Raw genomic sequence first — 114453 nt, 5'->3', positions numbered from 1 at the left:
GCCACGGCGAATTCAGCATGAAGGCGCGACTCGGGGCGGCTGGACTTAAGGGTCGCCGCAATGCCGCCCGGCAGGCCGACGCCCGCGCCGCTGCCCGCCAGCGACAGGATCAGGCCGTCCTCCGCCCTGGACAGGCTGCCGCTCGCATCGGCGACATCCATGATGGGTTCGGCAACCGCATTGCGAACGCGGAACTCGAAATTCTCAAATCCCAGATGCTCGATCGAGAACTGGTCCTCGGCATCTTCCAGCGCCTGCAGCACCGGGGGCAGGACTTCATTGGCACGCTGCAGCCATTCCTGCGGCGTCTGCGGCATCACGCCTTCCGGAATCTCCGGCAAGGGTTCGCCGCCAACCACCCATTTGGTGGGGCTGATCTGGTCGACATTGACCCAGCCGTCCGACAGGTCCAGCCGCAGGACTTCGATCTGACCGAGGACAAGAGAAGATCCCGACAGGACGATATTGGCATGGTCGGCCAGCGCGCTCACATTGCCGCCCGCGTCGAGCAGTTCGAGCCGGGAGCCGGATATATGCAGGCGCCGGTCTTCGGCGGACCACTCGAGTTGGACGCCGCCAAGGCGCACCGGCCGGCCGTCGCGGGCCTCGGTCATCGCGTTTTCGAGATCGTCGCGGAAGATCGAGAGGTCCATCGGCCCGGACGACAACCGGAATGCCAGCAACGCAGCCGCGACCAGCACCAACAGAATCAGGCCGCCCAGGATTTCCAGAAAAATCAGCGAGGCGGTCTGGCGGACCAAGGGCACGCTCCGTAAAAGTCGGATCCTGTCGCGCACGCCGCACTGCGCGCGCTGTTAATGATATAAGCACTGCAGCCGGACCGCACCATAGGAGGATTACATGGCCAAAGAGATCAAGGAAGGCGCCAAGGCCCCGGATTTCAAAATGGAGTCCACCGATGGGCCGATCCGCCTCTCAAGCTTCAAGGACAAGTTCCTGGTCCTCTACTTCTACCCCAAAGACGACACGCCGGGCTGCACGACTGAAGCGATCGACTTCACGGCGCTCGGCAAGGAATTCGCCAAGGCCGGTGCCGTGGTCGTCGGCGTGTCGAAGGATACACTTGCGAAACACGAGAAGTTCGCTGCGAAGCACGAGCTCGGCGTGATCCTCGCCAGCGATGAAGACGGCGCCGCCTGTGACGCTTATGGCGTCTGGGTCGAGAAGCAGAATTATGGCCGGACTTATATGGGAATCCAGCGCGCGACCTTCCTGATCGGACCTGACAAAAAGGTAATCCGAATCTGGCCGAAAGTCCGCGTCAAAGGACACGCTGAAGACGTGCTCGAGGCGGTCCGGTCAGCTGGCTGAGGCGCGATGCCTCACCAGTGGAATTCGCTGTCTTAACAGGGCCTTTACCCTGATGAGCGAAAATTTATACGAATTCTGCGCCCGAGGGGTTCCGCCGCGTTTCGAAATCGGTATGTATTGCTTCACGGGTTTGGGAACCTACTGTAACGCTTGTTGCAGTGGGCGGTGTGATTTCCGACGACGGGTGGCGTTGCATGGCGAAATGGACCGCGAATCTGAAGGCGACGTTCAATCGTGCCTTTCCAGAGCGTCAGATCTATCATCGCAGCGGCGGCACGGTTCGCTATATTTCCGTTTCTCCCTGGCAGCAGGCCATGTTCGCCGCCGGCATCACCGCGCTGGCCGGCTGGACCGTCTTCGCGACCGGCAGCTATGTACTTGGCGGTGGCGGCGGCATGTCCGGCAATCCGGACGACCGCGAACTGGCGAAATATGAGCGCTGGGTTCAGGAGCTGCGCGCCAAGGATGCGCTGTCGCGCTCCCTGCTCGAAGAGCGCACAGACGCTTTCCAGAAGGAAACGGCAGATTGGGAAGAGCGCCAGAAGGCCCTCGAAGAACTCTACAAGCAGCTCAAGGGCGATGACGACCTCGAAGTCTCTTCGCTCAAGGGCGACGGCGCTGGCCTGCTGGTCCGCTCCTCGATCGACGAGGCCGACAGCCGCCAGTCGCGCGACGCCTACATCATGACGGCCCAGTTCGACACGGCCGGCATGCGCGGATCGGTCAAGGCGCTGAAGCTGGGCCAGGAGCGCATTCTCGACGAAGCCGAGCAGCTGGCGACCGAGCGCGCCGAACTCGCCCGCGGCGTCCTTGCGCTGACCTCCGTCGGCAGCGACCGCATCACCGCCGGCGCAGAAATGGGCGGTCCATTCATCTCCATGGCGACGGCAACCGCCGGCCAGGACGGGCTCAAGGGCCTGTCGGCTGAAGATGCCAGCTTCTATTCCCGCCTGTTCCAGACACAGGCCCGCGTCGCCGAAATGGCCTATTATGAGGACATCGTCTCCTCGCTGCCGCTGGGCCGTCCGGTAGGCGTGCCCTATCGCCTCACCAGCAATTACGGCGTGCGCGTCGACCCCTTCAACAAGCGCCCTGGCTGGCACAATGGCATCGATATGGCTGCGTATCACCGCGCGCCGATCGTTGCGGCCGGACCCGGCGTCGTCACCTATGCCGGCGCCCGGGCCGGCTATGGCCGCCTCGTTGAGATTGACCATGGACACGGATTTAAGTCCCGCTATGGCCACCTGAACGCAGTTACGGTAAACAAGGGGGATACCGTCGAGGTCGGAGATCTTGTGGGCAAGATGGGTACAACCGGTCGAAGCACGGGAGACCACCTTCATTTCGAGGTGTGGTTCAACGGCAAACCATATGATCCAGTAAAGTTCCTGAAAGCAGGTCGCCATGTTCACGAAGAGTAATAAGCACAACGACAACCCCGCTCCGCCGGAGCCCTCGAAGGCACAGCCTTCCGTGGACGCCATCCGCGCAGCTTCGTCGAAACCGGCGGCCCGCGCGGCCTCGATCATCTGCGCAGACATGAAGATCAACGGCTCGGTGACGTCCGAAGGCGCGCTTCAGATCGACGGAATCGTCGATGGCGACGTGACGGCCACCGACATCACCATCGGCGCATCCGGCCACATCACCGGCGAAGTCAAAGCCGAAGTGGTCAAGGTGAAGGGCCGCATCAAGGGCTCGATCCGTGCCCGCAAGGTCGAACTCGAGACCGGCGCGCATGTGAAGGGTGACATCGTGCACTCTTCGCTGCAGATTCAGTCGAACGCCGTGTTCGAAGGCCAGGTCAAGCACGCGGAAGACCCGCTGAAGGACACCGCTCCGCGCGCTGCAGCCGACGCGAAGCCGCAGGCCAGCGCCGCCCCGAGCGCGCCGACCTCCTCGTTCGGCATTTCGCCGACCGCGTCCTGACCTGATTTTCCCGTTCGGGACATCAACGCCGGCATCTTCGGATGCCGGCGTTTTTCATTGCGGCGGCACCGGCAAACCTGCTGTGCCTGCACTTGCGGGCAAGGCCTCAGCTGATACGGTCCACGCATATGAGAGCGAGGGCTGATCTGATGCGAAACTGGCTGGTAATCCTGTGTGTCTTCCTGTTTGCCGCCCCGGCCTTTGCCGAGGATGCCGCAAAGCCTGACAAGGCAGCCGCCGAAATCCCGGACCCCAGTGTCTTCGCCTCCAACCACTCCCTCAAGCTGCGCGGCGAAACCATCAAATACCAGGCCGTCGCCAGCGAAACGTACCTGCGGGACGAGAAGGACAAGCCAACGGCGTCCGTCTTCTCCGTGTCCTATGTCCGCGATGGCCTCGCCGACCCGGCATCCCGGCCGGTCACGTTCGTCTTCAATGGTGGCCCCGGCTCCGCCTCGCTCTGGCTCCACATGGGCGCCTTCGGCCCGAAACAGGTGATCACCCCGTCGGACGCCACCGGCGTCGGCGCCCCGCCCTACACCATCCGCGACAACCAGAACTCGCTTCTGGACGTGACTGACCTCGTCTTCATCGACCCGGTCGGCACCGGCTATTCCCGCCCCCTTGGCGAGACGGAAGGCAAGGAATTCTATGGCGTGAACGAGGACGCCGAGAGCATCGCCGAGTTCATCCGCATCTGGCTGACCGAGAATGGGCGCTGGAACAGCCCGAAATACCTCGCCGGCGAAAGCTATGGCACCACCCGCGCGGCGGCGTTGACTGAAAAGCTGCAGGGCGGCTGGAACGGCATTGGCCTCAACGGCGTGATCCTGATTTCCGCAATCCTGGATTTCCAGACCGGACGGTTCGCGCCCGGCAATGACACCGCCCACATCGCCTTCTTCCCCTCGGAAGCCGCCATCGCCTGGTACCATGGCAAGGCGAACGCGGCGAAATGGAACAATGATTTCGACGCCTTCGTCGCCGATGCCCGCGCCTTCGCGACCGACACGCTGGCCCCTGCCCTGATCCGCGGATCGACGCTCAGCGCCGCCGATGAAGCCCGCATCGCGCAGGAGATGAGCGATTATCTCGGTCTGTCGGCGGAGTGGATCCAGCAGGCAAACCTGCGCGTGGACGCCTCCCGCTTCCGCAAGGAGTTGTTGCGCCGCGAAGGCTACACGGTCGGGCGGTTCGACGGGCGCTACAAGGGCGTCGACAGCGAGGGCACGGCCGACGTGCCGGAGAACGATCCGTCCGGGTACGGAATGGATGTCGCCTATGTCGCCGCCATCAACGATTACCTGACGCGGGATCTAGATGTCGACTTCACCCGGCCGTACAAGGTGCTGACGGGAGAGCCAGGTTCGCAGTGGAACTGGAGCATGAACGAGCGCGGCTGGCCCGCTTACGTCAACGTCACGCCCTGGCTCGGCAAGGGGATGCGGGAAAATCCGGAGCTGCGCGTCCTGCTCGCCTCAGGCTGGTACGATCTTGCGACGCCGTTCTACGGCGCGGAAATGGCGCTCTTCAAGAACGGCGTCGTGCTCGACCGGGTCCAGTTCGACTATTACGACGCCGGGCACATGATGTACCTCGCCGAGGAAGACGGCACAAAGCTGTCGGACGATGTGCGCGCCTTCATCGCGGCGGGGCGCTAGGCCTCCTCAGGCTGAGCGGCGGACAAGCGCGGTGTTCATCCGTGCGCCTTCGACGACCACAGCGTCGCCGTTGCGGATGACGTCCGATCCTTCGACGGTCTCGGCGCCCCAGACCGTATCGCCGATCTTCACCCGGCCATGACCGGCCGCTGAGAAGTCAGCTGCTGCAACTCCGCGCTGGCCGACAAGGCTTGCCATGCGCTTGTTGAGCGTGGGGTGTTCTTCCGCCTTTCCGCGAAGCCCGGCAAGGAACGTCCGTCCGAACAGGACCATGACGGTCGCCGCGACGCCGAAGAAGACCAGCTGGCCTTGCCATCCCGTCACGCTGTCCGGCGCCAGCCATTCAAAGGCGGCAGCGGCCCAGGCGGCGATCGCCATCATCAGGAAATCGAAGGTTCCGGTCAGCATCTCGACGCCCAGCAGCACGAGGCCGAAGGCAATCCAGTGCCAGACGGTGAGTTGGGTGAAGATCTGTTCCATGTCGGGAAATCCTCTTTAGGAAGATAGACGGTCCGCAGCCCCGCTCACCGGGGCTGCGGAATTTGGCTGACCTAGCCGCGCGTCGGCGGAACTGCGCCGCCGCGGGCTTGAGCATCCTGTGCGGCGCCCGTCAGGCCCCTGATGCCCTCGATGGTGCCGATGATGCTGGAGAATTCGGCCGGGATGATCACCGTCTTCTGCTGGTTCGAAGACGCCAGCTTTTCAAAGGCTTTCACATAGGCCTGGCCGAGGAAGTAGTTGATCGCGTTGACGTCGCCGCGGGCAATCGCCTCAGACACCATCGCGGTCGCCTTGGCTTCGGCTTCGGCCTGGCGTTCGCGGGCCTCGGCATCTCGGAAGGCGGCTTCGCGGCGGCCTTCGGCTTCCAGGATCTGCGACTGCTTCATGCCCTCCGCTTTCAGGATGGCGGATTGCTTCTCGCCTTCCGCTGTCAGGATTTCCGCGCGCTTCAGGCGTTCCGCCTTCATCTGACGTGCCATCGCCTCGGTGATGTCCGCCGGTGGCGACAGGTCCGCAATCTCGATCCGGGTGACTTTCACGCCCCATGGGTTGGTTGCGGCGTCGACCACCGCCAGGAGGCGGGCGTTGATTTCGTCGCGGTTGGACAGGACTTCGTCGAGATCCATGGAGCCGACCACGGTACGCATATTGGTCAGAGCCAGATTTTGGATCGCGTTATGGAGGTTGTTGACCTCATAGGCAGCCGCCACAGCGTCGACCACCTGTATGAATACGATCGCGTCGCAGGACACCGTCGCGTTGTCCTTGGTGATGACTTCCTGCTGGGGCACATCCAGCACGGTTTCCATCATGTTCATCTTGCGGCCGATCTTCTGATAGATCGGCATGATGAAGTGCAGGCCGGGAGTCAGCGTGCGCGTGTACCGTCCAAAATTCTCGACGGTCCAATTATAACCCTGCGGCACCTGTTTGACCGTGGAAATGATCAGAACGAGGCCGACAATCGCCACCAGCACGGGCACTGTCAGTAATACGTCCATTGGGTCCCTCTCCTTTGTTACCCATCGATTAGGTGGGGAGAGTTTGCCGATATTCAATAAAAAATCGACCAAAAAACGGCGTGCCCATCCCCAGGCACGCCGATCATGGACTGATTTCCTTAAGAGGCGTTACGCCAAATAAATCAAAGTTGTCCGAGCATGTAATCGGCCGCGGAGACCTTGAACTCACCGCCCTGCTCGACATTCAGCTCGGCAACCTTGCCGTTTTTCACGATCATCGAGTAGCGCTGCGAGCGCTGGCCCATGCCGAAACCGGAGGCGTCGAGCTCCAGCCCCAGTGCCTTGGCGAAGGCGCCGTTGCCATCTGCCAGCATCCGCACCTTGCCGTCCGCGCCGGCGCTCTTGCCCCAGGCGCCCATCACGAACACGTCGTTGACCGAGGTGCAGACCACTTCGTCGACGCCCTTGGCCTTCAGCTCGTCCAGATGATCGACATAGCCCGGCAGGTGACGGGCTGAACAGGTCGGCGTGTACGCGCCCGGAACGGCGAACAGGGCGACGGTCTTGCCCGCGAAAACGTCTGCCGTTGTGCGCGGCTCAGGCCCGTTTGCGGTCATTTCCATGAAAGTTGCGTCCGGAAGTGCGTCGCCTACCTTGATACTCATCTGCTTGTCTCCCTGCAGGTTCGACAAGGGACATAGGCGCCCCGCCCCCCGGTGGCAAGAATTACCACTCTTGCCAAACCGGCCCCGATGCCCCAGCCTCGCCTGTGAAGGGAGTCTGCGCCGAATGGACACGGACCTCACCGGAAAGCTGCTTATCGCCCTGCCGGGAATTGGTGATCCTCGCTTCGCCCGGTCGGTCATACTCATCTGTGCCCACTCTCCGGAATTCGCGATGGGCATCGTGCTCAACAAGCCGATGCCCGGCCTGTCGCTGCCTGAACTCCTGACCCAGCTGGATGTGCCTGTCACCGGCGACGTACCGGACACGTTCGTGCTCGATGGCGGGCCGGTCGCGCAGGACCGGGGCTTCGTGCTGCACACCGATGACGTCTTCAACGAAGGCGCCACGCTCGAAATCGACGACGATCTCTGCATGACTGCGACCCGCGACATCCTTCATGCCATGGCATCGCAGGATGCGCCGCGGCGCTCGGTCATGGCACTCGGCTATTCGGGCTGGGGCGCCGGCCAGCTCGAAGAGGAACTGGCGGAGAATGCCTGGATCGTCAGTGATGCAGACCCGGACCTCGTCTTCGGACCGGGGCATGAACGCAAATGGCGCCATGCGCTGGCCCGCATGGGAATCGACAGCGGCCGGCTACAGGTCGACCCCGGCAACTGCTGATCAGTATTTCAGGAAGCGGATCGCGGACTCGGCGTCCATCGGGCGGGCGAAGGCAAAGCCCTGCACATGATCGAAGCCGAGCACGCGCAGCCGGCCCGCATCGTCCTTGTTCTCGACGCCTTCAGCTGTGCTGGTCATGCCCAGCCTGCTGGCGAGGAGGGTGATCGTCGATAGAATCGCGTCGGCCCGGTGCTCGCCAAGGCGGCGGGTCAGGCCATGATCGATCTTGAGACTGTCGGCGGGCAGGTCCGCGAGCCAGGCGAAGGACGAATGGCCGGTGCCGAAATCATCCAGCACGAGCCCGGCGCCAACAGCCTTCAGCGCCATCGCCGCCGACAAGGCATCCCCCGCATCGCGCAGGGCCGCCTGCTCCGTCAGTTCGATCTTCAGTGCCCGATCCGGCAGGCCATAGCCATTGATAAGCGCTTCGACGAGTGCCGGGATCGTGCCGCGGGCGAGATCCCGTGCGGTCAGGTTGACGTGCATGAACAGGTCGTCCCGGCCGGTCGCCTCGCGCAGGCGCGCCAGCGTTTCCGCCGACCGGATCAGCATGTTCGAGGCCAGCGCCTCATCTTCATATCGGCTTGGCGGCAATGTCTCGTCGCTGTCGTCCCAGCGGGCCAGCGCCTCGAACCCGGCAACCTGTCCGTTGCGCAGCGACACGATCGGCTGGAACACGGGGGAGAGGTCCGGCCCAGGATTGAGGTCGGACGGGTCGATCTCCGGAAAGTGCTCTCCGGTCAGCAGCATGCCCCGCGCTTCGGCGTCGCCGATGAAGGCGCCGACAAGATGGACATCGCGGCCGCTTGAGAGGCGCAGGCTGCAACGGACCGGGCCTTCCCCGGAATCGAACGCCCGCCCGAGGCGGCCGCGGCTGAGGCCTTCCAGCATCTGTTCCAGCGCATCGACAGACCAGTCGCCCGAGAGTTCCGACAGGATGGTTCCCTTGGGGGCCGCGATCTCAAGACGCCGGGAGGGTGCGTGCCAATACCAGTTTCCCTGCGGGAGAGTTTGTTCCGAGCGCGGCGCCATGGAGCGGAGTCTAGCCTCGCTCACCTGATCTGACGAGGGCGAAAAGAACATGGTCCTGCCGTTCACCTGCTATTTCAAGGTAGTCGCGGGCATAGCCTTCCTGTTCGAACCCCGCCGCAGACAGCACACGCTGGGACCGCTCATTGGAGGGCAGCGTGCCGGCTTCAATCCGCCAGAGGTCAAGCACCTCGAAGGCCCAGCGGCAGACGCTTGAAACCGCCTCCTGCATATAACCATGCCCCTCATGGTCTGCGCCCAGCCAATAGCCTAGATTGGCGGCGCTGGCGGGCCAGCCGCGAACATTCGTCAGCGAGGCCCCGCCGACCAGCGCGGAATTGTCGATCCGCCGGATCAGGAACACGAAGGCCCGGCCCTTGCGCCAGCCATCGTTCCAGGACTTGATCCGGCGCGACCAGTCTTTCCGTGTATGGACATCGTCCGGCCAGGCCGGCTCCCATGGTTCCAGGTGCGCGCGGCTGCGGCCGCGCAGGTCTGCCCATTCCGCGAAGTCCGAACGACAGGGCGGCGCCAGTACCAGCCGATGCGTGGTGATCAGCGTATCCCTGGCGGACAGGCGCACGCTACCGCTCCCTGGCGGCGTGCCGTTCGATCCGCTGGCGGACGGCCGCCAGAGAGGACTCCATCCGTTCGAAGACTTCGCCTCGGGCGTAAAGCGCTTCCGCGCGATGCGGCATGACGGGCGACTGGCCCGTTGCCTCGACGACGGTCTCGGGGAACTTGGCCGCCGCCGCGGTCGCGAGGACAATCGTCTTTCCATCCGTCGGCGGAAGATGGCGGGCATGGAAGGTGCCAACCGCCGTATGCGGACAGATCAGCCAGCCCGTCTCTTCCAGGAAACGGCGCATTTCCCCCAGCGTCTCGTCATTCGAAACCGATGCAGCGGAAAGGCCGGTGCAGGAGAGGCGCGATACGGCAACTTCCGGCAGGGGCGCTTCACCTGCCTGCTTGTAGAGGTCATAGGTCCGGCGCACCGCCTCGGCATCCCGGCCTGTGACTTCGAAGAGGAGGCGCTCGAAATTCGAGGGCACGGAAATATCCATCGCCGGGCTGGGCGTCGCCACGGCAAAAGCGCGCGACATCACTCCGGTATTGAACAGGCGGGCCAGCGCATCATTGGCATTGACGGCGCAGACCGTTTCGAAGCCGCCTTCCAGCAGGCCGCAGCGCGCGGCGACATATCCCGCCAGCGCATCGCCCATATTGCCGCTCGGCACCACGAAACGCAGCTTCCCGCCCAACGCCATCTGCGCGGTTGCGTAGTAGACCGACTGCGCCGCCACACGGGCCCAGTTGATCGAATTCACGCCCGACAGGTTGACCTTCGACACGAACTCACGGTCCGCGAACATGTCCTTCACAATGGCCTGGCAGTCATCGAAGTCGCCATCGAGCGCGAGATTGATGATATTGTCGGCGCCGGTCGTGGTCATGAACATCCGCTGCACCGGCGAGATCCGCCCATGCGGGTGCAACACGACGAGGTCGGCGTGTTTCGCACCGGCAAAGGCCGCCGCCGCAGCGCCGCCGGTGTCCCCGGACGTCGCGCACACGATCATCATGCGCTCGCCGGAACGCTCCAGCAGGTAGTCGTAGATCTGCGCGATGATCTGCATCGCGATATCCTTGAAGGCCAGCGTCGGCCCGTGATGCAGCTCCATCAGCCAGGAATTGGGGCCCGACTGGGTCAGCGGCGCCACGCTCTGGTGCGAAAACGATCCATATGCACGTGCACAGAGGGTTTTCAGATCTCCCAGCGGGATCGTGTCGCCCGCAAAGGCTGACAGGATGCGGGCCGCCACCTCGTGATAGGGTTCGCCGGGCGCCGGCGGCGCTATCTGCGGGAAACTCTCGGGCACATAGAGGCCGCCATCCGGCGCAAGGCCCGCCAGGCATGCCCCCGCAAAATCGGTCGCCGGCGCCTGCCCGCGTGTCGAAATGTATTTCACGATCCCCGCTCCTTCCGGAACCTCAGACGTCCCTTCTGATGATGGAAGGCGAGATACACACCGATCAGGGCAAAGGCCAGTCCCCACCAGGTGATCGCATAGCCAAAATGCCGCTGCGGCGGCAATTCGTCGTCGAGGCGCAGGCGCGCATAGGGATTCTCGCCGACGCTGACCGTGCCGGTTTCACTCACGATGGTGAGGGTTTCGGGCTCGAAGACGTCAGGTGCGATACGGGCCGCCACGTCTGCCGGCAGGGCCTTGGCAAACTCCGCCGGATCGAGGGCGTAGAACAGGCGCGAGGGCACATCGTCCGCTGCCGTAAAGGCATTTCGCCTGAAGGGGGGCTTGAAAATGCCACGGGCGGAAAAGCGCCCCGCCGCACATCCCTTGCCATCGCAGGCCAGGACCGGATCGACCTGCGTCACCAGCTCCACCGGAGCGAACACGACCTGCTCGCCCGTATCGATGCCCACCACACGCATCCAGCCCGACTGCCCGTTCGCATAGAAATAGACCCGCATTTCCGTGTCGGGAACAATCGTCCCGTCCAGCACGACCCATTCGGGCTCCTGCTTGTCCAGCGCCATCTTCTGGAGGAAGCGGCCATACTGCCAGTTGCCGAGCCAGATGAGGATGCCGAGGCTGATCAGGGTCAGCACGGTCATCACGGGGTACGGTCTGAAGCTCATCGCTCGTTTCCTTGTGTCGGGCCCGCCGGCCCCTCAATGCAAAGGCCCGCCGGGCTGGAAGCGCCGGCGGGCCCTGAAAGTCTGCGGCGCGTATTGCCGTCAGTGTCCGCCGTTACCGAGCACGAGGTACGGGGTTACGTAGACGAAGGCGAACAGGAACAGCCAGACCACGTCCACGAAGTGCCAGTACCAGGCCGCGAATTCGAAGCCGAGATGCTTCTTGGCGGTCATGCCGCCCATCATCAGGCGGACGAGGCACACGATCAGGAAGATCGTGCCGATGACCACGTGCGCACCGTGGAAGCCGGTCGCCATGAAGAAGGCCGAGCCATACAGCGTGCCGTCATAGGAGAACTGGGCGTGGTTGTATTCGAACACCTGAAGCGCGGTGAACATCATGCCGAGGATGATGGTGAACAGGAGGCCGATCTTGGCGCCCGAACGGTCATCATGCTGCAGCGCGTGGTGCGCCCAGGTCACCGTGGTGCCCGACAGCAGCAGGATCAGCGTGTTGATCAGCGGCAGGTGGAACGGGTCGAAGGTTTCGACGCCGACCGGCGGCCAGTTGCCGAACTTGGACAGCGCGTCGGCGAACAGCGGGTTTGCGGCATCCCAGTTCTCGCCCACGCGGGCAGAGTGGTAGATCGCGAACTCGAAGAAGCTCCAGAACCAGCCGACGAAGAACATCACCTCGGAGGCGATGAACAGGATCATGCCGTAGCGCAGGCCGATCGACACGACCGGCGTATGGTCGCCCGCACGGCCTTCCTTGATAACTTCCCGCCACCAGCCGAACATGACCCAGATGATCATGGCCATGCCGAGTGCCAGCAGCCACCAGGTCCCCTTCTCCATGCCGAAGAGGCCCTTCATGAAATTGACGGCACCGATGGCCGTGGTCATCACCGCGACCGAGCCGAGCAGCGGCCAGGGCGACGGATTGACGAGATGATAGTCGTGTTTGACTTCGCCGTGAGCCATAGTTGGCAGACCCCTCAACTTATCCCTAGATTCCCTAGGTGTTTAGACTGTTCCGGACTGAATACGCAACTGTTTCAGCCCCCGTTTACTGATTTCGCTGCCCCGGTAGCAGCCTGTTTCCCGGGCCCGGAATACTTTGAACTGTCAAAGAAAGTGTAGCTCAAAGTGATTGTTTCCAGGTTGCTGGCAACATGGTCGTCCATGATCTCCGGAGAGATGAAATAGACGACCGGCAATTTACGCGTTTCACCCGCCCGGATGATGCGTTCGCTGAAGCAGAAACACTCCAGCTTGTTGAAATAGAGACCGGCGAAATGCGGCGTCACATTATAGGCCGCAATGACGTGGATATCCTCGTCGGTCGGGTTCGACACCTCGAAGAAGGCGAGGCTGTTCTGGCCGATGCGGATGTCCTGTTCGGCCTGAAGCGGACGGAAAATCAGCGGCGTGTCGGCGACATTCGCATCGAACCGGACGGTCAGGGTCTGGTCCAGCACCTGCTTCGGCGCTGCGGTCGCGATCCGCGTGGTGCCGCCATAGCCGGTGACGCGGCAGAACGTGCTGTAAAGCGGCTTTGCCGCAAAACCGAGGCCGAGCATGCCGAGGAAAACCCCGACTGCCGCACTTGCCACCATACGGTTGGACCAAACCATCACATGCGCCCCGCAATGCCGGTGCCGGTGCTGAGGCGGATGAACGTGGTCAGCGCGACCAGCACGACGAAGGCCAGCAGCGCGAGACCGAGCCACAAATTCCGCCGCTTCTGCGCCGCGCGCGCTTCCGGGCTCAGCTGTGCCGGCTGCGGAAACTCGTCTTTTTTCGGTTCGTTCTGGTCTGTCATCGCACGCCTCCCGTCAGCGGGAAGTAAAGTCCCGCGCCATGCTCGGCGATGACCGCCGCGAAGATCAGGAACAGGTAAAGGATCGAGAAAAGGAACATGCTGCGTGCGAGTTTCATGTCCGCTGGCGCCGCATCCGAATCGCCCGCTTTCGAGCGCCAGACCCGGACCGCGAAGGACAGGAAGCCGATCCCGAGCACCGCCGCCACAACAGCATAAACCCAGCCGCCAAGCCCCGTCATGACGGGCGTCAGCGAGACCGCCAGCAGGATCACCGTGTAGGCCAGCATCTGGAAACGGGTTGCCTTCGCGCCATGCGTCACAGGCAGCATCGGCACACCGGCCTTCTGGTACTCGCCGTGCGCCAGCAGGCTGAGCGCCCAGAAATGGGGCGGCGTCCAGAAGAAGATGATGGCGAACAGGATCCACGCATCGAGCGGCGTGTTGCCCGTCACCGCAGCCCAGCCGATCACCGGCGGAAACGCGCCTGCCCCACCGCCGATCACGATATTCTGCGGCGTCGAGCGCTTCAGCCACATCGTGTAGATGACGCCGTAGTAGAAGATCGAGAAGGCCAGCAGCAGCGCGGCCAGCCAGTTCGACGCCAGCCACATCAGCATCACCGAGACGCCGCTCATGATGAGGCCCATCGCGATCGCCTCGTCGCGCGGCACCGCGCCGGACGGGATCGGCCGCGTCGACGTCCGCTTCATCACGAGGTCGATGTCGGAATCGTACCACATGTTGATCGCGCCTGCGGCGCCAGAGCCGAGCGCCACCGCCAGGACCGCAATCGCCGCCATCAGCGGGTGCATGGAAATGCCCGTCACGCCGGACGCCGCGACCAGACCCGCAACAGCGGTGAACACGACCAGCATCATGATGCGCGGCTTCATCAGCTGCACATAATCGCCGGCGGTGCCGTGGCGCTTTTCCTCTGTGGCGGTCATCTCGGTCATCTGTTCTGGGACATCCGCGGCGGCGCGGATCGTCCGTCTACTCCCTATCAAACCTGCGGCCCAGCCGCCATTCCAGTGCGAGGTACACGCCCTCTGCGATCATGAAGGCGAACGGCACGAGCATCAGGCTGATGAGGTCCGTGGCCGATCCGGCGAGACGCTCCATCATGTCGAACGCCCCGGCAAAGACGACACCGATCAGGCCGTAATTCAGCACGACCAGCATCCGCGTCGGACGCTTGCGCAGGATGCCGTTCGGCTGGCGCCACATCATCCAGAGGCCCACCGCAGCAGCCAGGAAGGCGGCAACGGAAATGCTGATTGCGATGTCCGGGTCCACGGTGCGGACCTTGTCGAACATCCTGTCCACTGCCGGATTGCGCGGCAGGAATACCACGATGAAGGCATACATGCCAATCACGATGGGAAGGCGGAGGTTCAAGCAAGGGCCTTTCTGTCTTCGTAATGCGAACGGCCTCCCGAAGGAACGGGAGGCCGCTGCAGTCAACTAAGCCTGTGCGGCGGGCGGGTCAGTGGCCGCCCTTGCCGGTGAAGTGCGGCAGTTCGTTGTACTGGTGGAACGGCGGCGGCGAGGGCAGCGTCCACTCGAGCGTGGTGGCGCCTTCGCCCCACGGATTGGCAACGCCCTTGCGGCGGCGAACGACGGCTTCGATCAGGCCGACGAAGAACACCAGCGTGGCAACCAGCGTGATCGCATAGCCGACCGACGACCAGTAGTGCCAGGTGGCGAAGCCGTCCGCATAGTCGATGTAACGGCGCGGCATGCCCTGCAGGCCCAGGAAGTGCTGCGGGAAGAACAGGACGTTGGAACCGACGAACATCAGCCAGAAGTGCAGGCCACCGATGAAGCCGTTGTACTTGATGCCAAACATCTTCTCGAACCAGTAGTACCAGCCTGCAAACAGGCCGAACACGGCTCGAGCGACGGCACACGGGCGTGGAAGTGCCGCCTTACATGTGCGGTGTCGTGCAGGCTATGGTCGTGCCGGCATTGGCCAGCACGACTTCGCCCGTCACCACCGATGGTGAACAGGAAGATGAAGAGCGATGGCCCAGAGCATCGGAACCTTGAACTCGATGGAGCCGCCCACATCGTGGCGATCCAGGAGAAGATCTTGATGCCGGTCCGGAACTGCGATGACCATGGTCGCCGCGATGAAGTAGGCCTTCAGGTCAACGTCCATGCCGACCGTGTACATGTGGTGTGCCCACACGACGAAGCCGATAACGCCGATCGACACCATGGCGTAGGCCATGCCGAGATAGCCGAAGGTCGGCTTCTTCGAGAAGGTCGAGACGATGTGGCTGATGATGCCGAAGGCCGGCAGGATCATGATGTACACTTCCGGGTGGCCGAAGAACCAGAACAGGTGCTGGAACATGATCCGGGTCACCGCCGCCGGCCCGGATTGAAGAACTGAGCCGAAGTTACGGTCGGTCAGCAGCATGGTCAGCGCAGCGGCGAGCACCAGCAACGACAGAAGCAGCAGCACAGCCGTCACCAGGACGCCCCAGGCGAACAGCGGCATCTTGTGCATGGTCATGCCAGGCGCGCGCATGTTCAGGATGGTGACGATGAAGTTGATGGCGCCGAGGATCGAGGCGATACCGGCCGTGTGCAGCGACAGGATCAGCAGGTCCATCGCCGGGCCGGGGTGACCGGTCGTCGATGACAGCGGCGGATACAGCACCCAGCCGCCGCCAAAGCCGTTGCCTGCCGAACCGCCCGGCACGCTCATCGAGATGCAGGCGAGAACGAAGGCTGCAACCGTCAGCCAGAACGAGATGTTGTTCATCCGCGGGAAGGCCATGTCCGGCGCGCCGATCATCAGCGGCACGAACCAGTTGCCGAAGCCGCCGATCAGCGCCGGCATCACCATGAAGAAGATCATGATGAGGCCGTGATAGGTGATGACCGTGTTGTAGAAGTGCTTGGCGTGCTGGATGGCCGCGTCGCCTTCAAGGCCGAAGAAGGTGGTCTGGATCCAGAGCATCGGGCCGATGCCCGGCTGTGCGAGTTCCCAGCGGATCAGGCCCGACAGCGTGTAACCCACAACGCCCGCGATCAGCGCGAACACGAGGTAAAGCGTGCCGATGTCCTTGTGGTTGGTAGAGAACAACCAGCGGGTAAAGAAACCCGGCTTGTGGTCGTGATCGTGATGGGCGTCGAGGGCGACTTCATCCATAGGCATGACGATCTGCTCTTCTTCTCGAGATTAATGGTTTGCAGCGGCGAACTTGACCTCGGACTGGTCAAGCGCGGCGATGGTTTTCACGGAGGCAGCCGCGGCATCGTAATCGCCGGTCAGCATAAGCTGCGCCCAGCGGTCGAATTGCGCCTGCGGCACGACGCGGACTTCGATCGGCATGTAGGCGTGGTTCACGCCGCACAGTTCGGAGCACTGGCCGTAATAGACGCCCGGCTGATCGACGAGGAACCAGCCTTCGTTCAGGCGGCCCGGAACGGCGTCGGTCTTGATGCCGAAGGCCGGAACGGCGAACGAGTGGATCACGTCAGCAGCGGCCGTGTAGTAACGGATGTAGCGGCCAGCCGGCACAACCATCGGATAGTCGACCGCGAGATTGCGCGGGCCTTCCGCCGAATCGGACGGCATGCCGGTCTGCAGCGGGTTCGACACGAACTCGAGCGGGTAACCGGAATCGTCCTGGATGTCGGGGTAGGAATAGGTCCAGTTCCACTGGTTGCCCTGCACCTTGACGTTCACATAGCCCTTGGCGGCGGCGTCAGGATTGTATTCCTTCACGAAGGCCTCGTACTGGGCCGACTTGCCGTCTGCCAGCAGCTTCTTCGCCGTGTCCTGCACGTTCTGCAGGTTCGGCGGCACGTCCTGGTAGTACAGATTCGGGAAGGACTGGCTGGCGACCGCGACGAGGATCAGCGCCGGGATCACGGTCCACAGCACCTCGATCAGCGTGTTGTGGCTGAACTTGCGCGGCACCGGGTTGGCGCGGCGGTTGTGGCGCACGATCACCCACACAAGCAGGGCCAGCACGAAGAGCGAAATCGGAATGATGATCCACAACAGGAAGGTGTGGAAATGATGAATGCGCTCCGCAATACGCGTAGCGGCCGGCTGCATGCCCAGTGCCCCGTCGACGGGTTCAAAGGCGAGCGCAGGGGCGGCGAACAAGGCTGCGCCCAGGGCGGCAATGAAGTGTCGCACGAATATGTCCTTGTGTCGTTGGATTCTCGAATCCAGTCCTTACAATACGTATAAGCCCCAATCCATATATTTCCCCCACCTAATATGTCCTAATTTGTCGCAGGCTGTCGCGCTTGCCCGGCTTTGTTGCTAGGGTTCCGCGACGCGAACCGGCCAGAGAGCCCCCACCCTGAAAGAGGTCCGCCATGTTTCGTCACATCCTGCTGGCAGCCGCCGGCGCCCTGCTCGTCCCCGCCGCCATGGCCCAGGTCTCCGTTTTCGGCGGCGGTCTTGCCCGCGATTGCTACGAGGCCGCCTTCTACCAGACCGTCTCGGCCCAGGAGGGCGAGAAGATCTGCAGCCAGGCCCTCAGCGCTGAAACGATGAAATTCGAGAACCGGGCCGCGACATTTACCAATCGCGGCGTACTGCGCATGCGCCTCGGCAAGTATGAAGCCTCCCTCGGCGACTATGACACCGCCAAGCGGATGAAACCCGACCTTGGCGCCATCTGGCTGAACGAAGGCGCCGCCTACATCTTCCGCAAGGACTATGGCTCGGCCCTGGCGTCCCTCGACAAAGCCGTCGAGCTGAACTCCCAGGATCTCTATGCCGCCTACTACAACCGGGCGATCGCCAAGGAAAACCTGGGCGACGTGGCCGGCGCCTATTACGATTTCCAGAAAGCGCTGGAGCTGAAGCCCGATTTCGAACGGGCCGAGTGGCAGCTGGCCCGCTTCAACGTGTCGACCAACTGACCAATCCGGCGGGGGCCGGCGGAAACTGCACGTCTGCCCCTTGCCGCCCCTGCCGCACGCGCGCATCTAGGCTGAATGACCGATACAGCCCTCCCCTTCGATCTTCGCCAGGCCACCGACATTCTTGCAGACGCCGTTCGCGGCGGTGACGATGGCGACCTCTACATCGAACGCTCGCGCTCGGAGAGTTTCGTCTTCGATGACGGCCGCCTCAAGTCTGCCGCGTTCGACACCGACCAGGGCTTCGGCCTGCGCGTCGTGGCGGGTGAGGCGCAGGGCTCGGGCTACGCCTCGGAACTGTCGCTCGATGCGATCCGCCGCGCCGGCGATACCGCGGCGCAGGCCAAGCGCGGCCATTCCGGCAAGCTCGCTGTGGGGCCTGTCCCGACCAACCGGCGCCTCTACCAGCCGATCGACCCGACCGCGGCGCCCGACTTCACGGTGAAGACCGGCCTCCTCGCAGAAATCGACGCCTGGACCAGGGCGCAGGATCCGCGCGTCGTCCAGGTCTCGGTCTCCCTCTCGGGCAGCCATACCGAAGTCGATATTCTCCGGCCCGACGGCGCGATGTTCTCGGACGTGCGCCCGCTGGTCCGCCTCAACGTTTCCGTGACGCTGGAAGAAAACGGGCGCCGCGAATCCGCAGGCGCCGGCGCGGGCGGCCGCGCGGCCTATGACGAATGGATCCGGCCCGAACGCTGGCAGGCCATGGCACGCAAGGCGATCCGCAAGGCGGACGTCAACCTGAAATCCATCCCGGCGCCCGCCGGCGAAATGGAAGTCGTGCTCGGCCCCGGCTGGCCGGCCGTGCTGCTGCACGAAGCCGTCGGTCACGGCCTCGAAGGCGACTTCAACCGCAAGGGCACCAGCGTCTATGCCGGCCGCATCGGCGAGCAGGTCGCCGCAAAAGGCGTCACCGTCATCGACGACGGCTCCATCGAAGCGCGCCGCGGTTCCCTCTCCTTCGACGATGAAGGCACCCCGACCCAGCGCACTGTCCTGATCGAGGACGGCATCCTGAAAGGCTACATGCAGGACCGGCTCAATGCCCGTCTCATGGGTGCGCAGCCGACCGGCAACGGAAGGCGTGAAAGCTATGAAGCCCAGACCATGCCGCGCATGACCAACACGATCATGCTGGGCGGCGACAAGGATCCGGACGAAATCGTCGCCTCCATCAAGCGCGGTCTCTGGGCCGTCGATTTCGGCGGCGGACAGGTGGACATCACCTCCGGCAACTTCGTCTTCCAGTGCACCGAGGCCTATCTCGTTGAGGACGGCAAGGTCGTCGCCCCGGTCAAGAACGCCACCCTGATCGGCCACGGACCGACCGTGTTGCAGGACGTCACCATGATCGGCAACGACTTTGCCATGGATGACGGCGTCGGCATGTGCGGCAAGGCCGGCCAGTCCGTCCCCGTAGGCGTCGGCCAGCCGACGCTGAAAGTGGGCGCCCTGACCGTTGGCGGCGCCGGATAAGCGCAGGATAAAATTGCTGTCATGTCCGGGCATTGCCTCTTGCCCGGAAATTTCTCTTTTGCCATTTTCTGGTCATATTCGGCCGGTCGCCCGAGTTCCGGCGGCTTGGCTTGTTATGTGTAGAGAGTGGATGATGAAGCGCCTGACAACCCTTGCCCTGGCCAGCACGGCCTTCCTAGCCCTGCCCGCATTGGCAGACCCGCAGCAGATTGCGGCCGATGCGGCCTGGAACATGGTGCAACGTGGCGACCTCGTGCTGATCGATGTGCGCACACCGTCCGAATGGGCCATGACGGGCCTTCCGCGCGACGCGCATCCCGCGACGCTTCAGGATGTCGATTTCCTCGCACAGGCCCGCGGCGCCGTGCTGGGCGATCTGGCGCAGCCCGTCGCCGTCATCTGCCGGAGCGGCAACCGCTCCAGCGCCGCCGCCGCGCTCCTTGAAAAGGCCGGCTTTTCGCACGTCTTCGAAGTCAATGAAGGCATGAGCGGCAACGACGTCGCCGGCGCTGGCTGGATCAAGCGCGGCCTGCCGGTCGACCCATTCATCCCGCCGGACAACTGATCCTCCGCGAACGGACTCTTCCGAACCAAATGAAATGCAAAAAGGGCGGCCTTCCGGGCCGCCCTTTTCAGTTCAGGGGTCTGACGAGACTAGCCGAGCGTCTTGGCGGAATCGCCGGGATCGACGTTCGATCCGAACGTGTCGACCGTGCCGACATCCTCAGCCGCATCGTCTGCCAGCGTTTCGAGGTGCATCATCTTCGTCAGGAAGGGCGAAGCGACCGCGAACAGGACGCCGACGCCGATCGCGAACCAGCCGACCTTCGAATAGACGGACAGCACCTGGCCGACGCCTTCGCCGCCGGAAGCGGTCGCCTGCGCGATCAGGGCGGCCACGGCATTACCGGCGCCGGAGGCAAGGAACCATGCGCCCATCATCAGCCCCACCATGGACGTGACCGACAGGCGCGTCATGGCCGACAACCCGACCGGGCTCATGCAGAGCTCGCCCGTCGTGTGCAGCAGGTAGATCAGGAAAATGAAGATCACCGGCGTCATCGCTTCCGAGCTGGAACCGAAGACCAGAACCAGGAAGCCGAGCCCGAGCTGTACCAGTGCCAGGGCAAACTTCATCGGCGCGCTGGGCTCCCAGCCCTTCTTCCCGAGCCAGACCCACACGCCCGCAAACACCGGTCCAAGCGTCATGATGTAGAACGCATTGATCGACTGGAACATCGATGCCGGAACTTCCCAGCCCAGCAGGTTTCGGTCGACATGCTCATCCGTGAAGATGTTGAGAGACGAGCCGGCCTGCTCGAACAAGCCCCAGAACAGTACGTTCGTGGATATCAGCACAAGCGCCACGATGATCCGGCTGCGCTGGTGCGGGTCCAGTTTCGCCACCGCACGCCAGACGATGTAGACATAGGTCACGATCATCGCGACCAATAGCAGCGTGTTCACGGTGCTCTGGCTGCGCACAAGGAACCAGACAATGAACGTCGTCACGATAGCGCCAAGCCAGATCGAATGCTCGCGGCTGAGCGGCCCGAGGAACTTCTCCGTCAGCAACTTCGGATTTGCCGGCTCGCCGGCGCCACGCAATGCAGGCTTGCCCCAGATGAAGACGATCAGTCCCAGCAGCATCCCGATACCTGCCGCGCCGAAGCCATAGGCCCAGCCATAGGTTTCGCCGAGATAGCCTGCGATCAGTGCGCCAAGGAACGCACCGGTATTGATGCCGACATAGAAGATCGTGAACGCGGAATCCCGCCGCATATCGGTCTTCTTGTAGAGCGAACCGACGATGGTCGAGATGTTCGCCTTCAGGAACCCGACGCCCGTGATGATCAGGGCAAGGCTGAAGTAGAATATGTTGAGGACGCCGCTGTCGGGCGCCTGCCCGGTCTGTACCGGATCGCCTTCGATCGCCATGCCGAGATGGCCCAGCACCAGGAAGACCGCGCCGATCGTGACGGCCTTGCGCGCGCCCAGATACCTGTCGGCGAGGAAACCGCCGATCACCGGCGTGATGTAAACCAGCGTGGTGTAGGCGCCATACAGGCCATAGGCCGCGTCGCGCTCGAACAGGAAATGCTTGGTCAGGTAAAGGACCAGCAAGGCCCGCATGCCGTAGTAGGAAAACCGCTCCCACATTTCAGTAAAGAACAGGACGAACAGTCCTGTCGGATGGCCCAGAAATGTCTTTTCAGGCCCGTGATGCGCGTCAACCGCGTGATCCGTCACCAGCTTCTCCCATAAACTGCCCAGAATTTTGCATATTGAGCCTGCTATTTCGCAAGGCTCAAGGCAGTTTCTGCTTTTTGGCGGTCACAGACGGGGAAGAATATACCTTTGCCTCAATACGCCTGCTCGCTGAACACGCGGCGCACGTCGCGGTTCCAGTCGCCGTAATAGCGGTCGAGCAGGCGTTCCGCGGGCGTCTTGCCGGAGCGGGCAATGGCCTCCAGTTCGTGCAGGTAGCCGGTTTCGTCGTCGCCCGAGGGGCCGAGATTCGCCCGGTTTTTCAGGCCGGTACGCGCGATCGCCAGCACATCCAGGGCAAGATCCTGCATCGAGCGGCCGCCCGGCACCGGTGTCCTGAGGCCCAGCGTCCGGACGCTCTGGCGCATCGCCTCGCGCTCCGCCGCCGTCCAGTCCTTCACGAGATCCCACGCCGCATCGAGGCAGGTCGGGCAATAGAGGATACCTGTCCAGAAGGCGGAAAACGCGCAAAGATGTGACCACGGCCCGGCATCGGACCCCCGCATCTCGAGGAATCGCTTGAGGCGCACTTCCGGGAAAATCGTCGACAGATGGTCGGCAAAGTCGTCCATGGCGGGCCGCTCGCCGGGCAGGATCGGCAGCTTGCCGTCCATAAAATCCCTGAAACTGAGGCCGCTGGCGTCGAGATACTTCCCGCCTCGCCGCACAAAATACATCGGCACATCGAGAGCATAGTCGACATATTGTTCGAACCCGAACCCGTCCTCGAACACGAAGGGCAGCATACCCGTCCGGTCCGGGTCCGTGTCGGTCCAGATCTGCGAGCGGTACGACAGGAAGCCATTGGGCCGGCCTTCCAGGAACGGCGAATTGGCAAACAGCGCCGTACCCAGCGGCTGCAGCGCCAGCGACACGCGAAACTTCTTCACCATGTCGGCTTCCGAGCCGAAGTCGAGATTGGTCTGGACCGTACAGGTGCGGAACATCATCTGGCGGCCAAGACGCCCGACCTTGTCCATGTATTCCATCATGATCTTGTAGCGGCCCTTCGGCATGATGGGCGTCTCGGCAAGACTCCAGATCGGGCTGGCCCCAAGGCCGATGAAGGCGACGCCCAGCGGGTCCGCAATCTGGCGCACTTCTTCCAGGTGCCGGCCGACTTCGGTGCAGGTCTGATGGATTGTCTGCAAAGGCGCGCCGGAAAGCTCGAACTGGCCGCCCGGCTCCAGCGACACGCTCGCGCCGTCGCGCTGCAGGCCGATCAGGTGGCCGCCTTCATTGATCGGCTCCCAGCCGAACCGGTCGCGCAGGCCTTCCAGCATCGCCAGGACCGAGGCCTTGCCCTCATAGGGAAGCGGTCGCAGTCCATCACGGATGAAGCCGAACTTCTCGTGCTCCGTGCCGATGCGCCAGGTTCCGGGGTCCGGCTTGTTACCCCCTTCAAGATATTCGACGAGTTCGTGTTTCCCGGCGATGCGCGGAGACGCCTCGTCAATATCCGCCGTTGGCGTGGTCATCCGCACCCTCCCTGGGCTCAAGCCTGAAGCTTGCAGATAAGGATGTTTCGCTCGCCCGCCAACCGGGTTATTCTCACTCTTCTGTTAAGCATGTGAGTACGCCGCCATGACGAAAATGACCGCCGACGAGCGCGACGATCTGAAGATGTGGGCCCGCATCCACATCCGCGGCGGCTATGAGCCCCTGGAGGAGATCGAAGAGATCCTGCTCGATTATGCGCAGGATTTCCGCTCGCCCCTGTCTGACCGCGACCGGCAGATCGAAGTCCGCAACGCGCTGGTCCAGGCCGTCTCGGCCCTGGTGCAGGAACAGCAGGCATGGCCGGTGCTGACCGATTATGACAAGCTGGAACTGGCCTTCGACATGCTTGAGGATGAAGGCGTCGTGGCGCGCCAGCATTTCACTTGCTGCGGCACCTGCGGCGCCTCCGAAATCGGCGCGGAAATCGAGGACTACGAGGCCCTCGGCCGGCCGGCCAAGGGCTACGTCTTCTTCCACCAGCAGGATACCGAAAGCGCCGTCGAAAGCGGCAGCCTCTACATCTCCTACGGCGCGGCGAACGCCGAAGCGACCAATGACGAGTGTCTCGAAATCGGGCAGCGCCTGTTCGACACGCTCACCAAGGTCGGCCTGAAGCCGATCTGGGACGGCAAGATCAACCACCGCGTCGGCCTTGCCATCGACTGGAAGCGTCGCTGGGAAGGCACCATGCCGAAGCCGATCAAGCGCTGGTTCTACTAGCGCCAGTCGCCTTTCAGGGCCTGCCACACTGACAATGCAGAGACGACCGCGGTCTCCGCGCGCAGGATGCGTGGGCCAAGGCTCACGGCGATCGTATCGTCCCGCCCGCGCAGCCAGTTGCGTTCCTCAGCCGTGAACCCGCCCTCCGGGCCGATCAGGATGGCAACAGGCGTCACCGCCAGCCCCGCCAGCACCTCAGCGATGGGCCCGGCCCGGCCCGCCTCACCGCCCCACGGGCGGTCCGTTTCATCCCCGGCTTCATCGCAGAAGATCACACGGGTTCCGGGCGTCAGCCCATCCAGTGCCGTCGCCAGCGCCATGAGCTCGGAAATCTCCGGCAGGTCCAGCCGCTCGGTCTGTTCGGCCGCCTCCAGGGCAATCTTGTGGAACCGGTCCAGCCGCACGGTGCGCGTCTGGGTCCGGTCCGTCAGCACCGGACAGATCCGCGCCGCCCCCAGCTCCGTCGCCTTCTCCACGATGAAATCCGTCTCGGCCTTTTTCACCGGTGCAAAAAGCAGTGTCGGCGCACTCACCGGCTGGCCCGGCTGCAACCGCATACGCTGCACCGGAACGAGGCTCGCCCGCTTGCCCTGCACCGCGCCGATCTCGGCCTGCCATTCACCGTCCCTGCCGTTGAAAACCCGCACTCCGGCCCCAGATGCCAGTCTCAGAACCCGCAAAAGGTAATTCGACTGCTCGTCGTCGAGCGTGACCGCCTCTCCTTCGGAAAGGCCGGCGGAAACGAAAAGTCGGGGCGTGCTGCTCATGCGCGCGGTATAGGCTCGAAGAAACGGGACGCAAAGAGAGGAGCACGGCATGGCCGGCAAGACAGCGCAGTCCATCAATCCGGCAACCGGCGAGATGGTCGAGACCTTCTCCCCGCACACCCCGTCCGATGTGGATGCCGCCCTCGGGCTGGCCACAGGGCGGTTTGCCTCCTGGCGCACCACGCTGCTCGACGAACGCGCCCGCCTCATGCACCGCGCCGGAGAGGTGCTCGACGCCCAGGTCTCCCGCTTTGCCCAGACCATCACGCGCGAAATGGGCAAGCCCATCACCCAGGCCGAGGCCGAGGTGAAGAAATGCGCCGCCGCCTGCCGCCACTATGCCGAACATGCCGGTTCCTATCTGCAGGACGAAATCATCCCGACCGAAGCCAGCCATTCGTTCGTGCGCCACCTGCCGATGGGTCCTGTGCTCGCCGTCATGCCGTGGAACTTCCCCTTCTGGCAGGTGTTCCGCTTCGCCGCTCCGGCGCTCATGGCCGGCAATGTGGGCCTCCTGAAACACGCCTCGAATGTCTGGCGCTGTGCCCTCGACATCGAAGACGTCTTCCGCGAGGCGGGCTTTCCCGAGGGCTGTTTCCAGACGCTTCTGGTCAGCTCCGAAGACGTAGAAGGCGTCATCCGCGACAGCCGGGTCAAAGCCGTCACGCTGACCGGTTCCGGCCCGGCCGGGCGCAGCGTTGCCGCGGCTGCGGGCGACAGCCTGAAACCCAGCCTGCTCGAACTTGGCGGGTCCGACGCGTTCATCGTCATGCCCTCCGCCGACCTCGACAAGGCGGTCGCCACCGCCGTGAAGGCCCGCACCCAGAACTCCGGCCAGTCCTGCATCGCGGCCAAACGCTTCTTCGTGCATGCCGACGTGTACGACGCCTTCACCAGCCGTTTCGTCGCGGCCTTCGACGCCTTGAAAGTCGGCGACCCGACCCAACGCGACACCGATATCGGCCCGCTTGCCACGCAAAAAATCCGCGACGAACTCGCCTCACAGGTGAGTGAATCGGAAAGCGCCGGCGCAGTCCGCCTGACTGCTGGTCGCAATTTGCCCGAGAGCGGCGCCTGGTTCGCCCCGGCCATCCTCGCCGAAGCCCCCGCAGGCAGCCCGGCAGCACACGAAGAACTCTTCGGCCCCGTCGCCAGCCTGTGGAAGGTCGACAGCCTCGCCGACGCCATTGCCCACGCCAATGACAGTGCCTTCGGCCTCGGCTCCGTCCTCTTTTCCAATGACGATGCAGACATTGACCAGGCCGTGCAGCAGCTCGATGCGGGCGCCACCTTCGTCAATTCCATGGTGGCGTCAGACCCGCGCCTGCCCTTTGGCGGCGTCAAGGCGTCCGGCTACGGCCGCGAGCTCGCCGCCGACGGAATGCGCGCATTCATGAATCGGAAAACCGTCTCCATCGCGTAAAAGGCGCATACGGCTGTTGGGACCGGGAATCCGCGTTATAAGCAGCGCCATGGCCGAGACGAACGCCCTTCCAGCCGACACTGCCCTGCCGGGCTGGCTCGCCAGCCTGCCGCCGGCGCTGCAGCCCTATGCCATGCTGGCCCGGTGGGACCGTCCGGTCGGCATCTGGCTGCTCTGGCTGCCCTGCGTCATCGGCCTCGGCTTTGCCCGCCTCAGGTCCGGCACCGGCCTGCATCTCCTCGATTTCGTCTGGGCCCTCCTGTTCCTCGCGGGCGCCATCGCCATGCGCGGCGCGGGCTGCACATGGAACGACATTACGGACCGGGACATCGATGCCGGTGTCGAGCGGACGGCAAGGCGCCCCCTGCCCGCTGGCATCGTCACGCTGCGCGAAGCCTATATCTTCCTCGGTGCGCAGCTCGCGGCAGGCTTCCTCGTCTGGCTGCTGTTGCCGGGCGACGCAAAGATCGTCGCGCTGCTGGCGCTGCCACTCGTCGGGCTTTACCCCTTCATGAAGCGGTTTACCTGGTGGCCGCAGGCCTGGCTCGGCGCGACCTTCAACTGGGGTGTCCTTGTCGGCGTCGCGACCGCGGGCGTGATCGGCGTGCCGTCCGTCCTGCTCTATCTCGGCCTCGCCCTGTGGACGATCGGCTATGACACGATCTACGCGCTGCAGGACCGGGAAGACGACGCCCTTGTCGGCGTGAAGTCCACAGCCCGCCTCTTCGGCAAGCATGCGGTCATCTACAGCTTCTTTTTCTATCTCGGCGCGGCTGCCCTGATCGCCGCGGCGGCCGCGCTGCAAGGGGCCGGGCGCGTCGGCGCGGTCACCGCGCTTGCCTTCCTCTTCCATGCCGCCCTGCAGGTCGGCCGGCTTCGCGGCGCAGCGGCCGAGCGCAACGCGCTTGCCGTGTTCAAGTCGAATGTCTGGGCCGGCGCCCTTGTCGCGGCCGGCTTTGCCGTCGCCGCCATGCTGCCCGAGCCCAGGCCCAAATCCATCTTTGCCGAACAGGAGATCGTCGGCGGCAGGCCGGACAAGGTACACCTGCCGTTCGGCCTCGAAATCCGAAAGGATGGGAGCGTCCCGCCTGGCGAGACATGGATGCTGAGCGATGTGCGCCGCGCCCTCGCCCGCTCCGGGCATCAGGTCCCCTTGCCTGCCCCTGCGCCACCCGACGCAACGGAAACCTCGCCCGAAGAGTGACGCGCGCGCCAGTTTGGCTTAGACTTCGGCCATGCCAGCTGCTGCCCGCATCCGCCCGCTCGACCTGTTTTCCCGTGAAGAATGGGAACGCGTCTCCGCTCGAAATGACTGGATGGGGCCGCTGCTTGTCCTGCACGCCTGGGCGGTCATCGCTGCGGCCATGGCGCTGTCCATCTGGTCGCCCTGGTTTATTCCGGTTTCGGTCATGCTGATCGGTGCCCGCCAGCTGGGCCTGACGATCCTGATGCACGACGCAGCGCACGGCGCGCTGCACTCGAACGCACAGATCAACGACTTCCTCGGCCAGTGGCTGTGCGGCGCCCCCATGGGCAGTCATGTGGTCCAGTACCGGAACTATCACCTGAAACACCATAAATACGCCCAGCAACAGGAAGACCCGGACCTTGGCCTCTCTGCCCCCTTCCCGATCACGAAATCCTCGCTGCGCCGCAAGATCCTCCGTGACCTGACAGGCCAGACCTTCCTGAAGCAGCGGAAAAACCAGTTCGCCAATGCCCTCGGCATCGGCATCAAAGCCACCAAAGGCAACATCAACCGTTCGCAGTCCGCCCGCGAAGCAGTGATCCCCATGCTGATTACCAATGCGATCATTTTCGCCGTGCTGGCCGCTCTTGGCCACTGGTGGGCATGGTTCGTCCTGTGGCTGTTGCCGATGGCGACCTGGATGATGATGATCACGCGCCTGCGCAACATCGCCGAACATGCCGTCGTGCCGGACAACATGGATCCGATGCGCCACGCCCGCACGACGCTCGCCAATCCGCTCGAAGGCCTGCTGCTGGCGCCCTATTGGGTCAACTATCACTGCGAGCATCATATGTTCATGCACATGCCCTGCTATCGCCTCGGTTTTGCCCACCGCGCCCTCGCCCGGAAGGGTGTCACGGACCGGATGGAAGTGCGGCAAGGCTATCTCAGTGTGCTGAAGATGGCCGCCAGCCTGCCCGAGCCCACGGCGGTGCCGGCATGACTGTCGTGATCGAAATGGTCTCCGATCTCGTCTGCCCCTGGTGCTGGCTGGGCAAGCGTCGGATAGAGGCGGCAATTGCGCTTGTGCCGGATGTGGACGTCGAGCTGATCTTCCGCCCCTACGAGCTCGACCCGACCATTCCTGCCGGCGGCGTCGACTACAAGGACTACATGCGCAAGGCATTCAGCTCACCGGAGGCAAAAGAACGCTCCGGCCTGATGCGCCAGGCCCTGGTCGATTATGGCGAGGCCGAGGGCATCCCCTACCGCTTCGATGAGATCACCCGCCGCCCGAACAGCCTCGATGCACACCGCGTCGTCCACTGGGCGCAGGGCCAGCACAAGGGACCGGCCGCCAAGGAGGCGCTGTTCCGGGCCTTTTTCCATGACGGCCGCGACATTGGCGACCATGGCGTCCTCGTCGACATCGCCCGCCAGATCGACCTCGACCCGACCATCGTCGCGGACCTCCTGTCAACCGATGCCGATGTGGTGACGGTCCGCGCCGAGGAAAAATTCTTCCGCGAGGTTGGCGTCACCGGCGTGCCGACCTACATCGCCAATCGCCAGTTCGCGGCCCAGGGCGCTGAAACGGCAGAGAAACTCGCCAAATTCATCCGCCATGCCGCGGACCATCCCCCGCAGGCCGCATGAGCACGCTCGTCAGCACACAGATCGATGGCCGGATCGCCACCGTGCGCTTCGACACCGGCGCGCGGGCAAATGCCCTCAGCCAGCAACTGATGCAGGAGCTGACCGAGGCCGCCCTCCAGTTCCATGACGCCCCCGAAATCTCGGCCGTCATCCTCACCGGCCGGGACGACCAGTTTTCCATGGGCGCCGACCTGAAAGACCCAGCCGGCACCGCCGCGGCGAAATCCTCACTCAAGGAGCGGCGGATCCTGCTGCGCCGCGGCCCGCGCCTGTGCGAGGCGTGGGAGAATATCGACGCGCTCACCATCTGCGCCGTCGAAGGCTGGTGCGTCGGCGGCGGTGTGGCGCTCGCCACCTCGTGCGACCTGCGTGTCGCGGCGGAAAACGCCACCTTCTACGTGCCGGAGGTCGAGCGTGGCATGAACATGAGCTGGGGCTCCATCCCCCGCTTCGTAGCGCTTGTCGGCCCCGCCCGGACCAAGCGCATCGCCGGCCTCTGTGAGAAGGTGGATGCGGCAACGGCGCTGAACTGGGGCCTTGCCGATCATGTCGTGCCGGCCGGCACCGCCATGCACAAAGCCCGCGAGATTGCCGAGGCCGCCGTGCGCCTGCCGCCCACGGCGCTCAAGATGGTCAAGCACGACGTCAACATCGCCGCCCTCGCGCTCGCAAAGGCGACGGCGCATCGCGACCTCGACGCCTTCGCCCTGCTGCAGCGCTCAGATGATTTCCGTGAAGGCATCAAGGCCTTCTTCGAGGGGCGCGACCCGGAATTCACCGGCGACTAGGGGCGCTGGCTGGCAAGCGCGCGCTCAGCCGAGGCACTTCGTGATCGTCGCATGCCAACGATTGGCATCTTCCCTGTCTTCGCCCATGACAAATCCCGTTACCACCGAGGCATCGGGCACCGACGGCATTTCACGCCCGTCGATCGCTCGGTAGATGACGAGGCGACCGGAATCGATATGACGGCGCAGCGCGCGTTCGGCATCGCTGATATTCAGGCCGGAATTCACATTGAGCGAACGGCTCGCGCGGAACCTGCCCCGCTTTGCTGCGGCAGGGTGGAACAGCGTTTGCTGGGTCGAGCCCTGCGGACGGAAGTTCGGATCGAAGACAACAATCCGCCCGTCCTCAGAGACGCCGATATCCATACCAGCCGGACCTCTGAACCCCATCGTCTTCGCGTTCTCACCGATCTCGATCGCTGCCTTCACGCCTTCCATCGGGAACGGATCGTCGTCATCGATGATGTTCCCGATCTGGCGCGCGGGCGACGAGAACAATTGTTCTGCAGCCCCCAGATACCGCACGCCAGTTTCTTCGATGGACAGGCTGACACACCAGCAGCCCCTTACAGACACCGCTTCCTCCACGATGATCTCATCCACGCCATCAAGGGATTTGAAGAAGTCCCAGGCCGCTCTGACCTCGTCCCGGCTTTCGCAATAACGCACCGCATAGCCCATGCCGGTTGGCATATCGCCACCTGACTTGATGTAGCAGGGCACGGGAATATCCGGGATCGATTCTGTATCCATACTGATGATTGACCGGTCTGCCAGGTATTCGCTTGGCACAATGAGTGGCAGGTTCCGTTTGGAATTCAGTTTCCGCCAGAGGCGCGGGGACACATAATTTGCTGCCTCCGGATACCTTCCTTTTCGGGGCGGATATGGCCATGCCAGCTTGTGGCCTTCGCGGACCAGGCTGCGGGCATGCCGATAGGCTTCTTCCGGCGTCGAGAATGTCCGCATGTCCTCAGCCACCTCGATGCCCGATCGCGCGATCATACCGAGGGTCTCCGACGTGGCACAGCCCTTGTGTCGAACCGTCACCCGGCCATTCATACCGCCCATCATCGTCGTCGAAACCGTATCCGCAGCACTTGCCGGCACGCCCAGAAACCTCAGCTGCGCGACATCCACACGGGGCGCAAACGCGACACCGGCGGGCAGGAGCGAGCGTTTCCCGAGCGTGGAAACGAGGGAGGCTTCTATCGCTTTCATATGTAGGCCTCGATCCCCTCCGCCAGCGACCGGATACGCGGCGAGTTCGTCGCATTCGAATGGCCAAACGAAGGTGTCTTGTTTGCATCGAGCAGAAAGGCCTTCCCGTCATGCTCGACATAGTCGAATTTGCCGTAGTCGAACCCCATTTGCTCACGAATGGCGCGCAGGTTTTCTGGGATGTCAGAGAAGAATTCGTGGCGCTCGGTTGTCGCCACCTTCACCAGCGGATCCGGAGACAGGTTGCGATAGGCATACTCCTTGTCGCCAAAGAAAATCCAGCCGCGCACGCCATATAATCCGTCCCCGGTGCGTTCCGGCAGGAATTTTTCCACGATCAGGCTATCGTCGTTCCAGACCCAGCCCGGAACATCATCCTTGTGCCGCAACACCGGGTAAAAACCGGGCGGCAACTGGCGGGCCAACCGCCACGATCGGTTGGAGAGCCGGCTGCGCACCTTGCTGCACAGCGACGACATGAGGCCGATCCGTTCAGACTTCCCACCTTCCGGAACGCCGAAATGGTTGAGGTCGGTTTTCACGATGACCGGTCCATTCCAGTCGTCGCGCTCGCTTGTTCGAAGGACGGAAATATGGGTCTTGGATATATCGAGAACATTGCCGTTCAGCACGGCGGTCCCGGCCGGCGCCTGGGCAAGCTCGCTCTGGTTCAGGCGCGTCTTGTCATGATGCAGGATGCAGACATCCGCACGTTCGGCATAGGTGTCGTTACACTCGACCTGCAGGCCCTTTTCGCGCCACAGGCGCATCAATGCCGACAACATGTAGTGGTCCGGCATGTGCGGCGTCAGGTTCGAGATACTGATAAGGATTTGGCGGTTCATTCTGTGACCGTTGCTCACCTTGTAATGGAAGCAGGGGTCAACGTGATGCACGATCCGTACCGTATCGCCCTCAGTCAGGCGAAAAACACAAAATATTCCGCAAAATCTGAAGGTTAGCTGGATGGGTCGGCACCACCTTTTGCCGCGACAGCCCTAAACAAATGGGCCGCTGATCAAATCAGCGGCCCATATCTTTCCTGCGGAGCAGACGAAGACTGTCTGTTCCAGGCCTAGTTGACCATCGCCGCCTTCAGGCTTTCGAGATAGTCGTAGTGTTCCTTCGCCGTGGCACGGGCGGAATCTTCCTTGTCCAGGGACTGGATCTTCAGAAGCGTCGCGTCCAGTTCGGCCTGCACGTCTTCGACCTTCAGGCCGTCCAGCAAGCGGGCCTCTTCCGCGAGGATGGTCAGGCCCGCGGACGTGATATCCGCAAAGCCGCCACGCACGAAAATGCGCATCTTGACCGTATCGCCTTCCAGCACACGCACGACACCGTTCTTCAGCGTCGTCATGAACGGGGCGTGGTTCACCAGCACGCCGAACTCACCGTCCGTGCCCGGAGCGATCACATGATCGACCTCTCCGGAGAACAGCTCCTTCGCAGGCGAAACGAGCGAGAAGTGAAGTTTATCGGCCATTCGTTCTGTCCGCTTATGCGTCTGCCATCATCTTGGCAGCTTTGGCTTTCGCCTCGTCGATGTTGCCGACCATGTAGAAGGCCTGCTCCGGCAGGTGGTCATACTCGCCGGCGATCAGGCCCTTGAAGCCCTTGATCGTGTCTTCGAGCTTCACCTGCACGCCCGGCGAACCGGTAAAGACTTCGGCCACGTCGAACGGCTGCGACAGGAAGCGTTCCACTTTCCGCGCGCGGGCCACGACGAGTTTGTCTTCTTCCGACAGTTCGTCCATGCCGAGGATGGCGATGATGTCCTGCAGTTCCTTGTACTTCTGCAGGATCTCCTGAACGCCACGGGCAACCTGGTAGTGCTCTTCGCCGATGACCAGCGGGTCGAGAATACGGCTGGTGGAGTCCAGCGGGTCCACGGCCGGGTAGATACCCTTTTCCGAGATCGCACGCGACAGAACCGTCGTGGCGTCAAGGTGGGCGAACGAGGTCGCAGGCGCCGGGTCGGTCAGGTCGTCAGCCGGAACGTAGACTGCCTGGATCGAGGTGATCGAGCCCTTGGTCGTCGAGGTGATGCGCTCCTGCAGCTGGCCCATGTCGGTGGCCAGCGTCGGCTGGTAGCCCACAGCGGACGGGATACGGCCAGTGCGGACACTTCTGCACCGGCCTGGTGAAGCGGAAGATGTTGTCCACGAAGAACAGCACGTCCTTGCCTTCTTCGTCGCGGAAGTATTCGGCCTGGGTGAGGCCAGTCCAGCGCGACGCGGGCACGGGCGCCCGGAGGGCTCGTTCATCTGGCCGTACACGAGGGCCGCGCGGCTTTCGCCTTCCAGGTTGAGCGTAAACCTTGATCTGATCATCTCGTGGTAGAGGTCGTTACCTTCGCGGGTCCGCTCGCCGACACCGGCGAACACCGAGTAGCCGCCGAACAGTTTGGCGATGTTGTTGATCAGTTCCATGATCAGAACCGTCTTGCCAACGCCGGCGCCGCCGAACAGGCCGATCTTGCCGCCTTTGGCGTAGGGGCAGAGCAGGTCGACGACCTTGATGCCGGTGACGAGCACTTCGGATTCGGTCGACTGGTCGACGAAGGCCGGTGCCGGGGCGTGGATGGCGCGGGTCATGTCCGAACCGATGGGGCCGAGTTCGTCGATCGGTTCACCGATGACGTTCATGATGCGGCCGAGCGTCTTCGGGCCCACCGGCACGTTGATCGGCTTGCCGCTATCGGCAACCGGCTGGCCGCGGACGAGACCTTCGGTCGAGTCCATGGCGATCGTGCGCACCGTGTTCTGGCCGAGGTGCTGGGCCACTTCCAGCACGAGGCGCGAACCGTTGTTCTCGGTTTCGAGGGCGTTGAGGATGGCCGGCAGTTCGCCGTCGAACTCGACGTCGACAACGGCGCCGATGACCTGGGAAACACGGCCTTTGGCGTTTGCGGGAATGCTCATGCGGGTCGTCTCCTTTGGAGCGGGTATCTTCTTGAGGGCTAGAGCGCTTCAGCGCCCGAAATGATTTCGATGAGTTCTTTGGTGATCTGGGCCTGGCGTGCACGGTTGTACTGCAGCGAGAGGCTGTTGATCATGTCGCCGGCGTTGCGGGTCGCATTGTCCATGGCGGTCATGCGGCTCGCCTGCTCGCCGGCCGCGCTTTCCAGCATTGCCGACAGAAGCTGCGTGTTGATGTAACGCGGCAGCAGGGTTTCCAGAATGTCGGATTCCGAAGGCTCGTAGCGATAGATCGCGCCGCCGAGGTCAACGGTTTCCGCTTCCGCCGGGGCGGCAGCCGGGATCAGCTGCTGGGCCGTCGGCACCTGGCTCAGGACGTTCTTGAACTGCGAATAGATCAGCGTCGCAACGTCGAACTCGCCATCGTCGAACCGCTTGGTCAGGCTGTGGCCGAGGGCGATGGCGGATTCGGTAAAGTCGCCGCCCTTCACGCCCGACAGGTCGACATGGCCGACGAACAGGCTTTCGCAGTCGCGCTTCAGCTGCTCGCGGCCTTTCTTGCCGACGGTCAGGACTTTCACGGTCTTGCCTTCGGCCTGCAGCTCCTTGATCGTCTGGCGGGCCAGCTTCGCGGTGTAAGCGTTGAAGCCGCCGGCCAGGCCGCGCTCGGCCGTCATGACGACGACGAGGTGGGTCTGGTCGCTGCCGGTGCCGGTCAGCAGTTTCGGGCCGCCGGCGCCTGCCGATGCGGACAGGTTCGCCAGCACCGATGCCATGCGCATGGCATAGGGCCGCGCAGCCGTCGCGGCGTCCTGCGCGCGCTTCAGCTTCGCCGCGGCCACCATCTGCATGGCCTTGGTGATCTTCTGCGTGGATTTCACGCTTCCGATCCGGTTTTTAAGGTCCTTCAGGCTGGGCATTTCAGGCCTTCCAGTTCGTGCTCAGTCTTTCGGGGCTCAGGCAAACTTCGCGGTGAAGTCGTCCAGGGCTTTCTTGATCCCGGCTTCGATGTCGTCCGTGAGGGCTTTCTCTTCACGGATCTTCTTCAGCAGGTCAGCCTTGGTGCCACGCAGGTGAGCCAGCAGCTCTTTCTCGTAGCGGGTGACGTCCTTCAGCTCGATGCGGTCGAGATAGCCGCGCGTACCGGCGTAGATCACGCAGACCTGCTCTTCCATCAGCAGCGGCGAGTACTGCGGCTGCTTCAGGAGTTCGGTCAGGCGGGCGCCGCGGTTCAGCAGCTTCTGCGTCGCGGCGTCGAGGTCGGAGCCGAACTTCGCGAAGGCGGCCATCTCGCGGTACTGGGCGAGTTCGCCTTTCATCGAGCCGGCAACTTTCTTCATCGCTTTCGTCTGGGCCGAGGAGCCCACGCGCGACACCGAGAGGCCGACGTTCACGGCTTCCGGCGGATGCCCTGGTAGAACAGGTCAGTTTCAAGGAAGATCTGGCCGTCGGTGATCGAGATCACGTTGGTCGGGATGTAGGCCGACACGTCGTTGGCCTGGGTTTCGATGATCGGCAGGGCCGTCAGCGAACCGGCGCCATTGTCGTCGTTCGTTTTGCCGCGCGCTCGAGGAGGCGCGAGTGCAGGTAGAAACGTCGCCCGGATAGGTTTGGTCATCTTGCGGGCGGCGCAGCAGCAGGGACATCTGGCGGTAAGCCACAGCCTGCTTGGAAAGGTCATCATAGATGATCAGGGCGTGCATGCCGTTGTCGCGGAACCACTCGCCCATGGCGCAGCCGGTGAACGGTGCGAGGTATTGCAGCGGGGCCGGCTCGGACGTTGCCGAAACGGATCGTGTACTCAAGCGCGCCGCGCTCTTCGAGCGTCTTGACGACCTGCGCCACGGTGGAACGCTTCTGGCCGATGGCGACGTAGACGCAGAACAGCTTTTCGCTGTCGTTCTTGGCCGCGTCATTGGTCGGCTTCTGGTTCAGGATGGTGTCAATGCAGATGGCAGTCTTGCCGGTCTGGCGGTCGCCGATGACCAGCTCGCGCTGGCCGCGGCCGACGGGGATCATGCCGTCGATGGCCTTGATGCCGGTCATCATCGGCTCGTGCACGGATTTCCGCGGGATGATGCCCGGTGCTTTCACGTCCACGCGCGCGCGATCCGTCGCGTCGATCGGGCCCTTGCCGTCGATCGGCTCGCCCAGCGGGTTGACGACGCGGCCGAGCAGGCCCTTGCCAACCGGTGCCGACACGATCTCGTCCAGGCGCTTGACGGTGTCGCCCTCTTTGATGTCGCGGTCGTCGCCGAAGATCACGACGCCGACGTTATCGTTTTCGAGGTTCAGGGCCATGCCCTTGATGCCACCGTCGAACTCGACCATCTCGCCGGCCTGCACGCTGTCGAGACCGTAGATACGGGCGATACCGTCGCCCACCGACAGCACCTGGCCAACGTCCGAAACTTCGGCTTCAACGCCGAAATTCTCGATCTGCGACTTCAGAATGCCGGAGATTTCTGCTGCTGAGATATCCATCGAGCGACTAAGCTCCCTTCATGGCGGTGTTCATGCGTTCCAGTTTGGCGGCAAGGCTGGCGTCGATCAGCTGAGAGCCGATCCGCAGCTGGATGCCGCCGATGAGCGAGGAATCGACCTCGCTGGTCAGTTCGACCTCGCCGCCAACGGCCTTGGCGAGGATTGATTCGATGCGCTGGCGCTCGGCGCCGGTCATTTCCTTGGCGGTGCGCACAACGGCGCGTTTCACGCCGCGCTGCTTTGCGTAAAGCTCGTCAAAGGCGATCTGGGCACCGGTCACATCCCCCGCCCGGCCGTTGCCGGCCATGGTGCCGAGGAATTTGGTCATCAGGTCGCCAAGACCGGCCTTTTTGGCCACTGCCGTCAGGGCCCTGACCTTGTCGTCGCGGGCAAAAGCCGGCGAGTTCAGCAGGCGCGTGAGATCCTCAGACCCTGCAGCAAGCGCTACAAAGGCCTTGAAATCCTTATGGACATTGGCGAGGTCGCCCTTGTCCTGAGCGAGTTCGAACAGCGCGGTCGCATAGCGGCGCGCTGCTTCGTTCGCGTGAGTCATCTTTGATCCAGCCAAGGGGCGTTCGTCCGTGGTTGAAATGGGCAAAATGGCCCGGAAACAGCAAACAGGGCTGCGGTTCAAAGCCCCGCGCCCATGAAAACTGTGCGCCGCTTAGCATCAGTCATCTGGCCTGACAACATGGCCAAAGCGTCAATGTCTGCGGCGAAATGACAAACGGGTGACGAGGCCGCCAAGCCCCTCTCGCCGTTAGCCTTTGGGGCCGGGCTTCAGGGCCTCCTGGTGGAGCAGGCAGAACCGGCGCACCGCAGCGGCTTCTTCCTCGGTAGGATACCTGTTTGCGAAGCCCCTGACCTGCACCACAGACCCGTTCCGCATGGTCTCCAGCGTCAGCCGGTGCTCGTTCTTGCCCCCGGCAATGCGGCGAACCCGCCAGATGCTGTGCGCTCCACTGCGGCACACATCGTCCCGCGTGGCCACGCAGTGGCGCATCACGCGGCCCTCTTCCGCCAGCTGCCACGAATCGCCAAGCCGCTGGAAATGCCAGTCGACCGGCCCCTCGGGCCCACTGGCGCTGACATGGATCTCTTCCACGCGGACCTTGGCGAACCGGACAAATTCGGACTGAGCCGCCCCCAGTTGCCTGTGCCAGTCCTCCATCTGGCGGATCAGGCTGGCCCCGGTCCGGCCACGAAGGCTGAAGCCCTCTTCCGGCGCCTGCAGTTCAGCCCCCTCGTGCACGACCAGCCCCGGCAGACCGAACCGCTGCGCCCGCACGAAATCGACCAGCGGGCCGATCTGGTAGGGCGGAATATCCGGATTGGCGGCAAGGAACCGGACGAATCCATCCCAGAAGGCCCACTCGGAGACGTCGCGGGCAAGGCCGGTGTCCAGCAACGCCGCCAGCGCCTCGCCGGTCAGGCCGTGCGCCAGCGCTTGCGCCCTGCGTATCGCCCGCTCGACCGAATACTCCACCGGGGCGTCCCTCAGCGCGTGCAGCATGCGCCGGGTGAGCGGCGCCGGCAGGCCGGCCTCCTTCAGGCTGCCGCCCCGGCCAAGCTGGACATAGGCCGCCCGCACCTGAGCGCCCACCTCGTCCCGGCGCAGCCAGGCGCTGTCCATGAAGCGCGGCACATCGCCGAACCGGTCCAGCAGGTGGCGCACCAGGCTGGAAAGAATCTCCCCGGCGCTGCCCTGCGGCGGCCGCCACGCCTCCAGCGGACGCACCCACCAGGCCCGGTAATCGTTCAGCGCGATCAGCGCATGCATGGCGGGAATGCCGGTCGCATCCGGCACGGTCATGGTCATTAGCGGCCCTTGGCGCGACAGGCAGCGCAGCATGTGCTGCAGCGCATCGGCCTCAAGATCATCCAGCCCCGCTTCCTGGATGATTTCCGCGGCCGCCTGCAACGGCCGATGCCGCACCTCCCAGTGCCGCAGCCGGCCTGAGCAGATCGCCTCGATCAGGACTTCCGGCGAACGGAAATGGCGCGCGCTCCGGAGGTCGCGCTCAAGCTCCAGATAACGGACCGAGGCTTCGTTCAGCTTGCGCAGAAAGCTTTTCGGCCCGCCCCCGCCGGTAAAGCCGCGCATCAGGCACCAGTCCTCATACTCCCCGCAGCTCGAGAAATCGAGACGCCGCCAGTGCGCCTCTGTCGTCGGCGCAACAGATTTCGCGATATTCCGCATTTCCACGAGCGACAGCATGGCCGGAGTCTAGCACCAGCCGTGTACGGATCAAAGGAAAGAATAGGGGTCTATGTCGACAGACATTCTGACGGCGGAGGGTATTTTCAGCTTCGCCAGCCACGCCATCATATAGGCCGACAGGTCCACATTGCGCGGCGCCTTCACCAGGAAGCGCCGCCGGTGACGGCCGCGCAGCACCGTGATCGGCGCAGGAGCGGGCCCGTACAGCTCCACCCCCTCCCCGTTCGGCGCGAGGCCGCCGATGTTCCGCGCCGCCTCGTCCACCATCTCCGCCGTCGGCGCCGACAGGATCACCGCCGCGAGCCGCCCGAAGGGGGGAAGTCCAAGTTCCGCACGCACGTCCCGCTCGATCTGCAGGAAGCCGTCGCGGTCGCCATCGGCCAGCGCCAGCATCGCCGGATTGTCCGGCGCATAGGTCTGCACCAGCGCCCGCCCCGGCCGCTCGGCCCGCCCCGCCCGGCCCGCCACCTGGCTCAGCAGTTGGTAGGTCCGCTCGCCGGCGCGCAGGTCTCCGCCCTTCATGCCGCTGTCGGCATCCACCACGCCCACCAGCGTGAGGTTCGGGAAATTGTGCCCCTTGGCAACGATCTGCGTGCCGATCAGCACGTCGATCTCGCCCTGCTCCATCCGCTCGACAATGCCGCGCGTCGCCTCGCCGCCCTGCGCCGTGTCGGACGAGAAAATCTCGATCCGCGCCTCCGGCATCAGCACGCGCACTTCCTCCGCCACCCGTTCGACGCCCGGCCCGACGCCCATCAGCGAATCCTTCGCGCCGCAATGCGGGCACATGTTCGGCTTCAGGATCGAATAGCCGGTGACATGACACACCAGCCGGTTGGAATAGCGATGCTCCGTCAGCCAATTCTCCGTACCCGGAGTCTTCAGCCGCTCCCCGCACGCCTTGCAGATCACCAGCGGCGCATAGCCCCGGCGGTTGAGGAACAGCAGCGTCTGCTCCCCTGCCGCAAGCGTCGCGCGCATCTCGTTCACCAGCCGCGAGGACAGCCACATCCCCTTCGGCGGCGGGTCCGCCCGCAGATCCACCAGCTCCACATCCGGCAGCCGCGCCGATCCCGGCCGCGCCGACAGCTTCAGCCGCTGGTACCGCCCCATCTCGGCATTCACCATCGTCTCCAGCGACGGCGTCGCCGAGGCGAGCACCACCATCGCCTCCTCCAGCTTCGCCCGCATCACTGCCATGTCCCGCGCATGATAGGTGACGCCATCCTCCTGCTTGAAACTGCCATCGTGTTCCTCGTCCACAATGACCAGTTTCAGCTTGCGGAACGGCAGGAACAGCGCCGAGCGCGCCCCGATCACGATGCGCGCGCGCCCATGCGCCGTCTCGCGCCAGGTGCGCCGGCGCTCCTTGTCGGAGAGGCCCGAGTGCCACGGCGCGGGCGGCGCCCCGAACCGCGCCTCGAACCGCGACAGGATCGCCTGCGTCAGCGCGATCTCCGGCAGCAGCACCAGCACCTGCGCCTCCGGGTCCGCCTTCAGAACTTCCGCAATCGCCTCGAAATACACTTCCGTCTTGCCGGAGCCGGTGACGCCGTCGATCAGGAAAGGCTGGAACCCGCCTGCCCGCGCCGCGACGCGCAGCACCTCCGCCGCCTCGGCCTGCTCGGCCGTCAGCGTCGCGCCTTTCAGGTCGGTCCGCGCCTCCGGGAACGGCGGATCGGTCTCCACCTCCGCTGCCCGCAGTGCGCCCGCCTCGGCCAGCCCCTTTACCACGCCGGAGGAAACGCCCGCCGCCTCTGCCAGCGCCGCGGCGCTCATCGGCGCCGACCGCTCGGCCACCTCCATCACCTTGCCGCGCGCTTCCGTCAGGCGTGGCGGCTCGGCGCCCGTCGCCTCATACACCGTCTCGACAGGTGACGGCAGCAGCCCGCTGCGCGCCCTCAGCGCCATCGACAGGATCTGCCCCGGATGGCTCACCGTGTAACGCGCCGCAAACGACAGGAAGTCCCGCATCGGCTTCGTCATCGGCGGCGTCGGATACACCTCCGCCACCTCTTTCAGCGTGCGGCCCTCCGCCACCGAATCGTCCAGCAGCTCGACCACGATTCCCAACCGGTCATGCGGCCCCACGGGCGCCGCCACATAACTCCCCTCGGCAATCTCCATGCCCGGCGGCACCGCATAATCGAACGGCTCCGGCAGGGGCAGCGTAAAGAGAATCCGGGCGACAGACATGAGGGGAGGCTTAGCCGCTGAAGCCGCGGGCGTCATCCTGTGGCGTCATCTCATAATGGCGTGGGGCGGGTTGAGCAAAGTAATCTCCACCACCGTCATCAGCTTACGCAAACTCGAAGGGCAAACATCGGCTTCGCCTCCCACCTAAGCCCCTGATCGGCAACCGTCCGCCTTGGGCACACAAGCAGGCGCTCAGCCAAAGTCCGTTCACCGGCCAGAACTGGCCCTATGCAGACGGTCGGCAGTTTTGACTCGAACGGCAGCTTGATCCCGAAACCAGTCATTACGAGCGACCGACTTGGGTAATTTCAAAGCGCTGGGATTGAACTTCGGTTGGACACGATTTGGCCGATCGCAGAGGCGAAGCGAAAAGCAGAGCGTTGCGGGCAAATCCTTGAGCCAATTGCCAGCTTTGAAGGCGACCCACTCATAGGCTAAACTGGCCATATGGAAGAAGCTCAATCTCAAGAAATAGGGATTCTGAAATCCAGGTGGAGGAGGAATGAGGCTGGGAGATGGGCGGTCCAAGACTTGAAGGGGCTGGACCTAAAGCCCCGAGAAGGCTTCGCGACAGAATTCTTTAGAATAAAAAGTGAAATCGAACTCTTGTCTGATCGGCCAGGCTCATCTTCGAGTGACTTCTTTAGTTCGTTCGGAACGACAGAGTTTCTACTGCGCCAGAGCATCGTTCCAATTGTTGCTTGGAACAAGGGTGACGACGAGGCACGTTGCATTGGCACGGGCTTCTTTATAAGCGCTTCTGGGTATTTGCTGACAGCCGCTCACGTTTTGCGTGACCCGATTGATGAAAACTATTCGTCGGTGACTGAGATAGAAAATGGCACTCATAAGCTCAGCGATTCGCTGGTTTTTGGAGCAATGCTGCCCGCCAACCCAGCGATGAGAAATGCGCCGCTAGATATTCACCCAGCGATGCGTGAAGCTAATTGGTTCCTGTGTCCATTCCAGTGGACTTCTCATTGGGGGGGAAATCTAGAAAGCCCATTGTTTCACCAAAGGCCAGAATTTCGGCTGCTTCATGACGTAGGACTTTGCAAGGTACGGGAGCAACCGCTTATCGGTCCCTACCAGCCGCTGAACATTGGTCTTCATAGTGTTGCAATCGGGGACCGAGCCGTTGCGATCGGATATGCAGAAATGCGGAACATTCGATTGGAAGGGGACGATTACCAACCTGAACTGTTTGTTTCAGTAGGCGCCGTTACAAATATTCTTCCTGACAACATAAGTAAGAAGCAAAACTCCACTCCCGGCCCAAACTTTGAGTTCAATGCGAAAATCCCGGGTAAAATGAGCGGAGGGCCAATATTGGTTGGTGGAGGCGCACTCACGAAGGGCGTGGTCAGTCGAAGCTGGCAAGATGAAAACCATGCTACCGGTTGTTTGATCGCACCGATGATGTCTTTGCCCATAGTTAATGGAACAAGCCTGTTCGACTTACAGCAGAATGGAAACGAAGGTATCGCTCGGATAATTGGGCCAGACCTCTAGATAGCTAGCCATTGGCAGCTTTTCCAAAGCGCAACGTCCGCTTCTGCGCCTTCAGCTGCCGTCCGCTGCTGCAATCCAAATGTCTACTTCCGGCGAATATCTGTCTTTGGATGCTCAGCCCGCCAATGTCAGCGTCCAGGACCGAACTGCCGTTCGATATGCGACTAAAGCATTTCGCAATCGGGCCGATACGCGCCTTGCGCCGGGAAGAATGGTCGCAGGAAAAAACGGAACGCTATCCACCTCGCGCAGGCCGTCTTTCTCAATAAATACGCCCTGGCATGTCCCCTCTATCCGGCAGGCCCCGGGACAGGGGCATCTTCCGTGCATGAGCGATCATGCCGACTTCATCGAACAGGGGTTTGCCACCGCACGCGATGTGCTGATGGATGTCGCCGCGCGGGCGGAGCTGCACCTGCGGCCTGAGACGTTGACCAAGGCCGCGCGGCGGCGCTGCATGGCCGGGTTTCGCCAGATCGCGGTGCTGGTCCGCCGCCTGATTTTCCTCATGGCCCTGTCGATGCAGGTGCCGCCGGCGGCTCCGCGCGCGGCCGCATCGGTGCCCCAACCTGTTGGGAAGGCTCCCGGCGCCCTCCGCGCGCCTCGTTACCGCCTGCCGCTGGTGCCCGGCCTTTCCGGAGCCTTCCCGGAGCGTCTGCGGAGTGTTGACCGGAGCCTTGCCGCCGGCCCGGTGGCCGCCGCCCCGGCCCTTGCCCGATGGGCGGCGCTGCATCGCCTGATGGAACACCCTGAACGCCACGCCCTTCGCCTCGCGCGCACGCTGCAACGCTGGCAGGCGGCAGGCGAGCACCGGCCGCACATTGCGCCCTTCACCGGGCGCCAGCGCCTCGGCACGAAGTTCAGCCTGGTCACGGCGGTGCTGCCGCGCCTCTTGAAAGCGGCGCTCGAGCGCTGGCCGGATACCAGCTGAACCTGCAGCAAATCCAGCCCTTTTGCCGGAACGCGCCCGCGTCTCCGGCCGCCCGCGCTGGCCCTGCCCCCGCGACACGGCTTGCCAGCCCCCGGCCCCCGCCCTACCCCTGTAACAATGGCAAAAGACCTTGTTACCGGCTACGAGCCCATGACCTCCGTGGACGCGATTTCGGCGGGCCTCGAAGGCGTCGGCTATATCTCGACCCGGCAGATTTCGACCGCCGTGTTCCTGGCCCACGGCCTGCGCAAACCCATCCTGATCGAAGGCCCGGCCGGCGTCGGCAAGACAGACCTCGCCGCCTCCCTCTCCCGCTGGCTCGACCTGCCCCTGTTGCGGCTGCAGTGCTATGAGGGCCTCGATGAGGGCAAGGCGCTGTATGAGTGGAAATACGGGAAACAGCTTCTCTACACCCAGATCCTGAAAGAGAAGCTCAACGACGTCATCGGCGACGCGGAAACCCTGCAGGCCTCGCTCGGCAAACTGTCTTCGTTCGAAGACCTGTTCTTCTCCGAACAATTCCTCGAGTCCCGCGCCCTCCTGACCGCGATGAAACAGGAAGCCGGCTCGGTCCTTCTGATCGACGAAATCGACAAATCGGACGAGGAATTCGAGGCCTTCCTGCTCGAAGTCCTGTCGGACTATCAGGTGACCGTCCCGGAAATCGGAACCATCCGCGCCAACGTTCCCCCGATCGTCATTTTGACCTCCAACAATGTCCGCGAACTCGGCGACGCCCTGAAGCGCCGCTGCCTGCACCTGCACATCGGCTTCCCCGACCACGCCCGCGAACGCCGCATCGTCCGTGCGCGGGTCGACGGGATTGAGGAGGCATTGCTGGATCAGCTCGTCTCCTTCGTCCAGTCGGTGCGCGAAGTCGACATCAAGAAGCGGCCCTCGATCGCCGAAACGGTGGACTGGGCAAAAACCCTGTTGCTGCTGCATTCCACAGCCCTGGATGAATCCTTCGTCCGCGACACGCTGAACGTGCTCCTCAAACACGAAAGCGATATCGCGATGATCTCTCCCGAAGTGCCGAAACTATTGCGGGAAGCCGCATCAAAGAAACCCGGCGGGCGCATGGTGTCCGGCTATCCCGATGTCGGCTAGAGGGCGATGGAACGCCCGCTGACCAATTTCATCCGCGCGCTTCGCTCTTCCGATGTGCGCGTCTCGACCGGCGAAGCCCTCGATGCCGCGCGGACACTGAAACTGATCGGCTATGCCGACCGTGCGATGCTGAAAGACTCCCTTGCCTGCGTGCTGGCCAAGTCGCCGGAAGAAAAAGTCACGCACGACGAACTGTTCGAGCTGTATTTCTCCCGCGAGGATTTGCCCAGCCAATCCGCGGCGACCGGCCGGAACGACGACACCGCAACGGCGGGGAACGAACCACCTGACCCTGTTGAACTGATGGAATCGGGAGACGAGGCCGCAATTACCCTCGCGCTGGAAAAAGCCGCCGAAGCCGCGGGCGTCGACGACATCCGCTTTTCCACTCAGGTCGCCTACTTCGCCCAGCAGATGGTGAAACAGATGGGCGGCGGGCGCTTGCAGGCGCGCCTGCTGGAAGCACTGCAGACAGGCGGACAGGACGGCGACAGCGAAGCGCAACGGCTGATCGACATACGACGTGCCCTGACAATGCGGGCCCGCGAACGGGCCGAAAAGGCGTTCGACGTTTTCGGTGCGGGCGAAACCCAGCAATTCCGAGATGACTACGCCGCGGATAAAAAACTCTCGGCACTCGACCGCAGCGACATGGAGCGGATGAAACGCCTCGTCGCCAAGATCGCCAAACGCCTCGCAATCAAGCATTCGCGCCGCCGCAAGAAGCGCAATCGCGGCCAATTGGATGTGCGCCGCACCATGCGCGCCAATGCCGGGCTGGACGGCGTTCCGTTCAATGTGATCTGGCGCCAGAAGCGCCGCGACCGGCCGAAGATCCTGGTCATCTGCGACGTTTCAGGATCGGTCGCGCAATATGTGCGCTTCCTTCTCCTGCTGCTCTGGTCGATGAAGGATGTCGTGCCGGACCTGCACGCCTTTGCATTTTCGTTCCGACTCGGGCCGGTCGACGAAACGCTGGAGCAGAACGATTTTGAGGTCGCGATGGCAAAGATCCTGCGTGAGTACGGCATGGGATCGACCAGCTACGGACAGGCCTGGTCCGACCTCAAAATGAACCACGAGCAGCTGATCGACCGGCGCTCGACGCTGCTGATCATGGGCGATGCCCGATCGAACTATGGCGACCCGAGAGTGGACTTGTTTCGCGATTTTGCCGCCCGCGCCAAGCGGGTGATCTGGCTTAACCCGGAGGCCGAGCCCCTCTGGGGCACCGGCGACAGCGTCATTCCACGCTACCGGCCATTCTGTGCACAGATGAGCCATGTGGCGACGCTGAAAGATCTTGAGCGCGCCGTAGATGAAATTCTGAGCGCCTATTCCTGATCTCCCCAAACGAAAAAGCCCCGGCGCTGCGGCCGGGGCTTTCAGGGATCAAGTCAAGTGCAGGATCAGCTGCGCTGGTTAGCGCAGACCGGCGCTTCATTGAAGGCCTTTTCGGCGGCCTCGAGGCGCGCGTTGACCGTCTTGCAGTTCTCCGTGACGTTGTCCTCGCCGAGAACCGACAGGCGCTTACAGATCTTGGCTTCATTCTGCACGTTCAGCATGGCCGACTGGAACTCGAAGCACTTGAGAGCCGTCTTGGTGTCTTCCTCGGACTGCATGAAGTCGAGCCAGGAGCGACCGGCGCGATTGTTGGCCTTGCGGAAGGCTTCCTTGGCGCCATCACGGTCGCTGCGCTCGTAACGGGACTGACCGATCTGGACCCATGCGTTGCCCGCATCCTTCAGGCCGCCCATGCTGAGCGCCTTGGTGAGCGCGTCTTCGGCGTCTTTCCACTGCTGAAGGTCAGCATACGAACGGCCAAGACGCTCATACATCGCGCCGCCGCCGCCAGCATCAGCCGCTGCGCGGATCACCGGGATGGCTTTCTCATTCTCGCGGGCGACCTGGTAAAGGTTCGCCAGCAGTTCGAGGTGCTCAAGATTGCGCTTGATACGGCCGGCATTCATTTCCTTTTCAAGGATCTGAGCAGCGCGGTATGGCACGTTGAAGCGGTTGTAGAAGTTGACGACGCGCATCAGCTCGTCCTCGGTCTTCAGCATGCCGCCGAGATACATCGCCTTCTGAACTTCGAACGCCTTACGCTCTTCGTTGGAGGCGTAGTAGTTGCCGGCAATCGCGTCCCAGTACTTCCGTTCAGTCGGGTTGTGGACCAGAACGGTCTCGAGCGTGGAGGCGAGCTTCGCCTTGTCGTCGACCTGATTGTACAGGAAGATCAGAAGGTCATAGAGCTGCTGTTCGTATTTGGAGCCGTCATCGGCTTTCGTGGCCTCAGCCCAGCGGATCGCTTCGCGGAAATTGTCGACGCGCTGATACAGAACGGCCAGCTGCCACTTCTGCTGCCGGTCCGGTCTACCGCCAGCCTGTTGCCACTTCGTCATGTATTCGAGCGACTTGTTGACGTCTTCATCCTGCAGGTAGATCTGCGCAATGTTGTAATAGGTCTGCGCGGCATCTTTCTGCGGGATGTAGCCCTTATTGAGGGCCGTCAGCAGGTCGTTGACGGCGGCGCGACGGTCACCCTTTTCGATGTTGATGTAGGCTGACAGTTTGAGGACAGCGCCTTCCTCATAGCAGTTCAGCTGCATCGACTTCAGCTGCGCCATCTTTGAGGCGGCCGTGTTGAAGTCCTTGTTGGTGATCGCGGCCTGTTCGGCGTCGAGATAGACCTGCCCAGTCTTGGACGTAAACTCGGTCTCTTCACAGGTCTGCGCGTAAGCCGCGGTAGCGCCTGCGCTCACCATCAAACCGGCGACGATGGCGCCCTTGAGAACAGATCTGATACCCATATTTCCTCTCCTGGCCGCTGCCTAGCGGGGTAGTATTCACTCAACCGGAATTGCCCGGCTGGATCAAGGACTTCAGCGCGCTTTATAATGTTATTTTGCACACGCCTTCATCCGCGTTTTCCGCGGATGTGACTCACCCCTGATATGTTTGGTTGAGGGGAACTCGTCAATGCCTGTCCACATGACTTAACGCGCCGATTTGTTCAATTCAGACGGAATTCCAGCGGATACATGAGATTGTGAGACTCCACCGGCTTGCCGTCCTCGATGCGCGGCAGAAATTCCGCCTTGCTGACCGACCGGCGAGCTTCCTTCTCGAAGGCCGGATCGCTGCAGGTCGAGGTGACATTGTATGGCAGCCCCTGCACTGTAAGGCTGAAACGCACTTCGCAGCTGCCCGAAATGCCCTTCTGGGCCGCCACGGTGGGAAATGTCGGCAGCGGCGGACGCACCGCCGTCGGCACCCTGTCGATGATCGGCGAGCCAACTGGCGGCCGCAGTTCGACGATGCCGGGATCGAGCACCGGCGGAGCAGGCGTGTAAACCGCGACCGGAACTGTCGGAACGTCGCTGACGGTGTGACTCTCGACAGGCGGACGGGGCAGCACATCGATGTTCACGGGTGGCTCCGGCCACACATCGATGTTTTCCGGCTTGTATGGATTGGGTATTTCCAGCGCCAGCAGGACTCGCTGCTCCTTCGCGGGTTCTGAAATCTCGGTGACCTGAATGAGCCGGTTCATTCCGGTAAAGAGGAGGATCGTCACCAGACCGGCCGGCACCGAGGCCGCCGCGTATCGCTGTGCCTTGCCCGCACCGGGCTGAGGCAACTGGCGGAAAATGGGGCGAGACGACATGGCAACCTCCTGTTGTGATTTTCCAGTCAGCATACTCGCCTTAAGAGCATTACGCTAGGGAAACTTTACTTAGCGTAAGGTCGTAGGGGCGCAAACAAAAAGGGCGCCCCTCAAGGCGCCCTTTTCATTTGATTTCAAGCGACTACCGCCCGTCAGTTGCTCAGCCGGAATTCCAGCGGATAGACGACGTTCTTACGTTCGGCGGCCTTGCCACGAATGATCTTCGGGGCGAACTCCACCTTGCTGACCGCGCGTTCTGCTTCCGACTTGAACATCGAGTCCGAGCAGGTCGCCACGACATCGTAGGGACGGCCGCGCGTGTCCACATTGAAGCGGACTTCGCAGGTACCCTCGATGCCGCGCTCAGCTGCGCGGGTCGGATAGGACGGCGTCGGCGGACGGATCGGCTGGGCATCACGGTCGGAAATTGCGACCGGGTCGATGGCCAGCGACTGCATGCGGCCGAGGTTCAACTCGGTCGGTGCAGCACCTTCGATCTTCGGCGTCGGCAGGCTGATGTCGGACCGGGTTGCCGAGACCTTCGGCGGCGGCGGCGGCTTCTGGGCGGAGTCGATCCGCTTCGGCTTGGACCGCTGCCGGGTCCGGACTTCAGAGTCCTGGCTCTGTGGCGTGATCGCCGTCAGGACGCGCTGCTCGCTCTTCTCGAGGTTCACTTCCTTCACCGTGATGAGCGAACTCATCAGGATAAAGAGGAGATAAACAATCGGGATCGCGATGGCGACGCCAACAAGGAGTCTCGTCAGAGGATTGGCGAACATGGTTGCCTCCTAGTCTCGTTGAGCCGAGATGTTGATGACTGTAGCCCCGTCGAGTTGGTTGATGGTTTCCATCAGGCCAACCAGCGTCTCTGCGTCCGAATCCACATCGGCCTGAACCACGATCTCGCCGCGCGGGTTATCTTCACGCATCTGTTTGAGCGTGAACGACACTTCCTCTTCGGGAACGAGTTTCTTGTCGATGTAAATGTCGCTGTTGCTGTCGATGGCGATGAGGATCGCCAGCGGCTTAGCGTCTGCCTTGTTGTTCACTTCCGGACGGATGATCGCAACACCCGGTTCCTTGATAAACTGGGCCGTGACGATGAAGAAGATCAGCAGGATGAAGACCACGTCGAGCATCGGCGTGAGGTTCACATCGTCCTCAGCACCTCCGGCGGCGTAAGCCTGGCGTTTTCTGCGTGCCATTAGCTGTTCTCTCCTCTACTCGGCCTGCGACAGAACGAGGTTCACACCCGTCTTGTAACCAGCATCGTATGCCGCATCGCGAATTCTCACGATCACACCGCTCTTGGTGCGCGGGTGAGCCTGAATGATCACGGCACTGTCCGGGTTTTCAGCGCGGACACGTTCGATATTGGCACGAACCGAGCTGATGTCAGTAGGACGGCCGTTCACAGTAATGAGATTGCTCTCATCGACAAAGATCAGGATGGCAGGAACGTCCTGCTGCTCCTGTTGCTCCGGCGCGGGCGGCGGCGGCGGCTCAAGGCCGAGCGCTTTTTCCTGGGCGAAGGTCGACGTCACGATGAAGAAGATGAGCAGGATGAAAACCACATCCAGCATCGGTGTGAGGTCGACATTGGCCTCGTCGGCCGCGCGTTGTGTACGTCCTCTCATCAGCTGATCTCCATCGAATCTTCGACTTCCTGCACGGAGCGCGCAACGCGGCGGTCCATGCCGGAAGTGAACAGGATGCCCGAGAGCGACGCGACCATGCCGGCCATGGTGGGGATCGTGGCGCGTGACACACCGGCCGACATGGCCTTTGCATCTGCACCGTTCGTGATCGCCATGACGTCGAACACGGCCACCATGCCCGTCACCGTACCCAAAAGGCCGAGCAGCGGCGCCAGAGCCACCATAGCCTTGGTGAGCTGGACATTCTGTTCCGCCTTCATCCGGACCTCGGACACGAGCTTGTCCTTGATCCAGTGAGCCAGGGTGGACTTCCGGTCGGAGCGGGAACGCCACTCCGCGATCGCTTCAGCGGCAACCTGCTTGTGTGCGAACCTGAAGTAGAACATGCGTTCCAGGATCAGGGCCCACATTATGAAGGTGGCCCCCATAATGACGATCAGTACCGGACCGCCACGATCGAGGAAGGCTTGTAGATCTGTAAAACCCATGACGGGTTCCTCCTCGTTGGGACTACGGGAGTGGCTTACGCCACTCCACGCAGAGATTCCGCCTTCTCAGCGATCAGGCCGGCAGCCTGTTCGTCAAGGATCTGCTGATTGCCGCGTGCCATGGAAGACACGACTGCGTGGATCAGCAGGAGCGGAATGGCCGCAACGAGACCGAACACCGTGGTCATGAGAGCGACCGAGATACCACCGGCCATCAGCTTCGGATCGCCGGCACCGTAGATGGTGATCGCGGTGAAGGTGATGATCATACCGACAACGGTACCGAGCAGGCCGAGCAGCGGCGACACCGAGGCGAGAACCTTGATGATGTCGTTGAAGCGTTCGATGCGCGGGCTTTCCTTAAGGATCTGCTCGTCGAGCTTCAGCTCCAGGGTTTCAATGTCGCTGCCGCGGTTCTGTTCGTAGGTTTCGAACACGCGGGCCAGCGGATTGCCGTCACCAGCCTGGCGGGTCTTGGCGGTGCGGCGCATCGCGCCACCCATCGTGACCAGGGTGAAGATCTTGTAGAGACCGATCAGCAGGCCGATCGCCAGAAGCACCATGATCACAGCACCAACCGGACCACCCTGCTTGATACGATCCGACAGCTTCGGCAGATCGCCGAGGATGCCGAAGAGGTTACCCTTGGACGGGTCGACCGGCGCGCGGACAACCTGGTCCGGACCGGCATTGATCAGCGAGCCCATCGCGCCGGCAAATGCGCCGGACGGCTGCTGGCCGAAGACCTGGAGGAAGGTGTCGCCATCGGCGCCCTTGCGGACTTCGACGAATTTCTTGCCCGCGGTGGTCGCAGCGGTGAACACGCCCACGCGGAGCAGTTCCGCATCAGCGTTCGAGCCGTCCGGGCCGATGCCGTCAACCGTCGAATTGAAGGTTTTGACTTCGGACTGGGCGATCATTTCCTGCAGCATGGCTTTCGGAAGACGCTCAAGCTGAGCGCGGTTCGGAAGCGTGCGGGCTTCAGCGATTTCGGCGATGCCTTCAACGCGGCCCTGATAGTCGAAGTTGGCGATGGAGTTCGCGATTTCCGGCATGGTCTCACCAGCGGCCGAACGGAACTGGCCGAGCAGTTCCTGGAAGTCGCCGGCCTGAGCCGAAACCTGGGCCTCGAGATCGCCCAGCGTGGCTTCGTTGGCGTCGAACTCGGCGCCGAGTGCACGGCCCTTGCCTTCTGCAGCGTTCAGTGCTGCGCGGGCATCAGCCATCTTGGCAGCCTGAGCGGCCTTGTCCTGCTGGAATTCGCGCAGGCGCTGCTGGTTTTCAGCCGACATCTCGTTCGAGTCAGCCTGGATACGCTTCACCACATCGGCCAGCGACTGGGCCGATGCCGGAGCAGCAACGAGGAAAGAGCCGAGGCCGAGCAGCGAAGCCGCACCCAGAGCCTTCAGCGAGGATTTGAAAGTCAACATGATTGTACCTCTTGGATTCTCTGAACCAGGCTTACTGGACCGTGAACTTCTGGACCGGAGCGAACAGAACGTCCTGCTGGGCTTTCGCCTGAGCAACACGGATCGCCTTGCGGATGTCGTTCGTGTACTTGCCCGACAGTGCTTCCCACTCGCCGGTGGCGCGGTTGAAGCGAGCGGCCTTGCCGTTCGGAGCCAGGTAGACAAGTGCGACGCGGCCATAGAGGAACATGTCGACCGTCGTCGGGTTGCCACCGAGGTCGATCTCTTCCTGCCAGGTGCTGATCGTGCGGCCGTATTCCATTTCAGCCTGGTAGGCTTCCATGATGAGGCGGTACTGTTCGGCCGGGGTCACGTCTGCCTTTTCCATCACACCGTCGAGTGCTTCGAGGCGAAGCTGGCGCTCTTCCTTTTTGAACGGAAGGTCGGCGGCAACGAAGGCCTTGAGATCATCGACCATGCTGAGGAGCATCGGAACCGTCTGGGCGGTGATGTCGTCGATCGAGCCGAGCTGTTCGGTGAGCGAAGCAATTTCCTCACGCTGGGAAGCAACCACCAGTTCCTGCTGCTTGGCATACAGGTCTGCGGCGTCGCGGCGCTGCAGCAGGGTGCGGTATTCGCGCACCATGTCCGTGCGCTCATCATCCAGCTGGTTGATCTGCTCCTGGACCTGTTCGGCGCGGCGCGTCGCCTGTTCGCCCGTGTTCAGCGCATCGCGCAGCTGGGCCTGAGCCGGAACGGCCATCCCAACGATAAGCGCCGCGGCAAGGACGCCGCGAGCTGGTGACAGAAGTTTCTTCATGAGGTTTGCCTCTCAACTCTCCAAACGGTCGCGCAACGATTGCGCGGGAAATCCGACAACGGGCCCTCCGCTCGCGGGAGCGTCCCGGTTTCAATGCCGGCCTCACACACACAAGGCCAAGTCTGTACGGAAGCAAAAAGGCGAAGACCGCCCATCACCTCCCCTTCGCCTAGTTCCGGAGCGCTAGTCGCTCTCTCTACCAAGTCTTTTATACCTGCCAAAGGCAGTTTCGACGGCAAAGCCCTTAGCCGTGAATATGGAGGCTAACAACCCTCCTTCTCACGATCAATGATCCTTTACGAGTCATTTAGAAAATATCTTTCGCGCGCACGATGGCAACACGTCGTGCGCAGTCATAAGGCACTCAAAAAAGCTATTTTTCGGGAGAAGTTTTCGAAAATCTGTCGCAACCGAAGGGGTGGCTGGGGTGCCAGGATTCGAACCTGGGAATGGCGGTACCAAAAACCGCTGCCTTACCACTTGGCGACACCCCAATGGAGGCGCCGAGATAGCCACTCTTGTTGTTGCTGGCAACACCCCTTCGCAGAGCCGGCGGTGACTTCTTTCACCGTTCTGCCGATTTCCGGTCAATTTGCTCAAAGCGCATAGAGCGACCTTTACATTTTATCGATTATCGACAATATCGTTTATCATGTAAGTTCGGCCTCCCCACCGGACTGCTCCCGGAGACTACAACCTCATGAAAACATTTCTCCTGTCGATGGCCGGGGCACTCGCAGCGATGTTCATTTTCGTCTTTGCGATTGCGCTGTTCTTCACCAGCCTGATCGTCAGCGCCGCCAGTTCGAAGCCGAAGGCTCCGGACGCTGTCGTGCTGAGGCTCGACCTCAACTCGGAATATTCGGACCAGGCGCCGACATCAGGGTTCGCCGCCTTTTCCGAAACGCCGGGCTTCATTGATATCCTGACCAAGCTGAAGGCCGCAGAGACCGATGACTCCGTCAAGGGCCTCTACCTGCGGGGCGCCACGATGAGCGTGGGCAGTTCCCGCGCAGAAGAGCTGCGCGAAGCGATCCACGCTTTCCGCGACTCCGGCAAGTTCGTGATTGCGCACACCCAGGGCACGTTCGGCGCAACCAACCCATCTGCCCTGCGCGCCATCGCAGCCGCCGACGAAATCTGGATTCAGCCGGGCACGGAAGTTTTCGCCGCGGGCGTTTCGTTCGAAACGGAATTCCTCAAGGGCCTGTTCGACAAGATCGACGTGACCCCGGAAATATATCCCTTCTACGAATACAAGAACGCGCCGAACTCCTACAACGAGACGGGCTACACCGAACCGCACCGCGAAGCGATGACGGTGCTCGCGCAGTCTCTTTGGGATGCGTCGCTGGACGACATCGCTGCCGACCGCAGCCTGTCGGTGGATGCCGTCAAAGCCGCCCTCGAAAGCGGTCCGAAAACGGCCGAGCAAGTCATCGCGCTGAAGCTGATGGACAAGGAAGGCTATCCCGAGCAGGCTGAAGAAGCTGCGAAGGAACGCGCGGGCGAAGATGCCGAACTCGTCGACATCGGCAGCTATTCCGCACCAAGCCTGCCGCTGAAGGCCCCGCAGATCGCGGTCGTCGGCGGCCAGGGTGCAGTTGTAACGGGCAATGCCGATGCCGGCGGTCCGTTCGCTGAAGCTCCCGGCTTTGCCTCCGACACGATTGCCCGCGCCATTCTTGATGCCGGCAAGAACGATAAGGTGAAAGCCATCGTGTTCCGTGTCGACAGCCCCGGAGGATCGCCGACGGCATCCGACCAGATCTGGAACGCCATTGAGCGCGTGCAGGCTGACGGCAAACCGGTCGTCGTGTCGATGGGCTCGCTGGCGGCTTCGGGCGGATACTATGTCTCCGCCGGCGCCGACTATATCGTTGCCAACCGGTCGACCATCACCGGCTCAATCGGCATCTTCGGCGGCAAGTTCGCCCTCGAAGGCGCATTCAACAAGATCGGCATTACGTTCGACGATGTGACCGTAGGCGGCGACTTTGCCGACGCCTACGGCATCGACAAGTTCACCCAGGCCCAGGAAGCCGAAGTGAAGGCGTCCCTGAAGCGCGGCTATGACCGCTTCCTGACGATCGTCGGCGAAGGCCGCGGCAAGACCTATGACGAAGTCCACGAGATTGCCCGCGGCCGGGTGTGGAGCGGCGAAGATGCCCTCGACCGCGGCCTTGTGGACCAGATCGGTTCGTTCACGGATGCGATCGAGAAAGCCAAGGAGCTTGGCGGCATCGAAGCAGATGTCACTCCGCGCCTGATCTACTACCCGCACCGCAAGACCGGCTTCGAAGCACTCGAATCCCTGTTCGGCGTGTCGGGCGAAGCGGCTGAAGCGGTGTCGGCAATCAACGCCATCACCGGCAACCCGCAGACCAAGGCCCTGATCGAACAGCTGGCCACGATCGAAGCAGTGAACTCCGGCGAAGCACAGGCTATGGGCCCGCGCATCCGCGAGCACTAATCTCAGCCCACAAACAAAGAAGGCCCCCTGGGAAACCGGGGGGCCTTTTTGTTTGCGCTCAGGCTATAGGGCCGAGACCCAGCTCCTGTGCCCGCTGGATGAAATCCCCCGGCGGCGGCGCCGTGAAGGTCATCTCCTTGCCTTCCGGGTGACGGATGGTGAGACTGGTCGCATGCAACATGAGGCGCGCAGCGCCCTTCTCCCCCCGGCCATAGAGGCGATCGCCGAGGATCGGGCAGCCGAGATGGGACATGTGCGCCCGGATCTGGTGCATGCGGCCGGTTTCCGGCTCAGCCCGGATGAGCGCAACATCACCAGAGCTGGCGAGAATGGTCCAGCTTGTCGTCGCCGTCTGCGCGCCCTTGCGGCCGGGCGCCGCGACCAGCATGCGTGGGCGTCCGCCTTCTTCCACTTTCACCAGCGGCGCATCGATCACGCCTGAAGCCGCTTCCGGCAGCGTGCCGCGGACAAGCGCAAGGTAGACCTTCTTCGCTCGGCGTGTGGCGAATTCGTCAGACAGGCGCGCGGCAGCCGGCTGGGTGCGCGCGGCGATGACCACGCCGGATGTCCCCTGATCGAGCCGATGGACAAGGCGCGGACGCTTGCCGTTGGATTTGGCGAAGGCCGCGAGCAGGCTGTCGAGCGAAGCCTCGATGCCGCCGCCGCCCTGAACGGCGAGACCGGACGGCTTGTTGAAGACAAGAACGCTGTTGTCTTCATGGATGAGAAGACTGCGCACAAAGGCAGCATCAGCCGGGTCAATGGCAGGCACAGGGCGGTTGCGGGTCATGCCCCACTTTTCTTCTGTTCACGGAGCTTGGCAATCCAGGCAAGGCGTTCAGCGATCGGCTTCTCTCGGCCCTCGCCTTTCGGCTGGTAGAAGACCGGGCGGGCCATGCCGTCTGGAAAGTAATTCTGCCCCGACACACCCTGTTCGGTATCGTGGTCATAGGCATAGCCTTCGCCATAGCCCTGATCCTTCATCATGGCGGTCGGTGCATTGAGGATATGCTTGGGCGGCACCAGGCTGCCGGTGTCGCGCGCCGCAGCCAATGCCGCTTTCCACGCCATGTAGGCGGCATTGGATTTTGGTGCAGTCGCAAGATGAACCACGGCGTGGGCCAGCGCCAGCTCCCCTTCCGGCGAGCCCATGCGCTCAAAGGCGCGCGCGGCTTCACTGGCGACCATGAGGGCCGTCGGGTCCGCTAGGCCGATGTCCTCGCTTGCCATGCGGATCATGCGCCGGGCGATGTAAAGCGGATCCTCACCCGCATCGATCATCCGCGCGAGCCAGTAGAGGGAGGCATCCGGATCCGATCCACGCACGGATTTGTGCAGCGCGGAGATAAGGTTGAAATGACCGTCACCATCCTTGTCATAGGCCGGTGCCCGCTTTTGCAGCCCTTTCGACATCTCGGCGAGCGAGAGCGGCTTTCCGCCTTCCGCCAAGGCATAGACCTGCTCGACGAGGTTCAGGAGATAACGCCCGTCCCCGTCCGCCATCGCGATGAGCGGACCGATGGCATCTTTCGTGACGGGCAGCTCGCGCCCTTCTTCCTTTTCCGCGCGGACGATCAGTTCGCGCAGTGAGTCATCTTCGAGACGCTTGAGCACGAGAACCTGGCACCGGGACAGGAGCGCGCCGTTAATCTCGAAACTGGGATTTTCCGTCGTCGCGCCGACCAAGGTGACCGTGCCACTTTCGACATAAGGCAGGAAGCCATCCTGCTGAGCCTTGTTGAAGCGGTGGATCTCATCGACGAAAAGCAGCGTGCCTTTGCCCACCTTGCGGCGCGCCTCTGCCCGCTCGAACGCGGCGCGCAGATCCTTCACGCCGGAGAAGATGGCGCTGATCGCCTCGAATTCGAGATCGGTTTCCTGCGCCAGCAGGCGCGCGATGGTCGTCTTGCCGACGCCGGGCGGCCCCCAGAGAATAATGGAAGACAGGCGCTTCGCATTCAGCATCCGTGTCAGCGACCCTTCCGGCCCAACCAGGTGGTCCTGCCCCACCACGTCGGACAGAACGGCCGGGCGCAACCGATCGGCCAACGGCCGGGGCGCCCCTCTGGAAAGACCTGCAGCTTCGAACAAATCGCTCATGGCCCGTGTTCTAGGCGAGTGCGCGGGCCGTGATAAGGTGGCGCGTGGAGGAAACAACATGACGCTCGATATTACGCCTTCGGGGCAAGCCTGCGGCGCAGAGGTGCGCGGCGTGGACCTGACGCAGCCGCTGGATGCCGAAATCATTGCCGTCATTCGCGCGGCCTGGCTGGAGCATCAGGTGCTGGCCTTTCCGGACCAGAAACTGACCGATGCAGACCTTGAACGCTTCACGCAGTATTTCGGCCCCTTTGGGGATGACCCGTTCATCGCGCCCATTCCCGGCCATCCGCATATCATCGCCGTGCAGCGCGCCGCCGACGAAACCGCGCCGATCTTCGCCGAGAGCTGGCATACGGACTGGAGCTTCCAGACGCGCCCGCCGGCGGGCACCTGCCTCTTCGGCATCACGATCCCGCCGAAGGGCGGCGATACGCTGTTCGCAAACCAGTACAAGGCGCTGGAAGACATGCCGGCGGAGCTGCGGGCGCGGCTGGAAGGCCGCCACGCCATCCACTCTGCACGCAATGCCTATTCCCCGGCAGGCATGTACGGCGACAGCGACAAGGCAAAGGGCCGCAGCATGGACATCCGCCCTTCTGCCGATGCAGAGGCGACCCAGCGCCACGACCTCATCCGCGTGCATCCTGAAACCGGCCGCAAGTCCCTCTTCGGCTGTGCCGGGTACATTATTGGCATCGCGGGAATGGATCATGACGAAGGCTGGGAACTGGTGACGGAACTCTATCGCTGGCAGACCCGGCCGGAGTTCCAGTATCGCCACAAATGGGAACCGCACACGCTGCTTATGTGGGACAATCGTTGCCTGCTGCACATGGCGACAGGCGGCTATGACGGCCACGCCCGTTTGCTGCACCGCACAACAATTGGCGCGAGGTAAATCTTTGCAGAAAGCCGGTTCAGAATTACTCTGATCCCCAGACGGGCGAAAATGCCTGCACCGGAGGAAAAACATGGCCGATACTGCACAGTCGATGGACGTGGAGGTTCCCGATCCGTGGAGCCTGCCGCTTGAAGGGTTCGACGTCTCCAAAGCGGAGATCTTTCAACAGAACAAGCATGGCGAATATTTCCGCCGTCTGAGGAAAGACGCCCCCGTGCATTATTGCCCGGAAAGCGCCGTCGGCGCCTATTGGTCCGTCACGAAGTATCATGACATCGTGGCCGTCGACTCGAACCACAAGACCTTCTCATCGGTGCCAAGCATCGTAATCGGCGACCCTAGCGACGATTTCCAGCCGCCCATGTTCATCGCCATGGATCCGCCGATCCATGACGTCCAGCGCAAGGCAGCCCAGCCCGCCGTGGCTCCCACGCAGCTGTCGGAACTGGAAGACCTGATCCGCCAGCGCGTCATCGCCATCCTCGACAGCCTTCCGGTCGGCGTGGAATTCAACTGGGTGGAAAAGGTCTCCATCGAGCTGACGACCCAGATGCTGGCCACCCTTTTCGATTTCCCGTTCGAGCAGCGCCACAAGCTGCCCTTCTGGTCGGATGTCGCAACCACGACCGATGCGGTGGGCGTTGCTGGGGTCGATATGGAAGCCAGGATGGGGCATTTCGAAGACTGCATCGCCGCCTTCACCGAACTCTGGCACAAGCGTGCCGCAGAGCCACCCAAATTCGATTTCATCTCGCTTCTGGCCCATAATCCGGAAACGAAGAATATGGTCGACAACCCGGTGGAATTGCTGGGCAATCTCATCCTGCTGATCGTCGGCGGGAATGACACGACGCGGAATTCGATTTCCGGCGGCGTCTACTTCCTCAACAAGTTTCCCGAGCAATACGCGAAACTGAAGGCCGACCCATCGCTGATCCCGAACATGGTTTCGGAAATCATCCGCTACCAGACCCCGCTCGCGCACATGCGCCGCGTGGCGACGGAAGACACCGAGCTTGGCGGCCAGAAGATCAAGAAGGGCGACAAGGTCGTCATGTGGTATGTTTCAGGCAACCGCGATGAAGACGTGATCGAGCGTGCCGACGAATTCCTGATCGACCGGCCGAATGCCCGCCGCCACGTTTCTTTCGGCTTCGGCATCCATCGCTGCATGGGCAACCGCGTCGCAGAAATGCAGCTGCGCATCCTGTGGGAAGAAATCTTGAACCGGTTTGAAAAGGTCGAAGTCGTAGGCGAACCGGAGCGCGTCCTGTCGAACTTCGTGCTTGGTTATACCAACCTGCCGGTGGTGCTGCACCCCAAGTCGGCGTGATCGACTAGAGGCGGATCGTGCCCCGCACGGTCCGCCCATTGCGGTCTATCTCGATGTCCCAGGTATTGTCGGTGGCCTGAATGACCGTCTTCAGGTCTTTCACTGATTTCATCGGCACACCGTTGACCGAGCGGATAATGTCCCCCGGCCGGAAATACGCGCCCGCGATCGAGCGCCGCGCGACGGAGTATACATATATGCCGGAGCCCTTCTGGAACGGGTCCAGCCCGTTCTCTTCAGCAAGGCGCGGGGAGAGTTCGACCACGCGCGCACCGCTGAAGACGCTGCGGCCATCCAACGCGACAATGTCAGCCTCGGTCGCACCCGGCGGCGGGGCAACGCGGACGGCGATGACCTGATTCTTGCCGCCACGCAGAACGTTGAGCTGCGCGGAATCGCCGGGATTGCGGATGGCGGCAAGGAATTTGAGGCCTTTCTCGTCGAACACTTCGCGTCCGTCGATCGCGGTGATGAGGTCGCCGCGGCGCAGGCCTGCCCGGTCGGCGGGGCCGTCATCGTAGACTTCCGTCACCATGACGCCGAGCGGACGGCTGAGGCCCTGGGCCTTGGCCATGTCAAAGCTGACCGCCTGAGCGGCCAGGCCAAGCCACGGGCGCACGAACGTGCCCCCATTCATCGCCGCATCCACTACGCGCTCGACCATTTCGGACGGAATGGCGAAGCCGATCCCGTTGGAGCCGCCGCCGCGGGAGAAGATGGCAGTGTTCACGCCGACCAGTTCCCCCTTCATGTTAATCAGGGCGCCGCCTGAATTGCCGGGGTTCACCGCCGCATCGGTCTGGACGAAGAAGGAGTAGTCAGAAATGCCGACATCGGTGCGGGCCGTCGCAGAGATGATGCCGCTGGTAACGGTCTGGCCGACGCCGAACGGGTTGCCGATGGCAAGCACAAGGTCGCCGACCTGGCTGGCGCGGGTGTCGGCATAGGGCAACACAGGAAGCGGGTCGCCTTCCGTGTCGATCTTGAGAACGGCAAGGTCGGTGCGCTCATCAGCCAGCACGAGTTCGGCGGGGTATTCGCGGCGGTCATGCAGCACGACGCGGAACGAGTCCGCGCCTTCGACCACGTGATTGTTGGTGATGATCACGCCATCAGCACGCACGACGACCCCAGAACCCAGCGAGTTCTGCACGCGGCTTTGCGGCATGGCACGGCCATAAAGGAACATCTCCATCGGGGATGGGCCGGTCTTCACCGTCTTCTGGGAGTAGACGTTCACCACGGCCGGAGAGGCCTGTCGGACCAGAGGCGCGAAGGTCAGATCGATTTCCGCCTGCGACTCCGGCAACCGCTGCGCGTTCGCCGCCAGCGGGCTGATCGCCAGGATCAACAGTGCCACCACCAGAAGCCCCGCCACAGCCAGGAACTTCGATACATGCTTGGTCATGCGAAGAGCGTGCGTCATGTCTATGGCTCTATTGCGGCGCCAATGCCGTGGCAATTCGGCGATACATGACATTGCAGTAAGGAAATCAGGGATTTGGCTCCGCAAGCTCCCGCGCAGCCAAGGCCGCGAGGTTGTTTTCGTGGCTCTCGCGACTGATCCGGTAGAAACTGACACACAGGATCATGAGCATCCAGACGGTGAGCAAGGTGACGGCATAGCCCCAGCCCAGAGCGGTGAGCGAGTCACTCGTGACCTGGTCCGGACGCGCGCCTTCCTGGATGCCTGCCATGGTGAGCACCGAGGTCGCCACGAAGACGCCGCCCGCCTGGGACAGCTTCCGGATGAAGCTGATACCCGCATAGAAGATGCCTTCCGAGCGCCGGCCGGTCTGAACCTCGCTGTCTTCCACAATGTCGGCCACCATGGAGCCCATCAGCATTTGCGTCGCGATGATAAGCGCGAGGTCAAAAATCGTGATCGTCAGCACGATCTGGTAGAGTGCGTCAGACCCGTTGGGCGGCATCAGGCCCAGGAGCCGTGCAAAGACCGGTGCCGGCGCGATGGTGAAGGCGAGGAAACCGACAATCAGCGCGCCACGCTTCTTGCCGAGCACCTTGCCTGCAACCGGCGCAATCGCCAGCGCCAGCACCGCGGAAATATAGACCGCCATGGTGAGCCCGGCCGTCTGCGTCGTGGTGAAGCCCCAGAAATAGCCGTTGATGTACTGGTTGAGTGTCGCGGAAACGCCGGTGGCGATCAGGCCGAACAGTGTGGCCAGGAACAATGCACGGAAGGACCGGTTGGAAATCGTCTCGAAGATTTCCGAAAAAACGCGGCGGAGTGTCAGGCCGCGCTTCGCGGGGGGCTCCTTAAGGAACGGAATGCGCGCATGGGTGCCAAGCGTCGAAAGGGCGGCGGCGAGGAAAATAACGACTGCCGCGACCTGTCCGTAGAGATGCCAGCCCGGCAGGTGGAAATAGCCGGACGGATTGGTCTCGCTCGGCTTCAGCAGGAAGAAGAGCAGGAAGATCTGGATGGAAAGTCCGCCGATCCAGGCGAAGAAGTATCGGAACGACATCAGCGAAGTGCGCGTGTCGTAACTGGGCGTAAGTTCCGGCACGAGCGCATTGCTTGGCACTTCATAGAAGGTGAAGGACAAACGCACCGCTATCGTAAGCGCCAGCAGCCAGAGGAACAGGCTGTCGGCTGACATACCGGCAGGCGGGTTCCATGTGAGGAAATAGGAGACAGCCACCGGCACGATAGCAGCGTACATGAACGGGTGCCGCCGGCCGAACCGGGTGCGCAGATTGTCCGACCAGTAACCGACGATCGGATCTGACATGGCGTCGACGACAAGCGCCAGCATCAAGGCAAGGAAAACCATTGGCGCCGGAACGCCGAGGATCTGGCTGTAGAAGAACAACAGGAAATAGTCGAAGCCGTTGTTCTTTACGCCTTCAGCCATGCCGCCAATGCCGAAGGCAAGCTGCGTGAGCAGCCCCGGCTTGTCGCTTTTCACGCTGTTGGCGCCGCTCATCCGCAGGATCAGAGCCCGAGGACCATCTTGGCCATGATGTTCCGCTGGATTTCGTTGGAACCGGCATAGATGGATGTCTTGCGATAATTGAAATAGCTGGTCGCGGACGTCACCGAATAGGACGGGAACGGAAGGTCTGCATTCGCCCCTTGGCGCGCCACGGCCCAGTTATCGCGCACGAACGGGGCACCGTAGCCACCTGCCGCTTCGACCACGAGTTCGGTGATCGCCTGCTGCGTCTCGGAGCCCTGGCATTTCAGCATCGAGCTTTCCGGACCGACCGCCTGCCCCGCCGACAGCGCCGAGAAAATGCGCTGTTCCGTGGCGTCGAGCCCGGCGACCTTGATTTCAAGTTGCGTCATCTTGCGGGCAAAGTCCGGATCGCGGCTAAGGGGGGCGCCATCCTTTTCAACTGCGCCGGCAATCTTGCGCGCCTTGCTGAGCATGTTCTTCAGGCCAGGCGCATAGGCATTTCCGCGTTCGAACTGCAGAAGGTATTTCGCATACGTCCAGCCCTGGTTTTCCTCACCCACGAGCGCCTCGGAAATCGGCACACGGACATTCTCGAAGAACACCTGGTTGATTTCCTGCTGGCCCTCTGCCGGTCCATCCAGCGTCGGCAACGGGGAGATCTTTATGCCCGGCAGGGTCATCGGGAAGACAATGAAACTGATGCCCTCCTGCGCCTTGCCTTCCCGGGATGTGCGGACAAGGCAGAAGATCATGTCGGCCCACTGCGCGTGGGTCGTCCAGATCTTCGAGCCGTTGAGGACATAGTCCTCGCCGTCGCGGACCGCGCTCATCTGGAGCGAGGCAAGGTCGGAGCCGGAGCCCGGTTCGGAATAGCCCTGGCACCACCAGACATCGGAGCGCAGGATTGGCGGCAGGTATTTTTCCTTCTGCGCCTCGGACCCAAAGGCCATCAGCACCGGCGCGACCATCGCGATACCCATGGGGCTGACCGGCGGCGTACCGGCCGCCGACAATTCCATGTTGAGGATGTAGCGCTCCGACGCCGACAGATCGGGACCGCCATATTTCTTCGGCCAGTTCGGCGCGACCCAGCCCTTTTCGTAGAGCTTCTTCTGCCAGGCGACCTGGCCTTCCTTGTCGAGATAGCCGTTCTTTGACGCGGCGACCTTGGCGCGCAGGTCGGGTGTGAAGGCTTCAGCGATCCAGTCGCGGACTTCTTCCTGGAACGCGCGGTCTTCGGCGGTGAAGGCGAGGTCCATGCCGGCCCCCTATTCCACGATGTCGAAATACTGGATGTCGGGCGCGCCAGCGAGGCAGGCGCCAAACACCGGGCCAGCCGCCTTGAAATATTCGGTCTGGCCATGCGCCTTCAGGTCCGCCTCGGAAGCGTACTGCTCCATGAAGACATAGACGTTCGGCTCTTTCTTCGACTTGTAGAGCTGGTAAGTCAGACAGCCGGGCTCGTTCGCCTTGACCTTGGCCATCAGATCCTTGCCGGTCTGCTCGAACTCAGCCTCTTTTCCGGGCTGGATGGTAAGTTTCGCAACGACGCCAATCATGTCCTGTTTCCTCCGGATCTGTGGTTGGTGCTACATTATGGTCTTCGCCAAGAGCGGCAAGGCTGACGTTGCGGAGGGATCGGCTGCAAGCAGGCTTTCCCTCGCCGCCTCCTGCGGCCATTCTGGAACGGAATTTGCTCCCCTGATTGGCGAAAGCCAGACGAGGATCGCATGATCGCACAAGAAAATGCCCTTATGAACGACAACGCACCCGTCAGCCTGCTGCCCTCCATGGTGCTCGCCGTCATCCCGGCGTTGAATGAGGAGCGGCATATCGAGGCCTGCATCCGGTCGCTGATGCAGGGTGAAGCCGACCTCCGGCGCGTGCTGCTGGTCGTTGCGGATGGCGGCAGCAGCGACGGGACAGTTGCCGTGGTTAACGGCCTGATGGACGAGTTCCCGAACCTGCGGCTGATCGACAACCCCAAGCGCCTGCAATCTGCCGCGATGAACCTCGCGGTGGAACAGTTCGCCACCGCAGGCATGCGCTATGTGGTGCGGTGCGATGCGCATTCGATTTACCCTGGCGGGTTCATCCTGAAGGTCGCGCGGGCGCTGGACCACACCCGTGCCGCGTCGGTCGTGGTACCGATGGATGCAACCGGCGAAACCTGCTTCGAAAAGGCAAATGCCTGGATCGTCGATACACCGCTGGGTTCCGGCGGCTCGGCTCATCGCGGTGGCCGGAAGTCCCACTATGTCGACCACGGCCACCATGCCGGGTTCGACCTGTCGATCTATCGCAAGATCGGCGGATACGACGAGAGCTTCTCGCACAATGAGGATGCCGAGTATGATGAACGCGTCGCCCAGGAAGGTGGCCGCATCTTCCTTGATGCAGACATCCGCATCGCCTATGTGCCGCGAGGCAGCGTGAAGGCGCTGGCCAGGCAGTACTTCAATTATGGCAAAGGCCGCGCCCGCAACGTGCGCAAGCACGGCAAGAGGCTGAAGCCGCGCCAGGCCGCGCCGATTGTGGCACTCTTGGCCAGCCTTGGCGGCCTCGCCGCAGCACCATTCTTCTTGCCGGCACTCATCCTTCCTGTGGGCTATCTGGGCGTGCTGTGCCTTGCCTCGCTGGCGGTCACAGCCTGGAAGCGCTCGGCCTGCGGCCTGCTTGCCGGCCTCGCCTCAGGCGTCATGCACATGAGCTGGGCAGCGGGCTTTCTGAAGGAAACGTTTTTTCCCCTCTCGCGCGCATAAGACCCTTGCGAGCATTGGTTTTCGCGCCGAGTTGGATATAAAGAAACGTTAACGGACAAGGTTCCATGGCGAAAGCAACGCAAGAAAGCCGGCAATCCTTTCTCGAGCGGATCGGCAACCTGACCCGGTCGGCGACGTCGTTGCGCGCGCGTATCCGTAAAGGCATCAACAGGGCGCCGGAGACGGTGAACGTCGAGCCACGCCCGGCCGAGCCGGAAAAGGTAACGCGGGAAGCTGTCGCTCCTGAAGGCCAGTGCCTCTACGCGATCGGCGACATTCATGGCCGTCGCGATCTTCTGGAGCAGCTGATCGGCAAGATCGAGGAAGATGTCAGCGCGCTGCCCGAAACCGCGACCTCCAGGACGCTGGTTTTCCTGGGAGACTATATCGACCGCGGATTGCAGTCGCGCGACGTGATCGAGTTCCTGCTGAGCGACCGGCTCAAATCCTTCGAACGGGTCTTCCTGATGGGCAACCATGAAGAGGCCTTGTTGCGCTTCCTGAACGACGTGAATTTCGGCAAGCAATGGGTCCGGTATGGCGGGGCAGAAACGCTGTATTCTTACGGCCTCGCGCCTCCCAATACGCGCGCCAGCTTGCGCTCCCATGAGGCAATGGAGGCAGCCAACCAGGCCTGGGACAAAGTGTGGACCAGCTTCCGCCAGAACCTTCCCCAGGCGCATCTCGATTTCTACCAGAGCCTCCAGCACTATTACGTGGCGGGGGATTACTTGTTCGTCCATGCAGGCCTGCGCCCGGACGTCGCGCTCGAAAACCAGACCGTGCGCGATATGCTTTGGATCCGTGATGAATTTCTGGAAGCGCCGCAATCGTTCGACCAGGTCGTCGTTCATGGACATACGCCGGGCGAAGCGATCTATCGTGATAATCGGCGGATCGGCCTCGACACCGGCGCTTTCATCAGCGGGAAACTGTCGGCAGCGCGGCTTTTCGGCAAAGATGTGAGCTTCCTAACCACGTAGAGTTCTGGAATAGCTCTTGCTTAAACCCATGACGCACATTCGAAGGGGAGAGACTACGAGATGCATTTTTTGCGTAATCTGATGCTGGCGCTTGCCGGGGCTGCCCTGCTGTTCGCAGCGGCCTGTTCATCCGGCCCCGTTGCGTCGCAGAACCAGACGGAGCTGGCGCCCGTACAGCAGGTTGCACCGCCTGCCTACACGCTGGGCAATGGCGATCAATTGCGCATCACCATCTTCGGGCAGGAAGACCTTTCCGGCGAGTTTGAAGTGGATGGCACAGGCTCGATTTCGATGCCGCTGATCGGCCAGGTCATGGCTCATGGCCTCTCCACACCTCAGCTGGAGGCCCACATCAAATCGATGCTGGACGGCGATTATATCCTCAATCCGCGCGTCAGCGTGGAAGTCATCAACTACCGGCCTTTCTATATCCTTGGCGAAGTCAACAGGCCCGGTGAATATCCTTATACTTCAGGCATTTCGGTGCTCAACGCCGTCGCCGCCGCCGGTGGGTTCACCTACCGCGCCAACAAGAAAGTCGTGTACATCAAGAGCGTGGATTCCAATAAGGAGCAGGCCTACGAACTGAACACGTCAACGGTGGTGAAGCCGGGCGATACACTGCGCATCGGCGAGCGCCTCTTCTAAGCATTTCTGCCCGATTCGAATGAGCCGGCGCGCCTGCAGGTGCGCCGGCTTTTTTGTGTCCCTGAATGGGAATGATTGCCCAATTCTGAGACACCCGCTTTGCGAGCGCACCTCAATTCGATACGCGAAAATTAAGATTTTGCCGCATTGCCCGGAATATTTGAAAAATACTTCCCGCGCGAGGGGAATCCCGCACAAAACGCCTAATTATTTGGACAAATCCCGGTATACAGATTGCAAACGTGAGCAAATGAAATAAAGATTTCCTGGTTCTCAAAGTTAACGCGAGTTGGCTGGAGCGCCGGAAATCCCGGGACGATTTTCTGCGCCTTGTGGTAGAGTTTCAGGGGACAAAAATGGGATTGAGACTGACCGACCAATCGAGACACGCTGAGACAGCGTCCTACGCTTCGACCCGTCACGAAGGTACCGGGGAGCAGGTCGGCGCGAAACGCGTCCTCGATATCCTGATCGCCGCAATTGCGCTGATCGTCATTCTGCCCCTGCTCGCCCTCGTCGCACTCGGCATCCGGATGCAGGACGGCGGCAAAGCGATTTACTGGCAGAAGCGCTACGGCCTCAACGGCCGCACGTTCAACTGCTTCAAGCTTCGCTCCATGGTTCTGGATGCGGATGTCCGCCTTCGCGAAATCCTGGCGACAGATCCTGAGGCGCGCGCCGAATGGGAAGCAACGCAGAAGCTCACGAATGATCCGCGCATCACGCCGCTCGGCCATTTCATCCGCAAGACGTCGATCGACGAGCTGCCGCAGCTCATCAATGTCCTGCGGGGCGAGATGTCGCTCGTCGGCCCGCGCCCAATCGTTGAAAACGAAATTTCCAAATACGGTGAATTCTATCGCGACTACTGCGCCGTGCGGCCGGGCCTGACCGGCCTCTGGCAGGTCGAAGGCCGGAGCGACACGACCTATCCTGAGCGAGTTCAGCTGGACGCAAAATATGCCCGTTCGCGCACTTTCTGGGGCGACATCGGGATCATGTTACGCACCATTCCCGCGGTCCTTCTCTCGCGCGGCGCGCGTTAAGCCCACCCGGCCTCAAATACAAGAGCGCCCCGGTTCCTGACGGACCGGGGCGTTTCTGTTTCAGGCCCTGCACCTGATACTTCAGCGAACCTTTGCGAGCGCGATGCTGCACAGGCGGCCAATATGGGCAAGCGTGTTGCCCGGTGTCGCCATGGCGGCAGCCAGCGCCGCACCAGGCTTGCGCTGCTTCATGGCCTCAACCACCTCTTCGAACTCGACCAATCGCGTCCATGCTTTCAGACGGCGGTCGGAGGCGGCGATGATCGCCGGCGTCAGCCGGACCGCATGTTCTGAGCGAAACCGACGCTCAGCGGCGAGGATCGCCCTGCCCTTATCCGGGCTCAGCCGGTGAGACAAAGATCCTTCGCGGATCGCGTAGCGATAGCCGGCGAACGGGATCAGGAACATGCGGGCGCCGCGCACCAGCATTTCCGCAACGAAATAATGATCTTCCGAATTTCGCAGCGACACATCGTAACGCAGTCCATGTGTTTCGATGAAGGACCGGCGGAAAAGCGGTTTGAGATAGCCAAGCGGCGCGCCGAAGCGCGCGTCCGATGCGGGGTCCAGATAGGTTTCGAGGTCAATCGCAACCGGTTCTGCCGCCATCCCCTTGTCCAGCAGCAGCGTTTCTTCGCGTCCCGGGGCATCGAAGTGAAATCGCACAACATGATCGACAACGACATCGGCCTGCAAAGCTTCAGCGGCTCCGATCATCCGGGACAGCCGATCGGGCACCATGGCATCGTCCGCGTCGAACACCGCGATGAACTCGCCCCGTGCCAGCTCCAATGCCCGGTTACGCGCTGCTGACGGGCCGCTATTGACCTCAAGGCGCTCGAACCTGACGCGCGCATCCCCGTTCGCCGCAGCCAGAACGGCCGCCTCGCTCGAAACTTTCGAGCCGTCATCCACCACGATCACTTCCAGCGAAACATCCTGCTGAGCCAGGCACCCGCGGACGGCATCACCCACAAACTCGGCCGCTTCATAGGCCGGAATGATCACCGTTACGTCGAAAGCCTGGCTCATCTGTGTTCCCGATTCCAGCCATTCGGCCGATTTGTGCCCATGACAGCGCCGCCGGCTTATGATTGTCCAGCCGATCTATGCCTGAAATCCTGCAATGGCTGTACCAGTACATGAATGGCAGGATACTTGCTGCTTCGGGCCGGGCAGCGGCACTGGCACCGGACATCGCATACGCCGCAAGAAAACGATACGAGTCAGGCAGGCAGCCCCGGCGGGCTACCTGTATAAAGGCGGGACAGCAGACACAGCATGGTTGGACAAGGGGACACGGAACGTAAATCTTCGTCGAGCGGACCGGTTCTGATCACCGGCTGTCCGCGGTCGGGGACGACATTTGTCGGGTCCGTGTTCGAGGCTGCGCCAGATATTTTCGAAATCTACGAACCATTCAATGGGGCCTATTCCTACAATCTGAACTTGCCCGGTCGCCTTTTTCGCATCACCGACGAGAATGCAGCGGAATTCCGCCCGCGTCTCGACCGGATGATGGAACTCGCATCCCTGGGCAAACGCATCTCGATGCTTCCGCACGGCGTCTGGGAACGGCGCAAACCCAAGAAGCATCAGGAACTCGCCTCCACGCTTTCGCTGAAAAAGCTCTATCGCAATCCGCCGCGCTTTTTCAGCGGGAGGCGCCTCAGCCTCAAAGACCCGATGGCCTTCTTCTCCGCCGAATGGCTCGCCCGGACCTACGACATGCACGTGGTGGTGATGGTGCGCCACCCGGCCGGGGCGATCTCATCATTCGACCAGCTTGGCTGGCCTGCCGAAACGCCGGATATCGTCGACTATGAGTTGCCCCTGTCGAAGGGGGCATTCGACCGGGAGATTGCCGAGTGGCGGGCAAACCGCGGCGACCGGCTCGGCGAACTCATCCTGCAATGGAAGCTGTTTACCCGCCACACCCTGGACCTGAAGCAGCTCTACCCGCACTGGACCTTTGCGCTGCATGAGGATGTGTGCGCCCGTCCCGATGCCATGTTCCGTCAAATGTTTGCCGATGCCGGCGTGCCCTTTGGCCCCGAAGTGGAGGCGCGGATCAGGACCAGCACCACCGCTAACGCCGCAGACCCAAACCAACCCATCCAGCATCGGCTTGAGCGCAACAGCGCCGCGCTGGTCGACTCATGGAAAACCAAAGTGCCGAAGGAACAGCTGGATCGCATTCTGTCCGAAACACAAGATCTTTGGGCCGAAACCCGGCGCGAACTGGAGCGGTTTCCGCATACGGAAGACATGGCGAAATGAGCGAGCCGATTCCGACGCAAGCCGTGAACAGCCAAGAGGAAAAAGTCGCGGGCGCCTTCCGGTCTGCGATGTTCTGGAACATCGCCAATCGAAGCCTGACCCAGATGATGTCGGTCGGCCTGTTCATCTTTCTGACCTACCGGCTCGATCCGGCCGTTTTCGGCGTGTTTGCTCTTGGCGTGGTGCTCGTCGACTATTTCAACTTCCAGGCCCAGTCCGCAGGCGTGGACGCAGTCGTTCAGGATCAGGATTTCTCGCCGCGTGCACTGTCCAGCGCCTTCTGGGCATCCATGACGGTATTCGCCCTGGCAACGGGTGCGCTCGCCCTTTCCGGCGGCTGGTTTGCCGGCATCATGAACGTACCGGACCTTAAGTCGATCCTGCCCGCGCTCGCCTGCACGCTTCTCGCAGTGCCCTTCTCCATTCCGCCATCGGCGATGCTTTTGGCACAACACGATTTCAAAGGCATCGCGATCCGCGGCATCCTGTCGACACTCCTGTCTGGCGTCGCGGCGCTCGCGGTCGCCTTCGGACCCGCTCCGGAATGGGCGCTTGTCGCACAACGCGCCGTTAGCGTGACGACGGCATCCGTATTCCTGATGCTCCGGACCCGATGGTTTCCGATGGATGGTTTCGCGGGAAACCTGGCCCGCCGCTATGCCGCGGCCTCCAGCCGAATTTTTGCCGCACAGGCGATCAGCGTTTCATACATGCGCATCCTTGACGTTGTCGTGGGCGTCAGCTTTGGCGCGGCAGCCGTTGGCCTCATGCGTATCGCCGCGCGTTTTACTGATGCCATGTATGGCACTTTTGCGGCGCCCATCGGATCGCTTTGGGTCGTACTCCTGTCAGGCAGCAAGGAACAAGGAACGGACCGGGCGAGCCTACTGATCCGTCTGACACAGATGTCAGCGCTGATTTGCCTTCCCGTATTCGCCGGCCTCATGCTGACGGCACAGGATCTCGTAGACCTGACGCTGGATGAATCCTATGCCGCGGCCGGCCCGATTCTGTTCGTGTTGGCGGCGGCAGGCCTGATGATCCCGATCTCCTATTTCCGCAACCATGCCCTTACCGGCATGCGCCGGCTGAACCTGTTGCTGGGCCTGTCAGTCGTGGATATCGTCATTGTACTGATTTCAGCGCTGGCTTTACGGCATATCAGCACGGAAGCGATTGTCGCTTCCATACTGGTGATGTTTGGCGTGCGGTCGTTGATTACGGCGCCACTGATGGTCGGTTCTCTCGGCGCAAGCTGGAAGGATTATGCTAGCGCCATGTTGCCGGCATATCTCGCGACGGGCGTGATGGCACTCACAGTCTGGGGCGTCGCCAGTCAGATATCCGGCGAAGCCGCGGCCCTGCGCCTTTCGGTCAAGGCATTGGCCGGCGCCTCGGCATATTGTGCGTATATTTTATTGGTACACAGACGATGGGCTGATCGAGCGATCGGCATGCTGATGTCGCGCGGACAACTACGCAAGGAAAGCTCAGAATAGCGATTAGCCGAGTACGGCGACGACCAGACTGATGATGCCTGCCCAGAGCAACGCACTCAGGCCGACAATCACGACGAGCCGCACCCACACGGGCCATTTCTCATAAGTGTCCCGCTCAATGCGCGTATCAAGCTCCCACGAACGGGACGATACTGTTGCGTTTGTAACGTCAACCACAGGTCTGCTCCCTGGTACCGATGGACTGATATTGCGCATGGCAACATATCAATCCTGTAACCATTAAGGGCGTGTTAAGCGCGCCCGCGACGTACTCTACGCGCTGTTCCAGACTGCTGTTGGAGTCTGGCAAGAATATGTCTGCCAAGGGAAGAGCATTGGGCAGGTGCGCCTGCTATTCACGGAATATCTGTGACCTGAAATCTACACCTGCCAAAGCCAATCTATTTGGATGTCAGGGCGTAACCGCAAAACTCCGCGTTCCGGATTCTGGTGCAATCACTACAGGCACCTTTCCGACCAGTTGTTTACGGCTTCCTCCTAGGGTCGCAATAGCCCCCATGAAGAGCAAGTTCACCGGCGTCATGAAGGTCGAGAAGGCCCACGACTCCGTGAATGTTGATACGAAGACCAGCACCATGGCGATGATCAGGAAGGAGGCTTCGATGTGCCGCGACGTCAGCCACGTCTTGATGATTCGGAATGAGCACCACGACCAGCTGACGACGTACAGCCAGAACCCGATCCACCCCAAGTGTACGCGAACTTCCATGTAGGCGTTGTGGAAGGAAAGTTTCGTTCCCGCCGGCTTAAAGTCGTAAAAATTGATCGATTGCGCTGCACCATTTTCCGGGTTCCAGAAGCCGGCGAGACCCGTTCCAAATATCGGATGCTGGTCCTGCACCACGCGGCCAGCCATCCAGATCGTCGTCCGGCCAGTCAGAGTTCTGTCCCGTCCGAGCAGATTCAGGAACGCATCTTCCATACCGCCGACCGGAAAGATCAGGAGAACAAGCATCGCGGATAGAAACAAAATGACAGCGATCAACAGCAGCCAAGTCCGGGTAAATTTGTCACTCGCAATATCGACCCAGAATATCTTGGCACCAACAAGCGCCAGAGGCCCTACAATCACAAACACCAATGAGGTCGCAGAATCCGCACTCAGCACGATATATGCGCCAAGCGGGACGAAAAGTGCTGCCGCTATGCGGAGCCAAATCAATTCTCGTTTATTGAGTATGCAAAGGAACGACAACAGCGCCATAAACGTCATCTGCAGCGCAACGAAGTTCTTGGATCCATACGGACCATTCACTGAAAACTCGCCATGCGGAAAAATATATAGCGCGGCAAGCCAACTCGCGATCATCAGGCAGCGGAGGACATATCTGATCCCCATGCGACTTGCGATCACAACTGCGACGATGGCCGTCAAAGCGTGCAGGACGCCTTCACGAAACGCCGCCGAGGAATGTGGGGACCACATGAAGGACAGGATGCCGAACGCTGGCAAAAGCAGCAGAGGCCATGACTTCAAAAGGACCGGGAAGATGACTTCCTTGTCCATGGCAAAAATGCCCAGCATCGAAGCCATGAGCAGGTAGAGGACAGGTGAGGCACCGGGGATCGGGAAAAAAGTAAGGAAGAACCACAGCGTAACCATGGCTTGTTCCCAAAGCGGCGGGGTTCTCTCGTCGGAATACAAGTTCGCCCAGACAAGATGCCTGTCGTTGTCGAACTCAAGAGGCTTCGCGACATTCATATCTGCCGCCCCTCATCCACCAAGCGATTGATCACTTCGTTTAGAAAACCAGGTGGCTGAACAAAGTGGTCATCCGGCAAGGCGCTCAGACGATCAAAACACGCCTGAATACCCGAAGGGTCCGCCTGTAGTTCTTCGGCAAGGCAAGGAAGCGCTTCTTCAAGCGGTTCGGCCAAAGCAAAGCCAGCCTTTCGCGCCTCGATCCAGCGCGCGGTTTCCGTATCGGCTGGCGCGATAGCCGGAACGCCATAGTAGCCGCCCTCGTAAATCCGGTTCGGCAAAAGCCAGACGGAATTGAAGCCCGCCTCCATGAAATCGCCCGCCCAGACAACGTCGAGGCCTGAATAGATGCGGGCGAGATCCTCCGGCGATTTGTAGCGGCCATGATATGTCATGTTGGCGCGCGCTTCGATTTCCGGCTCGAACACCGCGATCTCGGTCCGGGCGGGAATGCCATGCAGATGAATTTCGACCGCATCGGGAAGTTCATCCGCCAGCTTGCACAGAAGATCAAAGGAGCGCTGACATCTCAGGATACCAACCCAGCCTATGCGCAGCTTGCCATCGGGCACAAATGTGCGCGCTGACGGCCGCGGACCATAATCTGCCCCGGCTGCGAGCCGGTTTTCGACGAGGACCGCGCGGTAGCGCCCCGGATAATGGCGCTCAAAATGGTTGCGCAGGAAAGCCGGCGAACTGACCACAAGGCCTTTCGTCCGCGCAAGCAGCGCGCCCTCCAGCCAGCGCATCAGACGCCCTACCACATCCGAACGGGTCAGCAGGCGATGAACATCGAGCGATTCATAGATCACGGGCGTATCAAGACCCGCATAGCGCTTTGCCAGGAACGCGCAGGCCAGCATATCGAGGTTACGGGCGTAGATCATATCTGCTGCAGCAAGATCGTCCCTGCGCTTCGCCGCAATCCGTGCACCAGCAAAGATACGGCGCAACCGCTGAATGAATGCGCCATCCTGCGTCTGGCCCAGATCGATATTATCCCAGGCTGTGACGACTGCTTCGCCACGACGCATCATGAACCCCTGCACGCGGACGCCGTCGTCCTGCAACGCCTGAACGCGCCTGCGCACAGCAGCATCGGAGGCGTCGTGCCCGAAGAAGGCCAGCCGTCGGGACGCCGAAGTCACTCCAGCGTCGCTGACGCTCTTCAGCTCCGCGATCCGCGCATTTCCCGACATGGGACGACTGACCTCTAATTGTCGAATGAATCGACCGGCTCAGGGAAATTGGAACCAGCCCGCTCCGGCGGCGTCTGAACCGCGACGGGACGTTTCGACTTGTTCTTCGATCTCGCGCCGACGCTCGACAAATCGAATCCGAACACGGAGCGCTTCGTCTCCATCTGGTAATACTTCCGATATGCCTTGTAGGAGGCGCCCGGATCACGATGGTGACGACGACGATTCAGGTCGACCATATTGAGTGTGACACCCAGCAGGTCCGCCTTGAAAGAACGCAGGAGGTTCAGCGATTGCTTGACGGCGACAGTCGTCGAGTGGCGCCAGCGCACGACAAGGATCGTCTTGTCCACCTTTCCCGCCACAACACGGGCTTCAGCCATCAGCAGCAACGGCCCCGTGTCGATCAGGATAAGGTCATACATGGAACGCAGACGGGCCAGGAGATCGTCGAATGCGCGCGTGCCGAATACGTCATGAGGCGTGTGCCCGGAGAGCGAAAGCGGCAGAATGTCCAGCATCGTCTTGCTGTCTTTCTGGATCGCATCCGAAAGCTGGCCCGCGCCAAACAGGTGCTCGATGAAGCCTATCTCAGGCGTCATACCAGCCATCTCGGTCAGCTGGCGGCGACGGAAGTCGCCGTCAATGACGATCGTCCGCGATCCCGACATAGCCGACATGCGGCCAAGGCTGAGCGTGAGGCTCGTCTTGCCTTCGTCCGGCAGAGAGGACGTGATCGCAACAGTCTTGGTCTCACTGTCAAGATCCGAGAACGCGATCGCCGCGCGCAAATATCGCACGCTTTCGGCGAACGCGGACAAGGGATTTTCGACAAGGAACTCGGCTGGGCTCGCCTGCCCCATGCCAAACAGATTTGCATTGCGGATCAGAGGCACCGAACCAATCGCGGGGATACCAAGCTTGCGCTCGATTTCCTCTGTGGAGCTGAGCTTGGAGTCGAACATCTCGGCGATCAGGGCGAGACCGCCGCCAAGCAGTCCACCCAGTATGGCACCGATGATGAGATTCAGCGCCTTCTGCGGGGAGGCCGGCTTGCGCGGAACAGATGCATCTGAAAGGAGGACGGCATCGGCCTGCACAAGGTCATCCTGTTCGCGGGTCTCCTTGGAACGCGCGATGAATTCCTCGTACAGGACGCGGCTGGTCTCTGCGTCCCGCTCAAGCTCACGCAAGCGCACATTGGCAATAGAGTTACCGCGCAACTGTGCGTTAGATTGGTTGATCCGCGCCTGGATCGAATTGACCTGGTCCTGCTTGACCTTGACTTCGCTCTCCAGGTTCGTAGCGATCCGGCGGATCTCTGCGTTGATCTGGCGCTCAACATCGGCGACCTCATTCCGGGCACCGATCAGTTCCGGGTGCTGAGGCCCAAGCCGGGTTTCCAGTTCCGCGACGCGTCCGCGCAACGTGGACAGCTGTGACTTCAGACCCGTGATGAGCGGAGACTCAAGAACCTCGCCGATGCCTTCTGGCCCAGCTCCGGAGTCGATCTGACGACGCGCGCTCTCGTAACGCGCCCGAGCCCGGTTCAATTCGACTTCGAACTGCGTCTTCTGGGTCGTCAGGTAGGCGATATTCTGTTCCGTGAGCGTATTGCCCATGGCCGTGTCGAGATTGTTCTCAGCACGGTAAAGTTCAACGCGCTTTTCCTTTTCGGCCACTTCGTCACGCAGGGCCGTAACACGCTCGCTCAGCCATTCGGTCGCCCGGCGGGTGGCGTCAAGTTTGGTTTCAAGCTGCTGGACCCGGTACTGGTCGGCCACCGCATTCGCAAGGCGCGCCGCTGTCTCCCGCGAAGTCGACGTGACCGTGATCGTCAGGAGGTAGGTCGTGCCGACCCGGCTGACCGACACTTTGTCGATCAATGTACCGACGACCCCGCGCATGATGGCAGCTTCGCGTTCTTCTGCCGTCATGCCGGCATATGGGTCCGGCCGCTCGACATTCATGCCAAGGCTGCGCTGAATCGGCTTAACCAGCCCGTCGAGCGCGCCCCGCTTTTCCTCACGAAGGGTCCAGTTGAATTCAGGATCCTCGATCAGGCGCTGCTTCTCAGCCACTTTCGAAAGAAGCGACTTGGAAGAAATCACCAGCACTTCTGTATCGATTTCCGCCGTATTCGGAGCAATCCCCTGCAGAACGCTACCGAGGTCGATGACGTTTTCCTGATTTACCGTCAGCTGGATCGTTGCCGAGGCCTTGTAGGTCGGCGTGGCCGTAAAGGTCACATAGGCAATCAGGAGGAACGTCGTCAGGAAGCCTGCAACGATCAACCAGAACCGCCGGTAAACCAGCCCGACCAGCGACTTGATGCTGAAAATCGATTCCCCCGTGCCGCCAGACGGTGAAGTTGCAAGTTGCGATGGCAGCTCGATGCTGAAACTCTTGGTCAAGGTATTCTACCGTCAAGATAAGAGGAAAGGAGGGGCTGGCTTTAACCGATCAGGGATGCAGGCTGAGTTGAACGCCGATCAGGTTCACACCATAGGAACGATCAAACGTAAGCGACGTGCCGGAGGAGTCGCGATTCAGGCTGCGGACAAAGCCCTCAAGATGAACCTTCTTGTTCATCTTGTAGATCAGGCCAGCGCCCAGTTCATCAATATCGTCTTTGCGATCGGCTTCCTGATAATCGTAGTTCGCGTGGCGGTACGATCCCGACAGGATAATATTGCGCTTCAGCTCGTGATCGATGCGCGCACCGACATCCGTGGAAATCACGCTGGGTGACTCGAATGCGCCAACATCCTGAGCGCGCCGGCCTGCTGTAAAGGTCACCGTTGTCAGGCGCGTCGGGAACCATTGCATCCGTCCATCCACCGAGAGCCCATCGACGTCCTTATAAAGCGGGTCGTCCTTTTTCTCGGACAGATAACCGACCGCAATGTCACCGCGGACAAGAGCGGTCAGCTCAAAGTCGGCACCACCGGAAATTGTATATCCACTGGAATCCCGGGTATGGACAACACCACCGATGACCTGGTCGTACTTGTAAGACTCGTCGCGCATCGTGCCCTGTGCGAACACAGCAACGTTGGGCGACACAGCATAAGAGAGACGGGAGCGCCCCTCGAGCGTGTCGCGATCCCGGTAGTCAACATTCGTAATGCCATTGAGCGGAACAAGGCAATCGCACTCGAAGTCAGATTGGATCGCTGCGATGGAATTGGTCCAACGCACACGGTCATTGGTATAATTGGCCTGCGCCTCAACACCTGTCCGGTCGATTTCGACCGGATGGCGGAAGCTGGTTTCACTTCCCGGCTCCGTCCTGGACTCGTTGGCGCGGTCAGCGAAGACCGAGGCGCCGAAAGAAAAGTCCCGCGTCACGTCCAGACGTCCGCGCAATGCACCCCGCCACTCTGTATTCGATTCAGTCGAGAAATCTGAAAATTCGTTTCTGTAGGCGGCAAATTCAGCACCGACCTGGTGAACCGACCAATTCGTGCGCGCGGCGACGCTCGCGCCAACGCGGGCAATCACGTCGGACTGCTCGTTGGACGCGGCTGCGAAGACGTTGGAATTAGACGTAATGCTCGCCAGGGCCGTGGCATCCACCAGAAATGCGCCGAGGCGAATGGGCTCGGGGTCAAACTCGGGCTGACGGCGATCCATCACCGCCTGGTACTTGTCGCGGCTGTAATAGTTGCTCTGCTCCTGAGCGTATGCCGTGGAAGAAATCATCGCTCCGGCAGCAACAGAGAGAAGCCAGAAGCGTTTGAGATTGGTCATTGGAAACGTCCTTTTGAAGCCCAAAGAATGCTCGTTTGGCGCTGTTTACCTCAATCGGCTTGCAAGTCTTATACCAGAGCATCTTGAGATTGTGTGCCCCAGTTAACCATCAGGAACGCCACGTTCAAAGGACTCTGGCAAAATATTTCCGAAAAGACGGCAGCAAACGAACTCGGCAAGTACATCGGAAATGCAGCAAAGGTTAATACTCCCGTGCTTCGAATTCCCCATCAAAAGCCTTTACTTGGTTTTTGTGCCGCACCCCTGGCCAGGCAAAACGTTAATGAAGAACTCCCTCAAACGGGGGATATGAGGACATCAACTCGCCCCTCGGGTGTGCGGAAGGCTTCAGTTTGGCTGCTTGCGGAAGCCCGATGCGGCCCGCGCGACGACTGCGTCAAACATGCGCCCCGTCACGTGAAGGCTTGCCGGAAACGAGATGGTGTAGGCCTCCAGGAAGCGCGGGATGCTTTTTGACCGAACTGCCTCGATCGACGCCCAGACGGCCCACTCCCGTTCACAATAGGCGGTGTGCTCCTGCAGCGCCTTGCGCGACACGGCAGAGATACCCGGGCGGCGGAGCAGTTCGCGGCTGATCCTTGCCAGCCTCATATGGTCTTCGCGGCCCTGGCTCCTCGATGCGGAGCCTTCCCTGCATACGAAATAGTAACCCTCGGGATCGGTCAGCATCGCTTTCGCCCCATTCAGGAGCATACGGGCATAAAGCTCGAAATCCTCCCCGAAACGCAACTCTTCGAGATAAGGCGCCGGGTCGTCGCCGATCAGGCTGCTGCGGCGGATAAGCGGTTTCAGGAACCCGAGTTCCGAACGCTCAAGTTCGACATGGCTCGAACGTTCCAGGAAAAGCTCCGGCGTCAGCTCAATGTCGCCCGCCGGCTTTCCCGGCCAGAGACGTCGCACAGCAGTGGTAGGTGCATCATTGTGGGTAATGATCAAATTGTCGGCCACAATGTCCAGACCCTGCCGCCGGCCACGCTCCAGCAGCCGCGCGATCCGCGCGGGCTCCATCACGTCGTCGCTGTCGAAAGGCGTGAACCAGCCTGCATTTGTCGAACGCAGGGCCGCATTGCGGGCGCCCGATGGCCCCAGGTTTCGGGGCTGGCGGTGAAACACGACCTGCTCGTACCTGCGCGCATACTCTTCCGCGATCGACGGTCCCTCATCGGTCGAACAATCGTCAACAACGATGACTTCGAAAGTCGTTCCCGCGGGCACTTCCTGCCGGACAGCGCATTCGATCGCGCGGCCGATATTTTCCGCATCATTATAGAGCGGAATGACGATCGCGACTTTCGTCTCGTCATAACCGGAGCCTGGAGGAGATACCGTCATAGCGTAGATGGGTCCTGCCTGATCGTTCAGTTTACCTTACCAGAAGTCCCTGGCCGGGGCTCTTCAGGGCGTCTTGCTGCAAGAAGCGGGCTAACTGATCCACAAAGATGCACATGACATTCAGCATCAGCAATTCCCAACATGTCATAAACAGCGTTGCGTATAATTGCTGTTCCGCGCGCCTTACGCCGGCTGGCACAATGACAAGCCGGACGTTCAAAAAGTCGTCTTGCCCGCGGCGCTCATGCCGCCTTACTATCAACCCAGGCAGCATAAACGTTGCCGCCCATAAGCCGCCGGGCAAATAAATCTGGTGGATATCTGCTTCAGGGGCAGGCCAGGAATATGCCGGACGCGCAAAACGTAATGGAAGTCGATGCAATCGTAATCGGTGCTGGCGCCGTCGGCCTGGCCTGCGGCGCGGCCCTCGCGCGTGCCGGCCACCAAACCTTTGTGCTGGAAGCGGCGCTTCGCATCGGTTCGGGCACGTCCTCCCGTAACAGCGAGGTCATCCATGCCGGGATTTACTATCCAACCGGATCTCTGCGCCACAAAATGTGTGTCGCGGGCCGCCGCAGACTGTACGAATGGGCTGGCTCCCGCGGCGTACCTCACAAACGCGTCGGCAAGCTGATCGTCGCAACATCCGAGGGTGAAATTGCGGGCATGCAGGCGCTCTTCCAAAGAGGCTGCGAAAACGGTGTCGAAGGTCTGCGGCTGCTGACCGGGGATGAAGCAAAAGCAATGGAGCCCCACCTCGCCTGTGTCGCGGCAGTCCTCTCCGAAGAAACCGGTATCCTCGACAGTCACGCCTACATGCTGTCACTACAGGGCGATCTTGAGGATCATGGAGGCGCCGTCGTCCTAGGGGCGCCGGTCATGCAAATGTCGATACTGCCGGATGGCCGCTATCGCCTTCAGGTAGGTGGTGCAGAGGCGGTCGAGGTCGTCGCAAATATCCTGGTAAACAGTGCCGGCCTTCATGCGGTCCGGCTCGCTGGGGCGATGGACGGTTATGACCCTGCCCTCCTGCCGTTCTTCTCGCTGGCGAAGGGCAGCTATTTCAGCTGCCTTGCCAAGCCGGCGTTCAGCCGCCTGATCTACCCGGCGCCGGTGGAAGGGGGACTTGGCGTGCACGTCACGCTGGATCTGACTGGCCGGATCCGTTTTGGGCCAGACGTTGAATGGCTCGGACATGACGACCCTGACATCGTCGACTACACGGTTGATCCCGGCCGCGCCGACGGTTTTGATGACGCAGTGCGGCGTTACTGGCCAGGCTTACCTGATGACTCGATGGCACCCGACTATTCAGGATGCCGCCCGAAATTGTCCGCCCCCGGCCAGCCCGCTGCCGACTTCCGCATCGACGGGCCGGAGCTGCACGGCCATGATGGCCTTGTCCACCTGTTCGGGATCGAGTCACCGGGCCTGACGAGTTCTCTGGCGATCGCGGAAGAGGTCGTGCACCGCCTGTCAGGCAGGGCGTGAGTTCCGCCTATTTCGCGCGGCCGTACTCTTCATATTGCTTGCCGAAAGCAAACGTGACCATGCCCGCCCCACGGCAGACCGTGTAGCAGCGCGCCAGGACCTGCCGCGGATTTCCGAGGCTCGCAATCGCCACCACCGCCACGGCGGCAGATCCGGTCGCAACCCGGAGCAGTCCATGCGCCAGCCCCCTCGCCCGCGCGGCGCCGGGCGACATGTCGCGTCCGGCAATCAGGGCATCCGTAATACCGGTGCGATACCACCGCCGCATCAGCCATTTCGGCGTCGCCCGTCCCTCGGGGATATGCTCGAACACCCTGGCACCACTCGCCCGCGTCAACCGGTAGCCGGCATCCAGCAGGCGGGTAAAGAACAGCGTGTCCTCCCCTCCGGTCAGCGACATGCGCGTCTCAAACCGGAGACCCGTTTCGCGGACAACGCCAAGGTCGATCAGGCAATTGCAGGTGGCGCCGGGTTTCATCTGGTCTTCGTCGGCCGGAATTGACGTGCCGTGGATCGCCCAGTCACGCATCCAGCCGGGTGCCGTGTCCGGATAGACCGGGTCGACCGGACCAAAGACGGCAGCGGCATGGGTCGCCTCGTACCGCGCGATGAGGGCGGCGAGCCATTGAGGGTCGGCAAACTCATCGTCATCGATGAAAGCGAGCAGGTCATGGCCGGCGGCAAGGTCCAGCGCCCGGTTGCGGACATGCGTCACGCCCGGCTCGGCTTCAGTGTGGTAATGCAATGGAGCGCTGAATTGCGCCTGCCATTTGGCAACAACCGCCTCAGCTCCCCTGGCCGGGTCATTGTCGATAATAATGAAGGTGACGTCCGTATCAGCCGGGATCACCAATTCGTTGAGGCTTTTGAGCAGGCCATCGAGCAGGTCGTTGCGCTTATAGGTCGGTGCGGCGACCATCACCTTGCGGCGGGACACGACGGATTGGGTGTTCATTCTCGTCTCCTGCCCTGCCAGCATTACTCAGGCGCCTGCACTTTTATCCAGCCCTCACAGAAGCAAGAACCCTGCCGCACCGGAGCGGTTTTATTTGCCGCAGAATATTGGCACAGAGGTTGCGATCCAAGGCCCGTTTCCGGAGTCCAGCCCTTTTGAAGGTTAATGTCTGCGTCTGCACATTCCGCCGCCCCATGGTGGAAACGACCCTGCGCTCGCTCGACGCGCAGCGGGTACCGGACGGCGTGACCTTTGACATCATCGTCGCCGATAACGACGAAACAGCGTCAGCCCGGCGATTGGTGGAGGCATTTGCAGCAACGGCAAACCATACCGTGAGTTACATACATGCACCTGCTCGCAACATTTCAGTTGCCCGAAATGCCTGCCTGGATGCGGCTGATGGAGACTGGGTCGCCTTTGTCGACGATGACGAGACGGCCGACGACGGCTGGCTGGCGGCATTCCTGCACGCCGCGGATGATGGTGGGTTCGATGCCGTATTTGGGCCGGTGATCGTGGATTATCCGGAAGATGCCCCGGCCTGGATGAAAGAGACAGACATCCATTCGACCTATCCGCGCTACAGCCGCGGACAGATCATGACCGGCCATTCTGGCAATTGCCTGATGCGGCGCGGAGCACCGGCCATCGCCGCACAACGCTTCCTGCTCGACAAGGGGCGTACAGGCGGCGAGGATACCGAATTCTTCGCACGCCTGCGCGAACGAGGCGCGAAGCTGGGCGCCGCCCCTGAGGCGATCGTCCGCGAAGCGCTGCCCGCGGAGCGTATCAGCTATAAATGGCTGGAGCGGCGCTGGCTGCGCGCCGGCATCACGCGGGGCCGGCATGTTGAGCGCGCCGAGGGCGCTCTCGCACGACTTGTCGCCCTACCGGTGCAGACCGCGAAATGGCTGACCTGTATCGGCCTCATCCTGCTGACCCTGCCCTGGCCGGCACGGCACAATATGTGGCGCCTCAGGGCCGCCTATTATCGCGGCATGGCGCTTTCCGTGCTGAATGCCCGGGAAGAAGAACTCTACTAGCCCAAAGAAAAGGCCCCGGACCAGCGGTCCGGGGCCCATGTTTGTGTTTGGACCGCTTACTCTGCCGCGACCGGCATGTCGGCGGACAGGTCCGTATAGCGCTTCAGGTGATGGTCCATATTGCCGAATTCGGCATCGATCATCGTGAGGCGCTTGAAATAGTGGCCGATCGCAAGTTCGTCGGTCATGCCCATGCCGCCATGGATCTGGATGGCCTGCTGGCCGACAAAGCGACCACCCTGCCCGATGCGAACCTTGGCAGCGGAAGCGGCCTTCTTGCGGGTGACCGCATCGTCGCCGAGCTTCAGCGTTGCCATATAGGTCATCGACACTGACTGCTCGTATTCCATGTACATGTCGACCATGCGGTGCTGCAGCACCTGGAACTTGCCGATCGGAACGCCGAATTGCTTGCGCTGGCGGGAATATTCGACCGTCATCTCATTGGCGACCTTCATCGCGCCGAAGGCTTCGGCGCAGGTTGCCGCGATGGCCTCATCGGTGACGAGCTCCACGAGCGAAAGGCCGTTGTCGGCCTCGCCAATCACGGATTCTGCGCCGACCGCGACGTTCTCGAAATAGACTTCCGAAGCGCGGCGGCCATCGACGGTTGGGTAATCCCGTGTCGAAATTCCGGGGGCGGATTTTTCCACGACAAAGACCGTAACGCCCTGTGCATCGCGGCGGCCACCCGACGTGCGGGCCGTCACGATGAAATGGGTCGCCCAGGGCGCGCCAACGACAACTGCCTTGTGACCGTTAAGAACGTATCCGTCGCCGTCCTTCTTCGCTGTGGTTTCAAGGTCAGCGAGATTGTAGCGTCCGCGCGGTTCCGCGTAGGCAAACGCAAAGACGTTTTCGCCGGACATGATGCCGGAAAGGTATTCTTCCTTCTGCGCATCCGTTCCGCGCTTCAGGAAGCCGCCGCCGCAGACAACGCTCGGCACGTAAGGCTCGACCACGAGCGCCTTACCGAACTCTTCCATGACAACCATCGCGTCGATCGGGCCGCCGCCGAGGCCGCCATCCTCTTCGCTGAACGGTGCCATGAACAGGCCCAGTTCCGCGAACTGCATCCACATGTCCTTGTTCCATCCGGATTCGGATGCAACGATCTTGCGACGGGCTTCGAAATCGTACTGGTCACGGAGCATTTTCGCGAGGCTGTCGCGGAGCATGCCCTGTTCTTCGGTGAAATTGAAATCCATGTTCGTCGTTTCCTCTCTGGCCTCTGGCGCTTAAAGGCCAAGGATCATTTTTGTGATGATGTTGCGCTGAATTTCGTTCGACCCGCCATAGATCGAAGTCTTGCGCATGTTGAAATACGTCTCGGCGGCATAGCTGGAATAATCCGGACCCGCACCGAAATCGTTGCCGCTGACAGGCTCCATTCCATAGGCATACGGAGCACCATAGTGGCCGACCGCCTCAAGGGTCAGCTCGGTCAGGCGCTGCTGCACTTCGGTGCCCTTCACCTTGAGGATGGAGCTTTCCGGTCCCGGCCCCTTGCCGGCCGCTTCGGAGGCAAGCGTGCGCAGTTCGGTGAATTCCAGCGCCGTCAGGTCAATTTCCAGCTGGCTGATCTTGCGGGCGAAATCCTGCGTCTGGATCAGCGGAACGCCGTCGACGGTTTCTTTCGACGCGATGTCGCGCAGACGCTCGATGCCGCGCTTGGAGCGGGCAACGCCGGCGATACCGGAACGTTCGTGGGCGAGCAGGAACTTTGCGTAGGTCCAGCCCTTGTTCTCTTCACCAATCAGGTTTTCGACCGGCACACGCACGTCGGTCAGCCAGGTTTCGTTCACCTCATGGGTGCCGTCCATCAGTTTGATGGGGCGCACTTCGATACCCGGCGTCTTCATGTCGACCAGGATGAAGGAAATACCTTCCTGCTGTTTGGCAGTGGGGTCTGTCCGGCAAAGGAAGAAGCCCCAGTCGGCAAACTGGGCGAGCGTCGTCCAGGTCTTCTGGCCGTTGATCACATAATGGTCGCCGTCGCGCACGGCGGTGGTTTTCACACTGGCAAGGTCGGAACCGGCGCCCGGCTCGGAATAGCCCTGACACCACCAGACTTCACCGGAACGGATCCCAGGCAGGTGTTTGGCTTTCTGCTCGTCATTGCCAAAGGTGTAGATGACCGGACCGACCATCGAGACTGCGAAGGGCAGCGGCATGATCGTGTCCATGCGCGCATTCTCTTCGGACCAGATATAGCGCTGGGTGGAGGTCCAGCCTGTGCCGCCGTATTTCTCCGGCCAGGCCGGCACAGACCAGCCTTTTTTGCCAAGAATCTTGTGCCAGGCGAGAAACTGCTCGCGGGTCAGATCCTCACGCGCGCCGAAGCCAACCAGGTCTTTCGGATAATTCGTTTCGATGAAGTCCCGCACTTCCTTCCGGAACGCGATTTCTTCGGGTGTGAATTCGAGATTCATGAGGCGTCTCCTCGCAACGCAGTCTTTTATATCAGGCAGGCACTCGCCTCTCTATGTCAGCCATTCCCCCATGCTGGCAAGGTGACGCGAACGTAAACGGAAACAACGTCGCGCCATGACGTTGCGTCAGTGAGGGGCAGGTTCTGCAATAAAGGGGGCGCAGGCGGTCTTGAGAAGGCCAATTGCCGTTGCGGAACCAAGCCCGCCGCCCGTCTGGAACTCAAGCTGCATCAAGGGGTGCAGGCCGAGTCGCTCAAGAGAAGCTTCATGCGCGGGGCGCCGTGTGATGTGCGAAGCAAGGCAATGACTGATCGCCTTGGGATCAACCGCGTGGACGACGCCGGCGGCAATCGTGGTGGCAAATCCATCGAGTACGACCGGAATGCCCTGGTGCCGGGCCGCGACAATCGCCCCGACACAGGCTGCCAGTTCGCGCCCGCCAAGACAGCACAGGGCTTCGAGCGGATCGGAAAGGTGCCCCCGGTGCAGGGTCAGGGCCCGGCTGACCAGTTCCACCCGCTTGCGGGCGAGGCTCACGGGCGTCTGGCTGCTCGGACGCACCCAATAGTCCGGCGACCCGCCATAGAGCGCACAAGCGACTGCCGCTGCAGCGGTGCCGACGCCCGCACCCGACACGGCGATCGCCAGAAGATCTGGCTTATCTTCGGTGGCTTCAAAGCCATAGGCGATCGTGGCCGCACACTCTTTTTCATTCATGGCGGCGGTTTCGGCGATACTGGGGGTCGGCCGGTCAAGCGCCAGCTCGAACACGCGGATGCCGGCGCCGGCTTGGGTGGCTATCGCCGACAAAGGAGCCCGGCCTTCGCGCAGGGCGTCAACATGGGCCCGTGTGTCCTTGTTGGACGACATGGACACGCCTTCTTCGACCAGGCCATGTGAGCCGGCAAAAACAGCCAGCACCGGCTTCTCAATCCTGGGCGGATAACGGTTCTGCCAGTTTGCCAGCCATTCGGCGGCTTCTCCCAGCCGGCCGAAATCACCTTCCCGCCCCATGGTCAGAAGTGCCTCGCGGACTTTCAGGCCTGGCTCGGTCGCCGCCACAGGGGCGTTCCGGATCAGGGCCCGCACATCGGCAAGAGGGGCAAGGCTGGCTTCAGTCACTCAGATACTCCTTCATCCGGCCGGATAATCGCGCCGATTTCTGCAATCCGCATACCGGGGCATTGTGACAAGGATTTGTTACCCTCGACGTGCCACACTTGCTCCCGCGGCCCCTTCGGCTACAGGGTATATTGATGACACGCGACGCAATAAAGTCCCCCTGTATAAACGTTTGCGCTGTCGATGGTGCGACAGGCTGGTGTTTTGGCTGCGGCCGGACGCTGAAAGAAATTGCAGCCTGGGTCTCGATGGGTGAAACTGGCCGGGACGAGGTCTTGTCCTGCCTGCCAGACCGGATCGCCCGCCTTGAGGCAATGGGGAAACGCTGACGCATGTATGCTCGCCATATCTTTCCAATGCTGGCCGCGGCCGCGATAATCGCTGCAGCGGTGATTTTTTTCGTCGCGCCCAAGACCGCAGATGAGGCAACGCCAGCACCCGCTGCGGCAACGCTCACGAACGTCCCCGTCAGCGCGACCAGCACAACGCCCCGCGCGAATTTCGACAACGCAGCGATCATCAACCGGGAAGCCGACGGCCATTACTGGACCCGTGCCGACGTCGAAGGAACCGATGTGCGCTTCATGGTGGATACGGGCGCGAGCATTGTCGCGCTGACACTGTATGATGCCCAGCGCATCGGGCTGAAGCCGGCCGACCTCGAATTTGACAATGAAATCCGAACCGCCGGCGGGACGACGTTCGGTGCCTACGTTGTCCTCGACGCGATCAGAATCGGCCGGGTCGAAATCGAAGACGTCCGCGCCATGGTGCTGAAGGAAGGCCTGGAACAGTCCCTGCTCGGCATGAGTTTCCTCGGCGAGCTCTATTCATACGAATTCAAGGGCGACACGCTGATCATACGCCAGTGATCAGCTTTCCATCCTCACCCTTCCCGACACCGACTTCCCAGGCAAACCGCGCATCGTCCCCTGCCCAGCGGGCATAGGCGACGCGCCCCGTCAGGCCGGATGCCAGCATCAGATCACGATACCAATACGTCGCCCCGGCATTCAGGCGCTGAGGATGTACGCCCCACAACAGGCAGGCCTGCCGCAGGCGCTGGTCGTCCAGCGACCCGTACAGGATCGGTGCGGCACCCCGCACCCGCGAAAACCGTGCAAGGCGGCCGAAGTCTCCGGTCCGGAGCGCGAGCGCAGCCGCGCCCTCCGCCTCGGCCATATCCTGAGCCGTGCGGGCAACGACATCGATCGCCAGCGTTGGTGGCGGCTGCCCGGAAAACTGTGCAATCGAGGCCCGGTAATCTTCGGCGGTTTCCGTTGCACGGATGATGCGGGCCATGATGGCAACCGCTGTCGCCGGGTGGCGCCCGACGGCTGTTTCGGCTGACAGCATTACCGCGTCGGCCCCCTGATAGATCGCCGTGGCCACGTCGGAGGCTTCGGCTCGCGTCGGTGCTGCATTCTCGATCATCGACTCCAGCATCTGCGTCGCCACGATGACCGGCCGTCCCCGCGACCGGGCGGACCGGACAATACGGCGCTGGATGACCGGCACTTCTTCCGGTGCGAATTCCACGCCCAGATCGCCGCGCGCGACCATGACCGCGTCAGAAGCTTCGACAATCGCGTCGAGGTCCGCAATCGCCGCAGGCTTTTCAAGTTTCGAAATCAACGGTGCCCGGCCGGCAATGATGGCCTTCACTTCTTCGACATCGGACACGCTCTGCACAAACGACAGCGCCACAAGATCAACCCCGATGGACAAAGCAAAGTCGAGATCAGCCCTGTCTTTTTCCGTCAGTGCACGAACAGGCAGCGCCTTGCCGCGGACGGTGAAACCCTTTTTGTCCGTCAGCTTTCCCGGGATCTCTGCTCGCACACGCGGCGTCTTGCCCGCTTTCGTGACAGTGAGGATGAGCTTGCCGTCATCCACAAGGATCTTGTCGCCCTCTTCCAGAATATCGACAATGTCCTTATGCGGCACGGGGATCGTTCCGTCGTCTTCCGTCTCTTCCGCAGCGATGAGGTCGTATTCCTTCAGGAAGCCCAGGCGGATGCCGCCGTCAGGAAACTTTCCGACGCGGACTTTCGGCCCCTGCAGGTCCGCGAGCGTCGCAAGTGGCCTGCCAACTGCTTCCTCCGCAGCGCGCACCGCGTCGAGGGCCTCCTTGTGCAGGGCGTGTTCGCCATGGCTGAAGTTCAGACGGAAAACATCGACGCCCGCCATCGCGAGGGCCCGCACTTCCTTCGGCGAACGGCTGCCCGGCCCCAGCGTCGCAACGATCTTGGCATTTTCGCCTTGCAGTCGGTTCTGGCTCATCGGTGCCTCCGGCCCTATCCTAGCGGTAACGGCCCCTGTTTAGGCGACTCGGTAGCCAGCCACCAGTCACCGGAACCGCCTTAATGCCTTTTCGGGCAATGAAAATTTTTGCGCTTGCGGTGCATCCAGATGGCGTTAATGGCGCATCTTATGCCTGAAAGGGAGATACCGACATGATCCGCAAGAGTCTCGCCGCCGCGGCTGGATTGTTCCTCGCAGCCTGCACCACAGTGACACCCCAAGCCCCTTCCGCGACTGAAAAGCGCGACGTCGTCCAAATGATGGTGCTTGGCACCTATCATTTCGACAATCCAGGCCTCGATGTCGTCAATACGAAGGTAGACGACGTCCTGGTGCCGCGCCGTCAGGCGGAACTGAAAGCACTGGCAGGCCAGCTCGCGAGTTTCAGGCCGACGGCGATTGCCGTCGAGACAACCTGGCGCGACGATCAGTTGTTGAGCGAAGGCTACAAGGCATTTACGCCGGAAAAGCTCGCGACAGATCGGAATGAAATCGTGCAGATCGGCTATCGGTTGGCGAACGAGCTGGGTGTTGATCGGGTTTACGGCGTGGACGAGAATGAAGGTGAAATCTCATTCTTCCCGTTCGACCGCGTCCAGGAACTGGCGGCCCGGACCGGGCAGACGAACAAAGTGGAAGCGCTGATCGCTGCAATCCAGGCTGAGGCAAGCGCGCAGGAAGCCTCGCAGGCAGAAGAGACCATCTCGCAAACGCTCGCGCGGCACAACATCCCCGAAGACATCCGTACACAGCACAATGACTTCTATTACGGCCTGATGGAACTGTCCGAACCCGGCGACCCTGCAGGCGCGGCACTCAATTATGGCTGGTATGCCCGCAACGCGCTGATTTTCGCCAACATCACGCAGGTCACCGAGCCGGGCGACCGCATTCTTGTCCTCTATGGCTCGGGCCACGCCTATTGGCTGCGCCACTTTGCCGAGGAAACGCCGGGATTCGAACTGGTAGAGCCCCTGCCTTACCTTACGGGTCAGGAACCGAACGGATCGTAGTTGAGGATCGGAGCGAGCCACCGTTCGGCAGTGCGCATGTCCCATCCCTTGCGGCGGGCATAGTCTTCCACCTGATCCTTCTCGATCCGGCCAACAGCAAAATAGACCGACTCTGGGTGCGCGAAATAGAGGCCCGAGACGCTGGCGGCCGGCGTCATCGCAAAGCTGGAAGTCAAAGACACGCCGATGCCTTCTTCGGCGCTGAGCAGACGGAAGAGGGTTTCCTTTTCGGTATGGTCCGGCTGGCTGGGATAACCTGGCGCCGGACGGATTCCACGATATTTCTCAGCGATCAGGTCATCCCTGGCGAGCGCTTCATCCGGCGCATAGGCCCAGAGCTCGCGGCGCACCCGCTCATGCATATACTCCGCCATGGCTTCGGCAAACCGGTCTGCCAGCGCCTTGACCATAATAGAGGAATAATCGTCGCCCTTCTTCGCGAAGTCCTTCGCGATTACGTCGGCTTCCGGCCCGGCCGTGACACAAAAACCACCTATCCAGTCGTCACCTTCGGGCGCAACAAAGTCCGACATGGCGAAATTCGGGCGGGTATTGTCCTTTACCATCTGCTGACGGAGCGTGTGGAACACCTCACCAGTTTCGAGACGGATGTCATCGCCATCCCGGTTTGCCTTCCAGAAGCCGACAATGGCCTTCGGCTTCAACCAGGCTTCGCCAACGAGACGTTGCATCATTGCTTCGGTATCGCGCCACAGACTGGTGGCCGCTTCACCGACGATATCATCATCAAGGATCGCAGGATATTTACCCGCAAGATCCCAGGCAGAAAAATAAGGTGTCCAGTCGATGTATCGGGCGAGCGTTGCAAGATCGATGTCATCGAATGTCCGCACACCCTCAAAGCCCGGCGCGATCCGTTCGTAGGTTGACCAGTCCGGCTTCAAGGCTTTTTCACGCGCCTCCGCAAGGGGGAGCCGGGGCTTGGGAGGGCCGCCCTGCCGGGATTCGCGCATCCGCTCATAGCGCGCGCGCGTCTGCTCAACCAGCCCCTGCTTCTCACCCGCGCTCAGGAGCGCACTGACAATGCCGACAGCGCGGCTGGCATCCGTCACATGAATGACTGGCGCGGACTTGATTACAGGATCGATCTTCACAGCCGTATGCGCCGGGCTGGTCGTCGCGCCACCGATAAGCAGAGGCTGCACCATGCCGCGGCGCTGCATCTCGGCGGCGACATAGACCATCTCGTCCAGGCTCGGCGTAATCAGGCCGGAGAGGCCGATCACGTCCACCTTTTCCTTTTCCGCCGTATCCAGAATGGTTTCCGCCGGCACCATGACGCCGAGGTCCAGGATCTCATAGCCGTTGCAGGCCAGCACCACGCCGACAATGTTCTTGCCGATGTCGTGCACGTCGCCCTTCACGGTGGCCATCAGCACCTTGCCGTTGGAGACGTCCACCGTACCGAGGCGCTGTTTCTCTTCTTCCATGTAGGGCTCAAGCCAGGCGACGGCCTGCTTCATCACGCGGGCGGATTTCACCACCTGCGGCAGGAACATCTTGCCGGAGCCGAACAGGTCACCCACCACGTTCATTCCGGCCATCAGCGGCCCTTCGATAACGTGCAGCGGGCGCTCGGCCTGCAGTCTCGCCTCTTCCGTGTCCTGATCGATGAATTCGGTGATGCCGTGGACAAGCGCATGCTCCAGCCGCTTGGCCACCGGCGCCTCGCGCCAGGACAGGTCCTTGACGGCGGCCTTGCCCTTCTGGCCCTTCAGGCCTTCGGCAATCTCGATCAGGCGTTCGGTCGCATCGTCGCGGCGGTTGAGGATGACATCCTCCACGCGCTCCCGCAGTTCGGCGGGAATATCGTCATAGATGTCCAACTGGCCGGCATTCACGATGCCCATGTCCATGCCTGCCGGGATCGCATAATAGAGGAACACGGAGTGCATGGCGCGGCGCACGGGCTCGTTGCCGCGGAAGCTGAACGACACGTTCGAAAGCCCGCCCGAAATATGGCACCCCGGACAGCTATCACGGATTTCCCGCGCCGCCTCGATAAAGTCCACGGCGTAATTGTTGTGCTCCTCGATCCCCGTCGCCACCGCGAAGATGTTCGGATCGAAGATGATGTCTTCCGCCGGGAAACCCACATCTTCGGTGAGAATCCTGAAGGCGCGCTGGCAGATTTCCACCTTGCGGGCCTTCGTGTCGGCCTGGCCAACTTCGTCGAAGGCCATGACCACCACAGCGGCGCCATAGGCCAGGCACGCACGCGCCTGCTCGCGGAACTTGTCCTCGCCTTCCTTCATGGAGATCGAGTTGACGATGCACTTGCCCTGCACGCATTTCAGGCCGGCCTCGATCACCTCCCACTTGGAGCTGTCGATCATCACCGGCACGCGGGCGATGTCCGGCTCGGCGGCGATCAGGTTCAGGAAGGTACGCATGGCCTCGGCACCGTCCAGCATGCCTTCGTCCATGTTGACGTCGATGACCTGCGCGCCGTTCTCCACCTGCTGGCGGGCGACCTCCACGGCGTCCGCATAGCGGCCATCGGTGATCATCTTGCGGAACACGGCCGAGCCGGTGACGTTGGTCCGTTCACCGACGTTTACGAAGGATTGGGAGGCAGAGACAGTCATCTATTGAACTTTGTCACGTGTAACATCGAAATCATGATCTCGACGAAGGTATTTGATTAGATTGTCCATGTAGTCCTGAGTGATTTTGAGTCGGCGCTCGACGTTGGACAATTTATCGGCTTGCCAAAGGTACCCTACCCCGAGCATCATGATCATTATTCTCTCGAATGTAAGCCATTCGCTCATTTTCTCGTTCTCCCAGCATTCAGCGGCCAGTTTCCGCCTTCGACAGGCGGGAAGCCCTCGACGGGTTGGTTGTACCAGTAGATCCAGGCGGTTTCGCCGGTCTCATTGCCTGCGTCGTCGCAGAGCGGAATGCGTTTGCGGATATAGAGGCTGGTGGCCGGGTCGTCGGTCACATCCTCGAAGTCGTCCATCGGGCCGACGATGGAAACGTCATCCAGCTTCCAGGGGATGCCGTGGCACAGGTCATCCCCGGCCACGACGCCCGGAAATCCGCCCAGATCCACCATCCGCCCACGGAACCGGCACGGCGCGCCGAACCTGCCTGCTGTCGCCAGCGGCAGGTCTGCGGGCTGGCCCGCGGCGCCGAGTTTCAGGAGGCCGTAGAAGACGAACAGGTCTCCTGCGGTCACGGGTGGCTTCGTCACGAGGCCACCTCGAACGGCTCCAGCCCCGCAAGGCGCATCGAATGCTTCGCCGGCGCGGGAACGCGCGGCTTCACGCCCTCTACGGCCTTCGCAATCGCGGCAATATGCTCCGGCGTCGTGCCACAGCAGCCGCCGAGAATGTTGACCAGACCATCCTTCGCCCAGCCGCCGACCGAGCCGGAGGTTTGCTCCGGCTGCTCGTCATACTGGCCCATCTCGTTCGGCAGGCCGGCATTCGGATAGGCCGCGACCAGCGTGTCGGCGATCCGCGACAGCGCCGCGATGTGCGGGCGCATCAGGTCCGCGCCGAGGGCGCAGTTGAAGCCGATGGCGAACGGCTTCGCATGGCGCACGGAGTTCCAGAACGCCTCCACCGTCTGCCCGGAGAGGGTCCGGCCCGAGCGGTCAGTAATCGTACCTGAAATCCAGATCGGCAGTTTGTCCATGCCTTCGGCTTCCAGGTCCATAATGGCCTTGATGCAGGCCTTGCAGTTCAGCGTGTCGGTGATCGTCTCGATCAGGTAGAGGTCCACGCCGCCCTCGTTCAGGGCCTGGATCTGCTGGCGATAGGCTTCGTACACTTCATCGAACGTCACAGATCGTGCGCCCGGATCGTTCACATCCGACGACATGGACAGCATCTTGTTCAGTGGACCGATGGAGCCAGCGAGAAAGCGCGGCTTGTGCGGTTCCTTCGCCGTCCACGCGTCTGCCGCCGCCCGACCCAGCTTCGCGCCTTCAAGGTTGATGTCGCGCACGGAGGCCGCGTCCAGCTTGTAGTCATCCTGCGCAATCACGGTGGCGGAGAACGTGTTCGTCTCCGAAATGTCCGCGCCCGCGCCAAAATAGGCATTGTGCAGGTCGGTTACGATGTCCGGGCGGGTAATGCAGAGGATGTCATTGTTCCCCTTCATCTGCCCCGGATATTTCGCCTCGGTGAAGCGGGTGCCGCGATAATCGGCCTCGTCGAGCCCCCGGCGCTGGATCATCACGCCCCAGGATCCGTCGAGGATGAGGATGCGTTCCTTTGCGGCCGCCTTCAGCGCGGCGATACGTTCCTGTCTGTTCATCTTACAGCTCCATCGATCCATCCTCGCGCAGCGGCAAGAACGGGTTATAGGCAACTTCCCAGAGGTGGCCGTCCGGATCTGCGAAATAGCCGGAATACCCACCCCAGAAAACTTTGTGTGCGGACTTTACAAGCCGCCCGCCTGCGTCAACCGCGCGCTGGATAGCCTCGTCCACGGCGGCTTCGCCCGGCTGGTTCCAGGCCAGCGTCACCGCGCGAAAGCCTTCGCCGTCCGCCGGGACATCCGCATCCGCGGCCAGCGCGTCCCGACCGAACAGGCCGAGGGCAACGCCCCCCATGTCGAAGAAGACGACCGCCTCCTGCGAGGCTGCCGACCGTTTCAGGCCCATCGCCTCGTAGAACGCGGCCGATGCCTGAACGTCCGCAACGCCCAACGTCACCAGCGTAATGTGGATCGGCCGTCCGCTCACGGCTCAGGCCGCCTGTGCCGGCCGGGGCTTCAGGCCGAGCAGGCGGCAGGTGGACAACGCCAGCCCCGCCCGGTTCAGCGTATAGAAATGGAAGTCCTCGACGCCTTCTTCCGACAGCTTGCGGCAAAGGTCCGCGGCGACATTGGCGGTCACCAGCTCGCGTGTTTCCTCGTCCTCGTCGAGGCCGTCATACAGGTCGGCCAGCCAGTCTGGAATGGTCGCGCCGCATAGGCCGCTAATCCGGTGTAATCCGCGGAAGTTCGGCTGGAGCATGATTCCGGGCACGATTGGCATGGTGACGCCGCCGGCACGGGCCTTGTCGAGGAAGCGAAGATAGACGTCCGGCTCAAAGAAGAACTGCGTGATCGCCCGATCGGCACCCGCATCCTGCTTGGCCTTCAGGTACGCGATCTCGGCCTCCCAGCCACGACTTTCAGGGTGCAGCTCCGGGTAACAGGAAACAGAAATCTCGAAGCACTTTCCAAGCTCCGGCCTATGTTCCCGCAAGCCTCTGACCAGATCGACCGCATCGCGAAAGCCGCCCGGATGTGGCTCGAATTTCGCGCCCATGCCCGCCGGCGGATCACCGCGCAACGCGACGATGTGCTTGACGCCCGCCAGCCAGTATTGGTCGGCCACGGAGAGGACTTCTTCTTTTGTCGCAGAAACGCAGGTCAAATGTCCTGCCGGCCTCAGGCTCGTCTCCTGGGCGATGCGCTTGACTGTGTCATGCGTGCGCTCGCGCGTTGAACCGCCCGCGCCGTAGGTGACGGAGACGAATGCGGGCTGCATAGGCTCCAGCCGCTCGACCGTCTCCCAGAGACGTGCCGCCATAGCTTCGGATTTCGGCGGGAAGAATTCGAACGAGACTCTCGGTGCTTGCCCGGTCATGCCGCGGACTCCTTCAATTCTACTAGCTTTTCAGCGCACCAGATGTTGACGGTGAGGCTGGGCTCCTCGCCTTGAGGCGTAAACTGTTGCGGCGACGACAGACAGAGGCCGGCACTGCTGGCCCAGCCGGCCATAGTTTCATGCGACAGGCCGAGACGGTGATGTCCGTGCTCCGCCCGAAGGAATTCAAGATCGTGAGGAGCAAAATCCACGACCAGCAACTTGCCGCCGGGAATGAGTATCCGCGCCGCCTCTTCGATCACCCTGCCGGGCGCCTGAACGTAGTGCAGCACCTGGTGGATAATGACGAGATCGGCCGATTCCCGGTCGAATGGGGTTGCGGTCACATCGCCCTGACGAACGCGTGCGGACGGTACACCCAGCTGCTCAAGGTTGGCGCGTGCGACCGTCAGCATATGATGGCTAAGATCAATCCCCTCGACTTCTTCAGCCCGGCTGGCAAACAGTGCCAGCATCCGGCCTGTGCCGGTGCCGAAATCAACGACCCTTCGAAACGGGCCGGGGCCTGCGATATTCAGCATTGCCGCCTCAATCGCGTCATCCGGATAATGCAACGACCGGATCGCGTCCCAGGTTTCGGCGACTTCAGCAAAATAGGCCGATGCCGACGCCGCCCGCGCCGCATTTACTTCATCGAGTCGTTCCGCGTCACGCAGGAATTCGGCCACTTCCTTGCCAAGTTGCTCAAACAGCAAATCAAGAAACTGCTTCGCCTTGCCCCTGCTCGCGGCGCGGTAAAAGACAAATGCCCCCTCTGGCAGGCGCTCGACCAGACCACCCGCCGTCAGCGCTTTGAGGTGATGAGAAAGGCGCGGCTGACTGAGCGACAGAACCTGTACCAGCTCACCGACAGAGAGGTCTCCACCTCGCAACAGCGCCAGAATTCTCAGGCGCGTCGGTTCACCGGCGGCACGGAGATGTTCGAGGGTCTGGTCAAAATCAAGGCTCATGAAAAACATATAAACATTTATTTATATGGATTGCAAGGAACCAAATGTGGCGGTGGCGTCTATGCAACGGTGGCAAGGATTCAGATGTCGGTGAGTTGCACGTCTCGCACGAAACGACCATCTAGCCGTGCACACTATCGGGGATTCTCTCATGAAGGCACATCTGACTGCATCGGCCCTGGCGCTTGGCCTTGCCGCCTGCGCGACAACGCCGGCTCCGGTCGACCCGGGCGCGGTTCCCGATCCTTACGAAGATTTCAACCGGCAGATGTTCGCCTTCAACAATGGCGTCGACAAATATGCGCTCAGTCCTGCCGCCACGGCCTACAAGACGGTAACGCCCGAATTTGCCAGAGACCGGGTCGGCGACTTTCTCAACAACCTGAAATCGCCCGTGATTTTTGTGAATGACGTGCTCCAGGCTGAACCGCACCGGGCAGCGGAGACGTTCTATCGCTTCGCGGTCAACACAACGGTCGGCCTCGCCGGCCTCTGGGATGTTGCCGAAGGCTGGGGCGTTGAGCGGCATTCAGAAGATTTTGGGCAGACGCTGGCTGTCTGGGGCGTCGATAGTGGCCCCTACCTCGTAATGCCGTTTATCGGCCCGACGAATCCGCGCGATCTGGTTGGCAAGGGCGTGGACCCGGCGTTCGACCCGCTGAACTGGACAGAATTCGCGGGCGATCCTGATCTGGACGACCATATCGCGATTGGCCGCCGCGTCCTTGGCGCGCTGAATACCCGCGTCGTACTGGACGATCAGATCCGGCAATTGAACGAACAACCCGAACCTTATGTGGCCCTCCGGCGGATCTATTCATCTCAGCGTCAGGCAGAAATTCGTAATGGACGAATGCAGGATGAGTCCGAGTTGTACGAAGATCTCCCAGATTTTGACGAATTTGACGAATAGCCACCAAGTCTAACTGTAAGCAGGAGCCCGCCCTTGAAACGCCTGACCTCCCCCGCAATCGCCCTGGCTGCGCTCGCCGCGCTGGCCCTTCCGGCCATGGCGGACGCGAAGACGGAATCCTATGTCCAGAAAAACGCCAGCGAAGTGCTGGCATCTCTGAACGACCCGATGCTGGACGCCGATGAGCGCACCGCAAAATTCAATGCCTATATGGACGAATTCACGGACATGAAGGCTGTCGCGCGGTTTGCCATCGGTAAATACGCCCGCCGCTTCACGCCGGAAGAACTCGCGCATTACGAAAAAGTATTCCGCGAATACGCCCTCGCTGTCTACGAGAACGAGTTGGACGCCTATCGTGGCGAAGCCGTGGTGGTGAAAGATTCAGTCGACCGTTCCGAAAGCGATTCGATCGTAAACACGGTTATCAAGCGCCAGGACGGCAAGGACATGGATGTCCGCTGGCGCGTCCTGACACGCGACAACCAGTATCAGGTCGTGGATGTCGCCCTGAATATCGACGGCAACCTCATCTGGCTGGGCATCGAGCAGCGCGCCCAGTTCCTGGCCCTGCTGGACCGGACCAACGGGTCGGCCAGCGCGCTGACGGCAAAGATCGAGGAAATGAAGAAGAACCTCGAATCGCGCAGCCGGTCTTACGGCAACTAACTGCCGAAGAGAACAGAAGGCCCGCTTCCCGAAAGAAAGCGGGCCTTTTTCATTGCTCCCGGTTGACCGAATCAGCCGGAAATTCACGATCGGAGCGCACTATAGCAGCGGCAATTTCCGGCCGCTCCTCCGCCATCTGCAAGTACAGCGGATCGACTCGCATCTGGCTCGCCTGTTCATAGGCATACCCGTAGGACAGGATTGACGCGTCCTGCCCGGCCGTACCGATGAATGAGACCCCCACCGGGATTCCATGCACCTCTCCCATCGGAACTGTGATGTGTGGATAGCCTGCCATGGCCGCAAAACTGCCTGCACCGGCCCAATCCGGCCAGACGTCGCCATTGATCGGATCGATCCGAGGCGCAACCGGCCCGGACGGAGAGACGAGCACGTCGACCTGGTGAGCCGACAGGAGGCGATCGATTCCCTGGTCACGCGTGGTGAACAGGACGGCCGCGCGGGCATCCAGATACGCCTGGTCGCTCAACGGGCCACGTGCGTTTGAAGATTCGAATATGTCCTGCCCGAACAGCGGCATTTCTGCGCCGGCATTGCTGGAGTTAAATGCAATCAGGTCCGACAGCGTGCGCACGGTAACCGCCGGAGGCGTCGTGGCGAGATAGGCGTTCAGGCTGTCCTTGAACTCGTATTCCAGCAGGGTCGTCTCATCATCGCGAAAGCCGGGGATGGCCGGCTCAAATTCGGTGATGTCGACCAGCACCGCGCCCTGCGCCTGCATCACCGCCAGCGCCGCATCGAAACGTTCTTTGACGGCGGGATTGGAGCCTTCTGAAAATCGAAGCACGCCCACCCGGACGCCTTTCAGCGCATCCGGAGAAAGTCCGGCCGCATAGTCCGTGCCGCCCGGATCCATGGCGCTCAACATCATGGCCGCGCCACGAACGCTTTTCGTCATCGGCCCGGCCGTGTCCTGCGTCGGCGAAATGGGGATGATCCCTTCCTGCGAGACAAGTCCGACAGTGGGCTTAAACCCGACAATTCCGTTCACATTGGAAGGACAGATGATCGACCCATTGGTCTCCGTACCAACCGCGCCAGCTGCGAGCGAAGCGGCGACCGCGACGCCCGATCCGGAACTGGATCCACAAGGATTTCGGTCCAGCATATGAGGATTACGCGTCTGTCCGCCTACGGATGACCACCCACTCATGGACAGATTGGAGCGAAAGTTTGCCCACTGGCTGAGATTTGTCTTGCCGAGGATAATAGCGCCTTGCGCCCGCAGGCCGGCGACCAATGGGCTATCACGGCCGGCGACATTGTCTTTCAACGCCAGAGACCCTGCCGTCGTCGGCATCGGATCGAGGCTTTCGATATTGTCCTTCAACAGGATCGGAACACCGTCCAGCGGCCCCAGCGCTTTCCCGTCAGCCCGCCGCGCATCGCTGGCGGCAGCGTCGGTGAGGGCATGCGCATTTGTCGCGATAACGGCCTGAAGATGCGGCCCCTGCCGATCGAGCACGGTGATCCGGTCGAGATAGGCTTGCGTCAGTTCGACAGACGTAATTTCTCCGGCGTCCAGCGCCGCAGCAATGTCTGGCAGCGTCTGCGCGATCCAGCCTGTTGCTTCGTAAGATCGCTCCGCGCGCACTTCAGATTCCAGCGCGGGGGCAGGCGGTGCGCCGCAACCTGCAAGAATTCCCAGCGCCAGGGCCGAACTCAATGCCACTCTCATCGCCTTGCTCCTCGTCCAGAGACGCGAGCGTAACAATCTCGCACCATCCGGCAAGCGCCGGAGCGCCGCAGGCAGGATCAGCGTGCAAACTTCTTGAATTTCAGGCGCTTCGGATTCACCGCATCCTCTCCAAGACGGCGCTTCTTGTCTTCGAGGTAGGAGGAGAAATCGCCTTCGAACCATTCGACATGGCTGTCGCCTTCGAAGGCGAGGATGTGCGTGGCCATGCGGTCGAGGAACCAGCGGTCGTGCGAGATGATGACGGCGCAGCCGGGGAAGTTGTCGAGGCCTTCCTCCAGCGCCTGCAGCGTTTCCACGTCGAGGTCGTTGGTCGGTTCGTCGAGCAGGAGCAGGTTGTGGCTGCCGCGCAGCATCTTGGCGAGGTGCACGCGGTTACGCTCACCGCCGGACAGGATGCCGACCTTCTTCTGCTGGTCGGTGCCCTTGAAGTTGAACGCGCCGACATAGGCGCGCGACATGACCTGAACGCCCCCAAGGTCGATCACATCCGTGCCGCCGGAGATTTCCTCCCAGACATTCTTGTTCGGGTCGAGCTTGTCTCGGCTCTGGTCGACATAGCCGATCTTGACCGTGTCGCCGACGCGGAGCGACCCGGAGTCTGGCTGTTCCTGGCCGAGGATCATCTTGAACAGGGTCGACTTACCGGCACCGTTCGGACCGATGACGCCGACGATGCCGCCGGGCGGCAGCTTGAAGGAGAGGTCTTCGATCAACACGTTTTCGCCGAAGGCCTTGTTCAGGCCTTCCGCTTCCAGCACCACGCCGCCGAGGCGCGGGCCGGGCGGGATACGGATCTGCGCGGTCATGACCTGCTCGCGCTCCGCCTTGGCCGCCATTTCCTCATAGGCATTGATACGCGCCTTGGATTTCGCCTGACGGGCCTTCTGGCCAGACCGGACCCATTCGAGTTCCTTGGCCAGCGTACGCTTGCGGCCGGTTTCCTCGCGGGCCTCCTGCTCCATACGCTTGGCCTTCTGTTCGACCCAGCCGGAATAGTTGCCCTGAAAAGGCACGCCGCGGCCGCGGTCGAGCTCGAGAATCCAGCTCGTGATGTCGTCCAGGAAGTAACGGTCGTGGGTAACGAGGATAACGCAGCCGGGGAAGTTGATCAGGTAGTTCTGAAGCCAGGCGACCGTCTCGGCGTCGAGGTGGTTGGTCGGTTCGTCCATCAGGATCATGTCTGGCTTCGAGAGGAGCAGCTGGCAGATCGCGACGCGGCGGATTTCACCACCGGACAGCTTGGAAACGTCCGCATCGTTCTCCGGGCAGCGCAGGGCGTTCATCGCCATCTCGATCTTGGAGTCGATGTCCCAGGCGTCGGCAGCGTCGATCCGCTCCTGCAGGCTGGTCATCTCTTCCATCAATTCGTCGGAATAGTCCTCGCCGAGCTTCACGGAGATTTCGTTGAAGGCATCGACCATCTGCTTTTCAGGGCACTGGGCAGCGATATTGTCGAAGACGTTCTTGGTGGGGTCGAGCTTCGGCTCCTGCGGCAGGTAGCCGACCTTCACGCCCTCGGCAGCCCAGGCCTCGCCGCTAAATTCCTTGTCGACGCCGGCCATGATGCGCAGCAGCGTCGACTTACCCGATCCGTTGACGCCGACCACACCGATTTTCGCGTCCGGCAGGAAGCTGAGGTGAATGTTCTCAAACACCTTCTTGCCGCCAGGATAGACCTTGGTGAGGCCCTGCATGTGATAAACGTATTGGGGACCGGCCATGGCTGGAGAATCCTGTTCGCGTGTAATATGTCGCCGCTGAAGTACGCCCTCACCCCGCAAAATCAAGCAGGCAAAGGCAATTGCCGCCGTATCCCGTCTGCACGGTGTCGGCGAAGCAGGCGGTTATTGGATCAGGGCATCATGGGCCGCGAGCAGCTCCCGTGGCGGGGATGTCTCAGGCGTAGACGGAGGCGTGGGCCTCGCCAATCTGCGGCCTTAAGGGGCTCGCATTGCTGGTCTCTCTGCGGATCGGAGCAAAACGCGGAAGCGCCGTCAGAGCGATGGCCTGGCAAATCACCGTGGTCAACAATACCGTCGCGCGCCAACCAATCAGCTTCTGAAGGCGTTTGAACGGGAAGGCGTGGCGGCGATGGTCGCGCAGGAAACGGCGCTGTCGATCAAAATCAGGTTTCAGGCCCCATTTGGCATAGAAATGCTTTTCAGCGTTGATGCAGCGGCTTCCCTCCCAACGGGCACAGAAGTACGGCAGGTCGTTCCAGGTGAGCTTCTTGCCGGTGGCATAGGTAATCACTGAGGCCGGCTCAAACCAGATTTTCCAGCCACACTGGCGGGCCAAGAGGGCCATGTCGACTTCATCGCTGAAGCCGACGATCTGCTCGTCGAATGGCCCGATCTGGTCAAGCATGTCCTTACGGGTCAGAACCGTATGGAATTCGGTACAATCTGTCTCCCGGCGGACCAGCTGGTCCTTGACATCAAGATAGCGCAGGTGCTCGTGACCATGCTGCCGGCTGAAGACGACATGGCCACCGGACTGTGGGTGAATGCTGAGAGCGCCGCCGGCATGGTGGATTTTGAGATCCGGCATCCTGCCCTCCGGACCAACGAGAATGGTCGGGCTAACAAGGCCAGCCCCCGTTTCTTCGGCGCAGTTGACCATGGAAGACAGCCAACCCGGCGTAAACAGGACATCATTATCGGCAAATACAATGTATTTGGCGCCCGGATTCACTTTCTTCATCGCAAGATTGCGCGCCTGATTGGGCGACAGAAAGCGTTCGCTGCGGATGTAGGTGTGACCGTGGGATTCAATCAATTTGCGAATGTCTGATGCGATCGGCTCCGGGGTCGCGCCATCTACATAAATGAGGCTGACGGGCATATCGATCGTCTCGAACAGGGATGTGAGCGACATCGTCGCTTGTTCGAAACGTTCTCGCGGGGCGATAATGATCGTGACTTTCGCCGTGTCCGCCTCTTTGGCTTTAGAAAGCAGAGTCTCGGTATTCATTTCGCCGCCCCTTATTCCCTTCCGAAGGATTATTGGACCTTGCTTTACGGTCCGACGAAAGCCCACATTCGTGTGCCTGTAAACTTCCGGCGATTCCGCAATATCCGTGCCAGCTCTGGCCTATTCGGCCAAATCTGAAGCTCGGGAACAGACTATGTGACAAACGAATTGAGGACCGGCGATAGCGGAAGAATCCTGTTCGGGTGGTGCTTTGCGCCGCTATAGTTGCCTGCGCGACCCGGAAAACCAAGCGCCAGCGGCATGGCGCCGCCCGTTTCCGCTTGATCTGACGGGCAAATCCCGGACAATTTCAACACTCAGGAGCGTCCCATGTCAGAGCCTGCCGCTTCCTCTCCCGCCGCCGATGACGACATGACCCGGCTGTCCGGCTGGGACGCATTGCTGGACGACCTGTTCGGACTGAATGTCCGCGCCATCCGAAGCATCGGTGTCGCCGTCGCGCGTCCGGATCGCCTCTTTGAAGCCGCACGCGACGCTGACTGGCTCGGGCGCTACACGCCCTCGCTGCGGCTGGTGTTCACGCTGATCGCCGCGACGTCCGTCCTGAAATTCCTCTGGGCGGGAGACGACTCCCCGCTTGTGCGCAGCATTGTGGACTATCTCGCCGATGTACCGCTCAGCGACTTGCCGGTTCCCAATGTCGAGGAAACCGCCCGCCGGCTGATGGCACAGTTCCTGCTCCTATTTCCCTTCACATACTTCTTCTGCCATTTCATTTCGTCCCTGCTCCTGCGTATCTGGGGCAAGGGCACGCCGGCTCCGGTGCGGATCAGGCTGTATTTTGCTGCGCTACTCCCGGCGATTGCGTTCGGCCTGGTGCAGTCCTTGTTTTACGGTCTCATCCCGGTCGAATGGATCGACCTTGCAACGCTGGGCTCAGGCATCGCGGGTGTGGCGATTTACCTGATAACGGCATTCGCCGGCCTCGCCCCAAGAATGAAGGCGGGCGGGCGCATCTGGCGGGCCATGCTGTTTGCGCTGGTCGCGCTGACCACCGACCTGGTGATCTCAATGCTGACCTACGTGCTCGCGTTTCTGTCGATGTATCTCTGAAATTTCAGCTGGCGCGCCGGTGTGCCTGCCGGCGCTCTTCATCCGTCATGACGGTCGCCAGCCGTTCCAGTTCATGGGCGGCCCCCGGATTGCCGAGGCGTTCGGCCTGCTTGAACCAGCGCCAGGCCTCGACGAAGTCGATCTCCTGACCATGTCCACCGGCATTGGCGATCCCGAGATTGAAGGCGCAGCGGCTGTCGCCCAGCGCCGCACCGCGGCCCCACCAGTCGCGGCCAGCCGCAACATCCTGTGTTCCGCCCGTTCCCGTCATCAGCATGGCGCCGAAATGAGTGATGGCGTCGAGATCGCCCCGCTGGGCGGCCAGTTCGAACAGGGAGCGTGCGCGAGACGGATCCCGCGCGCCGCCGAGGCCGTTCAGAACCATAAACCCGAGATTGAAGATTGCGACGGGAAGACCTGCTTCAGCGGCCTGCATGTAATAGGCCCTGGCGGCCATCATGTCCTGACGGACGCCGCGGCCGGTGTGAAGAAGGGTTCCGAAATTGTTGGCCGCGCCGGCATGACCGGCGTCAGCGGCCTGACGCATCAGCGCAGCGCCGCGAACCAAGGTCTCGCCGCTACCGCCACTGGCGATCAGCGCACAAGCCTCCTCGAACAAGCCCACCCCGTTCTGCATGACGATGACAATATGCCTCATAGCGACCTTGGCTAGTGGGGCAGCGCAGTTCGGCATGAAAGTTTTACATTCCGGGGGAATGTCTGTGCGTCGCAAGTGACAAACGGGAGGCAATGACTAGGGTTCAGGCATGATTTCCAAGACCAGATTCCTTTTACTTGGTGCAGGATTAGCCCTGCTCGCCGCATGTCAGACGCCTAATGCAGCCCGAACAAACCTACCGGAGGCTGAAATCTTGACCGAGACGCCCGATTCCCTGCCGCTGGAGCGGCTTTATGCGTCCCCTTCGCTCGCCGGCCCGGCGGCACGGATGGTGAAATATTCGCCGGACGGCAGCCGGGTGACCTTCCTGAAGTCGCGGGCGGACGAGCAGAACCGGTTTGACCTGTGGCAGTTCGACGTGGCGACCGGCGAGCAGAGCCTGCTGGTCAATTCACGCATGCTCGAGCCCGTGGCTGTCGAGCTTTCTGAAGAAGAAAAGGCGTTGCGGGAGCGCAAGCGCATCGCCGGTACGGCCGGGATCACGGACTATAGCTGGGGGACAAAGGACACGCTTCTTGTGCCTTTGGGGGGTGATTTACACCTCATCAAATTGACTTCCGATGGTCCGAACGTGACCAAATTGACCCATTCTTCGGCATTCGAGTACGACGCCCGGATCTCGCCGCAGGGCAATTATGTGAGCTTCGTCCGAGACGGCGCCGTTTACGCGATCGACCTCGCGACCGCCACGGAGACCCGCCTCACCCCGCTCGCGGAACCGGACAAGGCGATCGCCTATGGCGTCTCGGAATTTGTCGCCCAGGAAGAGATGGACCGCTACACCGGCTACTGGTGGAGCCCCGACGAACGCTATGTCGCCTTCACCCGCGTGGACGAGAGCGGCGTCGATATTATCCCCCGTTTCGACATCGAGGCGGACAAGGTCACGGTGATCAACCAGCGCTACCCGCGCGCCGGCCGGCCGAATGCGGTCGTGGCCCTGTTCGTTCACGACCTGGAGGACGCACGGACGGACCAGATCTATTCCGTGGGGCCCGACGACTATCTTGCGCGGGTGAACTGGACCTCGACCGGGCTCTGGTTCCAGACGGTCGACCGGGACCAGACCGAAATCCGCTACAATCGCTCCGACCGCCTGCCCTGGCGCGTCTGGTCGCCCTATACCGAGCGCAACGACAAGTGGGTGAACCTGTCCAACGACTTCCACGAGCTGCCGGACGGCCGCTTGCTGCTTTCGACGGAAGAGGACGGCATGCGCCATGCCATTACCGTGGAGCCGACCGGCCAGGAGGCCCCGCTGGTTGTGACACCAAAAGGCGGAGTCATGGCAAAGATCGAGCAGGTGTCACCTGACGGCCAGACGCTCTTCCTTTCAGGCTTCTACGACACAGTCCTGGAACGCCACCTCTACACAATGGGCATTCCTGAGGCCGATGCCGCCGACCCGGTTGGCGGCGGTCCCACCCAGCTGCCGGACTCGCACTGCGCGGACATGACGCCCATGTCCGCCCGCGCGACGGTGGAATGCCCCTCCCCCGTCCGCATCACGGGCCCTGGCAAGACATGGGACGTCACGGTTGCGCCCGACGGCAAGAGCTTCGTCGGCACGTCGTCTTCGCCAGACACGCCCCCGCAGACCGGCCTTTACCGGATCGATGGGACGCTGATCGCCTGGATCGAGGAAAATGCACTCACGGAAGACCATCCTTATGCCCCTTACCTGAAGGATCATGTCACACCGGAGTTCGGCACGCTGGAAGCCGAGGACGGACAAGCCCTGCATTATTCGATCCTGAAACCGCCGGAATTTGACGCTTCACGCAAATACCCTGTCATCATCGAAGTCTATGGCGGCCCGCATGTGCAGACGGTCGAACGCAAATGGGGCAGCCTGTCGGACCAGTATCTCGCCCGGCATGGATACATCGTGTTCCGTCTCGACAATCGCGGCAGCTACAATCGCGGACGCAAATTCGAGGACGTGATTTACCGGCGCACCGGCGGGCCGGAGGTGCGCGACCAGCTGGTTGGCGTCGAATGGCTGAAGGCCCAGCCCTTCGTGGACGGAAAACGCATCGCGATCCAGGGCTGGTCATATGGCGGCTACATGACCCTGATGACGCTGTTGCAGGCGCCGGAAGGCACATTCGCCGCGGCCGCCGCCGGTGCGCCCGTGACGGACTGGCGCCTCTACGACACGTTCTACACCGAACGCTACATGGACACGCCGGACGACAATCCGCAGGGATATGAAGCGTCGAGCGTCTTTCCGCATACGGACACGCTGAACACGCCGCTTCTCCTCATGCATGGCATGGCCGACGACAATGTGACTTTCGACAACACGACCCGCCTGATGGCGGTCCTGCAACAGAAGGGCAAGCTGTTCGAAGTGATGACCTATCCCGGCCAGCGCCATGGCGTCCGCGGCGAGGCCCTGCAGACCCATCTGATGCGCACACGCCTTGAATTCCTCGACAGACACCTCAGCCCCGGACATTGATTTCATGCTATCCCTTCTCGACAATATTCCGCTCAGCCTTGCCATCGTCGCCTGTCTGACGCTCGGCCTCGCGCCGTTCACGCCCGAACCGCATCTCTGGGAGAAACTGAAAATGCTGGCCGGCGGCACCCTGCGTCGTCCGGTCGATATTTTCGACCTGTTCCTGCATGGCACGCCATGGATTATCCTGGCCGCCAAGCTGGCCCGCATGGCGCTTGCAAAGTGAGTGGATAAGGCCCCATGAAGCCCTGGACGACCCTCTCATCCACGCAAGTCCTGCGCGACCAGTTCATGGGGCTTCGTACCGACCGGTGCCAGCGCGCGGATGGCCATATCGTCGAGACTTACCATGTCTGTGAACTGACGGAGTGGGTGACGGTCGTGCCCGTGACGGACGAAGGCAATGTCGTTCTGGTGCGGGAATACCGTCATGCCGCAGGCGTCATCATGGTCGGCCTGCCGGGCGGCGTATCCGATCCCGGTGAGGCAGACTGGGCCGCAGTCGGCGCGCGGGAACTGCGCGAGGAGACCGGCCATGTCGCGCGCGAAATGCACCTGATCGGCACCTGCTATCCCAATCCGGCGCTCCAGAACAACCGCCTGCACTATTACCTCGCCCTCGGCTGCACGCCCGGTCCCGGCCAGGCGCTGGACCCGAACGAGGAAATCGAAATACTGGAAATGCCGTATGCAGAATTCCTGGATTACGGACAGTTCGAAATTCAACACGGCCTCCACGCCGCCGCCCTCTTTTTTGCGGAGTGCTTTTTCGGGAAACACCCGGAGCTTCGCCCCAGACAGGACAGATCATGACCGCCAAGCAACCCACCCCCGACCAGTTGAGAACTTTCGCGACCGATGCCCATGATGGGCCGATCGTGATGATCAATCTCCTGAAATTCCGCGACAAGGCCGAATATCCGGCAGACGCCCCGGAACATGGCGACGGCGCGACCGGGCAGGAAGCCTATGCCCGCTACGGCGCGGGCCTTGCGACGTTCACCGGCGAGCCGCAAATCGGGCTGAAGATCCTCTATGCTGGCCCGGCGGCACGCTTCGTGATTGGCGAGGGCGACTGGGACCAGGTGGCCGTGGTCTTCTATCCTTCTCGCGCACATTTCGTCACCATGACGCAGGATCCGCGCTATCACGAAGCGCACCGGCATCGCGATGCCGGTCTGGACCATCAGCACCTGATCGAAACCCGCCCGATGGGAGGATAAGTCCATGCCGGCCTTCCAGCCGACCGCGGCCCAGTTCCGCGCCTTCCGCGATGATCCGTATGACGGGCCGATCGCGCAGGTGAATATCCTGAAGTTCCGCGTCAAAGCGGAATACCACCCCGACGACCCGGAAAACGGCAAGGATGAGCCGGGCAGCGTCGCTTACCAGCGCTATGCCGACGCCTTTGGCGTGGCGGCGGCGGAGGTTGGCGGACAGTGCCTGATGATGGGACAGGTCGAGCGCTATTTCATCGGGAATGGCGACTGGGACGCCGTGATGGTGATGTTCTTCCCGAACCGTAAGGCATTCATCGCCACGCTGAACCATCCCGACTACAAGGAGATGAGCCGTCACCGCGATGCCGGCCTCCTGTGCCAGGAGCTTCTGACGACCCGGCCTTTCCGGGCCGAAGGCATCAGCCTCTGAGCGGGGCTTGGACGCCGGCGCCTGTCCCGTCTATACTCGCGCGCGGGGCGGCATGAAGCAGGCGATCTTCACGTTCCGCAACAGGAGGGACGTGTGAGCCATTACGAAATCTATGGGGCGCTCGGGTCACCCTATTCGATGAAAGTGCGCGCGGCGATGCGGGCCAAGCGCCTCGTCCACACATGGACCGGAATGACGGCTGAAGAACGCGGGCACGTCATGCCGAATGTAAAGGCGCCGGTGATCCCCGTGATCCGCCGGCCGGACGGCTCATGGACAAATGACTCGACCCCTTTCCTGCTATCGATAGAGGGAGAGGGACGCAGTCTGCTGCCGGACGACCCCGTCGCCCGGTTTGCTTGCCTCCTGCTGGAAGACATGGCCGACGAATGGTTCATGAAGGCGATGTTCCATTTCCGCTGGGCCTATGCCGAGGATGCCGAATGGTGCGCCAACTGGCTGATGTTCGACTCTCTTCCCAATGCCGGCCTCGGCGCGATTGAACCGGCCGCGGCGAACATCCGTGAGCGGCAGATTTCCCGCATGGCCCTCGTTGGCTGCACACCGCAGACCAGCCCGCTGATCGAAGCCAGCTGGCGCCGTGCCTGCCACGCGCTCGAAGCCATGGCGACGGGGCCGACGAGGTTCCTGTTTGGCAACGCCTTCTCGCTTGCTGATGCCGCATTTTACGGCCAGCTGAAAGTCATGAGCTATGACCCGACGCCAATGGCCTGGCTACGGCGCGAGACGCCTTACCTCTATCGCTGGCTGGACCATGCCGACGATGCGAGCGGCATGGACGGCGCATGGGCAGAAGATATAGGCGCACCCGTGAAGACACTGCTCGCCCTGGCGGGTGACACCTACCTCCCCTTCCTGAAGGCCAATGCCGACGCCGCAGACGCGGGGAAGGAGGCCTTCGGCCTGATGATTGAAGGCGGCCGCTATGAGCAGGGCGTGTTCAAATACCAGGCGAAATGTCTCGCCAGTCTGCGGGCAGCCTGGTCGGAACTCGATGTGCCCGCCCGCGCCCAGCTTGACGCGTGGATCGGGCCCGGCGCAGAAATCCTGAATGGCTGATCCTTCCTCTCCAATGTCGCGGCTGCTGCACCATCGCAGCGAACACCTTGCCAAGGGCGATCCTGTGGCACTGCCGATCGTGGCGTCCTCCACATTCCTGCTGCCGGGCGATCCCGACGGCAGCCACTTCTATGGCCGCAACGGCAATCCCACCGTCGAGCAGGTCGAGGCGGAGATCGGCGTTTTTGAAGGCGGCGAAGCCGTGCTTTTCCCATCCGGCATGGCGGCGGTCGCATCGGTGTTTTACGCCTACCTCCGGCCCGGCGACACGGTGCTCGTTCATTCCGACGGCTACTACAATGTCCGTGCGCTGCTGGAAGCGCAGTTTGCCCCCATGGGCATCCACATCCACACTTGTCCGACTGCAGACATGATGTCAGCCGACAAAACCGGCTGCCGGCTGGTGATGATCGAAACGCCCTCCAATCCGGGCCTCGCTGTGTGCGACATCGAGGGGGTGGCAGCACGGGCGAAGGCTGCCGGCGCCCTGCTCGTCGTCGACAACACGACCCCCACCGCCATCTGCCAGCAGCCGCTCGATCTCGGCGCAGATATGGTCGTCATGTCGGACACAAAAGCCATGGCCGGGCACTCGGATGTGCTGGCAGGACATGTCGCTGCGCGGAACACTTCCCTGCTCGAACCGGTGAAGACCTGGCGGCGCCTTGCCGGGGCCATCGTCAGTCCGTTCGACGCTTACTTGCTTCACAGGGGAATGCTGACGCTGGAGATTCGCCTTTCGCGTGCATGTGCCAACGCAATGGCGGCCGCCGAGGCGCTGCGCAGCCATCCTGCCGTGAAATCGGTTAACTATCCCGGCCTCACGAACGACCCGTCCCACGAGGTTGCCTCAAGACAGATGCGCGACTTTGGCCCGGTTGTGAGCTTCTGCCTCGCCAATCGCGAAATCGCAGAAAAATTCATTGAAAACAGCCCGCTTGTGACCGCTGCCACCAGTTTTGGCGGCGTGCACACCAGCGCGGAATGCCGGATCCGCTGGGGCGATGACGTTCCGGACGGCTTCGTGCGTCTCGCTTGCGGCATCGAACCGACAGATGATCTTGTGGCTTCATTAACACGCACATTGGATTCTCTCGCCTGATCGCCTGAGCGTTCGGTGACTCACCATTGCGCTTTGGTATAGTGATTGCAGGTTGCGGGGTCGGTACACATCGATGAAACGCCTCAGTATAGTTCTCTTTTTCCTGCTCATCGCGGCAGGCGCGTGGGGGTGGTTCAAGATCACCTCCCCCCCGAAGCCTATGCAATTGGCTGAGCCGATCCGGATTAACCAGGGCATCGTTCTTGGCGGCATCGATCGCGACAATTCCGAAATTCAGGTTTTCAACGGCATTCCGTATGCCTCCGCAAGCCGCTGGGCTGCGCCGGGCGACCCACCGCAATGGGGCGCCGTTGCCCGCGACGTGCGCACCTATGGTCCGGAATGCATCCAGTCGCGCCGGAACATCGACGGCTTCTTCAACCGCATCCTGGATGGCACCGGCCTGCCCTGGTGGAAGCGCACGGCGGCCCGCCGCCTGATATCCGCTCGCCCGGCCCCCGCGGAGGCGGAGGACTGCCTCTTCATCAACGTCCGGTCCGGCAATGTCGGGCACAAGCAATTGCTGCCGGTCATGGTCTGGATTCATGGCGGGGCGCACCAGGCCGGGTCAGGCTCGAACGATCTCTACCAGGCGAATGCGCTGGTAGAGAATGGTGTGGTTCTTGTGACCTTCAATTACCGTCTCGGCCCGTTCGGTTACCTCGCCCATCCGGCCCTTACAGAAGAAGCCGGCACCTCAGGTAATTACGGCCTGATGGACCAGGTCGCGGCGCTGCGTTGGGTACGCGCCAACATCCGCACTTTCGGCGGCGACCCGGACAATGTCACCCTTTTTGGCGAAAGTGCCGGGGCCCAGTCCATCAGTGAACTGATGGCAACGCACTATGCCGACGGCCTCTACCACAAGGCGATCCTTGAAAGCGGCACCAGCAGCTACAACGCCCTCTATCGCAATGACGCGCCCCTCATCGGGTCGCGCAGCGCAGAAGATGTCGGCACAGAATTCCTGAGCAGCCTGACGGACCAGACCGTGACGGCGACCGAACTTCGCCGGATTCCGGCTGCTTCGATCATCGCCCGCGTCGAAGCCCGGCAGGACCTGGCGGGCTATTTCCTGCCCGTGGTGGATGGAAAGATCCTGACCGAAACCGTCGGCGCCACCATCCGCGCAGGCGACGCCCCAAAGGTTCCTGTGCTGGCCGGTTACAATGCCGACGAAGGGACTCTGTTCTATGGGTCCATCCGCTCGCCGACCATTCTGCGGCCGGGCATCACCGGAACGCTCGATCAGCGCGAGCAGGAACTTGCGGAAGTGTTCGGCGAGAATCCGGCCAAGGCGCTCCAGGCGCTTTACAGCATGGATTCAGAGCGCTCATGGGATGCCGGCGCAATGGACATGCTGGGCGACGACCTTTTCGGCGTGCACATGCGTTTCCTGTCAAAGGCGAACGCGACCGCTGGCCGTCCGACCTGGATGTATTTCTTTACCCGCACGACGCCGACTCGCGGACAGACCATCGGGGCCTATCACGGATCGGAAATTCCCTTCGTGTTCGGATCATCGTCTACCCTGCTGCCGATGAGCGACAAGGACGAACGCCTCGCACGGACGATGCAGGCCTACTGGACCAATTTCGCGCGAACCGGCGACCCGAATGGCGAACACCTCCCACCCTGGCCGCCCTATACGCCGGCCGGCGACGAATGGCTGGTGCTGGACCATGAGATCTTTTCTGTGAACGGGATCCGCGCCCGAAAGCTGGATATTCTGGAAGAGCACCTGATCGACCGGATCGACGCCGTATCCCGCGCGACCGAGGCCGACCCTGAGTTCGATGCGACGCTGATGACGACGCTGCCGGTTTCAGGCGGTGAGGATCACCTGGCAGATAGCAACTAGGCCTGCCTCGTCGATTTCATCGAACGCGTCATAGTCGGTCGAATCGACGTCCAGCACCGCGGCAAGTTTGCCCGCCGGGTCGAAGACCGGCACGACGATCTCGGAATTCGACGCCGCATCGCAGGCGATATGCCCCGGGAAGGCATGCACGTCCGGCACGATGATCGGCATTTCCGTCTCGGCCACATGGCCGCAGACGCCCCGGCCAAACGGAATCCGGAGACAGCCGAGCGTGCCCTGATAGGGGCCGATCACCAGCTCCCGCGGTTTCAGCGGGTCGACCAGGTAGAACCCTGTCCAGAAATATCGTGGCTGGAAGGCCTGGGCCAGCAGGCAGGCCGCCGTCGCGTAGCGTGCTGTTGTCGAGGTCTCGCCTGCAACAACCGCTTCGATTTCCGCCTTCAGGTCGCGGTAGGCCGTCACCTTGTCCATGCTCTGCCTCATCTCTGCCTTGGCGCGGCTATATCGGCTGAACGGGCAGGTTCGCAATAGGGCGTTGAAGCCCGGTGCGACCTCTGAAATAGTCTGGAGCGAAGGCAGGCCGTCCGGCGGCCATGAGAGGAGTGCCCGGTGCGGTTGAGGTCAAGGACAGGAACTGCCCTTACGCTCGCCTGCCTGCTTGCTGCATCCGCACTTGCACAGGTGCCGGAGGTGACTCCGCCCACGGTCCACACGCAGCCGGGAACGTCGTCAGACGACACCGACTATGACGAGCCGGACGACTACGAATATTATGACGACTATGAGGACAGCCACGCCGAGACGGACCTCGACAGCTTGGATGCCGCGCATGAGACTTACCTGAAGAAGTCCGGCCTCCAGCTGGAGCGCCCGGAGTGGGAGCGGCCAGACCAGCCCCCACCGAAACCGCCGCCCAGCTGGATGAGCTGGCTCAGCGACTTTCTCGGCAGGCTGGCGCCGCTGTTCCAGTTCCTGTTCTATGCCATCATCGCGGCAGTCATCGGGGGCTTTCTCTATTTCCTGTTCGGCGAAGCAATCCGCGTCCGCTTCGGGAAGCCGAAGCTGGGCGACGACAAGATTGGCGATGACGTGCTGGCCGACATCCGGCCGGATGCGGCCATGGCGCGCTCGCTGCTGGAGGAGGCCGACACCCTCGCCCGCGCGGGCAAGTTTGCCGAGGCGGTGCACCTTCTCCTCTTCCGCTCCATCGAGGACATCCAGACCCGGCTGGAAGGTGGCGTTCCGAAATCGCTGACCGCACGGGAAATCGGCAGCCTCGGTCGCCTACCGGACCGGGCACGCAAGGGCCTGCACCCGATCATCGAAATCGTCGAGCGCAGCTTCTTCGGCGGGCGCGCAGTGGACGCAGAAAGCTGGCAGCAGGCGCGTACTTCCTATGAGGATTTCGCCTTCGGTGAGGGCTGGGCATGAGCGACACGGCCGCCACCTCCAATTCCCCCTTCTCGACGCGGACAGTTGCGATCCTGATTGCGGTCGCAGTGTTCTCCTTCGCGGCCGTGATGGTGCTGGCCGGCTGGGCACCGGAACTGCGCGACCGGAACGAAGCGGGCGACCACCCCTTCTCGACATCGGCCATCGGTTATAACGGCTTCTACCAGCTGCTCGAAGACCAAGGCTATCCGGTCGAGATTTCCCGCTTCAAGCACGACCTCGAAAGCACCGACTGGGCGACGCGCATCGTCACGCTCCCCCACTGGATCGGCGACAAGGCGCTGGAAGACTACGTGCCGGTCTCGACCACACTGATCGTGTTGCCGAAATGGACGGGACTTACGGACCGCGACAACCC

107 protein-coding genes, 1 tRNA gene and 2 pseudogenes (2 of these 110 only partly in view) are annotated in these 114453 nt (G+C 61.9%); 45 read left to right on the top strand and 65 right to left on the bottom strand.

Going from position 1 to position 114453, the window contains the following annotated elements; all coding sequences use genetic code 11:
- A protein-coding gene (locus tag R3C13_RS12665; protein WP_371311194.1) for an AsmA-like C-terminal domain-containing protein crosses the window boundary here: on the bottom strand, positions 1 to 761 show its 5' portion. It extends 2620 nt beyond the left edge of the window; 761 of the gene's 3381 nt are visible here — the first part of the coding sequence; its start codon is at positions 759 to 761; its stop codon lies off the left edge, out of view.
- Positions 762 to 861: 100 nt separating this feature from the next.
- On the opposite strand from R3C13_RS12665, the gene R3C13_RS12660 reads away from it, so the two are divergent.
- The 4 genes from R3C13_RS12660 to R3C13_RS12645 all read left to right on the top strand — a co-directional run bounded on the left by R3C13_RS12660 (position 862) and on the right by R3C13_RS12645 (position 4925).
- A complete protein-coding gene (locus R3C13_RS12660) occupies positions 862 to 1332 on the top strand; it encodes a peroxiredoxin (RefSeq protein ID WP_371311193.1) in 471 nt (156 codons plus the stop codon).
- A gap of 194 nt (positions 1333 to 1526) precedes the next feature.
- Positions 1527 to 2756, top strand: coding sequence for a peptidoglycan DD-metalloendopeptidase family protein (locus tag R3C13_RS12655; RefSeq protein WP_371311192.1), 1230 nt, complete (start codon positions 1527 to 1529; stop codon positions 2754 to 2756).
- Positions 2740 to 3264 carry a polymer-forming cytoskeletal protein gene (locus R3C13_RS12650; RefSeq protein ID WP_371311191.1) on the top strand — a complete coding sequence of 175 codons (525 nt, stop codon included), beginning with the start codon at positions 2740 to 2742 and terminating at the stop codon, positions 3262 to 3264. The genes R3C13_RS12655 and R3C13_RS12650 overlap by 17 nt, the downstream gene beginning before the upstream one ends.
- Before the next feature lie 149 nt (positions 3265 to 3413).
- The gene (locus tag R3C13_RS12645) at positions 3414 to 4925 is read left to right on the top strand and encodes a S10 family peptidase (RefSeq protein ID WP_371311190.1); all 1512 of its coding nucleotides are present in this window, start codon (positions 3414 to 3416) and stop codon (positions 4923 to 4925) included.
- A gap of 6 nt (positions 4926 to 4931) precedes the next feature.
- Here R3C13_RS12645 and R3C13_RS12640 read toward each other — a convergent pair whose 3' ends face one another.
- The 3 genes from R3C13_RS12640 to R3C13_RS12630 all read right to left on the bottom strand — a co-directional run bounded on the left by R3C13_RS12640 (position 4932) and on the right by R3C13_RS12630 (position 7053).
- Positions 4932 to 5405 (bottom strand): NfeD family protein, encoded by a 474-nt coding sequence (locus R3C13_RS12640; RefSeq protein WP_371311189.1) that lies wholly within the window; start codon positions 5403 to 5405, stop codon positions 4932 to 4934.
- 71 nt (positions 5406 to 5476) lie between these two features.
- Positions 5477 to 6427 (bottom strand): SPFH domain-containing protein, encoded by a 951-nt coding sequence (locus R3C13_RS12635; RefSeq protein WP_371311188.1) that lies wholly within the window; start codon positions 6425 to 6427, stop codon positions 5477 to 5479.
- A 143-nt stretch (positions 6428 to 6570) separates the two neighbouring features.
- The gene (locus R3C13_RS12630; RefSeq protein ID WP_371311187.1) at positions 6571 to 7053 is read right to left on the bottom strand and encodes a peroxiredoxin; all 483 of its coding nucleotides are present in this window, start codon (positions 7051 to 7053) and stop codon (positions 6571 to 6573) included.
- Positions 7054 to 7177: 124 nt separating this feature from the next.
- On the opposite strand from R3C13_RS12630, the gene R3C13_RS12625 reads away from it, so the two are divergent.
- Positions 7178 to 7738 (top strand): YqgE/AlgH family protein, encoded by a 561-nt coding sequence (locus R3C13_RS12625; protein WP_371311186.1) that lies wholly within the window; start codon positions 7178 to 7180, stop codon positions 7736 to 7738.
- Here R3C13_RS12625 and R3C13_RS12620 read toward each other — a convergent pair whose 3' ends face one another.
- From R3C13_RS12620 to coxB, 11 genes and pseudogenes are all read right to left on the bottom strand, one after another.
- The gene (locus R3C13_RS12620; RefSeq protein ID WP_371311185.1) at positions 7739 to 8794 is read right to left on the bottom strand and encodes an EAL domain-containing protein; all 1056 of its coding nucleotides are present in this window, start codon (positions 8792 to 8794) and stop codon (positions 7739 to 7741) included.
- Positions 8781 to 9350 (bottom strand): GNAT family N-acetyltransferase, encoded by a 570-nt coding sequence (locus tag R3C13_RS12615; protein WP_371311184.1) that lies wholly within the window; start codon positions 9348 to 9350, stop codon positions 8781 to 8783. The genes R3C13_RS12620 and R3C13_RS12615 overlap by 14 nt, the downstream gene beginning before the upstream one ends.
- 1 nt (position 9351) lies before the next feature.
- Entirely contained in the window at positions 9352 to 10737 is a 1386-nt protein-coding gene (gene thrC / locus R3C13_RS12610; protein WP_371311183.1) for a threonine synthase, read from the bottom strand.
- Positions 10734 to 11426: an SURF1 family cytochrome oxidase biogenesis protein gene (locus tag R3C13_RS12605; RefSeq protein WP_371311182.1), complete on the bottom strand. Its 693-nt coding sequence runs from the start codon at positions 11424 to 11426 to the stop codon at positions 10734 to 10736. The genes thrC and R3C13_RS12605 overlap by 4 nt, the downstream gene beginning before the upstream one ends.
- Before the next feature lie 99 nt (positions 11427 to 11525).
- Entirely contained in the window at positions 11526 to 12407 is an 882-nt protein-coding gene (locus tag R3C13_RS12600; protein WP_371311181.1) for a cytochrome c oxidase subunit 3, read from the bottom strand.
- Between the two features lie 74 nt (positions 12408 to 12481).
- Complete coding sequence (locus R3C13_RS12595) at positions 12482 to 13060, bottom strand: cytochrome c oxidase assembly protein (protein ID WP_371311180.1); 579 nt, start codon at positions 13058 to 13060, stop codon at positions 12482 to 12484.
- Positions 13060 to 13248, bottom strand: coding sequence for a hypothetical protein (locus R3C13_RS12590; protein ID WP_371311179.1), 189 nt, complete (start codon positions 13246 to 13248; stop codon positions 13060 to 13062). The genes R3C13_RS12595 and R3C13_RS12590 overlap by 1 nt, the downstream gene beginning before the upstream one ends.
- Positions 13245 to 14204: a heme o synthase gene (locus R3C13_RS12585; RefSeq protein ID WP_371311178.1), complete on the bottom strand. Its 960-nt coding sequence runs from the start codon at positions 14202 to 14204 to the stop codon at positions 13245 to 13247. Before R3C13_RS12585 ends, R3C13_RS12590 begins: the two co-directional genes overlap by 4 nt.
- A gap of 37 nt (positions 14205 to 14241) precedes the next feature.
- Entirely contained in the window at positions 14242 to 14646 is a 405-nt protein-coding gene (locus tag R3C13_RS12580) for a hypothetical protein (protein WP_371311177.1), read from the bottom strand.
- 88 nt (positions 14647 to 14734) lie between these two features.
- Positions 14735 to 16411, bottom strand: a pseudogene (locus R3C13_RS12575) (cbb3-type cytochrome c oxidase subunit I).
- 30 nt (positions 16412 to 16441) lie between these two features.
- Entirely contained in the window at positions 16442 to 17410 is a 969-nt protein-coding gene (coxB, locus tag R3C13_RS12570) for a cytochrome c oxidase subunit II (RefSeq protein WP_371311176.1), read from the bottom strand.
- 185 nt (positions 17411 to 17595) lie between these two features.
- Here coxB and R3C13_RS12565 point away from each other — a divergent pair, with 185 nt between their 5' ends.
- The 3 genes from R3C13_RS12565 (at position 17596) to R3C13_RS12555 (ending at position 20191) form a co-directional block, all read left to right on the top strand.
- Entirely contained in the window at positions 17596 to 18147 is a 552-nt protein-coding gene (locus R3C13_RS12565; protein WP_371311175.1) for a tetratricopeptide repeat protein, read from the top strand.
- 75 nt (positions 18148 to 18222) lie between these two features.
- Positions 18223 to 19626 carry a metalloprotease TldD gene (tldD, locus tag R3C13_RS12560; protein WP_371311174.1) on the top strand — a complete coding sequence of 468 codons (1404 nt, stop codon included), beginning with the start codon at positions 18223 to 18225 and terminating at the stop codon, positions 19624 to 19626.
- 133 nt (positions 19627 to 19759) lie between these two features.
- Entirely contained in the window at positions 19760 to 20191 is a 432-nt protein-coding gene (locus tag R3C13_RS12555) for a rhodanese-like domain-containing protein (RefSeq protein WP_371311173.1), read from the top strand.
- Positions 20192 to 20280: 89 nt separating this feature from the next.
- Here the strand turns inward: R3C13_RS12555 and R3C13_RS12550 are convergent, their stop codons facing one another.
- Both R3C13_RS12550 and R3C13_RS12545 read right to left on the bottom strand, forming a co-directional pair.
- Positions 20281 to 21879 (bottom strand): peptide MFS transporter, encoded by a 1599-nt coding sequence (locus tag R3C13_RS12550; RefSeq protein WP_371311199.1) that lies wholly within the window; start codon positions 21877 to 21879, stop codon positions 20281 to 20283.
- 110 nt (positions 21880 to 21989) lie between these two features.
- Positions 21990 to 23372: a glutamate--cysteine ligase gene (locus tag R3C13_RS12545; RefSeq protein WP_371311172.1), complete on the bottom strand. Its 1383-nt coding sequence runs from the start codon at positions 23370 to 23372 to the stop codon at positions 21990 to 21992.
- 106 nt (positions 23373 to 23478) lie between these two features.
- Here R3C13_RS12545 and R3C13_RS12540 point away from each other — a divergent pair, with 106 nt between their 5' ends.
- Positions 23479 to 24114, top strand: coding sequence for a hypothetical protein (locus R3C13_RS12540; protein ID WP_371311171.1), 636 nt, complete (start codon positions 23479 to 23481; stop codon positions 24112 to 24114).
- On the opposite strand, the gene R3C13_RS12535 is transcribed toward R3C13_RS12540, so the two are convergent.
- Positions 24111 to 24881 (bottom strand): 16S rRNA (uracil(1498)-N(3))-methyltransferase, encoded by a 771-nt coding sequence (locus tag R3C13_RS12535; protein ID WP_371311170.1) that lies wholly within the window; start codon positions 24879 to 24881, stop codon positions 24111 to 24113. The two genes, R3C13_RS12540 and R3C13_RS12535, sit on opposite strands and share 4 nt — an antisense overlap.
- A 49-nt stretch (positions 24882 to 24930) precedes the next feature.
- On the opposite strand from R3C13_RS12535, the gene R3C13_RS12530 reads away from it, so the two are divergent.
- From R3C13_RS12530 to R3C13_RS12510, 5 genes are read left to right on the top strand one after another with little or no spacing between them, the layout of a single operon-like run.
- Complete coding sequence (locus tag R3C13_RS12530) at positions 24931 to 26304, top strand: NAD-dependent succinate-semialdehyde dehydrogenase (RefSeq protein WP_371311169.1); 1374 nt, start codon at positions 24931 to 24933, stop codon at positions 26302 to 26304.
- A 49-nt stretch (positions 26305 to 26353) separates the two neighbouring features.
- Positions 26354 to 27508 (top strand): 4-hydroxybenzoate octaprenyltransferase, encoded by a 1155-nt coding sequence (locus tag R3C13_RS12525; RefSeq protein ID WP_371311168.1) that lies wholly within the window; start codon positions 26354 to 26356, stop codon positions 27506 to 27508.
- Between the two features lie 31 nt (positions 27509 to 27539).
- Positions 27540 to 28499, top strand: a complete 960-nt coding sequence (locus R3C13_RS12520) for a fatty acid desaturase family protein (protein ID WP_371311167.1) — start codon at positions 27540 to 27542, stop codon at positions 28497 to 28499.
- Positions 28496 to 29152 (top strand): DsbA family oxidoreductase, encoded by a 657-nt coding sequence (locus R3C13_RS12515; protein ID WP_371311166.1) that lies wholly within the window; start codon positions 28496 to 28498, stop codon positions 29150 to 29152. The genes R3C13_RS12520 and R3C13_RS12515 overlap by 4 nt, the downstream gene beginning before the upstream one ends.
- A complete protein-coding gene (locus tag R3C13_RS12510) occupies positions 29149 to 29940 on the top strand; it encodes an enoyl-CoA hydratase/isomerase family protein (protein WP_371311165.1) in 792 nt (263 codons plus the stop codon). The genes R3C13_RS12515 and R3C13_RS12510 overlap by 4 nt, the downstream gene beginning before the upstream one ends.
- A gap of 24 nt (positions 29941 to 29964) precedes the next feature.
- Here R3C13_RS12510 and R3C13_RS12505 read toward each other — a convergent pair whose 3' ends face one another.
- The 9 genes and pseudogenes from R3C13_RS12505 to R3C13_RS12465 form a co-directional block, all read right to left on the bottom strand.
- Positions 29965 to 31161, bottom strand: coding sequence for a hypothetical protein (locus R3C13_RS12505; RefSeq protein ID WP_371311164.1), 1197 nt, complete (start codon positions 31159 to 31161; stop codon positions 29965 to 29967).
- Positions 31158 to 32006, bottom strand: a complete 849-nt coding sequence (locus tag R3C13_RS12500; RefSeq protein ID WP_371311163.1) for a hypothetical protein — start codon at positions 32004 to 32006, stop codon at positions 31158 to 31160. The genes R3C13_RS12505 and R3C13_RS12500 overlap by 4 nt, the downstream gene beginning before the upstream one ends.
- Positions 32007 to 32236: 230 nt before the next feature.
- On the bottom strand, positions 32237 to 32644 hold the full coding sequence (locus tag R3C13_RS12495) for an ATP synthase F1 subunit epsilon (protein ID WP_371311162.1): 408 nt from the start codon (positions 32642 to 32644) through the stop codon (positions 32237 to 32239).
- A gap of 13 nt (positions 32645 to 32657) precedes the next feature.
- A complete protein-coding gene (gene atpD, locus R3C13_RS12490; RefSeq protein WP_371311161.1) occupies positions 32658 to 34082 on the bottom strand; it encodes a F0F1 ATP synthase subunit beta in 1425 nt (474 codons plus the stop codon).
- 38 nt (positions 34083 to 34120) lie between these two features.
- Positions 34121 to 34999, bottom strand: coding sequence for a F0F1 ATP synthase subunit gamma (locus R3C13_RS12485; RefSeq protein ID WP_371311160.1), 879 nt, complete (start codon positions 34997 to 34999; stop codon positions 34121 to 34123).
- A gap of 36 nt (positions 35000 to 35035) precedes the next feature.
- Positions 35036 to 36563: pseudogene (atpA, locus tag R3C13_RS12480) on the bottom strand (F0F1 ATP synthase subunit alpha).
- A 7-nt stretch (positions 36564 to 36570) separates the two neighbouring features.
- Positions 36571 to 37116 (bottom strand): ATP synthase F1 subunit delta, encoded by a 546-nt coding sequence (gene atpH / locus R3C13_RS12475; RefSeq protein ID WP_371311159.1) that lies wholly within the window; start codon positions 37114 to 37116, stop codon positions 36571 to 36573.
- Between the two features lie 207 nt (positions 37117 to 37323).
- Complete coding sequence (locus tag R3C13_RS12470) at positions 37324 to 38781, bottom strand: PcfJ domain-containing protein (protein ID WP_371311158.1); 1458 nt, start codon at positions 38779 to 38781, stop codon at positions 37324 to 37326.
- 30 nt (positions 38782 to 38811) lie between these two features.
- Positions 38812 to 40980 (bottom strand): primosomal protein N', encoded by a 2169-nt coding sequence (locus R3C13_RS12465; RefSeq protein ID WP_371311157.1) that lies wholly within the window; start codon positions 40978 to 40980, stop codon positions 38812 to 38814.
- A gap of 531 nt (positions 40981 to 41511) precedes the next feature.
- Here R3C13_RS12465 and R3C13_RS12460 point away from each other — a divergent pair.
- The 4 genes from R3C13_RS12460 to R3C13_RS12445 all read left to right on the top strand — a co-directional run bounded on the left by R3C13_RS12460 (position 41512) and on the right by R3C13_RS12445 (position 45877).
- Positions 41512 to 42492, top strand: a complete 981-nt coding sequence (locus R3C13_RS12460) for a serine protease (protein ID WP_371311156.1) — start codon at positions 41512 to 41514, stop codon at positions 42490 to 42492.
- 328 nt (positions 42493 to 42820) lie between these two features.
- Entirely contained in the window at positions 42821 to 43423 is a 603-nt protein-coding gene (locus tag R3C13_RS12455; protein ID WP_371311155.1) for a hypothetical protein, read from the top strand.
- 117 nt (positions 43424 to 43540) lie between these two features.
- Positions 43541 to 44533, top strand: a complete 993-nt coding sequence (locus tag R3C13_RS12450; protein ID WP_371311154.1) for an AAA family ATPase — start codon at positions 43541 to 43543, stop codon at positions 44531 to 44533.
- A gap of 6 nt (positions 44534 to 44539) precedes the next feature.
- A complete protein-coding gene (locus tag R3C13_RS12445; RefSeq protein ID WP_371311153.1) occupies positions 44540 to 45877 on the top strand; it encodes a VWA domain-containing protein in 1338 nt (445 codons plus the stop codon).
- Positions 45878 to 45942: 65 nt separating this feature from the next.
- Here R3C13_RS12445 and R3C13_RS12440 read toward each other — a convergent pair whose 3' ends face one another.
- From R3C13_RS12440 to R3C13_RS12400, 9 genes are all read right to left on the bottom strand, one after another.
- Positions 45943 to 47343: a hypothetical protein gene (locus R3C13_RS12440; protein WP_371311152.1), complete on the bottom strand. Its 1401-nt coding sequence runs from the start codon at positions 47341 to 47343 to the stop codon at positions 45943 to 45945.
- 203 nt (positions 47344 to 47546) lie between these two features.
- On the bottom strand, positions 47547 to 48200 hold the full coding sequence (locus R3C13_RS12435; RefSeq protein WP_371311151.1) for an energy transducer TonB: 654 nt from the start codon (positions 48198 to 48200) through the stop codon (positions 47547 to 47549).
- Between the two features lie 152 nt (positions 48201 to 48352).
- A complete protein-coding gene (locus R3C13_RS12430; RefSeq protein ID WP_371311150.1) occupies positions 48353 to 48979 on the bottom strand; it encodes an energy transducer TonB in 627 nt (208 codons plus the stop codon).
- Positions 48980 to 48988: 9 nt separating this feature from the next.
- The gene (locus R3C13_RS12425) at positions 48989 to 49405 is read right to left on the bottom strand and encodes an ExbD/TolR family protein (RefSeq protein ID WP_371311149.1); all 417 of its coding nucleotides are present in this window, start codon (positions 49403 to 49405) and stop codon (positions 48989 to 48991) included.
- Positions 49406 to 49420: 15 nt separating this feature from the next.
- Complete coding sequence (locus R3C13_RS12420; RefSeq protein ID WP_371311148.1) at positions 49421 to 49837, bottom strand: ExbD/TolR family protein; 417 nt, start codon at positions 49835 to 49837, stop codon at positions 49421 to 49423.
- Positions 49837 to 50346, bottom strand: coding sequence for a MotA/TolQ/ExbB proton channel family protein (locus R3C13_RS12415; RefSeq protein ID WP_371311147.1), 510 nt, complete (start codon positions 50344 to 50346; stop codon positions 49837 to 49839). The genes R3C13_RS12420 and R3C13_RS12415 overlap by 1 nt, the downstream gene beginning before the upstream one ends.
- A gap of 35 nt (positions 50347 to 50381) precedes the next feature.
- Positions 50382 to 51776 (bottom strand): MotA/TolQ/ExbB proton channel family protein, encoded by a 1395-nt coding sequence (locus R3C13_RS12410; protein ID WP_371311146.1) that lies wholly within the window; start codon positions 51774 to 51776, stop codon positions 50382 to 50384.
- Positions 51777 to 51807: 31 nt separating this feature from the next.
- The gene (locus tag R3C13_RS12405; RefSeq protein ID WP_371311145.1) at positions 51808 to 52575 is read right to left on the bottom strand and encodes a DUF3450 domain-containing protein; all 768 of its coding nucleotides are present in this window, start codon (positions 52573 to 52575) and stop codon (positions 51808 to 51810) included.
- 419 nt (positions 52576 to 52994) lie between these two features.
- Positions 52995 to 53069, bottom strand: a tRNA-Gln gene (locus R3C13_RS12400).
- Between the two features lie 206 nt (positions 53070 to 53275).
- Here R3C13_RS12400 and sppA point away from each other — a divergent pair.
- Positions 53276 to 55048 (top strand): signal peptide peptidase SppA, encoded by a 1773-nt coding sequence (sppA, locus tag R3C13_RS12395; RefSeq protein WP_371311144.1) that lies wholly within the window; start codon positions 53276 to 53278, stop codon positions 55046 to 55048.
- A gap of 58 nt (positions 55049 to 55106) precedes the next feature.
- Here sppA and R3C13_RS12390 read toward each other — a convergent pair whose 3' ends face one another.
- Positions 55107 to 55838, bottom strand: coding sequence for an RluA family pseudouridine synthase (locus R3C13_RS12390; RefSeq protein WP_371311143.1), 732 nt, complete (start codon positions 55836 to 55838; stop codon positions 55107 to 55109).
- On the bottom strand, positions 55835 to 57148 hold the full coding sequence (locus tag R3C13_RS12385) for a replication-associated recombination protein A (RefSeq protein ID WP_371311142.1): 1314 nt from the start codon (positions 57146 to 57148) through the stop codon (positions 55835 to 55837). The genes R3C13_RS12390 and R3C13_RS12385 overlap by 4 nt, the downstream gene beginning before the upstream one ends.
- A 58-nt stretch (positions 57149 to 57206) precedes the next feature.
- Between R3C13_RS12385 and R3C13_RS12380 the strand changes: the two genes are divergently transcribed.
- Together R3C13_RS12380 and R3C13_RS12375 are read left to right on the top strand one after the other, a co-directional pair.
- Positions 57207 to 58049: a TauD/TfdA dioxygenase family protein gene (locus R3C13_RS12380; protein ID WP_371311141.1), complete on the top strand. Its 843-nt coding sequence runs from the start codon at positions 57207 to 57209 to the stop codon at positions 58047 to 58049.
- A gap of 73 nt (positions 58050 to 58122) precedes the next feature.
- Positions 58123 to 59385, top strand: a complete 1263-nt coding sequence (locus tag R3C13_RS12375) for a cytochrome P450 (protein ID WP_371311140.1) — start codon at positions 58123 to 58125, stop codon at positions 59383 to 59385.
- A 4-nt stretch (positions 59386 to 59389) separates the two neighbouring features.
- On the opposite strand, the gene R3C13_RS12370 is transcribed toward R3C13_RS12375, so the two are convergent.
- From R3C13_RS12370 to R3C13_RS12355, 4 genes are all read right to left on the bottom strand, one after another.
- On the bottom strand, positions 59390 to 60811 hold the full coding sequence (locus R3C13_RS12370; protein WP_371311139.1) for a Do family serine endopeptidase: 1422 nt from the start codon (positions 60809 to 60811) through the stop codon (positions 59390 to 59392).
- A gap of 67 nt (positions 60812 to 60878) precedes the next feature.
- Positions 60879 to 62333 carry an MFS transporter gene (locus R3C13_RS12365; RefSeq protein WP_371311138.1) on the bottom strand — a complete coding sequence of 485 codons (1455 nt, stop codon included), beginning with the start codon at positions 62331 to 62333 and terminating at the stop codon, positions 60879 to 60881.
- Positions 62334 to 62341: 8 nt separating this feature from the next.
- Positions 62342 to 63565 (bottom strand): acyl-CoA dehydrogenase family protein, encoded by a 1224-nt coding sequence (locus R3C13_RS12360; protein WP_371311137.1) that lies wholly within the window; start codon positions 63563 to 63565, stop codon positions 62342 to 62344.
- 9 nt (positions 63566 to 63574) lie between these two features.
- Entirely contained in the window at positions 63575 to 63865 is a 291-nt protein-coding gene (locus R3C13_RS12355) for a putative quinol monooxygenase (RefSeq protein WP_371311136.1), read from the bottom strand.
- Between the two features lie 171 nt (positions 63866 to 64036).
- Here R3C13_RS12355 and R3C13_RS12350 point away from each other — a divergent pair, with 171 nt between their 5' ends.
- The 4 genes from R3C13_RS12350 (at position 64037) to R3C13_RS12335 (ending at position 67745) form a co-directional block, all read left to right on the top strand.
- Positions 64037 to 65068: a glycosyltransferase family 2 protein gene (locus tag R3C13_RS12350; RefSeq protein WP_371311135.1), complete on the top strand. Its 1032-nt coding sequence runs from the start codon at positions 64037 to 64039 to the stop codon at positions 65066 to 65068.
- A gap of 65 nt (positions 65069 to 65133) precedes the next feature.
- On the top strand, positions 65134 to 66051 hold the full coding sequence (locus R3C13_RS12345) for a metallophosphoesterase family protein (protein ID WP_371311134.1): 918 nt from the start codon (positions 65134 to 65136) through the stop codon (positions 66049 to 66051).
- A 60-nt stretch (positions 66052 to 66111) separates the two neighbouring features.
- Positions 66112 to 66699, top strand: a complete 588-nt coding sequence (locus R3C13_RS12340; RefSeq protein WP_371311133.1) for a polysaccharide biosynthesis/export family protein — start codon at positions 66112 to 66114, stop codon at positions 66697 to 66699.
- Positions 66700 to 67055: 356 nt separating this feature from the next.
- A complete protein-coding gene (locus tag R3C13_RS12335) occupies positions 67056 to 67745 on the top strand; it encodes a sugar transferase (RefSeq protein WP_371311132.1) in 690 nt (229 codons plus the stop codon).
- A gap of 81 nt (positions 67746 to 67826) precedes the next feature.
- On the opposite strand, the gene R3C13_RS12330 is transcribed toward R3C13_RS12335, so the two are convergent.
- Entirely contained in the window at positions 67827 to 68777 is a 951-nt protein-coding gene (locus tag R3C13_RS12330; RefSeq protein ID WP_371311131.1) for a glycosyltransferase family 2 protein, read from the bottom strand.
- A 249-nt stretch (positions 68778 to 69026) separates the two neighbouring features.
- Here R3C13_RS12330 and R3C13_RS12325 point away from each other — a divergent pair, with 249 nt between their 5' ends.
- Entirely contained in the window at positions 69027 to 70025 is a 999-nt protein-coding gene (locus tag R3C13_RS12325; RefSeq protein ID WP_371311130.1) for a sulfotransferase, read from the top strand.
- On the top strand, positions 70022 to 71524 hold the full coding sequence (locus R3C13_RS12320) for an oligosaccharide flippase family protein (RefSeq protein WP_371311129.1): 1503 nt from the start codon (positions 70022 to 70024) through the stop codon (positions 71522 to 71524). Before R3C13_RS12325 ends, R3C13_RS12320 begins: the two co-directional genes overlap by 4 nt.
- 3 nt (positions 71525 to 71527) lie before the next feature.
- Here R3C13_RS12320 and R3C13_RS12315 read toward each other — a convergent pair whose 3' ends face one another.
- From R3C13_RS12315 to R3C13_RS12290, 6 genes are all read right to left on the bottom strand, one after another.
- Positions 71528 to 71701 carry a hypothetical protein gene (locus R3C13_RS12315; protein WP_371311128.1) on the bottom strand — a complete coding sequence of 58 codons (174 nt, stop codon included), beginning with the start codon at positions 71699 to 71701 and terminating at the stop codon, positions 71528 to 71530.
- Between the two features lie 235 nt (positions 71702 to 71936).
- Positions 71937 to 73247 (bottom strand): O-antigen ligase family protein, encoded by a 1311-nt coding sequence (locus R3C13_RS12310; RefSeq protein ID WP_371311127.1) that lies wholly within the window; start codon positions 73245 to 73247, stop codon positions 71937 to 71939.
- The gene (locus R3C13_RS12305; protein WP_371311126.1) at positions 73244 to 74446 is read right to left on the bottom strand and encodes a glycosyl transferase; all 1203 of its coding nucleotides are present in this window, start codon (positions 74444 to 74446) and stop codon (positions 73244 to 73246) included. The genes R3C13_RS12310 and R3C13_RS12305 overlap by 4 nt, the downstream gene beginning before the upstream one ends.
- A gap of 14 nt (positions 74447 to 74460) precedes the next feature.
- On the bottom strand, positions 74461 to 76860 hold the full coding sequence (locus tag R3C13_RS12300) for a GumC family protein (protein WP_371311125.1): 2400 nt from the start codon (positions 76858 to 76860) through the stop codon (positions 74461 to 74463).
- A 49-nt stretch (positions 76861 to 76909) separates the two neighbouring features.
- On the bottom strand, positions 76910 to 78199 hold the full coding sequence (locus R3C13_RS12295; RefSeq protein ID WP_371311124.1) for an outer membrane beta-barrel protein: 1290 nt from the start codon (positions 78197 to 78199) through the stop codon (positions 76910 to 76912).
- 348 nt (positions 78200 to 78547) lie between these two features.
- Positions 78548 to 79552 (bottom strand): glycosyltransferase family 2 protein, encoded by a 1005-nt coding sequence (locus R3C13_RS12290; RefSeq protein ID WP_371311123.1) that lies wholly within the window; start codon positions 79550 to 79552, stop codon positions 78548 to 78550.
- Between the two features lie 345 nt (positions 79553 to 79897).
- Between R3C13_RS12290 and R3C13_RS12285 the strand changes: the two genes are divergently transcribed.
- Positions 79898 to 81043, top strand: a complete 1146-nt coding sequence (locus tag R3C13_RS12285; protein WP_371311122.1) for an NAD(P)/FAD-dependent oxidoreductase — start codon at positions 79898 to 79900, stop codon at positions 81041 to 81043.
- 7 nt (positions 81044 to 81050) lie between these two features.
- On the opposite strand, the gene R3C13_RS12280 is transcribed toward R3C13_RS12285, so the two are convergent.
- A complete protein-coding gene (locus tag R3C13_RS12280) occupies positions 81051 to 81998 on the bottom strand; it encodes a glycosyltransferase family 2 protein (protein ID WP_371311121.1) in 948 nt (315 codons plus the stop codon).
- A 155-nt stretch (positions 81999 to 82153) separates the two neighbouring features.
- Here R3C13_RS12280 and R3C13_RS12275 point away from each other — a divergent pair, with 155 nt between their 5' ends.
- Positions 82154 to 83044, top strand: a complete 891-nt coding sequence (locus R3C13_RS12275; RefSeq protein ID WP_371311120.1) for a glycosyltransferase family 2 protein — start codon at positions 82154 to 82156, stop codon at positions 83042 to 83044.
- A gap of 56 nt (positions 83045 to 83100) precedes the next feature.
- On the opposite strand, the gene R3C13_RS12270 is transcribed toward R3C13_RS12275, so the two are convergent.
- From R3C13_RS12270 to R3C13_RS12260, 3 genes are all read right to left on the bottom strand, one after another.
- Complete coding sequence (locus R3C13_RS12270) at positions 83101 to 84252, bottom strand: acyl-CoA dehydrogenase family protein (RefSeq protein WP_371311119.1); 1152 nt, start codon at positions 84250 to 84252, stop codon at positions 83101 to 83103.
- A gap of 30 nt (positions 84253 to 84282) precedes the next feature.
- Positions 84283 to 85476: an acyl-CoA dehydrogenase family protein gene (locus R3C13_RS12265; RefSeq protein WP_371311118.1), complete on the bottom strand. Its 1194-nt coding sequence runs from the start codon at positions 85474 to 85476 to the stop codon at positions 84283 to 84285.
- 126 nt (positions 85477 to 85602) lie between these two features.
- Complete coding sequence (locus R3C13_RS12260) at positions 85603 to 86598, bottom strand: nicotinate-nucleotide--dimethylbenzimidazole phosphoribosyltransferase (protein WP_371311117.1); 996 nt, start codon at positions 86596 to 86598, stop codon at positions 85603 to 85605.
- 134 nt (positions 86599 to 86732) lie between these two features.
- Between R3C13_RS12260 and R3C13_RS12255 the strand changes: the two genes are divergently transcribed.
- Positions 86733 to 86927, top strand: coding sequence for a DUF1289 domain-containing protein (locus tag R3C13_RS12255; protein ID WP_371311116.1), 195 nt, complete (start codon positions 86733 to 86735; stop codon positions 86925 to 86927).
- Positions 86928 to 86930: 3 nt separating this feature from the next.
- The gene (locus tag R3C13_RS12250; RefSeq protein ID WP_371311115.1) at positions 86931 to 87470 is read left to right on the top strand and encodes a TIGR02281 family clan AA aspartic protease; all 540 of its coding nucleotides are present in this window, start codon (positions 86931 to 86933) and stop codon (positions 87468 to 87470) included.
- On the opposite strand, the gene pyk is transcribed toward R3C13_RS12250, so the two are convergent.
- Positions 87457 to 88881 (bottom strand): pyruvate kinase, encoded by a 1425-nt coding sequence (gene pyk, locus R3C13_RS12245; RefSeq protein WP_371311114.1) that lies wholly within the window; start codon positions 88879 to 88881, stop codon positions 87457 to 87459. The genes R3C13_RS12250 and pyk overlap by 14 nt on opposite strands.
- Before the next feature lie 173 nt (positions 88882 to 89054).
- On the opposite strand from pyk, the gene R3C13_RS12240 reads away from it, so the two are divergent.
- Positions 89055 to 89915 carry a DUF5694 domain-containing protein gene (locus tag R3C13_RS12240; protein ID WP_371311113.1) on the top strand — a complete coding sequence of 287 codons (861 nt, stop codon included), beginning with the start codon at positions 89055 to 89057 and terminating at the stop codon, positions 89913 to 89915.
- Here R3C13_RS12240 and metH read toward each other — a convergent pair.
- The 6 genes from metH to R3C13_RS12210 all read right to left on the bottom strand — a co-directional run bounded on the left by metH (position 89894) and on the right by R3C13_RS12210 (position 96497).
- Positions 89894 to 92524, bottom strand: a complete 2631-nt coding sequence (metH, locus tag R3C13_RS12235) for a methionine synthase (protein ID WP_371311112.1) — start codon at positions 92522 to 92524, stop codon at positions 89894 to 89896. The genes R3C13_RS12240 and metH overlap by 22 nt on opposite strands.
- 182 nt (positions 92525 to 92706) lie before the next feature.
- Positions 92707 to 93135, bottom strand: coding sequence for a gamma-glutamylcyclotransferase (locus R3C13_RS12230; protein WP_371311111.1), 429 nt, complete (start codon positions 93133 to 93135; stop codon positions 92707 to 92709).
- The gene (locus tag R3C13_RS12225; protein WP_371311110.1) at positions 93132 to 94205 is read right to left on the bottom strand and encodes a homocysteine S-methyltransferase family protein; all 1074 of its coding nucleotides are present in this window, start codon (positions 94203 to 94205) and stop codon (positions 93132 to 93134) included. The genes R3C13_RS12230 and R3C13_RS12225 overlap by 4 nt, the downstream gene beginning before the upstream one ends.
- Position 94206: 1 nt before the next feature.
- Positions 94207 to 94635 (bottom strand): VOC family protein, encoded by a 429-nt coding sequence (locus R3C13_RS12220; RefSeq protein WP_371311109.1) that lies wholly within the window; start codon positions 94633 to 94635, stop codon positions 94207 to 94209.
- A gap of 3 nt (positions 94636 to 94638) precedes the next feature.
- The gene (gene metF / locus R3C13_RS12215; protein ID WP_371311108.1) at positions 94639 to 95526 is read right to left on the bottom strand and encodes a methylenetetrahydrofolate reductase [NAD(P)H]; all 888 of its coding nucleotides are present in this window, start codon (positions 95524 to 95526) and stop codon (positions 94639 to 94641) included.
- A complete protein-coding gene (locus R3C13_RS12210; RefSeq protein ID WP_371311107.1) occupies positions 95523 to 96497 on the bottom strand; it encodes an ArsR/SmtB family transcription factor in 975 nt (324 codons plus the stop codon). Before R3C13_RS12210 ends, metF begins: the two co-directional genes overlap by 4 nt.
- Before the next feature lie 151 nt (positions 96498 to 96648).
- On the opposite strand from R3C13_RS12210, the gene R3C13_RS12205 reads away from it, so the two are divergent.
- Together R3C13_RS12205 and R3C13_RS12200 are read left to right on the top strand one after the other, a co-directional pair.
- The gene (locus R3C13_RS12205; RefSeq protein WP_371311106.1) at positions 96649 to 97410 is read left to right on the top strand and encodes a VacJ family lipoprotein; all 762 of its coding nucleotides are present in this window, start codon (positions 96649 to 96651) and stop codon (positions 97408 to 97410) included.
- 33 nt (positions 97411 to 97443) lie between these two features.
- Positions 97444 to 98079: a phospholipid-binding protein MlaC gene (locus tag R3C13_RS12200; RefSeq protein WP_371311105.1), complete on the top strand. Its 636-nt coding sequence runs from the start codon at positions 97444 to 97446 to the stop codon at positions 98077 to 98079.
- 49 nt (positions 98080 to 98128) lie between these two features.
- On the opposite strand, the gene R3C13_RS12195 is transcribed toward R3C13_RS12200, so the two are convergent.
- From R3C13_RS12195 to R3C13_RS12185, 3 genes are all read right to left on the bottom strand, one after another.
- Entirely contained in the window at positions 98129 to 99778 is a 1650-nt protein-coding gene (locus R3C13_RS12195) for an amidase (RefSeq protein WP_371311104.1), read from the bottom strand.
- A 77-nt stretch (positions 99779 to 99855) separates the two neighbouring features.
- Positions 99856 to 101520 (bottom strand): energy-dependent translational throttle protein EttA, encoded by a 1665-nt coding sequence (gene ettA, locus R3C13_RS12190; protein ID WP_371311103.1) that lies wholly within the window; start codon positions 101518 to 101520, stop codon positions 99856 to 99858.
- 175 nt (positions 101521 to 101695) lie between these two features.
- The gene (locus tag R3C13_RS12185; protein ID WP_371311102.1) at positions 101696 to 102772 is read right to left on the bottom strand and encodes a glycosyltransferase family 2 protein; all 1077 of its coding nucleotides are present in this window, start codon (positions 102770 to 102772) and stop codon (positions 101696 to 101698) included.
- Between the two features lie 330 nt (positions 102773 to 103102).
- Between R3C13_RS12185 and R3C13_RS12180 the strand changes: the two genes are divergently transcribed.
- Positions 103103 to 103846, top strand: a complete 744-nt coding sequence (locus R3C13_RS12180) for a hypothetical protein (RefSeq protein WP_371311101.1) — start codon at positions 103103 to 103105, stop codon at positions 103844 to 103846.
- Positions 103847 to 103850: 4 nt separating this feature from the next.
- Here R3C13_RS12180 and R3C13_RS12175 read toward each other — a convergent pair whose 3' ends face one another.
- Entirely contained in the window at positions 103851 to 104504 is a 654-nt protein-coding gene (locus tag R3C13_RS12175) for a tetratricopeptide repeat protein (protein ID WP_371311100.1), read from the bottom strand.
- A 214-nt stretch (positions 104505 to 104718) separates the two neighbouring features.
- On the opposite strand from R3C13_RS12175, the gene R3C13_RS12170 reads away from it, so the two are divergent.
- From R3C13_RS12170 to R3C13_RS12135, 8 genes are all read left to right on the top strand, one after another.
- Positions 104719 to 106989, top strand: a complete 2271-nt coding sequence (locus R3C13_RS12170) for a prolyl oligopeptidase family serine peptidase (protein WP_371311099.1) — start codon at positions 104719 to 104721, stop codon at positions 106987 to 106989.
- Positions 106990 to 106993: 4 nt separating this feature from the next.
- Entirely contained in the window at positions 106994 to 107215 is a 222-nt protein-coding gene (locus R3C13_RS12165; RefSeq protein ID WP_371311098.1) for an RND transporter, read from the top strand.
- A gap of 14 nt (positions 107216 to 107229) precedes the next feature.
- Positions 107230 to 107802 carry an NUDIX hydrolase gene (locus R3C13_RS12160; RefSeq protein ID WP_371311097.1) on the top strand — a complete coding sequence of 191 codons (573 nt, stop codon included), beginning with the start codon at positions 107230 to 107232 and terminating at the stop codon, positions 107800 to 107802.
- Positions 107799 to 108212, top strand: a complete 414-nt coding sequence (locus R3C13_RS12155; protein ID WP_371311096.1) for a DUF1330 domain-containing protein — start codon at positions 107799 to 107801, stop codon at positions 108210 to 108212. Before R3C13_RS12160 ends, R3C13_RS12155 begins: the two co-directional genes overlap by 4 nt.
- Before the next feature lie 4 nt (positions 108213 to 108216).
- Positions 108217 to 108639: a DUF1330 domain-containing protein gene (locus R3C13_RS12150; RefSeq protein ID WP_371311095.1), complete on the top strand. Its 423-nt coding sequence runs from the start codon at positions 108217 to 108219 to the stop codon at positions 108637 to 108639.
- A 93-nt stretch (positions 108640 to 108732) separates the two neighbouring features.
- Complete coding sequence (locus R3C13_RS12145; RefSeq protein ID WP_371311094.1) at positions 108733 to 109719, top strand: glutathione S-transferase family protein; 987 nt, start codon at positions 108733 to 108735, stop codon at positions 109717 to 109719.
- Positions 109712 to 110821, top strand: coding sequence for a cystathionine gamma-lyase (locus R3C13_RS12140; RefSeq protein WP_371311093.1), 1110 nt, complete (start codon positions 109712 to 109714; stop codon positions 110819 to 110821). Before R3C13_RS12145 ends, R3C13_RS12140 begins: the two co-directional genes overlap by 8 nt.
- A gap of 166 nt (positions 110822 to 110987) precedes the next feature.
- Positions 110988 to 112682 (top strand): carboxylesterase/lipase family protein, encoded by a 1695-nt coding sequence (locus R3C13_RS12135; protein WP_371311092.1) that lies wholly within the window; start codon positions 110988 to 110990, stop codon positions 112680 to 112682.
- On the opposite strand, the gene R3C13_RS12130 is transcribed toward R3C13_RS12135, so the two are convergent.
- Complete coding sequence (locus tag R3C13_RS12130; protein WP_371311091.1) at positions 112647 to 113114, bottom strand: GAF domain-containing protein; 468 nt, start codon at positions 113112 to 113114, stop codon at positions 112647 to 112649. The two genes, R3C13_RS12135 and R3C13_RS12130, sit on opposite strands and share 36 nt — an antisense overlap.
- Before the next feature lie 219 nt (positions 113115 to 113333).
- Between R3C13_RS12130 and R3C13_RS12125 the strand changes: the two genes are divergently transcribed.
- Both R3C13_RS12125 and R3C13_RS12120 read left to right on the top strand, forming a co-directional pair.
- On the top strand, positions 113334 to 114074 hold the full coding sequence (locus R3C13_RS12125; protein ID WP_371311090.1) for a DUF4129 domain-containing protein: 741 nt from the start codon (positions 113334 to 113336) through the stop codon (positions 114072 to 114074).
- Positions 114071 to 114453, top strand: the beginning of a protein-coding gene (locus tag R3C13_RS12120; protein WP_371311089.1) for a DUF4350 domain-containing protein. Its footprint extends 847 nt past the window's final position; 383 of the gene's 1230 nt are visible here — the first part of the coding sequence; the start codon lies at positions 114071 to 114073; its stop codon lies off the right edge, out of view. Before R3C13_RS12125 ends, R3C13_RS12120 begins: the two co-directional genes overlap by 4 nt.

The sequence above is a fragment of the Hyphomonas sp. genome (assembly GCF_041398385.1).
GTDB lineage: Bacteria > Pseudomonadota > Alphaproteobacteria > Caulobacterales > Hyphomonadaceae > Hyphomonas.
This window is presented reverse-complemented; position numbering and strand designations above follow the sequence as displayed.

Bases quoted from the DNA above. Each gene is read 5' to 3' on its own strand.
- R3C13_RS12660 (WP_371311193.1), top strand. From the start codon at position 862: ATGGCCAAAGAGATCAAGGAAGGCGCCAAGGCCCCGGATTTCAAAATG.
- R3C13_RS12655 (WP_371311192.1), top strand. From the start codon at position 1,527: ATGGCGAAATGGACCGCGAATCTGAAGGCGACGTTCAATCGTGCCTTT.
- R3C13_RS12650 (WP_371311191.1), top strand. From the start codon at position 2,740: ATGTTCACGAAGAGTAATAAGCACAACGACAACCCCGCTCCGCCGGAG.
- R3C13_RS12645 (WP_371311190.1), top strand. From the start codon at position 3,414: ATGCGAAACTGGCTGGTAATCCTGTGTGTCTTCCTGTTTGCCGCCCCG.
- R3C13_RS12640 (WP_371311189.1), bottom strand. From the start codon at position 5,405: ATGGAACAGATCTTCACCCAACTCACCGTCTGGCACTGGATTGCCTTC.
- R3C13_RS12635 (WP_371311188.1), bottom strand. From the start codon at position 6,427: ATGGACGTATTACTGACAGTGCCCGTGCTGGTGGCGATTGTCGGCCTC.
- R3C13_RS12630 (WP_371311187.1), bottom strand. From the start codon at position 7,053: ATGAGTATCAAGGTAGGCGACGCACTTCCGGACGCAACTTTCATGGAA.
- R3C13_RS12625 (WP_371311186.1), top strand. From the start codon at position 7,178: ATGGACACGGACCTCACCGGAAAGCTGCTTATCGCCCTGCCGGGAATT.
- R3C13_RS12605 (WP_371311182.1), bottom strand. From the start codon at position 11,426: ATGAGCTTCAGACCGTACCCCGTGATGACCGTGCTGACCCTGATCAGC.
- R3C13_RS12600 (WP_371311181.1), bottom strand. From the start codon at position 12,407: ATGGCTCACGGCGAAGTCAAACACGACTATCATCTCGTCAATCCGTCG.
- R3C13_RS12595 (WP_371311180.1), bottom strand. From the start codon at position 13,060: ATGGTTTGGTCCAACCGTATGGTGGCAAGTGCGGCAGTCGGGGTTTTC.
- R3C13_RS12590 (WP_371311179.1), bottom strand. From the start codon at position 13,248: ATGACAGACCAGAACGAACCGAAAAAAGACGAGTTTCCGCAGCCGGCA.
- R3C13_RS12585 (WP_371311178.1), bottom strand. From the start codon at position 14,204: ATGACCGAGATGACCGCCACAGAGGAAAAGCGCCACGGCACCGCCGGC.
- R3C13_RS12565 (WP_371311175.1), top strand. From the start codon at position 17,596: ATGTTTCGTCACATCCTGCTGGCAGCCGCCGGCGCCCTGCTCGTCCCC.
- tldD (WP_371311174.1), top strand. From the start codon at position 18,223: ATGACCGATACAGCCCTCCCCTTCGATCTTCGCCAGGCCACCGACATT.
- R3C13_RS12555 (WP_371311173.1), top strand. From the start codon at position 19,760: ATGAAGCGCCTGACAACCCTTGCCCTGGCCAGCACGGCCTTCCTAGCC.
- R3C13_RS12545 (WP_371311172.1), bottom strand. From the start codon at position 23,372: ATGACCACGCCAACGGCGGATATTGACGAGGCGTCTCCGCGCATCGCC.
- R3C13_RS12540 (WP_371311171.1), top strand. From the start codon at position 23,479: ATGACGAAAATGACCGCCGACGAGCGCGACGATCTGAAGATGTGGGCC.
- R3C13_RS12535 (WP_371311170.1), bottom strand. From the start codon at position 24,881: ATGAGCAGCACGCCCCGACTTTTCGTTTCCGCCGGCCTTTCCGAAGGA.
- R3C13_RS12530 (WP_371311169.1), top strand. From the start codon at position 24,931: ATGGCCGGCAAGACAGCGCAGTCCATCAATCCGGCAACCGGCGAGATG.
- R3C13_RS12525 (WP_371311168.1), top strand. From the start codon at position 26,354: ATGGCCGAGACGAACGCCCTTCCAGCCGACACTGCCCTGCCGGGCTGG.
- R3C13_RS12520 (WP_371311167.1), top strand. From the start codon at position 27,540: ATGCCAGCTGCTGCCCGCATCCGCCCGCTCGACCTGTTTTCCCGTGAA.
- R3C13_RS12515 (WP_371311166.1), top strand. From the start codon at position 28,496: ATGACTGTCGTGATCGAAATGGTCTCCGATCTCGTCTGCCCCTGGTGC.
- R3C13_RS12510 (WP_371311165.1), top strand. From the start codon at position 29,149: ATGAGCACGCTCGTCAGCACACAGATCGATGGCCGGATCGCCACCGTG.
- R3C13_RS12505 (WP_371311164.1), bottom strand. From the start codon at position 31,161: ATGAAAGCGATAGAAGCCTCCCTCGTTTCCACGCTCGGGAAACGCTCG.
- R3C13_RS12500 (WP_371311163.1), bottom strand. From the start codon at position 32,006: ATGAACCGCCAAATCCTTATCAGTATCTCGAACCTGACGCCGCACATG.
- R3C13_RS12495 (WP_371311162.1), bottom strand. From the start codon at position 32,644: ATGGCCGATAAACTTCACTTCTCGCTCGTTTCGCCTGCGAAGGAGCTG.
- atpD (WP_371311161.1), bottom strand. From the start codon at position 34,082: ATGAGCATTCCCGCAAACGCCAAAGGCCGTGTTTCCCAGGTCATCGGC.
- R3C13_RS12485 (WP_371311160.1), bottom strand. From the start codon at position 34,999: ATGCCCAGCCTGAAGGACCTTAAAAACCGGATCGGAAGCGTGAAATCC.
- atpH (WP_371311159.1), bottom strand. From the start codon at position 37,116: ATGACTCACGCGAACGAAGCAGCGCGCCGCTATGCGACCGCGCTGTTC.
- R3C13_RS12470 (WP_371311158.1), bottom strand. From the start codon at position 38,781: ATGCTGTCGCTCGTGGAAATGCGGAATATCGCGAAATCTGTTGCGCCG.
- R3C13_RS12465 (WP_371311157.1), bottom strand. From the start codon at position 40,980: ATGTCTGTCGCCCGGATTCTCTTTACGCTGCCCCTGCCGGAGCCGTTC.
- R3C13_RS12455 (WP_371311155.1), top strand. From the start codon at position 42,821: ATGAGCGATCATGCCGACTTCATCGAACAGGGGTTTGCCACCGCACGC.
- R3C13_RS12450 (WP_371311154.1), top strand. From the start codon at position 43,541: ATGGCAAAAGACCTTGTTACCGGCTACGAGCCCATGACCTCCGTGGAC.
- R3C13_RS12445 (WP_371311153.1), top strand. From the start codon at position 44,540: ATGGAACGCCCGCTGACCAATTTCATCCGCGCGCTTCGCTCTTCCGAT.
- R3C13_RS12440 (WP_371311152.1), bottom strand. From the start codon at position 47,343: ATGGGTATCAGATCTGTTCTCAAGGGCGCCATCGTCGCCGGTTTGATG.
- R3C13_RS12435 (WP_371311151.1), bottom strand. From the start codon at position 48,200: ATGTCGTCTCGCCCCATTTTCCGCCAGTTGCCTCAGCCCGGTGCGGGC.
- R3C13_RS12430 (WP_371311150.1), bottom strand. From the start codon at position 48,979: ATGTTCGCCAATCCTCTGACGAGACTCCTTGTTGGCGTCGCCATCGCG.
- R3C13_RS12425 (WP_371311149.1), bottom strand. From the start codon at position 49,405: ATGGCACGCAGAAAACGCCAGGCTTACGCCGCCGGAGGTGCTGAGGAC.
- R3C13_RS12420 (WP_371311148.1), bottom strand. From the start codon at position 49,837: ATGAGAGGACGTACACAACGCGCGGCCGACGAGGCCAATGTCGACCTC.
- R3C13_RS12415 (WP_371311147.1), bottom strand. From the start codon at position 50,346: ATGGGTTTTACAGATCTACAAGCCTTCCTCGATCGTGGCGGTCCGGTA.
- R3C13_RS12410 (WP_371311146.1), bottom strand. From the start codon at position 51,776: ATGTTGACTTTCAAATCCTCGCTGAAGGCTCTGGGTGCGGCTTCGCTG.
- R3C13_RS12405 (WP_371311145.1), bottom strand. From the start codon at position 52,575: ATGAAGAAACTTCTGTCACCAGCTCGCGGCGTCCTTGCCGCGGCGCTT.
- sppA (WP_371311144.1), top strand. From the start codon at position 53,276: ATGAAAACATTTCTCCTGTCGATGGCCGGGGCACTCGCAGCGATGTTC.
- R3C13_RS12390 (WP_371311143.1), bottom strand. From the start codon at position 55,838: ATGACCCGCAACCGCCCTGTGCCTGCCATTGACCCGGCTGATGCTGCC.
- R3C13_RS12385 (WP_371311142.1), bottom strand. From the start codon at position 57,148: ATGAGCGATTTGTTCGAAGCTGCAGGTCTTTCCAGAGGGGCGCCCCGG.
- R3C13_RS12380 (WP_371311141.1), top strand. From the start codon at position 57,207: ATGACGCTCGATATTACGCCTTCGGGGCAAGCCTGCGGCGCAGAGGTG.
- R3C13_RS12375 (WP_371311140.1), top strand. From the start codon at position 58,123: ATGGCCGATACTGCACAGTCGATGGACGTGGAGGTTCCCGATCCGTGG.
- R3C13_RS12370 (WP_371311139.1), bottom strand. From the start codon at position 60,811: ATGACGCACGCTCTTCGCATGACCAAGCATGTATCGAAGTTCCTGGCT.
- R3C13_RS12365 (WP_371311138.1), bottom strand. From the start codon at position 62,333: ATGAGCGGCGCCAACAGCGTGAAAAGCGACAAGCCGGGGCTGCTCACG.
- R3C13_RS12360 (WP_371311137.1), bottom strand. From the start codon at position 63,565: ATGGACCTCGCCTTCACCGCCGAAGACCGCGCGTTCCAGGAAGAAGTC.
- R3C13_RS12355 (WP_371311136.1), bottom strand. From the start codon at position 63,865: ATGATTGGCGTCGTTGCGAAACTTACCATCCAGCCCGGAAAAGAGGCT.
- R3C13_RS12350 (WP_371311135.1), top strand. From the start codon at position 64,037: ATGATCGCACAAGAAAATGCCCTTATGAACGACAACGCACCCGTCAGC.
- R3C13_RS12345 (WP_371311134.1), top strand. From the start codon at position 65,134: ATGGCGAAAGCAACGCAAGAAAGCCGGCAATCCTTTCTCGAGCGGATC.
- R3C13_RS12340 (WP_371311133.1), top strand. From the start codon at position 66,112: ATGCATTTTTTGCGTAATCTGATGCTGGCGCTTGCCGGGGCTGCCCTG.
- R3C13_RS12335 (WP_371311132.1), top strand. From the start codon at position 67,056: ATGGGATTGAGACTGACCGACCAATCGAGACACGCTGAGACAGCGTCC.
- R3C13_RS12330 (WP_371311131.1), bottom strand. From the start codon at position 68,777: ATGAGCCAGGCTTTCGACGTAACGGTGATCATTCCGGCCTATGAAGCG.
- R3C13_RS12325 (WP_371311130.1), top strand. From the start codon at position 69,027: ATGGTTGGACAAGGGGACACGGAACGTAAATCTTCGTCGAGCGGACCG.
- R3C13_RS12320 (WP_371311129.1), top strand. From the start codon at position 70,022: ATGAGCGAGCCGATTCCGACGCAAGCCGTGAACAGCCAAGAGGAAAAA.
- R3C13_RS12310 (WP_371311127.1), bottom strand. From the start codon at position 73,247: ATGAATGTCGCGAAGCCTCTTGAGTTCGACAACGACAGGCATCTTGTC.
- R3C13_RS12305 (WP_371311126.1), bottom strand. From the start codon at position 74,446: ATGTCGGGAAATGCGCGGATCGCGGAGCTGAAGAGCGTCAGCGACGCT.
- R3C13_RS12295 (WP_371311124.1), bottom strand. From the start codon at position 78,199: ATGACCAATCTCAAACGCTTCTGGCTTCTCTCTGTTGCTGCCGGAGCG.
- R3C13_RS12290 (WP_371311123.1), bottom strand. From the start codon at position 79,552: ATGACGGTATCTCCTCCAGGCTCCGGTTATGACGAGACGAAAGTCGCG.
- R3C13_RS12285 (WP_371311122.1), top strand. From the start codon at position 79,898: ATGCCGGACGCGCAAAACGTAATGGAAGTCGATGCAATCGTAATCGGT.
- R3C13_RS12280 (WP_371311121.1), bottom strand. From the start codon at position 81,998: ATGAACACCCAATCCGTCGTGTCCCGCCGCAAGGTGATGGTCGCCGCA.
- R3C13_RS12270 (WP_371311119.1), bottom strand. From the start codon at position 84,252: ATGGATTTCAATTTCACCGAAGAACAGGGCATGCTCCGCGACAGCCTC.
- R3C13_RS12265 (WP_371311118.1), bottom strand. From the start codon at position 85,476: ATGAATCTCGAATTCACACCCGAAGAAATCGCGTTCCGGAAGGAAGTG.
- R3C13_RS12255 (WP_371311116.1), top strand. From the start codon at position 86,733: ATGACACGCGACGCAATAAAGTCCCCCTGTATAAACGTTTGCGCTGTC.
- R3C13_RS12250 (WP_371311115.1), top strand. From the start codon at position 86,931: ATGTATGCTCGCCATATCTTTCCAATGCTGGCCGCGGCCGCGATAATC.
- pyk (WP_371311114.1), bottom strand. From the start codon at position 88,881: ATGAGCCAGAACCGACTGCAAGGCGAAAATGCCAAGATCGTTGCGACG.
- R3C13_RS12240 (WP_371311113.1), top strand. From the start codon at position 89,055: ATGATCCGCAAGAGTCTCGCCGCCGCGGCTGGATTGTTCCTCGCAGCC.
- metH (WP_371311112.1), bottom strand. From the start codon at position 92,524: ATGACTGTCTCTGCCTCCCAATCCTTCGTAAACGTCGGTGAACGGACC.
- R3C13_RS12225 (WP_371311110.1), bottom strand. From the start codon at position 94,205: ATGAACAGACAGGAACGTATCGCCGCGCTGAAGGCGGCCGCAAAGGAA.
- metF (WP_371311108.1), bottom strand. From the start codon at position 95,526: ATGACCGGGCAAGCACCGAGAGTCTCGTTCGAATTCTTCCCGCCGAAA.
- R3C13_RS12210 (WP_371311107.1), bottom strand. From the start codon at position 96,497: ATGAGCCTTGATTTTGACCAGACCCTCGAACATCTCCGTGCCGCCGGT.
- R3C13_RS12205 (WP_371311106.1), top strand. From the start codon at position 96,649: ATGAAGGCACATCTGACTGCATCGGCCCTGGCGCTTGGCCTTGCCGCC.
- R3C13_RS12195 (WP_371311104.1), bottom strand. From the start codon at position 99,778: ATGAGAGTGGCATTGAGTTCGGCCCTGGCGCTGGGAATTCTTGCAGGT.
- ettA (WP_371311103.1), bottom strand. From the start codon at position 101,520: ATGGCCGGTCCCCAATACGTTTATCACATGCAGGGCCTCACCAAGGTC.
- R3C13_RS12185 (WP_371311102.1), bottom strand. From the start codon at position 102,772: ATGAATACCGAGACTCTGCTTTCTAAAGCCAAAGAGGCGGACACGGCG.
- R3C13_RS12180 (WP_371311101.1), top strand. From the start codon at position 103,103: ATGTCAGAGCCTGCCGCTTCCTCTCCCGCCGCCGATGACGACATGACC.
- R3C13_RS12175 (WP_371311100.1), bottom strand. From the start codon at position 104,504: ATGAGGCATATTGTCATCGTCATGCAGAACGGGGTGGGCTTGTTCGAG.
- R3C13_RS12165 (WP_371311098.1), top strand. From the start codon at position 106,994: ATGCTATCCCTTCTCGACAATATTCCGCTCAGCCTTGCCATCGTCGCC.
- R3C13_RS12160 (WP_371311097.1), top strand. From the start codon at position 107,230: ATGAAGCCCTGGACGACCCTCTCATCCACGCAAGTCCTGCGCGACCAG.
- R3C13_RS12155 (WP_371311096.1), top strand. From the start codon at position 107,799: ATGACCGCCAAGCAACCCACCCCCGACCAGTTGAGAACTTTCGCGACC.
- R3C13_RS12150 (WP_371311095.1), top strand. From the start codon at position 108,217: ATGCCGGCCTTCCAGCCGACCGCGGCCCAGTTCCGCGCCTTCCGCGAT.
- R3C13_RS12140 (WP_371311093.1), top strand. From the start codon at position 109,712: ATGGCTGATCCTTCCTCTCCAATGTCGCGGCTGCTGCACCATCGCAGC.
- R3C13_RS12130 (WP_371311091.1), bottom strand. From the start codon at position 113,114: ATGGACAAGGTGACGGCCTACCGCGACCTGAAGGCGGAAATCGAAGCG.